The following is a 115343-nucleotide window of genomic DNA, read 5'->3' on the forward strand; positions in this document are numbered from 1 at the left end:
AGTCAAAAATCTGCTCCAGCCGCTCGGGCTCAATGCCGCTCCCGGTATCGGCAATCTCGACGATCACTTTCCCGTCCGCGTTGGCGGTGCTGAGGGTAATGGTGCTGGCGCGATCCTTCACCTCGGCCATCGCCTCTACCGCATTCATCACCAGATTGAGCAGCACCTGCTGGATCTGCACGCTATCGCCGGTGATAAAGCTGTCCTGCGCCTTTAACAGATAATCAACGCTAATGTGTCTCTGCTCCAGCTCGCTGCGCGAGAGCGTGATGATATGGTGGATCAGGTAGTGCATATCGATGCGCGAGAAGGTGGGATCCTGCTTGCGCGTCAGGGACTGAATGCTGCGAATGATCTCCCCCGCCCGCGCGCCTTCCGCGGCGATCTCCTCCAGCCCTTCGCGCACTTTATCCAGCCGGGCGGGCTCGCGGTTGAGCCAGCGCAGGCTCGCCCCGGCGTTCGAGACGATCGACATCAGCGGCTGGTTGATCTCGTGGGCAATGGAGGAGGTCAGCTGCCCGACGGTGGTGGCCCGGGACACCCGCGCCAGATCCGCCTGCGCGACCCGCATGGCATCCTCCGCCGCGCGCTGCCCGGTGATATCGGTGATGATGCCGTAATACTCGTTCACCTCGCTGCCCACGCCCACCGGATCGCCAATCCCGAGGATGTAGCGCGTGGAGCCGTCGGTACGCTTAACGCGAAACTCCGCGCGCATGGAGAGCCCGTCGCGCACGCTTTGGGTGACGATGGCGCTGATGCGGGCGTAATCGTCCTCATGGACGAAGGTCAAAAACTCCGCCATGGAGATCGTCTTTTGCCGTTCGGGCAGGCCGAGAATGCGGGCGTACTCTTCCGAGACAAACATCAGATCCTGCTCCAGCTCCCAGCGCCAGCTGCCGGTGTGGCTGATCTGCTCGCCCAGCATCAGCGAGGTCTGGCTGGATCGCAGCTCTTTCTCCACCCGTCGGCGCTGGATGTTCTCCGCCAGCAGCTCGGCGTACAGCCGCGCCGTCTCAAGGGATACCGCGGCCTGCGCGCCCAGCAGGCTCACCACGCGCGAGTGCTCGGCGGTGAAGACCTCCGGCATCAGGCGGTTTTCGAGGTAGAGCACGCCTACCAGCCGCGCCTGTTTGAACATCGGGACGCACATGACCGCCGCCCCCGAGGTCACCAGATAAGGGTCCTGACTGAAGGGATGGAACTCCTCCGGCCTGCCGGTGCGGATCTCCTGTCCGGTGCGGATCACCGCCGCCAGCACCGACAGCGGCAGGTCGGTTGCCGTCGGCACGTCTTTCAGGATCCGCACCCGCACGCCCTCCGTACTGGTCCAGGCGCTGGCCTCGATCTCCGGGATGAGGTTCTCGCTCACGCGCAGCAGCAGGCCGCGCTGCGCCCCGGCGCGTTCGAGCAGGATGGTCATCAGGTTTTCGATTAAGCGCTCCAGGTTAATCTCTTCCGACAGCGCGCGGGAGGCTTTGATGACGCTCTGGAGATCGCGGATCGTCTCGTTCTGGGCGAACGCCACCGTGTCGTAGGCGCTGGCCTGCCCGGAGGCCAGCAGGTGCGGGAAATCCTGCTCCAGCTGGCGCACCTTGGCCTGCGCGCCCGCGCGGCCCCAGGCGGCAATCGAGCCGCGGAAGTGCGCGTCCGACGCTGTCGGGTAGCCGCAGGCCAGCGCAAAGCGCCCCGCCAGCTCGTGGGCCAGGGCGTTGATCGGGTTAAACCCGCCCTCGCGGGACAGCCGGACCGCCTTCTCATACTGCTCGAGCGCAATGCTGTTCATTCCGTCCAGACGCACGATTTCGGCGTAAATCAGCGCCTCTTTATCCGCGAACGTGCCGGGATTAACGCGCGCCCAGAGGGCGATTTTGTCGTAGTGGGCGTGAATGCTGCGGCGGTGATTCGCCGAGAAGGTCTCCGGCGTCAGCTGACGGGAGAGCGCCAGGGCGCTGTAGAGATGGTAATCCAGCAGATGGATGTGGCCCGGCGCAGACCACGCGTACCAGCCCGCCATCTCGAGATCCGCCTGCGCGTCGGCATATTCGCCGCAGGTAAAGTGCGCCATGCCGCGATACAGCCAGTACCAGAACAGCATGGTGGAGTTCTTCTCCGGCGCCTGCTCCGGCGACGCGGGAAGCAGCGCCTCCGGCAGCACCTGCGACGCGGTCCAGGTGCCGATGACCGGCGTGCGCAGGAACTCAACGTAGCCGCGCTGGACCATCAAAATGGTTTCCACGTCCTGGAAGTGGGTTTTACGCACGAACGCCAGGCCGCGATCGATGCTGGTCAGCACCCCGTCCAGGTGATCGCCCCGCGAGAGGAAGTTAATCACCTGGTGGCAGGCCGCAAAGCAGGCCATCGTCATATCTCCGTGGGTCACCGCCGAGGTGAAGCAGGCCTTCGCGCACTCGATGGTAAACGATAAAGGCTGGGTCCAGACGCTGAGCTGGTCGAGCGGCAGCAGGGTTTTGGCTTCGAACGCGTCGTAGCCGTGGCGATTGACCAGCTCGCGGGCCAGCGTGCCGTACTGGAACCCAAGGCGATACTCGGCGTAGCGGTGGCCAATCAGCACGCCAAACCAGGCCATCGCCGTGGTGGAGGCGCCGGTAATGCCGTGGTCGAGGGTCAGGTGCATCATGCGGCAGAGCAGCAAAAAGTGCAGGCGCGGGCAGATGAAGCTGGCGCAAATGCTGGCGCTGTAGAGCAGGTTCATCACCGCTTCGGTTTCCGGGTTATCCATCCGCGACAGTTGGGCAAACAGGTTTTTCGGCGCGTCGGCCGTGCGGTTGCAAAACAGCGCCCAGGCCTCGTCGCAGTCGGCATCTTCCGGATAGCGGCTAATCTGAATACCGAAAATCCCCAGCCAGCAGAGCGCCGCCTCAAGCGCCAGACGGCTGTCCGACTGGCGAATGTACACCTCCACCAGCAGGTTGGCCGCCAGCGCCTTTTCGGTCAGCCCGCCGGGGCAGCCGAGAATGGCGTCACACAGCTCGCGGGTGCGCTCCAGATGCCCCAGCGCAAACTCGCAGCCCGCCTCTTCGATATCGAGCATAAAGTCCGACACCGTCCCGGCGTTGCCCAGCGCTCTGGCGGTCTGGATATAGCCGAGCGCCGAAGGATAATCCCCGGAGCGCTTCGCGCGTCGCGCGGCCAGCAGGCTCAGCTCGCGGAACATCTCCCGCTGCGGGGCGGGCTGGATGCTGTCCAGCGCGGCCGTGACGTGGTGCACGGCGCGGAACAGCAGCTCATTCCCCGCAGCCTGACGCGCGGCGTCGGCCAGCAGGCTGGCGGTGGTCAGGTGAATATGGCTTCTCTCATGCCGATCCAGCAGCGCAAAGGCCGCCTCCTGCACCCGGTCATGGGTGAAGGCGTACTTTTTTTCCGCCAGCACGATGAGCTGGGCCATCACCGCCGGGTGCAGCGCATAGCGCATTTCCGCCATCGACAGGCCGACCACGCGGCAGATCATCTCCATCTCGCCCGTGCCGCCGAGGCAGGCAATGCTGCCCAGCAGGCGGCGCGTCTCGTCGGGCAGCTCTTCAAGCTGCTCCAGCACCAGGGTGACGAGGTTTTCGGTGTAATGCCTGGCGCGGATCGCCTGCAGATCGTAGTGCCACTTGTCCTGATATTTGTTGTGCACCACCAGGCCGTCATCCACGATGCGGCGGAAAAACTCGTGCACAAAGAGCGGGTTGCCACCCGTTTTCTCGTGGATCAGCGTGGCGAGGTCGGTCGTCGCCGCGCTGCGGGTGCGAAATACCGTCGCCAGCCAGCGCGCCACTGCTTTCACGGAAAGCGCCTGCGGGACAATCTCGCTCGCGTTTTGCGCCGCCTCCGGCAGGCCTGCCAGCAGCGCCTGCAGGGCGGCGTCGGGCACGGCGCTGATATCCCTGTGGGCCGCGACCACCAGCAGCGGAACAGCGCCGCAGTTCATCAGCAGATATTTGAGCGTGTGCAGGCTGGCGGCGTCGCTCCACTGGAGATCGTCGAGCACCAGCACCAGCGGGCAGCCCTGCGAGGCAAAGGTTTTTACCAGCGCCAGCACCATATGGCTGAAGCGCGCCCGGGCATCTATGGAAAACGTATCCGCCGAGAAGCGCGGCTTGCTCTCCAGCAGCAGGCCCAGCTCGGGCACCAGGCTGACGGCCAGCGCTTCGTACCCCTCCAGGGCGCGAGACAGGCGGATTTTCCACTTCGCCACCTCGTCTGCGGGCAGCCCCAGCAGGTGCAGCGTCAGGGTGCGGAACGCGGAACTTAATACGCCGTAGGGCAGCGACGGCGAAAACTGGTCGACTTTGCCCACCGCCAGCAGCACCGTGCGCTGCTGCAGCGTTTTGAGCGCCGTCGCGATAATTGAGGATTTGCCGATCCCCGACGGCCCGCCGATCGTCACCAGCTCCGGCATCAGGTTCTGCCCCACCCGCTCAAACGCGGCAATGACGTCGTTCGCCTGCGGATGCGTCGCGAAGAGGGAGTCCGCCAGATGGATCGCCGGGGTGCGGTCCTGCTGGCCGGGGGTAAAGGCGACGATCTCGCCCTCGCAGGTCAGCGTCGCCTGGCAGCGGCGGAGGTCGGCAATCAGCCCGTCGACCGTCTGGTAGCGGTTATCGGGGTGCTTTTCCAGCAGCTTCAGGATGATGGTCGACAGCATTCCCGGCACGTCCGGGCGGATCGCGTCCGGGGCCAGCGGCGCGGAGGCAATATGGTAGTGCGCCCAGTTGGCCCGATCGTCCTCCCCCAGCTCAAACGGCAGGCGTCCGGTCAGAAGTTCGTACAGCACCATACCGAGGCTGTAGAGATCGCTGCGGCCGTCGACGGGGCGCTGGGTGCGGGTGGTGTGCTCCGGCGACATATACGCAGGCGTACCGCCTGAAACGGCAAGCCGGGTCTGGGTGATGGCATCGGAGAGACTGCTGGAAAGGCCAAAGCTGCCCAGGCGGCAGGTGGCGTCGTGATGAACAAAAATACTGCCGGGCTTGATATCGCCGTGGATCAGGTTTTGCAGATGCATCTGGCGCAGGGGAACGCAGATCTGGATCGCCATCTCGAGAAAGCGCGTGATGCCCGAGATCGCCCTGCCCGCGCGCCGCGCCAGCAGCTCAAACGAAAACGGGGCGTACACCAGCGCGAAGCGCCCCCGATACTGGGTGGACGCGACGGCGCGAATGGCCCAGCTGTCCTGCAGCGCGTCGCGCAGCGCAAACTCGTTTTTAAGCAGCCGGGTGGCCCGCTCTTCCTCTTCGTCGCTCACCGCGGTGGCGATAATGAACGAGCCGCCGGAGTGAGGATGTCGCGCGTGCATCCAGGCGATTCCGCCCTCCTGCGCCAGCACGGTAAAAATCACATCCTCTTTAAGGACAAAAACCCGCCCCTGGTGAAGATTCCCCTGGGCGGGCCAGAATGCAGGCTGCTCGTGTTCGTTCATCCGCGATCCTTATTGTCGGCGGGCCAGCTCCCGCTGAATATGATCCAGCAGAATATCGATGTTAATAGGCTTACGCAAAAATGCAGCGGCGCCCAGATCAAGAGCGTACCGCTGCATATTTTCATCAGCATGACCGGAGATAAAGAGCACGGGCGGAGGCGGTACGGCCAGCAGCCGGAGCTTTTCAAACAGCTCCAGGCCGCTCATGCCCCGCAGCTTGATGTCGGTGATCACCAGCGCCGCGCCGGACAGGGCGAAAGGATGGCTCAGAAACACCTCTGCCGAATCAAACGTATCGGCCGAATAGCCTTCCGACTCCAGGAGATTACTCAGCCCGCTGCGGACGGATCGTTCGTCATCAATGATGGCAATGCGCCACGGCAGCGTCATGCTCTCTTTCCTCTCACAAATCATTAAACGTCGCGATCGTCCTTCGCGGGCGCAGGGGGCGCCGTGCCGCTGATTTTCGGCACGCATTCGTGACGAAACCAGGCGAGGGTAAGCGGTTCGCGACTCAGTAAACGCCGTCCCACCGGGATGAGCTGTTCGCCCACCAGCATGCCAAACAGGCCCAGCAGGGCGACAACCGGCGGCGCCGGGGAATGGACGTCGAGCAGAGCGTAAATTACCCCAGCAACCACGCCGCACACCAGCGAAATTATCCATGCTTTCATGACGACGCTCCCGTCTGCGATTTGGCCTGCGGAACGGTCACCGGAGGCGGCGGCGCGCCGTCGCGGGATAACAGATGGCGCGTCGCCTGTTCACCCGCCAGCATCCCCAGCAGGCCAATCAGCGCCAGCGCGGGCGGCGCGGGGGAGCGCACCTTCAGCACGGCATACATCAGGCCAATCAACACGCCTGCCGCAAGGGATATCAGCCCAGTACTCATTGTGAACTCCAGAGAAAGAGGCAGCGGCGAGCCGGATGAGGGACCAGCCCGCCAGCGGAACTTAGCGTGCCGGGACCGGCGCTAAGGTGCGGTGCTCGCTCTTCTGGCGAGACGGCGCTTTGTGCACCATGGTGTAGGCGTAATCGACGCCCATGCCGTACGCGCCGGAGTGCTCGCGCACGATATCCATCACCGCGGTGTAGGTCTCTTTACGCGCCCAGTCGCGCTGCCACTCCAGCATCACCTGCTGCCAGGTCACCGGGATCACGCCCGCCTGGATCATGCGCTGCATCGCGTAGTCGTGGGCTTCTTTGGAGGTGCCGCCGGACGCGTCCGCCACCATATAAATTTCGTAGTCGCCTTCCAGCATCGCGCACAGGGCAAAGCTGTTGTTGCACACTTCGGTCCACAGGCCGGCAACCACCACCTTCTTCTTGCCGTTGGCCTGCAGCGCGTCGCGCACCTTCTGGTCGTCCCAGGAGTTCATGGAGGTACGCTCCAGGATGTCCTGGCCCGGGAACACGTCCAGCAGCTCTGGATAGGTATTGCCGGAGAAGCTTTCGGTCTCAACGGTGGTGATGATGGTCGGGATGTTGAACACTTTGGCCGCTTTCGCCAGCGCCACGGTGTTGTTTTTCAGCACCTGGCGGTCAATCGACTGTACGCCAAACGCCATCTGAGGCTGGTGATCGATAAAGATTACCTGACAGTTCGCAGGGGTTAACACTTCGAGCTTTGAAGAGGTCATAGCATTTTCCAGTGGTTAAGGGTGAAATCGCCGCGAGCGCCGCGACGATAAAGTCACCCTCATCCTGCGGTTTTCCGTCCCTGCGCGTAATTATCTCTTCGTATAGTTAACCTTAGGTATAGTTATACTTTGGTATACCTATCCTATTGTATAACTGGATCTTTGCCGAAACCGGTTCCCATAATCCTGACCATTCCCCTCTCAGTCAGGAGCAGTTTATGGTTACCCTCGGTAAAGCCGATCTCATTCTGGTTAACGGCCAGTTTCACACCGTCGATCGCGAGAACCCCGTCGCGGAAGCCGTTGCCGTGCGCGACGGAAAATTTCTGGAAGTGGGTACCGTCGCCGAGGTGATGCAACACCACTGCGAAGGCACCAAGGTGGTCGACTTAAAAGGCCACACCGCCATCCCCGGCCTGAACGACTCGCACCTGCACCTGATCCGCGGCGGGCTGAACTACAACCTTGAGCTGCGCTGGGAAGGCGTGCCGTCCCTGGCCGACGCCCTGCGGATGCTGAAAGAGCAGGCCCTGCGCACGCCGTCGCCCCAGTGGGTGCGCGTGGTGGGCGGCTGGACCGAGTTCCAGTTTGCCGAGCGCCGCATGCCGACCCTGGACGAAATTAACGACGCCGCGCCGGATACCCCGGTCTTCATCCTGCACCTGTACGACCGCGCCCTGCTCAACCGCGCCGCGCTGAAGGTGGTCGGCTACACCAAGGACACGCCAAACCCGCCGGGGGGCGAGATCCAGCGCGACGCCAACGGCAACCCGACCGGGATGCTAATTGCCCGTCCGAACGCCATGATCCTCTACGCCACGCTCGCCAAAGGGCCGAAGCTGCCGCTGGAGCAGCAGGTTAACTCCACCCGCCAGTTCATGCGCGAGCTGAACCGTCTGGGGCTGACCAGCGCCATCGACGCGGGCGGCGGCTTCCAGAACTACCCGGAAGATTACGAGGTGATTGCCGAGCTGCACGAGAAAAAGCAGATGACCATCCGCATCGCCTACAACCTGTTTACCCAGCGTCCGGGCCACGAGCTGGAAGACTTTGAAAAATGGACCGACATGCTCACGCCGGGCCAGGGCAGCGACTTCTTCCGCCACAACGGCGCGGGCGAGATGCTGGTCTTCTCCGCCGCCGATTTTGAAGACTTCCTCGAACCGCGACCGGACCTCGCGCCGGGGATGGAGGACGAGCTGGAGCGCGTGGTGCGCCATCTGGTGGAGCACCGCTGGCCGTTCCGCCTGCACGCCACCTATAACGAATCCATCAGCCGCATGCTGGACGTTTTCGAGAAGGTGAACCGCGACATTCCGTTCAACGGCCTGCACTGGTTCTTCGACCATGCGGAAACCGTTACCCAGGCCAACATCGACCGCATCAAAGCGCTCGGCGGCGGCATTGCCGTCCAGCACCGCATGGCGTTCCAGGGCGAGTACTTTGCCGAGCGCTACGGCATCGAAGCTACCCGCCACACGCCGCCGGTGGCGAAAATGCTCGAGACCGGCGTGCCGGTGGGCTTAGGGACGGACGCCACCCGCGTGGCGAGCTACAACCCGTGGACCGCGCTCTACTGGCTGGTCTCCGGCCGCACCGTCGGCGGGATGCAGATGTACGACCATAGCGCCCGTCTGGATCGCGATACCGCCCTGATGCTCTGGACCCAGGGCAGCGCGTGGTTCTCCAGCGAGCAGAATCAGAAGGGGCAGATCAAGGTCGGCCAGCTCGCCGACCTGGCCGTGCTCAGCAAAGACTACTTCCGCGTGCCGGAAGAGGAGATCAAGGGCATCGAGTCCGTTCTGACGGTGGTGAACGGCGACATTGTCTACGCCGCAGGCGCTTTTGGCCCGCTCGCGCCGCCGGCCATTCCGGTTCTGCCCGAGTGGTCCCCGGTGGTCAAGGTGCCGGGCCACTACCGCAGCGCGCCGCCGCAGGCCGCACGCGTCGGCATGAACGCCGTCCACCACTGCAGCGGCCCGTGCGGGGTTCACAGCCACCAGCATGATTTCGCCCGCACGTCAGAGATGCCGGTGTCCGACGATAACGCTTTCTGGGGGGCGCTGGGCTGCAGCTGCTTTGCATTCTGATGAAAAACACCTTTGCTCCGCCCCGGGTCGACCTGGGGCTGTTCTTCCTGCGCCTGACCGGCAGCCTGCTGCTGCTGTACGTGCACGGCCTGCCGAAGGTGCTGCACTTCAGCGAAGAGCTGACGCGCATTGAAGATCCGTTCGGCTTCGGGCCTTACGCCAGCCTGATCCCGGCAATTTTCGCCGAGGTGATCTGCCCGCTGTTTATCATTGCGGGCGTGTACACCCGCCTGGCGTGCCTGCCGATTATCGCCGTGCTGCTGGTGGCGATGCTGGCGGTCCACCCGAACTGGTCGATTGCCGAAGGGCAGTTTGGCTGGCTGCTGCTGATTATCTTCACCACCCTCGCCCTCACCGGGCCGGGCCAGTGGCGGCTGCAGCGTAAGACAGCGGAGAGGTACGCATGACCCAGGTTAACGACGTTCGCGACGCACACGTCGAGACGACGCCCGCATCGACGGTTTCTCCCTGGCAGCCGCTGAGCCAGCCGGTGTTCCGCATGCTGTGGATCGCCACGGTGGTCTCTAACGTCGGCTCATGGATGAGCGACGTCGGCATCAACTGGAGCATGCTGACCCTGAGCGCCGACCCGCTGGATATCGCGCTGGTGCAGGCGGCCAGCAGCCTGCCGATGTTCCTCTTTGCCCTGCCGTCCGGGGTGATGGCGGACATCGTCGACCGACGTAAATACCTGCTCTTCTCCCAGCTGTGGGTGTTCATCGCCGCCGCCGGGCTGACGGTGCTCTCCTTCACCGGACACGTCACCCCCGCCGTTCTGCTGGTGGCGACGTTTCTGCTGAGCGTGGGCGCGGCGATGAGCTCGCCGCCGTTCCAGGCCGTGGTGCCCGATCTGGTGAGCAAGCCGGAGCTGGGCGCCGCCGTGGCGCTGAACTCGCTCGGGGTGAACATCAGCCGGGCAATTGGCCCGGCGCTGGGCGGTTTCCTGCTGTCGCTCGCCGGGCCGTGGATGGTGTTTGCCCTCAATGCGCTCTCCGTGGTCGGCGTGGCGTGGGTGCTGTGGCGCTGGCGTCCGGCGCCGTCCATTCAACGTCTGCCGCCGGAGCACTTCTTCTCCGCGGTGCGCTCCGGGATTCGCTACGTGCACGCCGCGCCGGTGCTGCGCAACGTGCTGGTGCGCACAGTGGCCTTCTTCGTTTTCGGCAGCGCGGGCTGGGCGCTGCTGCCGCTGGTGGCGCGCCGCGAGCTGGGCTTAGGCCCGGCGGGCTACGGCGTGATGCTGGCGTGCATTGGCCTGGGGGCGATTGCCGGGGCCATCCTGCTGCCGCGCCTGCGCCAGCGGCTGAACGCCGACCGCCTGATGGTGGCCGCCAGCCTGACCTTTGCTCTCACCATGCTGGCGCTGGCGTTCGTGCGCCACGTCTGGCTGCTTAACCTGTTTGAGTTCTTCACCGGCTTCGCGTGGATTGCGGTGCTTTCAACGCTGAACCTCGGCGCGCAGCGCAGCGCCGCCCGCTGGGTGAAGGCCCGCGCGCTGGCGGTCTACCTGACGGTGTTCTTCGGCTCGATGACCACGGGCAGCGCCATCTGGGGGCAGATCGCCTCCCGCTTCGGCACACCGACCTCGCTGGTTGTCGCCACGCTGGGGATGGTGCTGGCGAGCGCCACCGTGTTTCGCTGGAAGCTGGGGAAAGATCCGGACCTGAACCTCGACCTCAGCGGCCAGCCGCTGGACGGCGTGGAGATTGACCTGCCCAACGAGCGCGGCCCGGTGCTGGTATCGCACGAGTACATCATCGACCCGCAGAACACCAGAGCCTTCCTGGAAGCCGTCCACGAGCTGCGCCGGGTGCGCCGCCGCGCCGGGGCGATGAGCTGGGCGGTGTACGAGGATATCGAGCGCCCCGGCCTGTTTATCGAGACCTTCCTGATGGGCTCCTGGATTGAGCATCTGCGCCAGCAGGAGCGCCACACCATGAATGACCTCCTGCTGCAGAGCCGCGTTCTGGCTTTTCATCAGGGCACAACATCACCGGCAATTCGCTACCTGGTCGCGCCGGTATAACCCTAACCATCACCTGCACAGGAACACACTATGGCAACGTTTAAGGCAAAAGACGGCACGCAGATTTACTACAAGGACGGCGGCGCGGGCAAACCGGTTCTCTTCAGCCACGGCTGGCCGCTGGACGGCGACATGTGGGACAGCCAGCTGAACTACCTGGCCGAGCGCGGCTTCCGCGCCATCGCCTTTGACCGTCGCGGCTTTGGCCGCTCGGATCAGCCGTGGAACGGCTACGACTACGACACCTTTGCGTCCGACATCAACGACCTGATTACCACGCTGGATCTGCGCGACGTGACGCTGGTGGGCTTCTCGATGGGCGGCGGCGACGTAACCCGCTACATTAACAACTACGGTAGCGCGCGCGTGGCCGGCCTGGCGCTGCTGGGCGCGGTGACGCCAATCTTCGGCAAATCCGACTCCTTCCCGCAGGGTGTGGATCAGAGCGTGTTCGACGGCATTCGCGACGGACTGCGTAAAGATCGCGCCCAGTTCATCAGCGACTTCGCGACGCCGTTCTACGGCATCAACGCCGGACAGACCGTTTCCGCCGGAGCCCTGACCCAGACGCTGAACATCGCCCTGCTGGCGTCGCTGAAGGGCACCATCGACTGCGTGACCGCGTTCGGCGAAACGGACTTCCGCCCGGATATGGCGAAAATCGACGTGCCGACGCTGGTGATCCACGGCAGCAACGACCAGATCGTACCGTTTGAAAGCACCGGCAAGCTGGCGGCGGAGATGATCAAAAACGCCACGCTGAAGGTGTACGACAACGCGCCGCACGGCTTCGCGCTGACCCACCAGGACCAGCTCAACGAAGATCTGCTGGCGTTTGTGAAGTCGCTGTAATTTTTTCCAGGCCGGGTAAGGCGCAGCCGCCACCCGGCGCTTTCGCTCCGCCAGCGGCACGTAACCAGTGATCGCTGAGACAGGACCTGCAGGCTGAAGGTGCGCGGCTCAAGCCTCGTCTGAGGTAAACACCATGCCCGCGTAGGGCTTCTCCCGACACGCCGCCAGCCGCGCGGCGAGGCTGCCCACGTGCAGCTCCAGCTTGTGCCCGTCCGGGTCGAGAAAATAGAACGACGCCCCCTCGCTTTTGCTCTGCTTCCAGACGGTGACGCCCGCCTGCTCCAGCCTTTGCGAGAACGGTTCAAAATCCGCTTCCGCCACGGTAAACGCGTAGTGGGTGTAGTCGCTCTCCTGCGGCGGCACGTACTCGCGAGCCTCATCGTACGACAGGCAGACCCACAGGTCGCCACAGGTGAGATAGGCCCCGGTATTCCAGCGGGCGTGCAGCGCAAGCCCCAGAAGTTCGTGCCAGAAGGTGACGCTTTTTTGCAGGTCGCTGACCGCGAGGGTCAGATGGTTGAGAGATTGCAGCATGACGTGCCCTTTTGTTTTTCGCGCCGGACGTGGTACGGTAAAGAGATGAACATAAACCACGCCGTGCTCACCGTAAACCGCTGGTGGCTGCCTTCTTAAAGGCGGCACGGAGTTGTTTTCCCCATTTTCAGATAGCCGCCGAAAGGCGGCTTTCACATTTCTAAGACCCCTTTCGGCAACTGCACATTAAGGAGTCTTTATGAACGCAACCACCATCCTCACCGGCGACCGCCCAACCGGCCCGCTGCACCTTGGCCACTTCGTCGGATCGCTGCGCCAGCGCGTGGCGCTCCAGCAGACGCACAGCCAGTTTGTACTGATCGCCGACCTGCAGGGGCTGACCGACAACGGCAGCAACCCGCAGAAAATCCGCGACAACATTCCCGAAGTGCTGGCCGACTACCTCGCCGCGGGCATCGACCCGAACCTGACCACGATCTGCCTGCAGTCCGCCCTGCCCGCCCTCGCCGAGCTGACGATGCTGTACATGAACATCGTCACCGTCGCCCGCGTGGAGCGTAACCCGACGGTGAAAAACGAGATTGTGCAGAAGGGCTTTGCCCGCTCGCTGCCGGTCGGGTTTATGGCCTACCCCATCAGCCAGGCGGCGGACATCACCGCGTTTAAGGCCGAGTGCGTGCCCGTCGGCGACGACCAGCTGCCGATGATTGAGCAGACCAACGAGATTGTGCACAAGATGAACAGCCTGCTGCCCGCCCCGGTGCTGCGCCACTGCAAGGCGATGCTGAGCGACACCAGCCGCCTGCCCGGCATCGACGGCAGCGCCAAGATGTCGAAATCGCTGGGCAACACGCTGCACCTTTCGGCCAGCGAAGAGACCATTCACCGTGCGGTCAGCGCCATGTACACCGACCCGAACCACCTGAAGGTTAGCGACCCGGGGCAGATTGAGGGGAACGTGGTGTTTACGTACCTGGACGCGTTTCATCCGGACAAAGAGAAAGTGGCGGCGATGAAGGCGCACTATCAGGCGGGCGGGCTGGGTGACCGGGTTTGTAAGAACGAACTGGAAGCGTGCCTGCAGGAGCTGATTGCGCCGATGCGGGAGCGGAGGGCGATGTATATGCAGGATAAGGGCGAGCTGATGGCGATGCTGAAGCGCGGGACCGAACGGGCGCAGGGGGTGACGCAGGAGACGTTGAGGGAGGTGAAGGTTGGGCTGGGGGTGCCGGTGTTTTGATGAGGTGAGTTGATTGAGGTTGGGCGGCGGAGTGTGTGGGATAGGCATGAAGCCGCGTATTATCTCATTTAGATAATATTAATGCCGTTAATAATTCTTAATCTATCGTTTAGATAAAATAAATTGCTTTAATCGCATAAATATCACATTGATATTATCCTTTATAATACATTTAAAGGGATACTATGGCTGATGTAGAAGATATAGCCCGAAGGTTATGCAACATAATCGCTTCTCCTGATACAGTCACTGGGCTTATAAATGGAGGGCTATCTGTACCGTTAGATTATGGATATCTGGTTTATGGTATCTTTGACACGGATACAAGATATGCTCGTGAAACTCAACGAATTCGAATGTTCACTGCCATAAAAAACGACATCTTGAATTATGAGAATATAGTCAACGCTGTAAAAATTATATTTAAAGAATTCAATAGATATTTAACTGAAGCGGAGCAGGATAAATTATACAGAACTGTAATAACTTCAATTGCAGGTAGAATATCAACAAATATTATAGCATCAACTATCGCGAAGCATGTTATTGAAAGAACGTCCTTCACGTTTGTTGTTTTTAAAGGGAAAGGTAACCCAATCACAGCACTGAGCACACTTCTTTTATTTGGGGGAATGGCTGAACGATCAATTAGGACATCTGACAGACTCAAAGCAGAAGCACCGGAGGTATATGAACTTCTGAGACACAGAGACTATGACCTACTTTATTTTCTGTTCGCTGATGCCGTCCAGCCTTTCGTAGATGCTATCCATGCAGGTTATTCAGAAGGAAAACCTGTATTTAATCAGATCATGAAGAAAGTTAATGAAAAAATAACTACACACACTACGGCAGGCGCGTATGAGTAAGTTTATCATCCCAATTATAAACCTGCTTCTTTGCTCATATTTAGTATTAGCCTATATCCTTTGCTGGGTTGAATTCGAAACCTGGCATGATAAAACAATCGCTTTTTGCATCATTACCCTAAGCGCTTACATTATTTCATTAGTAATGAATAAATTACTGCCAGGAAAGATATCCATTTTGGGTGGGGTCCTGGATGTGTTATCGGGCCCCTTACTGATCATCGGTGCATTTGCTTGTATAGCTGTCCTTGAACCATGGCCGCTGAAAATTATTGGCTTGTTCATATGGGTCGTGGCGATGTTGCACCTACCTTCTTTTGTAAAAATAGATGAGGAATAATCATGTCAAATCCAGCATATCTTTGGTTAACCGATGCTAATGGCTCACCTGTCCCAGGAGGTTCCATGGTGTCCGGTAGGTTAGGCGCTATTGAATTAAAGGCGGTCGCTCATCACCTCACCATTCCTGTGAGTGGAAATACAGGCCGACTAACAGGTACCCGTGTACATACACCGATTGCCGTTCAGAAAGAGTTTGATAAAACAACACCGGTTCTCATTAGGGCACTGTGTGAAAACCAAACGCTAAAATCGGCTACGATCAAAATGTATCAAATTGATGATGCAGGAATCGAGAGAGAATATTTCAACATTATTCTGGAGAATGTAAAAATCACGGGTATCACGCCCAATCTGTTCCCGGGTTCTGGAACAGGAACACATACAGAGACGATCGAACTAAGATATGAGGCAATCACCTGGAAACACTGTGACGGAAATATAGTTTACAGAGATGCCTGGAATCATATGGCGATAGCCTGAACCGACTTTAACATTTCTCGGGCCGAGGTAACGTTGTGCCTGCCGGTCCGACCAAGCGGAGCACCGCCGGGAAGCGCTAGCGATTATTTCTACCGCTTTAAAGGAGAGCATCATTATGGAACCCACTCTCTCTCAAGTCATTGAGGTTGTTCGAAACGCCTCAGGTGAGCATCGTAAACCTATCGATAGCAATACGTTGATTGAGGCCGATTTGCATATTTGCGGTATCGACGGGGAAGACCTACTGGAAGACTGCGAAGAAGCGTTTGGCGTTCAGCTTGCTACGGAAGAAGATGGCTACAGGAAAACGTTCTCTCTCGCGGAGAATGAGTATCTGTTTACGGGTGAAGGCATAGACTTTTTTGGCATCTGTCGATTTATCCGCTGGGTACGTGGCATACCCGAACCTGTTATATGTGATTTAACCGTCGGCGAACTTCACGCTGCGCTAGTTAACGCGGTGAAAGAGCAGGTTAAGCACGATTGATTTTTACTTAAAACGGGCATGGGATGACATGCCCGTATCGTTTTATTGCTTCAGGGATTACATAAGGTGGGAAGCAAAGTTACTCCGACATCGCCTGGCCTGTTCCACGCTTAACAGACGGTATATCGCCTGTATCATTTAACGCCCCCGGAAACGTCTTCAGCCACTGCGCGACTTTCTGTTTATTGATATTCACCACGCTCATACCTTCCAGGCAACCCCATAATTCTCTTGTATGCTGTGGCGTAATAACAATGCAGTCTTTCATGGCGCGGATTTTCACCGGCATACCGTTGATAAAGCCCGCGCGGGTTAACCACTCGCCGCCCAGTAGAAGATATTTCATGTCTATGCGCGCATAGAGTTCGCAGCAGGCGGAACTGTCCTGCGGCGTTTCCGCACGAGGATGGACGGGCGCCGCGTTGGGCGGGTTGCCGTGCAGACGGCGGGCGCTGTTTTTGCGTACCAGCTCGCGGTTTTCAATCATGCCGGTGAAAGCGTCTGATTCTGTTTTGCAAACAGTAAACTCTGGCTTAAAATTCGTCGCAGCCATTTTCAACTCCTCAGTAGTTGTTGTGGTTAGCGGTATGGGGGTGTTGCAGCACCTTCATATCGCGAATTCTTCGTTAAATATTCTTCGATAATTCCTTTGCCGTTCGGCGTAATTTCTGGTGCTGATTATACAGGGCTGAATATAAATACAGCGGTTTTGCGTGGGGTAAATTTGGAATTTGCGAGGGGGATTCAGGAAATAGAGTTCTTTGCGGTAAGGTCATGTTTTTGTTAGTTGCGGGTTGATTGGTCTGAGTTTTGCGAGCATCATCGCAATTATTTACCTTCTTCCGTAATGCGATGGCTTCCAGCAAAACTCTCGAACAGGCAATTGCCGACATCACCATCTGGCGCAAAGGCGAACAGCGTGCGCCGCATAAGCCATTATTGCTTCTGTACGTACTGGCGAACTATCAGCAGGGGCATGCGCGACTGTTTGATTATGGAACCGAGGTCCATGAGCAGTTGCTTAGCCTGTTAGAACGCTTTGGCCCACAGCGGAAGGCGCATTATCCGAATATGCCCTTCTGGCGGCTCAAGGGGGACGGGTTTTGGGATCTTCAGAATACTGAGTTCTGTTCGACCACGGGTAGCAAACAGCCACCAGTAAAAGAACTTGTGGAGCATAATGTCGCAGGCGGGTTTGATGAAGAACACTTTGCGCTGCTGAGTAAGAACAAAAACCTGATCGGCTCGCTGGCGCAGCAGATCCTTGAAGCGCACTTTCCTGAAAGCATTCAGGAAGAGATCGCGAATGAAATGGGCTTTGATATCCAGCAGATCCGTAAGGTTCGCGATCCGCTTTTCCGCCAGCAGGTGCTGCGTGCTTATAACTATGAATGCGCCATATGTGGGTTCAACATGCGGCACGATAACGCCTCCGTTGGACTTGAAGCCGCGCATATCAAGTGGAAGCAGTTTGGCGGACCGTGTGAGGTCCCGAACGGACTGGCGCTGTGCGCGATTCATCATAAGGCGTTTGATAAAGGATCGATTGGGCTCGATGACAGTATGCGGGTGCTGGTGTCTGAGGCGGTGAATGGGGGCGGGATTGTTGGGCGGTTGTTCTGGGATTTTGCCGGGAAGCAGATTGCACTGCCGATGGAGAAAGGGAATTATCCAGGAGAGGGATTTGTGGTGTGGCATCGAAATGAAGTATTTAAGTCATAAAATTTTATTTGATAAAAACCAAAATATTTTCAATATTACTCACACCGCGGTCTTTTCCGAATAAAAAACACATTTTTGGCAGAGGTGAATATTACAGCCTTGCGTGAAATTAATTAATAAAGATTGTCAATGGAGCATAAATTTAAAAATTTAAATATAAAACAAGCAGATATCAAGTTAAATTAGCCTTATAAATTTCATAAAATTCCGTGGAAAAAAATCATATTTTGTGGTAAAAGTATACATATCAAAGAAGCACTAAAGAATTTAAATCCTACAAGATTAAATCTGGAGGGGAAATGAAGAAGAAAAGCGCGGGTGTGGAAGAGAAACTGAGACATAAAGAAGTTCAGTATTTACCCATAGATTTTTTGGATCTGGACGTTGAAAATCCTCGATTTGGTGAGGACTCGTCATCCTCCGACACACAAATTGATGTTTTAAACAATATTGTTAAAAACTATGGTGTAACGGATGTTATAAGTTCAATAGCCGTTAATGGTTATTTCTCTGCAGAACCTATGGTTGTAAAAAAAATTGGCAATGATAAATATACAGTCATGGAGGGGAACCGCAGGTTAGCCGCATGTTTGATCCTCAAAAATGATGATAGAGCCAGAGATCAAGTAAGCTTACACCAGCAATATATTGATAAATACATAGCACATAACCGCCCCAAAATAGATCCTATTCCTGCGATTGTATTTGAAGATGATGATGATATCGATAAAAGATCTCTCATTTCCTATTTAGGTGTAAGACATATTGTCTCAACCAAAGATTGGGACTCTTATGCTAAAGCCGCTTGGATAGCCAGAACAATAAAAGATGGCAATATGAGTGTAAGCGATATATCAACAATGATTGGAGATCGTAATAGCACTATAAAAAGACTTTTATCTGGTTATAATTTTATAAAACAAATGGAATTAGCCGGAAAATACAACAAAGATGACAGTGTTAAAAAAGGAAGAGGTAGCAATACCAGCTATCCATTCTCCTGGGTTTATACATTACTAGGGTACAAAAGCATCCAAGACTTTGTTGGATTATCAGACGATCCTACTATTTCTAATCCCATAGATGATAAAAAATTAGATAACGCCAAACTTTTAATGACGGCGATGTTTGGTAACAAAAATAAAGGCCTTAATTCACAAGTAAAAGACTCCCGAAATTTAGGCGTATTAGCTGAGATTGTTGCATCGCCTGAAAAGATTATCCTCTTAAAACAAGGGAAAGATGTTGAGGAAATCAATGACTTAACTCAACCCATCGGAGAGCGATTAACTAATCTTATGTTGGAAATCAGAGGTAAATTAGATGAGTGTATTACTCGTGTAGGTCGAGAAGATTTACCGAAACAAGATGCTATTGACCTACTTAATTATCTGGAGCAAATAAGCAAACAATTCAGAACTCTTAGAACGTCAATCAGTGAAGCAGTCAGTGGAAACGATGCGGAGGGCTTTTAATTGTGAATTACGGATTACGCTCTAAAATGCAGGGTTTTTCTACTGATGCGGACCAAGCTGAATTAAATGCATTACTTGATATGAATGCCACAATTGATTCAGGTATTGAAGATGACAAAATAGCCGGTACTATATTTGATGAACTTGATGATATTGATGGTCAAAACGAAGAAGAGTGGATGATTGAAGACAAGGGTAAGGACATATTAGTCGGACAGATTGCTGAACATATTCAATGGCGTGCAAATATATTACAGGAAATGTACCCTTTTGAATATAATTCAAATCATTTGACTCTTAAAAAATCCCCATCGCCGGTATATTTATTCTGCTTGTGTGTATCAATGATTAATAACTTAACTAAAGGTGAAAACGTTAAATTGCCTAGGTTTTTTGAAATCATGGCAGGCCAACTTTTCACAAAATTTTTTAGCTCCAATGCGAAACACATGCATACCGGCTGGCCTCGTTCTGATGGCAACCCCAAAATATATAAAGACTTAGCTGATAAATTAAAAACCTCAATAGCATCAAATACTAATGAATGGTCCTGGCGTGTTGAAAATGGATTAAATGATGAAGATGCCTTAAGAATAAAAGATTGCGGGGTAGATTTTGTTACATGGCTTGACTTTCTAGACAAAAGGGATGGGCGGCTCTTCGCATTAGGACAATGCGCTTGTGGCAATGATTGGCCAACCAAATTTAACGATATCAAAGTTGAAAAATTGAATCCTTGGTTTCATCCACTAACATATATTAAATGTGTAAAAGTATTTTCCACGCCCTATTTACTTGTTGATGAGATGATTAGAGAAGCTAGTTCTGAAGCAGGAATAGTTTTTGACAGAGTCAGATTAACAATCGCACATGAAAATTTCAAAGATGATTTTAGCGATATGCAGATAGAATTAATGAAATTAATAGAATTTTGCAAAAAACTTAAGAGAGCCCAATGAAGGGCTCTTTTTACCAAATATCAGGAATATTTTTCACGACCGATTCAAATAATGGTGGTGGGACAGCATTTCCTACTACTTTATATCTTTCTTTCAGTAATCTCGCTGCGCCAAAACCTTCCATTTCAGGGAAGATTAGATTATTCCCATGAGTTGTATAATCCTTGCTAAATCCTTGCAAAATAGCAGCTTCCCTGAAGGAGAAACGTCTTGCAGGCGATGTAGTAACAAACTCCCATTTGTCCACATCAACTTTTTTTAGCTCAGGACTTATTGGATGTAAAGGAATATGCCTAAGGTTGCTCACTATCGTTTTGCTAACCTCATTCCAATCACGACGTCGGTTTCTTGATAAATAATACCAATGAAAAGGATCATCACAATATTCACCAGTCGGCCATTCCGGAAATCCTTTAAGGGCCTCGCCAATAGTGACATAAGGTTTTTCTACATCATCCCCATGAGTGGGAGTGGGGAATTGATATTCATGATGGAAATCATTTCTGATGCCCACAATTATTAATCTTTTACGTTCTTGGGGTACACCATAATGGTGAGCTTTTAACATACTCCAAACAACGTTATAGCCCACATCCCCTGCATTAGAGAAACGCTCAATCTGATCTTTAAGCAAATGTTGGAATGTACTATTTCTCATCCCCGAAACGTTTTCTACAATGAATGCTTTTGGTTGAATTTGCCCCAAAGCTCTTGCAAATTCTTTGTACAAAAAGTTGATGCTCCTATCAGCAAGACGAGCACCTCCTTGACTAAAACCTTGGCAAGGGTAACACCCAACAAGAAGCTCAGCAGCAGGAAATGTTGTAACTTTTCTAATATCTTCAATGAGATAGTTAGTTTCGGGTTGATTTGCTAAATACACCTCCCTCGCATATGGCAAAATATCATTTGCCATAACGACATCAAATCCAGCTTTCACGAGCCCTGCATCAGAGCCACCACACCCCGAAAATAATGATACAGCTTTAGGCATTTTCTCCCCCTGATAAACCGGCAGAAGTATAGCTTTTTATGTCGCCACTGGATACCTGGAGTTGCCCTATGTATGAGATAATGTTGCTCTACTCCATACATTCTTAGCACCCTTCGCCATGCAAGCGCGAACTATCATTAATTGACTTTGCTAATAGTCCAATGAGTTTACCAACCTAGCCGCAATAGATATTGCAAACTCATTGTTTCTAAAAGAGAAATTTTCAACTATTACTGCTAACTTCAACGGTAATACTACTTTGAATAGTAAGACACAAAAAAAGCCGCCCTAAAGCGACTTTCATTTGCATCTTTTGGTGCGAAGGCCGGACTCGCACATGATGACTAATCCTATGATTTAAAATAAATAAAAAATAACATTTAGATAATGTACCAACATCGATACCAACACATTAAATCGTTGATTTTGGGACTCGAATCGGGGCAAGAGTTACCTCGAAGATTATCACAATCAAGCATATCTCTGGCGCTATTCATCAACTATAGCTACCTGCGACGAAGATAATATCAGTCCCCCCATCATCTCGAAGCCAGCATTCCCTGAAAGTGTTTCGCAATGATGTCATTCATTCGCTCAATCAATTCCAGACGCTTGAAGGCCAAGTGCGCAGTGCCTTTCTGATAGTAACGAATGCGGAAGAACTCATCTTCGTAAACGTCCTTAGCCGGATTATCCCGGATATGCTCCATCAACCGGGTGGAGATATCACTCCGGTTATCAGGGATGGGTTTACCATCCAGCAGAAATAGCATTCTCTCTAGGTCTGCCAACTGATCCCGTCGCCAACCCCAGTTCAGACTAAATCCCCAGCGGTTATACGTCACCAGATTGTTAATGATGATCTTCTTACCGAAACTGCAGGGACTGTTGGTTTTGTAGTCCCACGACAGGCCTTTGAAGACGTTGATGATGCCACGTTCAAACACATCCATTTTGTTGAGATGTAACTGTTCAAAAGTACTGAGAATATTCGCCTCGCTGATAGCAGGTAGATCGCCCTCCTCCAGGTTCTTATGCCACTGGTCACGAGCCTGCGCATCCATCAAGGCCATCATGCCGGACTTCAACATCAAATCGCGCCAGATACTGCGGTCAATATTGCGGAGGATAGCAGGCAGCGCTTTATCAGCCTTTTCAGTTAGCCAGCTATCGTAGCGATGCCCAGCTTTCATAGCCCAGTCTTGCGCTGTGCCACCGCCAATTTCGGAGGTCAGCCCTGAAATTGCATCAAGCTGCTGAATGAGTTGTTCGATCCATTTTAGTGCGGTATCGCGGCCCGTGACAACACGCTCGATACTGGTCGAAAGGATGAGTTCATTGTGTTCCGTTAACACGTCGGGTTCTGTTTGCATCGTTAATCGTCCATAAAAGCAAACACGCCTGCCGGGAGTGGCAGGCGCATTATGCGATGAATAAAAAAGGTTGGAAGTTCAGAGGTAAAAATCAGGAATGAGGCTCGAAGAATTCAGGTATTTATTAATCCGGTAGCTCGCCTGGCTCTGAGAATATCAGTCGCGGTCAGAAATGGCGTCTGCTCCTGCCAGGTAAATCCTTTACGGTCGATGCGGACCAGTTCATAACGTTCCACCAGGAAATTAACAGCATCGGCAAGCGTGATTCCCGCGTCGATATGCTCCTCAATGGCCGTATCGTCGTGGAATGGCGTGTCGTTGAGAGTCAGGCCGTAATGGTGTTCCAGCAGATACGTTAACAATTGCTGCCAGACCTGTATGGGCGACAGGCGTGACGAAACCGGCACCGTGGCCGGTACAGTTGAAATTTGCATGAGTTGGGTCCTGATAAAAGAAGAGAAGGTGTTATTGGCTAGCAGGTGTCTGAGGATAAATAGCGATGTAAACATAGCCATGAGAACCGAGAGTATCCGCCTCGCAGGTGAGTCCGTTATGATGCAACGTGATGCAATGCTGATGGCGCGGATTCAGTTCACCGGTTGTCAGCATCAATTCAAGCTGTTTCATCACTAGCGGAAATACCTGATCCAGACGCAGCGCCTCCTCCTCGTTAAACGCACCGCTAATACCTGCACGGTCTGCCAGATAATGCAGGCGACAGCCCTCCTGCACAAGCCTTGCACCGAAGCACGGCGAGATATCGCGCTTCAGGCCCCATGAATTTTGCATTTTTCTACTCCTTATTAAATGTCAGTTGGTGGTGATGCACATCAAGCGTGTATACGGACCATGGTTGTCACGACGGCGTTCTGCGTAAACCGCCAGCACACCGGAAATCTCCGCGACATCCTGACCGGTGTAATGACTGGCGCTGCCGTACCATTGGTATTTGCCCGTACAGTAGCGAAAGATCCGGGAATCCGGATGCTGCCGCTGAATCGCCATCGCGGCATTTTTATCGATGATTTTCATGGTTAGCCTCATAGCCAGCCACGTTCAGCAAAAGAAAGCACATCACCGATGCCAACAATAAGATGGTCCAGCACCCGCACCTCTACCATTGCCAGCGCGTTCACCAGATGTTGAGTGATGTTTCGATCCTGTTTACTCGGCTCTGTCTCTCCGGATGGATGGTTATGGGCCAGAATCACAGCGGCAGCGTTATGGCGCAGTGCCAGTTTCACCACTTCGCGTGGATGGACTTCGGTATGGTTAATCGTGCCCGTAAAGAGCGTCTCGCATTCCAGAAGACGGTTCTGATTATCGAGATATAAAACAAGAAAAACTTCGCGCTCCTGCAGGGCAAGACGCAGTTGTAGCCAGGTTTTGGTGAAGGTAGTGGAATTAAATTGTTCGCCAGGTTGGCGCTGATATTTTTCCAGTAAGCGGAGAGCGCGACGAATGGTGCGTACTTCAGTTACCGGAAGATCAGGAGGTAGATTTATCTCTGACATGACAGGGCCTTGGAGGTAATAGTTAAAGTCGTTTATGAAGCAAGTTGAAGCATATTTTCAGCCATCACCCACAGTGCGCGATTGAGCTTTACGTCTCCGTCGATACCTTTGACAGCGCGGGTTTGAGCACGCTGACCTTTCGTCGTTCGTCCCGACAGTCCGCCTTTTATCAAGTTCTCCTGAATGCGCTGGTAAGTGGTCCACAGGTCGTTGCTCTCATCCTGCCAGCGGCGCGGGGAAAGGATCTGCGATTCCGTCACCGGCTGATGCTCTTCACCAAAACGGTAGGTTAATGCCGCTTTCGCCATCGCCTGCTGTGCTGGTGGCGGTAACAAAAGCGACTGCATGGCATCGCGCTTCTCTTCCACCCGGTCAAAAATCCCGAGCACTTCGTAAGCCCCTTCAATGACTTTCTCCACCACGTTGCCTTTATGCGGCACACGTACCTCACCAAAGCTCTCACCGCAAATCAGCCCGTTCTGGCAGACTGCACGAAATAGCCCCGGCAACATCTGGTATGAGCTGGAGCCGTCATGACTGTTAAGCAGAATGATTTCCGGCACCTGCTTACCGGTGATTTGCCCCTCACGGCGCAGGCGCAGCATGTGTTTAGTGTGCTCGCGCTTGCTCTGATCGCGCACTCGGGTCTGGCAGGCAAAGAACGGCTGGAAACCGTCCTGCTTCAGGCTATCAAGCAGTGTGATTGTTGGAATGTAGGTGTAGCGGTCCGAGCGGGATTCGTGCTTGTCGGTACCAAATACACTGGGTACATGGGCCATCAGTTCGTCGTTTGTCAGTGGACGGTCACGGCGTATCTGGTTAATCCGTCCGAAGCGGCTGGCTAATTTCATGATAAATCTCCTTTGTGGTTAACGTCATAAATGCAGAAAGGTCGCGCTTCCGGTAAGAAGTGCGGCCATTCTGCATGGATTTGATGTTGCTGGGGTGATTGGGGAAAACTCTGTGTCGCTGATGGAGGCGACAGCTAGCTAATGTCTGCTATGAGCGAGGAGCGGACGTTTTGCATCGCAAAAATACTATTGATGGGGTAACACGGCGTAACGCCAGGTGGTTCTGAAGGAAGTGGCAGAAGAAAACTTGGCATTCTAGGATTACTGAATGATAACCTCCCTTTTTGTCAATACGATTGAGAATTAAGGAAGATTGATGAATACCGCCCCAAAAGAGCTCCGCAAACGATTGAAAGAAGCCTTCGAAAAGTTTGACCTGCCCACGGCGCTCGCAGCCCTTGAGGAAATGGAAACTGAAGAGGTCGCTGACGTTCTCATCGAGAAGATGGCTCAACCTGGTGCATACCAGATTCGTGGCAATCGTTCCAAACGGAACAAGTTCTACGACACGCTTTTGAACTCATCAGCCATGTCAGATAAGCACGATTCGATACGCCCACATGCCAATAAAATAAACCTAAATATCAATAAAATAGAGTGCTATTTCGATGATATTCGGGATTCATTGCCGAAATGCCACATATCCCAATATCCAGTAGACATCCAATTCTGGAGTCAGGTTGAGCGTACGTCGTGCGAGTTGGCTGAGATCGATAGCGCCAGCGATAAGGAATGGGGGAAGATTGAAGAGAAGCTTAAGGCGCGCATTCCGACAGTGATGCCTGAAGCGTTGATGACGAAGCTTGAACATGGTGGAATCGTGAATGTCGACGCGGTTTATGGCGGCCTAGTAGGGGCGCTTAGTTTGACATTGAAGATGCTCTCTTTTGAGAAAAAGCTGCTTCATGATGGCAAGCTTGTCGCTCCCGCAATGCCTGCGATTACCGAAGATCATATGTACAAGGCTGGTTCAATCCAGCTTTATGCGTTGTCGTGGAACGCCCTTGAGGATGCCGCCAACCGAACCCTATTTTTCGGTGGGGAAATCGGAAATGCGCAGGATGCGAAGATATCTATTGATCATTTCTCGGTGGAAGAACAAGTCAAATTCCCGGACCCTATCTTTTTCTACCGTGAGCCGACTGATGTCGAAGCCTACGACTTTATGGCCAACCGCAGGCTGCACACCTGGGCGATGCAGAATACGTTGTTGATGGCGAATATGACAGCATTACGCAAAACTGTCATGAAGGAAGGTGCAACAGTACCTGAGCTTACTGCAGGCTTTGTCTCTGAGAACGAGGGCATTACGCTGATGAAGCTATCAGAGATTCTTGCCTATGATGTGTCCGAGGACCAGGAGCGCTTCCACGGACTGACCCTACGTGAGTGGGTGCGAGGATACTGTGCGCTAGGGCTGATGGGCACGGCAAAGCAAGACGACTCCTGCCTGGTCACGTTCGAAAAAAGTGAAATTGAGCAAGGGTTGCGCGATTACAAGCTTCCTGAAGAATGCATCCCAACCTTTATCCATCATCTGACCTTCGGCCAGGATAGTCGCGATCTATATGACTCGCCGTTGATTTACTCGGAAGATGGCAAGTACACCTTTTTCGCCAACGTCCTAAAAACCTGCAACTTAACCAACGTGCTGTTCTCCAGATTGAGCTCTCTCACGACCCAGTTCGATAAGAAGGGCAAAGGGTTTGAGGACCGTGTTGTGTCTAGCTTCGTCAAGTGGGGATATCCATGCAAATCTAAGAAGTTCTATATTGACGATGCCGAGTACGAATACGACGCCCTGGTACTGATTGATGACACCCTGCTGCTCATAGAGTGCAAGAACAACATGTTGTCAGGTAACAATACAGTCCAGGCATTTCGCTATTCTAAGTCGATTAGCGATAACGTCGGACAAATCAAACGTCTTGTACGCGGCCTGAGAGAACGTCCTGATGTTGTTGAATTGCTGTTCGGCAGAAAGCTTGATGACTTAACCCTTGTGCCCATTATGCTGAACTCCATGACTTACTCAAGGGAGCCTGTGGAGGGTATCTACATTTCGGACTGGTCGGCGTTAAGCAAGTTCTTCACCGAAAGCACCATCTCTCGCTTCGGTTTGCAGAATGGCAAGAAGATTAATAAGCAGACTATTCATACACTCTGGAAAGGCAAGAGGCCCACTGCTAAAGAGTTGATTGATTATTTGACGATGCCCATCCAGTTGAAGATGATGCGAAAGCACCTGCGCTACACTTATTTCCCTCGTCCGATGTCCGAGAGCACAATCTTCTTTGCGCAAGAGCTGAGTGTTGATGAAGATAATATGCTCAAGGCCCGAGGGTGCCCCTTTGCCAAGAAGGCTGGCAAGAAGAAAACCAAGACGCGCCGTAAGAAGCGCTGATGGTCACTTCGCAAAGGTTTGGCAACTATCTCATGAAGGCGCCTGCGGACGGTGGATAGGCTACGTAGGTGCAATCCCCCGCGCATTGCGCCGTACCTGTGCCTCGGGTTCCGGACCGACCTGGCTCTCTGGCCAGGGTGGTAATGATATACGCTCCTCACAAATATTGTGTGTAGATACTTGCAACTACTGATCGATTTTACCGTCCGCCAGTGGCTGCTTCTGGCACGGAGCTGTCCCTTACGAACCTTCTTTTGCCCGCAAGAAACTATCTAGACAATAATGATGGTACTGGGTTAGCATCTCATTCTGAGGGATTTTCGCTTCGTCCATTTTCATAGGGACTCGGATATGATCGACGAACTTCAAGCCAGCAAATCTTGCTATTTCTACCGCCAAAAAGCTCCAATCACGAAAGTCGCGATCACGGAACTGTTCCGGGATATCAGAAAGGCGCAAACTTCCCCCTCCAACAATTTTTTCTCTTTCATTCGGCAGCCCCACGGAGCATCAATTTGGTCTGCTTTGTGCTTTCAATTCGACAAGGTACCGGCTTTCCTGCCTGGCACTAAAGGCGTGATCGACCGGGTAACCGGATATTTGCTGATAGTCGAGCATCGCGATTATGTTGCCATTTTCAAATCCCAGATCGATATCCCTCCTGATTTCTCGAAAAGGTATTTGCAGCGTATCGGTGCCCAAGATGTCGACCGTGGACTGACGAGTAAGGACTCGGTATTTGCCCGGGTTCGACTCAGGCATATGACTCTGTCCCGCTTTGCATTGCGCAGCAAGACGCTTGAAGGCGAGAACCTTCAGAACAATGTAGGTATGGCATCCTCAGCTCGATTTGCCCCGTTAGGTTACAGCTTCACTGAAGAAGACGAACACTTTTCAACGACGCCGCGCACTGGGCGAATCTCGCTTCGTGCGGATCGTGCAGGCTATTTGGAACTAGTTGATTATGCCTGTCGTATCATCGAACGCTTACAACCTCGTCCTGGAAGACCATCATCCTCCCCTTTCCTAGCAGCTTTCGCACGACCGTTGGAGCTATCAGATCTGGCGGCAAACCCCACCCAATTTGCAGTTGATACCGCCATCCTCGGACAGGCCATCTTTGATGACAAAATCATCCGCTTGGTCAAGCGTGACGGAATGGGCTATCGAGAGCTGCCAAAGGCAGAGGTTGATCTGATACTCACGGAGCTCACAGATATCTTGCGCGTTGCCAAAAACGCCCATGGCAAGTTGCTGGTGTCACAGCCAGTAACAGGTTTCGAGGTAGGTGAGATCGCGATCAATAAAACGCGAATCGCTCTGAAACGCCTTTCGCTGCCTTTGCTTGCCGATGTATACGTTGAGGACACTCATTTCGCACTTGGCGCGGATGATAATCGCGCCCCGCTTAAGCAGTTCATCGACAAACAGGACACGTTTATCGTCTTGTTTGACCAGCCGAAATTTGCCTATTTAGATGGCAGTCTTTATCAAGACGACACTTTGGTCAATGGTGGCACTCAGTTCTTGGGCTATCTCTTCGGTAATGCAGAGTTAGCAACCGTAACTGATGAGAAAGGTTCCTTTACTGCTGCCCATCGTACTTTCGATCCAAATTCTACGTTCGGGGCAGTACTGTCGACGATCGCTCGAGAAGATGATGTCATAGTCTGCGATGATCTCGGTGATGAATGGGCTGATTTCGTTGGGTTTAGAACGGATCCTGCTTCCCCAAGAGTCACCTTCTATCATGCAAAGCACGGTGAGCTGACACTCGGAGCTGGCGCATTTCACATTTCAGTAAGCCAAGCGATCAAGAACCTAGGCAACCTCACATTGCCCGCTCCAGCCATGAGCAAAAAGTTTACCCGATGGGGGCGACTTTACAGCAATAACAATGTGAGGACAGGTATTCAACGTACATGCCGTGGCACATCTGCTGATTTAAAGACTGCAGTGGAGATTTGCAGGAATGCCCCGCACACCTCAAAACGTGTGGCCATTGTGACTTCATCTCTGAGCAAGGCTGCAGTTGAGCAAACATTTAGGGATATTGAAGCGGGTAATACCCCGAGTCCATACTTTGTCCAGCTATATTGGTTGCTATCATCCTTCTTCGCTGCGTGTACTGAGGTCGGAGCATTCGGGTGCGTAATATGTCAGGAATAAACAAGCGGGATTTGAGGAGCCGACTCATGACTTATAATTGTAAGGCGTTGAACGGCATATACTCAATATGCTGAAGTAAAGATATATATTATGGTGAACCCGTAAGGGGAGGGACCTCTCGGGGGAGGGGTTTATAATGGCTATTAATACGCAGTATTAATACCTGATTTTTTTAATATAACGATTGATAACACAACAGGGTCTGACAACTGATTGTCAGACCAGATATTGTTCCATCGAAATTAGTACTTCATCAGCCAGTCCCCCTGACTGGTGATGACGTTAATCTCTGCCACACTGCAGGGGCCTTTAATGTAGACGTCAATCTCTTTGCCGTAAGACAGCGTTGACGGTATCAGCGGGATCGGCTTGCTGCCTGCATAGACGGTGGGCATCTTCTGAATCGGGCAGTTCCCACGGTTAACGACAACATCCTGAATGGTGATGCTGTCAGCCAGTGACTGAACATGAACACGCTGCTGATGCAAATTCGGGTAATAGGGATTTTTTACCTGCTCGAGACCAATCCTGACCGGGGCCTCTGCTGCGTGCAACAGAGGTGAAATCATCAGTGCCACGGCGAGGGTACTCATTGCTGTTTTCATTATTTTTTCCTTATTTTTGTTGGAGCAATAAAGGCTCACATGCGGGTCAGACATCCAGAATTATCAAACTCAGCAGAATCTTTGCGGCATCGCTGAAAGTGTCGGCCTGTCGTTATAAGCTATCTATCCAAATCCATTCTGGGGATCATAGATAAATTTTCGCCACGAATTTCAGCAGAAAAAAGATATCGCTCAGACTGCTGACCCCGGCAATCAACTGACGCAACGCGATTCGCTGCCTGAACAACTGTCGGGCAGCCTGCCGATTGGCAATCTTACGCCGGAACAACCCGAGAAAATGGCGACACTCAACCAGCGCATGCCTTCTCAGAGGCTTCCTGACATCATGGTGCTGTGGCAGGGATGAGAGGGCCAGAATATCGCCGATGACATCAATGTAGCTGTGTGCACGGATATCGTAGTAGTCCTGCCGGTGGGTAATGGATGCCGGGTTTGTAGTATAGAAATAGTCCTTTCTATCAGCGAAATAAAACAGACCGTTTGCAGCGGCAAGGTTAATCGTCCAGAGGATGTCCTTGTGGCTTTTACCTTCCTGAAAGCACAGACTATTCTTCCTGATGTAAGATGAGCGAATTATTTGCAACCACAGGTAATGCGGCCATTCTTTCTGAGCCACGCAATGCTGTATCCACGCATGCCCGCTGAGCGCCTGAGCATAAGGTTGCTTATAATGAACCGGTCTTCGTTGTAAGCCCCTGTTGTCGGTGTGCCAGCCATTGAAAAGGGCAACATCGGCCTGAGCCGCTCGTGCGCTATTCAGTCGCTCCTGGAGAAAACCTTCTTCAATCCGGTCATCCGCATCCAGAAAAACCACCCATTCACCTCGGTGTACTGCCAGTGCGGCATTTCTTGCAGCATATACCCCCTGATTTTCCTGATGAACAAGAATCAGCCGCTCATCGGTGATATCGCTGAGTATGCTCGACGTTTCGTCGGTAGAGCCATCATCCACAACAATCACCTCAATGCTGAGTGTTTGCTCGCTGAGAAGATCATGTACCAGATAGCCGATAGTGGCCTGCGCATTGAAGACCGGGATAATGATGCTGACATCAATTTTAGGCTGCATATCGGATTACGATTTCCCTTCGCTATCAGGTTTCTGACGCCTGACGGGGAGAATGAGTTTTTCCCTGATTTCCTGCTCAGTATCAAATAAGCATTCGTCGCAGAATTCCTTATCAAACCCAAACAGGCGGCTGATGATGCCTCTTTTCTTGTTACATCTTGCACATCGTTTCATTCCATCCCCTGTATGCCTTTGGCTCAAACAGTGTCACTCTTAGTCGGATAAATTTTCATGAAAACAGTGCATTGATAAAATTTCACCGTTTTTCATGGAGCGTCTTTACAAAACCATTAATCGATAAAATCGGTCGTGCTATACGCCACCTGTGGCAATACTCAGCAGCGCCAGATTCAGAGTTGATGTATTGAATTTGTCTTTTAGTGTTGAAATGGTTTGAGTTGTCATACTGTTCTTTCCTTGTTGTTAACAATGCAATGGTAAAAGTGATGGGGTTACATACGGGTCAGACATCCTGACTTATCAAACTCAGGCAAAACCCCGGCGGCATTGCTGAAGGTGAAGGTGGCGGAGGTCAGTCCGGTCGCAGTTATATGGATACGATGGGATTTTCTGGCTGCATCCCAGAAGGCTTCGAAGTTACTGCCACCGGCATCAGAAAACGTGTCGTTAATCAGGAACGTGTCGCCGCTGTCGGTTTGTGCCTGAACGCTGCGCCCATCATCATTGCCGCTGGTGAGTGTTTTGCCATCGGGTGATGTGTACTGGACGAACGTATTGTTCTCCGGCGAGCAGGTCATCAGCAGTTCAGCGCCATTTTTCCCCTGTATGCGGTATTCCGTAACGCCCTGAACCCAGGTACGGGTCCACTGGTTTACGGCTGCAGCGGCCTGCGCGGAGGCAAGCACCATCAGTAAAAACGTTATTTTTTTCATAGCTATCCTTGAGTTTCAGTATCGGTCAGCACCTTTCGCAGGTACTGGAAGTGTGGCAAAGAACGGATAAAGTGCGGATCTGCGGTCAGTGCATCAATCTGCCGCCTGCGCAGAAACTGCCTCGGCGTCAGGCAGACATCGGTAATGCTTTCCAGCAGAAATACCTGCAGTTGCCGGGCGTACTCTCCGACCAGATACCAGCCGTTCTCGAAATAAATCAGGCGGTAAGGTGCGAACCAGCGGTACTGCTGACCCTCTGCTGTCAGATCCAGCAGAGTTCGCTCCAGAATGGCCTGAGTGATACGCCAGAAACTGCCGAAGGGACCGGGCTTGCGCTCCGGTGGAGACTGCCAGACGATAAAAGGTGGCTCTACGGAGCTGTCAGTCAGCACCGATATCAGACGGTTATCCATCGCCGGGAACAGCTGCTCCGTGCGGGTTACTCGTGCAAAGTGCAGAATGTGCCGGTTGGTGCGCAGGCCTTCGTGCTGGTGGGCCAGTGACCAGCAACCCTGCTGGTATGTCAGTTCCAGGCAGCTCAGGCGTTCACGAAAATCCCGGCGCAGAGTGCGCTCCGAGATACGAAACTCCTGAGACAACCCACTAACTGACAACCGTTCCCCCATCAGCAGGCGACTGATGATTATCGCCAGCCGTGATGCCATGCGATCGTGCTGTTTTTCTTCCGCTGACATAGTGAAGGGTTTCCGTTGATTACATTGATTTGTATAGATATTGCTGACGAAGACAAGCGACCAGTAGGCAGGCCGGAACCGTAACCCGCCGTGCCGGGCCTGCCATATCGGCAATCAGCCAGCCCGTGCTCAGGGCGATACCAACCGGCCCAGCCAGTACACTGATAGAGCGGGTCAGGGTCAGATAAGTCACGATGGGGAGCGTGCGCCCTAGAACAACCTTCGCAAGCGTACTGAGCATCACGACCGACAGGCGATAGGCTGCAAAGCCGGAAGCCCGGACGGCAGTCCATACAGCCATTAAAATCAGCGGTGCCGTGGGTATGGTGAGCTCGGTGCCCATACTGTCAGCAAACTCCCGCAGCTCTTCGGCTGTCATCTCACTGAGGCTTTTTTCAAGCAACGTCAGCAGCAGGGAAAGCTCAATGTCTTCGGTTGCCTCCTCTTTTTTGTATTTCACGCCCGTATGGTCACAGACATCGCATAACACTTCCCGGTACAACACGCCTTTCCCGCCGCTGAACATATTGGCAATGCTGCTGGCACCGAAGGTCTGGATTTCAGCCGCTATCTCCTGCCAGTAATTACGGTGGGCCGGGTGAAAACGTTTGTAGTTGTCGCTGCAGGACAGCGTTTCCGTCCAGCGCAGGGTGTTATCCCGCGGGTCACGGGTAATGAGGCTGACCAGTAAATCCAGGTCCTCATTCTCACAACGCCCCAGAAACCGCAGGTCAGCATCTTCGCGATAAACGGCCATAGCTCCTCCATTCAGGTCTGTATCGTCAGGCAAAAACGATAACAAACCCGCCTGTAAGGACATGGCCGGTGCGTCAGGAAAATCAGCGTGTTATACGAGTAATGGTGGACAGGTGATGTCCGAAAATGAAATACAGACGATTATGCTGAGCAGGGCGGAGTTACCGGCGGAATAAACAGACGAATGGCGAGTTGCCCCGTCAGGCGGGTGACGAGCCAGGCGGCCCCCCCGTTGATTACCCCGCCCAGTAACGGGAGCAGCAGGCTTTCCCTGAGTAACACGTGACTGCTTTTCAGCAGCAACGCGTCGCGAACCACCGTCAGCAGAGCGGTCTCGGCCTGAGGCAGGCTCAGTGCGCGGGTCAGTAACCGGGTGATGATGCCACTGATGGCATCGGAGCAGGCATCCCCGGCCAGCGCGCCCCAGCAGAGCAGGCGTACCCGTGGGTCTGCAGTGTCATGGCCTCCGATGATGGCAACGGCCGCACATAGCCGCATCTGAATGAACAGCGAAGAGCAGACATCGGCGGTGACGGTCAGTGGCAGCAGCGCACCTCCGGCGAGCCCGCAGGAAAAGCCGGAGCCGCAGGCTTTCAGGGACTCGTACAGCACAAGTGATTCAGCCGCATCCACGCGACTCGTTTCGTTCTGCAGGTAACTGTCTGCCAGTACTATGGCAGAGTCCGTGACGGCGGTACCTTCCACCGCCAGGGCATACATCCCCTCAAAGAGATGCTGTAATACAGTAATATCCAGACTATCCTCCTTATCGACAACGCCGGATGGTTGTCGGTAAGGTGATATATATCTGTATTTATTTCATTTGTGTTTTTCTAATCAGAATCATGCGCATTGATTATCAGTCGTTCAATCATTACCCCCATTGTGGTACTGTTTTTTTTCGCCAGATTGGCCAGCTTGCGCTTTGCATCATCAGAAATGCTGATATTGATTGGCTTACGTTTTTCTCTCTTTTGTTTCTCTCTGAGTTTGTGCTGATGCCAGGCTTTCTGCGCTCTGATTATAAACAGTTTTCTGTTACTTTCAGGAAGCGAACAATAATCCAGGGCTGCTATAAATGACGTGCAGCTTTCATTGTCTGTATGAGGCATGGTGAAATAATACGGAAGCGCAAGCATCAGTTCACCGTCTTTTTTGAGATAGCGCCACAAAAACTCTCCCATCTCTTTGTTTTTCTGGTCTATCCACCTGATGCTAGGCTGCTTAGCAATAAAATCATTCCAAAGTTTCTTAAAATAAATGAGGAGGTGTTTTTTATCTTCAACAGGCATAATAACCGAATGAAAAGACTCAATGACCATATTGAGACGTTCATCTTCTGAAGGGTAAATATTATCATTTATTATGGTGAAGACTGTTTTCAGCAAAGATATGTTCTCATTATCCAGCGCAAAGATATTGTCATGCAGCAGATGCAACCAAAGCCAGTAACACGCTCTTTTATCCTCGATAAGCCATGTTAAATCCTTTTTTGTCAGTGTAAGAATATCTGCTGACCGATACATGTCTCTGAAGAGGTTCTTTTTTTTGTCGTCGGATATGCCGAGCGATTTAATTGCGTTGTGGAGTGAGTCTCTCAGCGAACCGGTATGAATGTATTTCTCATCGACCTTAATACCGACAGGCATTTTCTCCATATCTTTGTTGGGATAAATCAGGAAAGGCCTAAAGCAATTGGAAAGTTCAGGGTGATTAATCAGTAAATAATACAAGCAAGCCTTTAACTGTGTCACTCCCAGAGTAGGAAAACTTCCCAGCACAGGATCGCTGTCCCGTATAGCCATAAAATCACCACTAAGTAGTTATTGTTAGTGGTAATTAAAGTGGCTATGCGCGTGATTGTCAAGTGTTATTCAAGTTATGCGTTTATCCTCTGCGGGTACTCAGAGCGTACAGTATACAAGAAAAAACACCCCAAAAACCCTCTGTGGCTCTGGTGGGCTCCTTTGCGACTATGTCACGGCTTTCTAAATGAGCTTTCCCCCTTTATCTACATCACTCAGGGGCTCCATACAATCACATGCCAGCATCAACAGAAATGAATTGGATCCCTCCGTCTTTACGACCTTACCCTGTACATGTTTTTGGTATAAGTCTTTCGCTGACGTGATAAACCCGGCTGGAATCATCTGGCTTCTGCGTTTTAGTTTGCAACGTAGTTCCAGCCTTTTGAGTAACGAAAATTAATTTGGGTTATTAATATAATTAATAGGCACTCAGTAAACACACTACCCGCATGCACAGGGTAAATCAAACAGATGGAATGGCTTTAAGTCAGTTAGTTTCTGTCCTGAAACACGGCAACCGTTAATTTTTCGTAATAGCTGTTTGCCTGTGTGATTTTATACACAATTCACTAATGTTACATACTGGAATCTTAAGACTTCCGTATAGAACAACCATCTTCAACCAATAAACAAATCAATGAGAATTAATCATGACGATTAACCCACCAGTGATTCCCCGTTATACAATGGACTGGTATCTCTTATCAAATATTAACTATCATATCGATATGCTGGTTAATCGATACTCCTGTCTGTATTCATTGCGCTTTGACTTATGCTATCGCAGAGACTCTTATCGGTATATGAACAGTACCCCCAGAACATTGGAATGCGAGGTCCGTGTATTAATGGCCGAGATGGAGAAGCTCCCTGCTGTCGTTGGATATTTCTGTGTAATGGAATGGACCCAGGACCATGGCTTTCATGTTCATGCCGTTTTATGGCTTGACGGGCATATTACTCAGAAACCTTTTGTCTGGGCTGAAAAAGCGAATGCCGCGTGGGCCTGGATTACAAAGGGGGAAGGGCATTTATATCGTTGTGAGAGAAAAGAATCCTATGTAGCGGACATCAGCACTCCGGTCCGGTACAACGATGCGGCGAGCATTGCCAATATTCGCTATATCCTGAGCTATCTGGCGAAGGCAGAGCAAAAAGAGGGGCTTTGCTGGCATTACTGCAACGAGGTTCCTGCCCGGCCTTCTGTCGGTCGTCCCAGGCAGTCTGCATGCACATCTGGTTGATGTATGGGCAGGCAGGAATTTTCCCTGCCTGGCCTTCTCACATCTCTCAGAAAGCATTTCGCTGCTGTTGCGTAGTGCAACGCAGAAAAGAATTCATTGCATCGCTGATCGCGAAACGCTTTTTGTGAATGATGTCTGCGTACTCTGAATGTTCAATGTGGTCATGCAGTGTCCGGTGCAATCGGCCTGTATCAGGCATTAATTCATTTTCATGCAGATGTTTATTTCCGATGTAGTAGGACGTCACCAGTGCCATCTGATCGGAGAGTTCAAAGTTTTGCAGAAATGACTTAGCTTGTGCCTCACTGTTAATCGCTGGAAGCGCTTCCCGCAAGAGTTGTATCAATGTGTCAATATGCATTGTCTGTGTCCTGGAGATAAAGGGATCACAGAGATGGAGCCATTTATCTTCATTTCAAGCTGTTATTCACTCCGTCCGATAGCACAACCGCAAAATCATGAGCAGCTGCATGGTTCCTGAATATACGCCGCTGAGGTGGAAATGGAGGTATTAATGAGTTCCAGAATGACGTTTGCCCGGACCGGGGAAGGGCATTTCATCAGTGCTGAGAGCGCCCGACAATATCCCACAGGCCAGTATCGCTGCCTGTATTGCCAGTGTCCCCTGCTCGTTTGTGGCGTTTCGCCATACCTTAGCGCGTATTTTCTTCATGACCCTTTGCATCTGACGCCGGAGAGCCTGGAGTGTTGTCCCGATGCCGATATTCCCGCCAGGAGAGAAAGCCCACACAGGACACCTGTTACCTGGTGGCACTGTCTGCTCTGCCATCGCCACTATTATGGCAATAAACGTTGCTCAGTCTGTCATTCTGGTGACCACAGCATACAGGCATAGTCAGCCTTGCAGGGTGCATGCCGCAAACCAGACCGGTAACTTTTTACACGGCTTGCCTATCCTCTGAGGGAGTACCGGCGTGCCACTGAATTCAACCACGCCGGGCATCTCCCGCCATGCATTACTCAGAGGGAGAGACAGAATGACCGTCACAACACCGGCAGCGCAGCCATTATTTAATTCCGAAGACCCGCTAATCGACATGGCCTTCATCACCACGTACACCGGAATGACGGACAAGTGGTTCTATAAACTCATTGGCGACGGGTTGTTCCCGAAACCGATTAAATTAGGGCGCAGTTCCCGCTGGTTCAAAAGCGATGTGGAATCCTGGATGCGACAGCGCATTACTGATTCCCGTGGCGTCTGAACAGAGGGAATATCTGAATGGAAAAACAACGCCGTACTAAACCACTGAATATCCCGGAGCGCTGGAAGTGTCCCCGTTGCCAGCGACAGTATTGTGGTGCCAGACCCTGCCCCGTTTGTTTTCGCACCTCTGTAGCGCCTGCACAATCGTAATCCCGGCGGTCTGCAGAGACTGAATACCACGAATCATCTTCCGCTAACGCATAACTGACCCGCCAGTCACACTGCCATGCTGCCCATACCGGGACGGCTTTCGCCTGCGTGTCGTCTGGCGGTAAGGAGCACCACGATGTACGCCAAATCTTTCATAGCCCTTGACGGTAATGGTCGTCTCACCGCAGCCAGAACGGCGCAACGGTATCCGTATGACCGCTACACCTGCCACCTGTGCGGCAGTGCGCTGCAGTACCACCCTGAATACGACACTGAGCGACCTTACTTTGAACACCAGTCCGGGATGCTAACAGATAACGGGCGGCTGCATTGTCCATATGTCAGACCAGAGCCTGAGGAGGTCCATCATAACCGGCAACTTAAATGTTACGTACCGCATGCCCGCCCTCTGGTTTACAAGTATGACTGGCACTGCAGTGGCTGCGGCAGCAATTACCATGGCGAGCGCTACTGCCTGAGCTGCCGGACCGGTGAGTTCAGCCGGGCGCTCCCTGATGCTGAAATTCGGACTGCAGAGGTAACGGCATGCGCGTACTGAAATGTTACCTGGCAAATGACCGCGAAGGTCACTTTGTGACGGCCGGTGAGGCCATGAGCGCACCGGGGCAGATATGGAGTTGTGCTTCCTGTGGTTGTCGTCTGGTGCTGCATGCCAGCACTTTCAGCGACCCGGCGTGGTTTGAACACGATACGCAGAGCGTGGCCCGGGATGTGCTGATGAACTGTGCTCATCTTGACCCGGAAGTGAAAGCTGAGGCCCGGCACAGGAAGCTGTGCAATATGCTCAACGGACTGGATGCAACGGTGATGACGCTGTCCTGGTACTGTGTGTGGTGCGGTGACCATTATCAGGGCGTGAAGCACTGTTACCGGTGCCAGACCGGTATCTACAGCATCGAAGACGTATCGGCAGCATTGCCGGTATACAGCCCTCTCCCCTGTTAACGATTTATATTAGCAAGTAAGTTTGATTATCCTGAACCCCAGACATTCTGTCACAACTGTAACGTTACTAACGAAAACTGGGGACAATGATAAAGTTACGACCCACAGCAATTGGCGCAAGATCGCTTACATCTCATGTTCGAATCCCACGGCAAAGAAACCCTAAGCTAATGATTAGTTTTGATTATGAGAACATACAGACGATGCATTTTGATCTGAGCCAGGCACTGGCATTTTAACTTTCCGTCGAAATGGTTTTACTTTTGCTTCAACGGTAAGATTGCCTCCAAGTTAAGTAACATTACGTAAGCCTACCGGGGAGACTACGTGGCTAAGCGAACCGGCGAAGACAGAACCCTAATGAGATTTAAAAATGAATACCTCTGAGGACTTCAACCGGCTTTATGCCGACGTGGGACGTAACATTGAGCAAACATTAGCTGATATTGCAGGACTTCACGTCGAGAACGAAGATGCTAAAAAGCAGCTTAATGCGATGACGGCGCAACTGCAGATTCTGCAGAATACTTTCAACCAGAAGTTATCCTATCTGCAGGAACATGCCGAGTGGGACAAATTTACGCTCGCGTTTTTTGGCGAAACCAACGCGGGCAAAAGTACTATTATCGAATCTCTGCGGATAGTGTTTGATGAAACCTCCCGCCGACAATTGCTGCAAAATAATCAAAACGATCTACAAAAAGCCGAGCAAGAACTGCGCGAGCATTTGACGCAATTACGCGATGATTTAGGGCGGATTTACAGCGATGTTGTCGATAAAATTAGTGCCATCAGTTTTTCCGCCATCTGCTTGCAGCAAATCATTACCAATGAAAGTGCCTTACGATTAAAAATGGAAGAAGAGGCGAATAAAGCACATCAGTTGCTGGAACAAAATGAAAGCCAGTCGCGTCTACAAATTTTGCAACAGCGAACCAGTACTAAGTCGCGTATCACCCTGCTTGTCACTGCCGTTGTGGGGGTGATAGTTGGTGCTGGAGCAGTTGTGCTAATTAATCTCCTGACGGGGCAATAGGGATGAGTGATGCACTTTATCTTGTAGAGAAAAACCCTGAACGGCTGGCTGATATCAGCCTCAGCGAACGTAAATCGGCGCTCAACATTCAGAAATTACTGGATCAAAGTTTGTCGTGTCTTATCCAGTCAGTTATCCGGACGGAAAAGTTAAAAAATACGGCAAAGCGCGTCGATGGCTTAATTATTGGTACTGGTGAGTCAGATTTTACCAAAGGAAATACCCATTACACGTTACATATCGACGATAAAGACTTTCAACTGATCGACGTACCGGGGATTGAAGGTAATGAGACCCGCTACGTTCATCTTGTGAAAGAAGCCATTGCGCAAGCGCATATGGTGGTTTACGTCAACGGGACCAACAAGAAACCCGAAACTGCGACTGCAGAGAAAATTAAGTCATATCTAGAATATGGCACGCAGGTTTATCCGCTGGTCAACGTTCGTGGTTTTTCCGAAGCCTATGAGTTCGAAGAGGATCGTCTGGAGCTCGCTCAGCAGGGCGGTGCTGGCGATGCACTACGCCAGACCGTTGAAGTGCTGGCTCCAGTCTTAGGGGCGGTAGTGCTACAGAAGGGCCATTGTGTTCAGGGGTTGCTTGCATTTTCGGCGCTGGCATATCACGACAGTACGCAAAGTACGAGCATTCACCCTTCCCGGGAGCATAACCTGGTAGTATCCCAACAGGAGTTTCTGGACGTGTTCCCTAGCCGTCAGGAAATGCGGACATTTAGCCAGATTGACGCGGTTGCACAGACCATCAGAAATAAAGTTGCTACCTTCCGTGAAGATATTGTCGAAAGCAATAAAGGCAAAGTCCGTGAGACGTTGGGGCAATATTTACAGGTGCTGGAGGAGCAGTTAACCAGCCATCGACGCTTTCTGAAAAAGACGGAGCCGGAGTTTGAAAAATGTCGGGTTGCATTCAGGAATGCAATTGCGGAGTTTGAACGCCGTATTGTGAATAACCGCCGCAACCGCTGGAATACCTTTTTTAACGAGCTGGCGGATGCCAGTGACGCTATTGTCGAAGACGATTTCGGCGATAGCGACGCGATATCTCAACGGATTCAGCGCGAGTTTAAAAAACGACGCATCAGCGTTGAGGAAGAAATGCTGAAGGATACAGAACAAGCCGTGGAGGTACTACAGCAACAGATGCTTCAGGCGGTGGAGCGCCTGTTGGAAGATATCAAGCATGTGGAATTTCAACAACGCGTTAGTTTTGAGCGTAGCGGCGGCATCGATTTTGGTAGTGATATGGTACTGGGCTACGACCTTGGTTTGGGCGATTTTGGCTCTATGGCTTTCAAAATTGGCAGCTATGCGATGACAGGTGGCACTATCGGCAGCGCATTCCCGGTGATTGGAACAGCGATTGGTGCCATCGCTGGGGCGCTGGTGGGCGTGGTCATGACGGTGATCGGCTTTTTTACCAGCAAATCGTCAAAAATTCGCAAAGCACAGGGAAAAGTGCGTGACAAGCTGGAGGGTGCGAGGGAGGAAGCCCTGGACGGCGTGCCCGCAGAGGCCCGGAAACTGGTTGCAGCCATAGATAAAGAACTCCAAAGCGGCCTGTTGAAAAAAGTAAATGATATGCAGAGTGCCTTGCAGCAGCCAATTACAATTTTTGCAACGCAAATTACCCGAATCACACGATTAAAAAATCAACTTGAGACGATGCCTTATGGAACAATTCAAACAGTTCAGTATAGAGAAGCAGGCAGCCATTGATTCGCTATTACAATTGCGCAGCATGTTAGAAACGCTGGGTGAAATGGAGATAGACATTGGTGATGACCTACAAAAAATAGCTTCCGCTATTACCGCCGTTGAATCTGATGTACTGCGCATTGCGTTGCTTGGCGCGTTTTCCGACGGAAAGACCAGCGTTATCGCCGCCTGGCTGGGCACAGTCATGGAAGATATGAATATCTCCATGGATGAGTCCTCCGATCGGTTGAGTATTTACAAACCGGAGGGCTTGCCAGGCCAATGTGAAATTGTCGATACGCCGGGGCTGTTTGGTGATAAGGAGCGCGAGATCGACGGTGAACAGGTGATGTATGAAGACCTGACCAAACGCTATATTTCTGAAGCGCATCTGATTTTTTACGTAGTTGATGCCACCAATCCGCTTAAAGAAAGCCACAGCGACATCGTAAAATGGGTTTTGCGCGACCTGAATAAGCTGTCTTCAACCATCTTTGTGATTAATAAAATGGATGAAGTAGCTAACCTAACGAACCAAGTATTATTTGACGAGCAGGCGGTCATAAAAAAAGAGAATTTGAAAAGCAAATTGCAGCGCGCCGCTAATCTCAACGCGGCAGAATGCGAACGGTTGAAGATCGTATGCATAGCCTCAAATCCAAACGGTCGCGGTCTGCCATTCTGGTTCGGCAAACCTGAACATTACGAAAGCCGCTCGCGCATTAACGATCTTAAAAACACCGCTGCCGAGATTCTGAAAGCCAATGTACCTGAAGTACTTTTGGCGAAAACCGGCATGGACGTTGTGAAGGATATTGTTAGTAAGCGCGTTACACAGGCGAGCTTACAGCTCAACGAACTAAATACCTTTGTTGAGAAAAATGAAGAGGATACGCGTCGCTTTCGTAACGATATAACGCAGAGTCGTACAGAGGTTAAAAGGCTGGCTGGTGAACTATTTGAAGAGCTGAACCAGATGGAAAAACAGCTGATGAGTCAGCTGCGTCCACTCAGCCTGGAAGATATCCGCCCGTTTATGGACGATGAACTGGGATATACGCAAGAGGGGGTTGGCTTTAAACTTCACCTACGCATTAAGCTGTCTGTCGATCGTTTTTTCGATCAGTCGACAGCGGTCACACAGCGCTTATCTGATGACATCACTCGTCAATTAAACTCCAGTGAAAGCTTTTTAAGCGGCCTGAGCGAAGGAGCTTTTCGCTCCCTTGGCGGGGCCTTTAAGGGCGTATCGAAAATTAGCCCGGCGACGCTGAAAACGACTATTTTTGCTGCACGCGATACGATTGGCAAACTCACGGGATATGTCTATAAATTTAAACCCTGGCAGGCCACCAAACTGGCCGGAGGTATTGCCAAATGGGCAGGCCCAGCGGGCGCAGCGTTTACGATTAGCTCCGATCTATGGGATGCCTATAAAGCACATGAGCGGGAGCGGGAACTGGAAGAAGTAAAAGCCTCGCTGGCGAAAATCATTAAAGAGCCGTTTAAAGATATCTATGACGTGCTTATCTCAGATGAAAAAATGTTCGCCTTTTTTGCGCCGCAGATTCAAAACATGGAACTGGTCATCACTGAAATGATGGGGAAAAGTCACGCTATTCGTGAGAGCCAGCAAAAACTGACCCTTATTCAGTCACAACTTGCACATTTAACACTGCCCGCGCCGGTAGACCCATCAGTCTGATTTGAATGCCGCTCTACCTCTTCAGAAATCGGTGGCGGTAGAGCGGTAAAATATTGGCTCTTTAAGAGATACTTCTTTCAGTCTAAAACTGGCGATTAACGAGCTATTAGAAAGGTATGCAAAAGCAAGCTGTGGATAATAAATTTAACCAAGGAAACAGGTATGGCATCCGCCTTAGGTTGGCTTGATCACGATGCAGACGCACAGGCCAAAACGTTAGATCTTCTTGCTCGCTTTCAGCAAAAAGAGAGCCGAGATGAGTTGGGCATTGGCACTATCAGAGACAGTTTTGCTGAACAACTATTTCCTGGCACCAGCACCATTCAGACACGTTTACGCTATATGCTTTTTGTTCCGTGGATGTATCAACGCCTCGAAAATAAACGCATACCCGCCGCAAACTTTGGTACCCAAGCCGATCGTGACGAACGAGCCTTAATTATCCCCCTCTCCCAGCTCGAAGAAGATTCGGCCGGTACATTTGGTAAAAACTCACGCGAAAAGCTTAAACGTCTGCCCAGTTCCGTTTACTGGTCCGGGCTACGTCGCTGGGGTATTCGCGAGATCCTATGGTCGCAGGAAGAATATCATCGGCGTGTTGATGAACTTTATCGCTCGCGCACGGAATTCAATGAGCAGAAATATCAAGAAAAAAATCGTGGTGATATGGGCGACACCAGCTTGTTCAAACCAGCCCAAAGCTGGCACTCCAGCCTGCCTGTACCACCGCCAAACTTTCCTGATGAGATAACGTTTGCACTAACACGCCAGGAAGCCAGCTTTCTTCGCGACCGCATTCAATTGTCATGCAAAGGCAGCTTGTTGGCCTGGCTGGCGCTGCATAGCGAACCGGCAGACATTAGTTCTCCATGGGAACACCCAGATTATGCGGGGTTCCCAGATGAACTCAAAGAAATGCTAACTCACGCGCGGCTTTTTTCTTATGCAATGCATGGCGCAGCCCTGCTTTATAACTATTTACTAGCCAAAGAACGTTCAGATAACAACCTTCTGTCTCAATACAATGATAACTTCGTCAACTGGTTTACTGCTCGCCCATGCCAAGAAATAGGTACCTGGTCACTTGATCGCATGTGGGAACTCACCGCCAAACCAGGCTATAGCATTAGCCTGAAAACCCGCCGCTTTGTGGAGCAGTGGATTGCTCTTATCCGACAGTCCCCTGAGACATTACTCACCAGTAAAGAAGCGTGTGCTCTAATTCGTACCCGTGAAATGTCCCTCAAAGGTCCACGCTCGCGTTTTAAAAACAGACGCGCCCTTGAACTATGGAGTGGCAATGCCGGAACCCTACGGCTGGTCTACCGCTGGCATAACGTCCAGATAATACTTAACGATCTGGCGCAGGGTCTCAGGAGAGAAGAATGCTAAATCCCAGCAATCGCAGCTTATATACTTCGGCACTGACCTCTCCACCCGGTATGGTGTTTGACGAAGCCATCGCCACCAGCTTCTCACTCGACCCAGCATTTCTACTGCAAGCACCGGTCTATTTGGCGTTCACAGCGACTGATAGCAATCGCGCTCAGGATCCGCTGTCCATTTTTGAAGCCATTCGTCGTTATTCCGAACGTATCACGGTGTACGTCCAAAAAGGGCGTATTCAGGTCCCCGCAAAGCTCAAGCCCAACCCTTTGTTCGGCTTGCTTGAAGATATGATTGTTGAATCAAAAGCCAAAGGTCGCGGGGTCTTTCACCCCAAAATCTGGGCGATTCGTTTTATCAGCCCTGAAACGGACGAAGTGATGTATCGGTTGGTAGTACTGAGCCGAAATTTAACTACCGATTCGTCCTGGGATCTCTCCTTGCAGCTGGACGGCCACACCGTAAAACGTAAGCAAAGTGCCAATAAAGCGCTGGTGCATTTATTCTCCGTGCTGCCCAAACGGGCGACGGGAAAAATGGCGAAACATCGCCGGGCGCAAGCGCAACGCTTTGCAGATGAACTGCTGTACGTTGAGTGGGAATGTCCCGGTGGCTTTGATGAGGTCGCGTTTTTCCTGCCCGGCGAAGGTTACGACTGGCATCCACCCGAAGCGGATCGCGCGGTGGTTATCTCACCGTTTTGCACCGACGAGGCACTGCAACACATCGTGAAGTATTGCCAGCAAGCCGATGCGCTAATTTCGCGCCCGGACACTCTTCTTGCCTTAAGTGAAGATACTCGTAACCTTTTCACGCGTCAGCTTCACCTTGACGATGCCGCCGAAGAGCAGGCATCCGACGAGAGCACCCTTGATGAAATTATTGCCTCCGGCCTACATGCTAAAGCGTATCTGTTTGAAAAGGGCAGAGATAGCGAGCTAGTATTGGGCTCAGCAAACGCTACCAGTGCCGCGCTATTGGAAAAAACGAACTGCGAAATTTTAGTCTCGCTCAAGGGTAAGAAAAAGCGCACGGGTACCATTGATGATCTTCTAAGCAGTGGCGGGATGGAAAGCTATTTGCAAGATTTTGACCCTGCCCAGCCGTTTGAGCCAGATGCCATGCGTATAGAAGCCGAATGCCACCTTGAAAAGGCTCGGGCGTTGCTCGCTGATACCGCATTGACTCTTCATTGTCATCCTGGTGAAAACGACCAGAGCTGGTCCTTGTGGCTTGTCGGTGAAATTCCTGAGCTACCAGGTATTGTTAAGGCTACTGCATGGCCCGTGACGGTATCCGATGGGTTTGGCTGCAACCTGCTGGCCCCAGCAGATGGGAATAAAAGATCACTCGGTGAGTTTTCAGTCCAAGCTATTAGCAGGCTGACAGCGTTTTCGCTTAAAACATCGCATTCGGATGTATCTGTCAGATTCGTCCTCAATCTGTCGATTGACGCTTTGCCACCTGATCGCCACGCAATGATTTTACAAAGCAGCATGCAGAAACAGGATTTTCTGCGTTATCTATCGATGTTGATAGGCGAGACGGGACAGCAGGCCTTCTTTGACGAAAGTGCCTTTGGTAATGGCAATTTCTTTACAGGGCTTGCCAATGGGGAAGATTTTGCTGTTCTGGAAGAGCTAACACGTATCTATAGCCGTGATCCCAAACGTTTAAACGATATCTCCGCGCTGATAAGCAATATGCGCAAAGGGCAAAGCGATATGATTCCGCAAGATTTTCTTACCCTATGGGCCGTATTTGAATCAGCGATGAGAGGACGAAATGACCGATAAGTCCCCCTGTATTATCGCCCCACTAACGGGATTGAAAGATTTTCAGCAACGCACTGTGAATTATGTTTTTCAGAAATTTTACGGTGATAGACAGCAAAATCGCTTTTTGGTAGCCGATGAAGTAGGTCTGGGAAAAACGATGGTTGCTCGGGGCATCATCGCCAAAGCCATTGAACATTTGCAGGATAAAGTCGACCGTATCGACATTATTTATATCTGTTCAAATGCGGCCATCGCAGCGCAGAATATCAAGCGCCTAAATGTCAGCAATGAAACGCAGTTTTCGCACTCGACGCGACTGACATTCCTGCCAAAACAGGTACGGTCTCTTCGCAAAAACAGAATTAATTTTATCAGCCTGACGCCGAACACAGCCCTCGATCACACCCGCAGTCGTGGAGGTCATAAAGAAGAGCGCGCGATCCTGTATCGAATTTTGTACGATTTGCCGCTGGCTAAAGGCGATCGTCGCGAACGTTTACGTCTGGGCATGCTTAACCTTCTCCAGGCCGCAGCAGGTCGGTCTGGCTGGCATTCTACGGTTGACCAGCTTTCTGTCGACGATATTGACAGGGAACTGGCAAAAGATTTTCGTTGCAAGGTATTGGACGATGCCGAACTTTACGCCCAGCTTAAAGAAGGGTGTGAATGTTTTGCCGATGACGACGAGGACAGTGAGCTTCACGATACTGAACTGCGTTACGCCCTGATCGGCAAACTCAGAAGCAAGCTGGCTTCCGTGTGCTTATCGGCGCTGGCACCCGATCTGGTTATCCTTGATGAGTTTCAGCGGTTTAAAGCCTTACTCGACGGGGACGATGAAGCCGCACTGCTGGCCAAAGCGCTCTTTGAGCAGCCCGATGTTCGCGTGCTCTTGCTCTCAGCGACCCCGTATAAAATGTTCACCCTCGATCAGGAAAGCGAAGAAGATAACCACTACGCCGACTTTATCCGCACATTGCAGTTTTTGTATAACGATGACAGTCAAATCAAAGATATTCAGCAGTACTTGCTCGATCACCGTACCGCACTGCACGCCTCAGAAAACGCAGCGGAGACAAAAAAAACACTGGAGCACGCTTTATTACAGGTCATGTGCCGTACCGAGCGGGTAATGATGACACAAAAACTGGATGCGATGACGAAAGAAGTCTCACAACCAGCCATGATTACGCCCGCCGATCTTTATCACGCGGCGGCGGTTGATGGCGTCGCCGTGGAAGTACAAGCTCGCAATGTCCTAGAATATTGGAAATCGATGCCTTATCTTTTCAATTTCCTGAAACATTACGAATTACGTACCCGTATGGATAAGGCACTGGAATCGCCTTCAGATGCATTGCGTAAACTCGTCAAATCAGCAAAACCACTGTTGCTGACGAAGGCAAAACTGGAGCGCTACCAGCCGCTTGATGCCGCCAACCCACGTATGCGGATGCTGTTTGAAGACACGCTGGATAAAGGCATGTGGCAGCTTTTGTGGATGCCTCCTTCGCTGCCTTATATGACACCAGACGGGGTATATGCCAACAAAGGCAACCTAACCAAAACGCTGGTTTTTTCCGGCTGGAGTGCAGTACCCAATGCGATTGCCACAGTCTGCTCTTATGAAGCCGAACGACGCATGATTGGCGCCGATCCCCAAATTCTGCACAGCCAGCTCAAGAAAAAAGTCAAACCGCTGCTCAACTTTGCAAAATCATCAAAAGATGGCCGTCTCACCGGTATGCCCGTTATCGCCTGGATGTTGCCGTCACCGACACTCGCCCGCCATATCGATCCGCTTGAAATTGCCCGCCAGCATGCGGGCGAGCCGCTGAGTGTGAAGGCCATAAGAACGATTGTAACGACGAAATGCGAAGCATTGCTTGAAACACTAGGTAAGGGCGAGCCGGGAGTACGTGCGGATGAACGCTGGTACTGGGCAGCTCCGGCGTTACTGGATGCCCGTACCGAAACACCAGACTGGTGGCAAGGTGAACATCACAGGTATATCGGAACGACCCAAAATGAGCCTGCCGAAAACTTCCAGGAACATATCGACCTGTTTGCTCGGATGGCAAAGGGTGAAATCTCCCTCGGCCCGCGTCCTGAAGATCTGGTAGACGTTCTTTGTGACTTCGCGCTTGCCAGCCCCGGTACATGCGCACTACGCGCGCTCAGCCGTATCGACACAGGCCTGGCAACCGATTCGGCTGAGATGTTGTCCGCTGCAGCGCAGATCGCCTCTGGATTTCGTTCGCTCTACAATCTGGCCGAGAGCATTTCGCTGCTACGCGGCACAGGAGATGACACTTACTGGCGGCTGACACTTCGTTATGGCATCGATGGCAACATTCAGGCCATGCTTGATGAGTATGTTCATACGCTGCTGGAGTCGATGGGGTTGCAGCATGAACCCGCCGAAGCACAACTAGCGGCTATTGCATCCCGTATTCAGGCTGTGGTTTCACTGCGCACCACACAATTGAACGTTGATGAGCTCAAGACGAAAGGCGGTAATTATACTTGGAGCGATTTGTACACGCGGTGCCGCTTTGCCTTACGCTACGGCCAACTGCGGGACGACACGGATCAGGCCGTAGCGCATGCAGAGTCGGTTAAAGATGCGTTTAACTCCCCCTTTCACCCCTTTGTATTGGCTTCCACCTCAATCGGCCAAGAAGGACTCGATTTTCACACCTGGTGCCACGCGGTGATGCACTGGAATCTTCCGTCAAACCCAGTCGATATGGAGCAGCGCGAAGGACGAGTACACCGTTATAAGGGCCATGCGGTAAGAAAGAACATTGCCGAGCATTATGGTTTGAGTGCACTTCATTCGCTGGCAGAAAGTGCAGATCCATGGACACAGCTCTTCGCACTTGCGGCAAGTCAGCGTAAAGCGGGACAGTCGGAATTGATTCCCTACTGGATTTTTGAAGAAGGAACCTCTCGCGTCGAACGCCGGGTTCCCATACTGCCGTACAGCAAAGAGAGCATTAAGTTTAAGCGGCTCAAACGAGAACTTGCACTCTACCGTATTGTCTTCGGTCAGCCGCGCCAGGAAGATTTGCTGTTCGGCCTGAAACACAGTGGCGATGAGTCTTTAACGGATATGGCACAGTGGCTTATCTCTCTTGAACCACCAAAGGTATGAAGTTCCTCAGTGTAACTGACTTAATTCTTTACCTTATCCGAAATGCTATAACTCGGGATGTTAACCAGCCAGCCTACAAAAACGCGCTCAGGCAGCACAGTTCGCTGACGGTCTGGCTTGACGAGTCGACTGTGGATGCATGGACTGACAGCGCACAACCTGTAGGTCGTGGACGACCGCTACACTACACTGATATCCGTTCTGATGATGAAGCGCGTGTTTAACCTGTCGCTCCGGGCGTTACAGGGCTTTGTTGACTCGATTTTTAAACTGATCGGCTTGCCGCTTGTGCTGTCCGGACAACTCTCTGGTCAGCCGACGAGCAAAACCCGTCAATATCAGCATTAAAACGCCGACTCGGGGTGAAATCTCGCATCTGGTCATCGACTCTACCGATCTGAAGGTCTTTGGCGAAGGCTAATAGAAAGTTAAGCAACATGGGGCTGAAAGACGCAGGATGTGGCGCAAACTTCATCTGACCGCGGACAGTGCGATGCACGAGATTATCAGTGTCAGTTTATCGCTCAGCGGTACGACGGATGCGCAGGCACTGCCGGAGCTAAAGTCGCCTATCACCGGCGTTCAGTAGAGAAAACAGCGATGTTCCGCATCAAAACCCTGCTGAGTAGCCATCTGCGCCTGCGGGATTATGATGCGCAGGTGTGTGAAGCGATGGCAATGGTCAAAGCGCTTAACAGGATTACGTTGTTGGGTATGCCGCACATTGTCCGGATCGCATAACAGGTGTACCGGTTGGAGACATCCTGCCCGCTAACTCTGATTTATTCAACAAAGCCCAATTTAGTATTTAATTTACGAAATTATCAAACGTCTTGAAGATATACAAATCCCAGCGCATGATATCATCAATTTGATTACATTCTCGGTGTGGTATGAGTTACAGAAATAATCGTTCTTCTCTTTTGGTCTGCAAGCATGGTTAGCACGTCCTCTCAGCATGTCGAGGATTTAAGTCTTGCCCAACGCGAGCGACTTGCCTATATCGATTTCCGGCTTTACTTCTTCGGTGTGATTGGCCGTCCGGACCTAATCGAACGTTTCGGTGTGGCACCTGCGGGGGCTACACGCGATCTAGCGCTGTATAGGGATATCGCGCCACAGAACATCACTTTCGACGGTAGCCATAAGATTTACCGCATTGGGTTGGCCTTTTCCCCGTTGTTTAAGCACGCTTCACATCGCGTGCTATCGGCACTGGCTCTAGGCTTCGGTGATGGCATGAATGGTGAATTGCAGCCAATGTTACCTTGCGAATCACCCACCACTTTGAGCCCCCCCAAGATGGATGTGCTTGCTCCAATCTGCCGTGCAATCCATACCAAAAAACCAGTCATTATCCGTTACCACTCAATGAGCAGTGGTGAGTCCGAACGGGTCATCGTGCCATTAGCCTTAGTAGATACTGGCTTATGCTGGCACGTTCGTGCCTTTGATCGGAAAAGCAGCGAGTTCCGCGATTTCGTCCTTACACGTATCGAAGCACCGAGCTTGCTCAATGAGGAGGTGCAGGCCAATGAACAACCGGACAATGACATCCAATGGATGCGCATCCTCGAGCTGGAGTTCGTGCCGCACCCTCGCCTAGAACGCCCCGAGATCATCAAGATGGACTATGGGATGACCGACGGTTCGATCCGGCTATGTGTCCGCGCAGCAGTGGCGGGCTACATGCTGCTGCGCTGGTGCGTGGACTGCTCGCCTGACTACCGGCTCAATGAAGAACAGTACCGCCTGTGGCTCAGCGATCCGCTGGCGCTGTATGGCGTTGAGAACGCCAAGCTAGCTCCGGGCTATCAAATCCCAGCAACAAATATATTACACCAAGGATAAGAAACGATGGCACAGAAAGACACCGCCAAGAACGGCAACGGCGGCAACCTCGGCTTCGAGGCCGATCTTTTCAAGGCCGCCGACAAACTGCGTGGCAACATGGAACCGTCCGACTACAAACACGTCGCACTTGGACTCATCTTCCTGAAGTACATCTCTGACGCCTTCGAGGCTAAACACAATGCGCTACTGGCGGAAGATGCACAGGCTGCCGAGGACAAAGACGAATACCTCGCAGACAATGTGTTCTGGGTGCCAAAAGAGGCGCGCTGGTCGCATCTGCAGGCCAACGCCAAACTGCCCACCATCGGTACCTTGATTGATGACGCAATGCGAGCCATCGAGAAGGATAACGAGTCGCTCAAAGGCGTGCTGCCAAAGGATTACTCACGCCCGGCGCTCAACAAAGTAATGCTAGGGGAGCTGATTGACCTAATTTCCGGCATTGCACTCAATGAGGAAGGAGACCGTTCCAAAGACATACTCGGACGCGTGTACGAGTATTTTCTCAGCCAATTTGCCGGGGCTGAAGGCAAGCGTGGCGGCGAATTTTACACCCCGCGTTCGGTTGTTCGCGTTCTGGTTGAGATGATCGAACCCTACTCAGGTCGCGTCTACGATCCTTGCTGCGGTTCGGGCGGTATGTTCGTGCAATCAGAAAAGTTTGTGCATGAGCACGGCGGTCGAATTGGCGACATTGCGATTTACGGGCAAGAGTCGAACTATACCACTTGGCGACTGGCCAAGATGAACCTAGCGGTGCGCGGCATCGACTCCGACATCCGCTGGAACAACGAAGGCAGCTTCCACAAGGATGAACTGCGCGACCTCAAGGCCGATTACATCCTCGCCAACCCGCCGTTTAATATTTCAGACTGGGGCGGCGACCGCCTACGTGAAGACGTGCGCTGGAAATTCGGTGAGCCGCCTGTGGGCAATGCGAACTACGCGTGGCTACAGCATATTTACCACCACCTTGCGCCCAATGGCAAAGCTGGAGTCGTGCTGGCCAACGGCTCAATGAGCTCCAGCCAATCCAGTGAAGGTGATATCCGCAAGGCGATGCTAGAGGCCGACGCCGTGGATTGCATGGTAGCGCTGCCGGGACAGCTATTTTACTCCACACAAATCCCCGCTTGTCTGTGGTTCCTAACCCGAAACAAGAACCCCGGCAAGGGACTATGTGACCGGCGAGGTCAAGTACTGTTCATCGACGCCCGCAAGCTAGGCGTGCTGGTGGATCGCACCCGTCGCGAACTCACCGATGAAGAAGTTCAGAAGATCTCCGACACTTACCACGCCTGGCGTGGGGAAGAGGATGCGGGTGAGTATGCCGACATAGCGGGCTTCTGCAAGTCGGCATCGATGGACGAGATCCGCAAGCACGGCCATGTGCTGACGCCGGGGCGCTACGTCGGTGCTACGGAACAGGAAGATGATGACGAGCCCTTCGAAGAAAAGATGCTTAGGCTCTATGCGCAGTGGCGTGGATACCGTACCACTGCTGCCAAGCTTGATGCGGCGATTGAGGCCAACCTGAAGGAGCTTGGGTATGGAGAATGATTGGCGTTCATCCAATTGGGGGGATGAAGTTACTCTCGAATATGGAAAAGCAATTCGTGGCTATAGCCAATCCCACGGAAAATATCGTGTTTTTGGCTCGAATGGCCCAATTGGCTGGACATCCGCTGCGTTAACTCAAGGGCCAGGTGTTGTGCTCGGTCGGAAAGGTGCATATCGAGGTGTTGAGTTCTGTCGAGAACCATTCTGGGTTATTGATACCGCATATTATATTGTACCTAAGACCGATTTAGATATGCGCTGGCTTTACTACGCGGTGAAGCATTACAAACTCGGTGAAGTGGATGACGGCTCACCGATCCCTTCAACAACCCGTGCTGCTGTCTACATGCTTGAATTTAATGTTCCGCCAAAGCATGAGCAATGCGCGGTAGCCCAAATCCTGGGTACGCTCGACGACAGGATCGAACTCAATCGGCAGGCGAATGATACGCTAGAGGCGATGGCTCGCACCTTGTTCAAGGCATGGTTCGTGGACTTTGAGCCGGTACGGGCCAAAATGGAAGGTCGCTGGCAGCGCGGCCAATCTCTACCCAGCCTGCCCGCGTATCTCTACGACCTCTTCCCTGAGCGACTAGTTGAATCGAAGTTGGGTGAGATTCCGGAGGGAATGGAAATAACGTCACTGTCGGAATATTCTTCTCTGAATCCTGAGTCTTGGACAAAACGGACACGTCCTGAGCAGATTCAGTATGTCGATCTTTCAAAAACAAAGTGGGGGCGAATTGAAAGCGCTACGAGCTACGGAGCCAATGATGCACCGAGCCGAGCACAACGAATATTGCGCCCTCTGGATACGATTGTCGGCACCGTCCGTCCCGGAAATGGCTCCTATGCCTTGATCTCTGATGAAGGACTGACAGGTAGTACCGGGTTTGCTGTACTTAGACCACTACGGCATGAATGCTCCGAATTTGTTTATCTCGCCGCCACTTCTCGTGAAAATATCGAGAGGCTATCCAATTTGGCGGACGGTGGGGCATATCCAGCTGTCCGTCCAGAAATCGTATCTGCAACACCTGTTCTACGTGTTGGACAAGAACTAATCAATGCGTTCTCGCGACAAGTTAGCCCAATGTTTGCAGGAATGGCCGACAGTGAACGTACTTCACAGTCACTCGCTCAGCTTCGTGACACTTTGCTGCCCAAGCTCATCTCCGGCGAGATGCGTGTACAGGATGCTGAGCACATTGTCGGAGTGACAATATGACTTTAGATTGGTGTCCCGGTATTCGTGAGGCCTGCGGGCATTGGAGCGATGCACCTATGCTTCAGCATACTTTTGAAGCATTGCAGGCAAGCATTGAGAACGAGAGCGATGCTTCGATTGATGCTGCAAAGGGGCTTGTTGAGTGTGTTTGTCGGGTCATTGTTGAACAGCTCGACAACGCAACAGCGCCACTGAAGCCACGGGATGAAGCAACAATCACCCAATGGGTCACAGCGGCAACTCGGCTATTAAGACTTAGTGATATCCGTGATAGGCAATTCGCTGATCTGATAAAACACCATAACGGTTTGACGGAATCTCTCCGTTTGCTGAGAAATAATGCAGGGCCATTGAGCCACGGAAAAGACGGATTCATCGAAGCCCTAACAGTCTATCATCGTCGATCAGCAATTCTGGCGGCCGATACCGTCGTAGCTTTTCTGCACAAGGCCTATATGGATTTGCAGCTAGACCCGATCAAATCCCGCGAACCTTGGGAACGATTTGCAGAAGAAAATACACTGATCGACGAGCATGTGCGTCTGTCTATAGATACAGAGGACGGCGATTCGCCAACCTTACGTTTCCTGTTGCCAAGCGGTGATGAGCTGCCCATAAATATCGAAGTCAGCCGTTTGCTTTACCAACTGGATCGAGATGCCTACGTCGAAGCGTTGAACTCTGCGCGCGGAGTGGCTCAGGTTCTTACTGTGGTACCCGTCGAAGAAAAAGGAGAACCTTAATGGCTTTTTTGTCGGAGGCCGCTGTGGAGAGAGCGCTACTAGATCAGTTGCACTCGCTTTGTTACAGCATTGAGCGAGAGGAAAATATCGGTCCTGATGGACACAGACCTGAGCGCGATAGTCACGATGAGGTCATACTCAAGAAACGGTTCGAGGACGCTGTTGCGCGACTGAACCTTGGCCTACCATCAGAGGCGATCCAGGATGCTGTACGCCGCGTGATGCAGTCCGAACTACCATCTCTGCTCGAGGAAAACCGCCGCATTCATAGACTGATGACAGAAGGCGTGGATGTTGAGTACTACGCTGACGACGGCACGCTGACGGCTAGTAAGGTTGCGCTCATCAACTTCGAGAACCCAGAGCAGAACGACTGGTTGGTAGTGAGCCAGTTCGTGGTGATTAACGGACAGAACAAGCGGCGGCCTGATGTGGTGGTGTTCGTGAACGGCTTGCCGCTGGGTGTGATCGAACTGAAAGCACCTGGCAGCGCCGGAGCGCACTTGTTGGGGGCGTTCAACCAACTACAGACCTACAAGCAGAAGATTCCAGCTCTGTTCAATACCAACGCATTGTTGGTAACGTCGGACGGCATCATGGCCCGGGTGGGGTCTCTGTCGGCAGACCTTGAGCGCTTCATGCCTTGGCGCACCACCGACGGCATGAACGTTGCGCCGAAAGGCACGCCGGAGCTATCGACATTGATCGAAGGCGTCTTCGAACAGCGACGACTACTAGCCTTGCTGCGCGATTTCACGGTCTTTGGCGAAACTGGCTCGGGACTAGCTAAGATCATCGCGGGTTATCACCAATTTCACGCAGTACGGCACGCGGTCAACAGTACGGTGATAGCTTCCTCGCCAGAGGGTAATCAGCGAGCTGGAATCATTTGGCACACTCAAGGCTCCGGCAAAAGCCTGCTGATGGCATTCTACGCTGGACAACTCGTTAAGCATCCGGCGATGGCTAACCCAACACTAGTGGTACTGACCGACCGCAACGATCTCGACGACCAGCTCTTCTCAACTTTCTCAATGTGTCGCGATCTGATCCGACAGACCCCGGTGCAAGCAGAGAGCCGCGAAGATTTGCAGAAGGTTTTGAGCCGGGCATCAGGCGGCGTAATATTCACGACCTTGCAGAAGTTCGGCGAGATTGCAGGGCCGCTTACCACGCGCCGCAACGTTGTCGTCATCGCGGATGAAGCACATCGTAGCCAATATGGCTTCAAGGCCAAGGTGGACTTGAAGACCGGCGAACTTTCTTATGGCTTCGCAAAGTACATGCGCGATGCCCTGCCAAATGCATCCTTTATTGGTTTTACTGGAACACCCATCGAGGCAGGCGACGTCAACACCCCGGCAGTATTTGGCAACTATATAGATATCTACGACATTAGCAGGGCAGTCGAGGATGGCGCGACCGTGCCGATTTACTACGAATCCCGGCTGGCGCGCATCGAACTCGACGAGGACGAGAAGCCAAAGATCGACGCTGAGATCAACGAATTGACCGAGGAAGATTCCGAGGCAGACCAAGAGCGCTTAAAGAAGAAGTGGTCAGCGGTCGAATCTCTGGTGGGCAGCCAGAAACGCCTTGCTTTGGTGGCTAAAGACATGGTCGCCCACTTCGAGAACCGCGTTGCAGCGCTCGATGGCAAAGCAATGGTGGTGTGTATGAGCCGCCGTATCTGTGTCAATCTCTACGACGAGATCGTCAAGCTACGCCCAGACTGGCACAGCTCCGATGACAACGCGGGTGCGGTCAAGATTGTGATGACTGGCGCGGCAAGTGACCCGCAGGAATGGCAACAACACATCGGCAACAAGGCCCGACGGGATCTGCTGGCCAAGCGCGCCCGCGATCCCAAGGACCAACTCAAGATGGTGATCGTGCGTGATATGTGGTTGACTGGCTTTGACGCACCTTGCATGCACACTATGTACGTGGATAAGCAAATGCAAGGCCACGGATTGATGCAGGCAATTGCGCGCGTGAATCGAGTGTTTCGCGACAAGCCTGCAGGACTAATCGTCGATTACATCGGCATCGCACAGAACTTGAAGTCAGCCCTACAGCAATATTCCCAGAACGATCAGGAAAACACAGGCGTTGACGAAGCGCAGGCCATCTCGGTGATGATTGAGAAATACGAGGTCGTACGGGACATGTACCACGGTTACGACTACGCCTCCGCGATGGTAGGTACTCCACAAGAACGCCTTGCGATGATGGCAGGTGCCATAGAGTGGATTCTCGACCTGCAACAAAAGTTGGCGGCGAAAGAGAACACCAAAGAGGGTAAGAAGAATGCGCATCGTCGATACCAGGATGCAGTGTTAGCCTTGTCCAAAGCATTCGCTTTGGCATCAGCATCCGATGAGGCCCGAGAAATCCGGGAGGAAGTCGGTTTCTTCCAGGCAATACATGCCGCTCTAGTCAAAAGTAGTAATGGTTCAGGTGCGACGCAGCAAGAACGCGAATTGGCGATCCAACAGATCGTCAGTCGAGCTGTGGTCTCGACCGAGATCGTGGACATACTTGCTGCTGCGGGTATTAAGAGTCCAGATATTTCCATCCTCTCCGACGAGTTTCTCGCTGAAGTACAGCAGATGGAGAAGAAGAATCTTGCGTTGGAAGCCCTGCGTAAACTGCTCAATGATGGAATTCGCTCACGTAGCAAGGCCAACGTGGTACAGACCAAAGCTTTCTCGGAGCGACTGGAAGATTCGGTGGCACGCTACCACGCCAATGCTATCACCACTGCCGAAGTGCTGCAGGAACTAATCAAGCTGGCCAAGGACATCCGTGCGTCGCGCCAACGGGGTGAAGAGCAAGGTTTGTCTGAGGATGAGATTGCCTTCTACGACGCATTGGCTGACAACGAGGACGCCATTCAAGTTATGGGTGACGATAAACTGAAACTCATTGCTCATGAGTTGCTAATGAGCCTGCGTGAAAACGTGTCCGTTGACTGGGCTCATCGCGAGTCTGCACGCGCTCGGATGCGAGTGCTGGTGAAGCGTATTCTCCGTAAGTATGGTTATCCACCAGATCTTCAGGAAACAGCCGTACAAACAGTACTTCAACAGGCTGAAGCTTTGTCATCAGGGTGGTCGGTTTCACGTGGATGATCGGCCTTATATGGCAGTTCTAGTGATTGACACATAAAGAAATGATAGGAAAGTCAATGTGGCATGACAATGAGACAACCGTTGATTACGTTAATTTTCGCCTAGTAGCAAAAGCATGCGCGGAGCTCATTCAAGATACCGGTGGGGAGCCAATCTCGATTGGGATCTCGGGAGGCTGGGGCGCAGGAAAATCGTCACTTGTACGGATGATCGCATCTGAGTTATCGCTGGAACAGACTGTCGGAGTGGGAATTGCCTCTGAGGAACTACCAAAACATGTAGTGATAACTTTCAATCCATGGCTTTACCAAGGCTTTGAGGATGCACGTACCGCGCTGCTACAGACGGTTGGAGATGCAGTACTTGAGGCTGTAGTCGCTCAGAATAGTGGACTTTTAGGTAAGGCAAAATCCCTCGTCAAGCGCATTAATTTTCTACGGTTGGCTCAACTTGGTGGAGAAGTTGCAGCCACTTTGATCACAGGAGTTCCGGTCGGTCTTATTGGAAAAGTTGTCGAGGCTGGAAAAGGTGCATTGCAGAATGAATCACTTAATGAAGGCATCGCAGTCGCCAAAGATGCATCAGAAGCTACCAAAGGACTCTTGAACGAAGCTAAACCCGTTTCGCTGCCAAAAGAAATACAATCCTTTCGGGAAGCCTTGGAAGAGCTACTCGTCGAGTTGAATATCACGTTGGTAGTCTTTGTCGATGACCTTGATCGATGTCTACCTAAGACTGCTATTTCAACGCTCGAGGCTATTCGGTTGCTGCTGTTTCTGCGTCGAAGTGCATTCGTCATCGCCGCGGACGATGTGTTTATTCGTGGAGCCGTCCGTGTCCATTTTGCTGGTACTGGTTTGGATGACGATATCGCAACCAATTATTTCGACAAGTTAATTCAAGTTCCATTGCGAGTACCAAGACTGGGCGCTAACGAGACTAAAGCATATACCGCGTTGCTATTTTTGGAACGTGCTCACCGCAGCGGACAGCTGAAAACTGAGAATTTTGAGAAAGCTAAACTCAGCGTAGAAGCTCGACTACGAGAAACTTGGACGGGAAAAACCGTTGATCTTGCATTCCTCGAAACGCTGGTGGAAAAGGAGGATGCTGAGTTGCTCGACCTAATGGGGCTGGCTGAGAGGTTGGCTCCGTTACTTTTTAGTGCAAGTACAGTCCAAGCCAACCCACGACTGATTAAGCGATTTCTTAATACAGTGTTTTTGCGTAGGACATTAGCTAAGCCACAAGGCATTGATGTGGATGTACAAATTCTGGCTAAGTGGCATTTGCTCGAGCGGTGTGACGAAGCTACGGCAAATGCATTGGCAGAAAAAGTTTCGGCCGAAAACGAAGGAAGAGTCAGCATTCTTCATGACGCAGAGATGGCTGCTAAAGACCCGGATAATACGCTCCCCACTCTATTTGGAGATAAAGAGTTTGTTCGTGAGTGGCTGCAGCTTAAACCTCTGCTTGGTGATATGGATATGCGACCTATATTGCACCTCAGTAGAGATAGCACCGTTAGGGATTTTGGTGCCGATGATCTGAACGTAGCAGGTAAAGCATTGCGTGATGCGTTGGTGGCAGCCCGAAATTCGAATGAAGCATTAAAACAGCAAATAATGGATGCTGGTGAACTGCAGTCTGGTCTTGCCATGGCTCGCGCCTGGGAAATTCGGCGACCAAACCGTTTATGGCAAAAGGCCGAAGAGGTCTTGATGCTTATCGAGGTGTCTCATATTCACCCAAGTACCGGGGCTCGAGCCGCTGCACTCATTAGTCAGGCACCTATTTCTCAGCTCGCCCCAGGCTTGGTTTCAGCTTTGACAGAGTGTAGCTGGGCGAAAGATGTTTTATCTAAGTGGGAACGGGACGAACAGATTCCGAAACCTGTTAAACGTGCAATTGAAAATGCAAGGAAGAAATAAATGGGTACCTCGACCTCAAGCGCAGGAGCCGGTTCTGGCGCATCATTTGATCCACCATGGCTAGATGATGCTGAAACTGGCATTGACTCTAGCCATGCAGACAAACCTATATCACCAAATCCAGCTCCCGAAGATGGCTCTGATGGTGAAAATGACAGTGACTCGGAGAATGACAACACTACACCGCAGCATGTAGAAAGTCCGGCGGTAGCGCCAGCGGGTCGTTATCAGGAAGCACGAAGGGCTCTCACGGGTTTCGTGCAATCTGGTAGTGGATCTGATTTAAGGCGAGGTATTTCGAGTTTCATTAAAAAAGGTATGGGCGGCTCAGTTAAAGCGGCCAGTCGTATGCGCACTAGCGCTATAGCTTCTGCTTCATTAGGGGGCTTTCTGGCAACAGCCCGAGATGGAACTGACCCTGATATCGATGCGTGGGTTGCTTCGGTAAAACAGAGAAATCTATCTGCCCATGATACTGCGCTAGAAGTTGTACAAAAGCTGCTGCCCACGGGTGGAAGTATTGACGAAGAGTCAGCCAAGCATGCAATGAATCAGGCCATCTCTCATCTTTATGAAGTAGATCCCACTGCTGATATCTTCAATCTTGCGGATGACCAGATTGCCAATGTAATGGCATTCACAGTGGCGTACGATGTTTACAACCGGGTTCAACTTGAACTCGGAAGGGTTTTTGAAAAGCTAAAATATGTACCCAGCGTCATACAACAGCGATTAGCACAAGTGCTTGACTACATCATGGTTGTTGTTAACAAATCGATGGGAAAAGTACGCTCTGGCAGTACTTCACATTCCATGCGAGAAATTGCGACTTCGGCGTTACAAGACGCCCTTACGGTGTTCTCTGAATCATGAAAATTCTTTGCTCAAGTATCAATTCGCTACCCCAAAATGTGCCAGTAGGCACTCGTGCATTCACCTTCTTAGAGGCATCATCACGACCCGGCATTGGACGCATTGCCTCTGGTTGGCTGCGTAAGCTAGAAGGTGCTGGCTATGCCCCATCGATCCCAGTATGGGATTTCATGCTTTTTTGTTTTGCTGTTTATGCCTCAGATATTGCTGTTCTTCGCAAAAATAGTGCTGATGGTTGGACTCGCCAAATTGAGCTCGATATTACACTTAATGATCCAGTTCCTTGGGAAGCAAATAAAGCTATTGCAGAGGAAATGCTTCGAGTTCTTTCTGGTGACTTTTGGACGCTGCACTTCCTGCCTGGCGGCCCAACACCACCAAAAGGCAATCACAGGGAGTGCGACCGAGATTGCGTGTCTCTACTTTCTGGAGGCCTTGATAGCCTGATAGGTGGCATTGATGCAACAGCAGCAGGGCGTAAACCAATTTTTGTGTCACAACTTGCTTTTGAAGATTCTGCTCGGCAAGTTGCCTATGCTGATGCACTAGGTGGAGGCGACTGGCATCAACAGTGGAGTCATAAAGTCGTTTTTAGTGGTAAAAAAGAAACATCGACCAGAGCTCGCTCAATGGCGTTCTATGGTCTTGCTGTGCTCGCTACATCATTGTTGTCGGTCAACAGAGCCGAAATATTGGTACCAGAAAATGGATTCATAAGTATCAATCCTCCATTACTTCCGGGAAGGATGGCTAGCCTCAGCACAAGAACAACACATCCACAGTTCATGACTTTCCTTCAAAAATTACTTGATGCCGTTGGCGTCAATGCCCAATTGTGTATGCCCTATCGGTTCATGACGAAGGGAGAGATGTTGGCACAGTGCGCAGATCAAACACTGCTAGCAAGATTTGCATGTGATTCGACAAGTTGCGGTCGTTTCCGTACCTACAACCGAACACACTGCGGTCGATGCGTGCCATGTATGGTTCGTAAAGCTGCGATTCAGCGCTGGGGTATTTCTGATACGACAAGATATAAATTCACCAATCTGTCGTTGGCAGGAAAAGCAAATGCTGACGATCCAATGGCAGTAGCTTGTGCTGTACTCGCCGCCGAAAAAAAAGGGATTGATGCCTTCCTAGGGGCCACACTAGCCTTTGCGTCAGCTGCGGATCGCCCTCATTATCGTCACGTTGCTGAACAGGGTTTAGCTGAGTTAGCTACATTGCTTCGAAGGGACGGAATAATTTGATGGATTTCCACTGCCACTTAGATCTTTATCCGGATGCCAAGAAAGTCTACATCGAAGCTTTGAAGCGAACCGAATTTGTATGGCTGGTTACAACTAGCCCAAGAGCATACGCAGCAACCTCGAAAGTTCTGGCCACCACTCAGAAATGTTTCATTTCCCCAGGTCTCCACCCTGAGATAGCAGATAAAAAACATAGCGAATTGGAAATGTTGCTATCACAAATGGAGGATTGCACTGGTATTGGCGAAATTGGTCTGGATGGTTCATCGCGGTACAGGCCGTACTTTGAACTTCAAAAGAATATATTTCAAGCCATTGTTGAAAAGTGTGTAGGACTAGGTGGGCGAGTTCTCAGCATTCATTCTCGGGCTGCTGCCAAGGAAGTTTTAGATATTCTTGATATGAACCCTGGGTTTGGCACAGCGGTCCTTCACTGGTTCACCGATTCTCCTTCCATCCTTCGAAGAGCAGCCGATGCCGGTTGTTGGTTCAGTGTTGGACCAACAATGATGGAGTCTGCTAATGGACGGAAGCTGGCAGCACTAATGCCACGTGATCGAGTGGTCCCAGAGAGCGACGGACCATTCGCGAAAATGCATGGTGTACATGTAATGCCATGGGAGGCACATAATGTGACAATTAAACTCGCCGAGATATGGGATATACCGCAAGATGAAGTTTCATTATTGCTGAAATCAAATGGCTTACATCTAATGCAGCTGCTAAGGATCTAGTTTGTCTATTGCTTTTACTCATATCCCGAATTGACAAATCAATGGGGTAAACCCTAGTAGGTATGACGCGGCTTTGGCGTCAGGTAACGTGATAACGCAACCTTATGTACAGGTTCAATATAATCGAAATTACACACTGTAAGTCACCATGAACATCGCTTCAAAGAAAAGACATCCAGCCATCTTCATGGCTAGATGTCTTTTTATTTTATAACTCTGCTGCACTAAGTGAGTTTGACATAGCGGGGCTACCACCCTGTCTATTTCCCCAAATTAATTTTTGCAAAATCAAACGGACTCACTACCCCTCCCCGATTAGCATCCAGAAAATCAGCCCACCACTGCAGCATCAGTTTGCGCTCATCAAGATGCTCGGCTTTGTGAATGTAAGCAGCACGTACTGAGTTACGTTCCATATGGCTCATTTGCCGTTCCACGGCATCCCTCGACCACAATCCAGACTCAATCAATGAACTACAGGCCATTGTTCTAAAACCATGTCCACAAACCTCTACCTTCGTGTCATAACCCATAACGCGCAGAGCCTTGTTCACCGTGTTTTCACTCATCGGTTTGCGATGGTCGTGATCGCCAATGAAAACAAAATCGCGATCGCCACTAAGGTTGTGTACCTGTTTAAGGATTGCTAACGCCTGACGAGATAACGGCACCAAATGAGGCGTACGCATTTTTGAGCCTCGATGGGAGTGTTTCACCCCTTCAATAGCTTCTCGCTCTGCTGGGATCGTCCACATCGAGGTTTCAAAATCGATCTCAGACCAACGAGCAAAACGCAGTTCACTTGAACGAATAAATACAAGGAGGGTTAGCTCAACGGCAAGGCGAGTCAGAGGCCTACCGGTATAGCTGCCAATGCGCTGAAGCAGTTCAGGGGTACGCTTCAACTCTAACGCCGGTCGATGCTGCCGGTTACTTGAAGCAACGGCACCTACCATCTCCTGCGCAGGATTGTAGTCAAGCAAACCGCTCTGTACGGCATAACGCATTATTGCGGTAGTTCTCTGTTGCAGCCGTGACGCGACCTCAAGACGTCCAGACAACTCTACGGCTTTTATCGGGGCTAACAAATCCCGTGTTTTAAGTTCGGCAATATTACGTTTGCCAATGGCTGGAAAGAGATTGTCCTCCAGGCTTTTCAGCACTCGTCGGCTATGTTCTTCCGACCACTTTTTATTCGTTGCATGCCACTCAACAGCAAGCTCCTCAAAAGTGCGCGCTTCTTCCTGCTCAACCTTATCATTTTTCTTTTTGTATCCCGGGTCGATGCCGTTTGCCAAAAGCTTACGAGCATCGTCACGACGAGCCCTGGCATCTGCAAGAGACACTTCAGGATATACACCCAAAGCCAACATCTTTTGCTTTCCACCAAAGCGGTATTGGAGACGCCAGTATCTTGAACCATTTGGATGGACAAGCAGGTGCATACCGCTGCCATCGGTCAGCTTATATTGCTTATCCATTGGCTTGGCTGTTCTGACTTTGATATCTGTTAGAGCCATGCTTATCCCCTCCCTGTTGGTACAAGCATTATCGAACCGGAAATACCATCATCTGTACCAACATCTGTTGATAGATGTACGTTGAAGTCGGTTGACCTTGAGAGAGTTAATATAGCGGGAATGACAGGTAAATACTGGATTTCAGGCACAAAAAAAGACGTCCGTTGACGTCTATTGATGTTCCGATGGTGCCGAAGGCCGGACTCGAACCGGCACGTATTTCTACGGTTGATTTTGAATCAACTGCGTCTACCGATTTCGCCACTTCGGCACTGAAGGGGATGCGGAAACGTTGTGGATTATACCTGTCGCGCGCCGCCATGCAAGCGACGACGCGCTAAACCCGCGCTAAGTGCCCAAAAAACCAGCGCCCTTCGTCACTCCAGCTCGGACACCGCCAGACGAATCACCCCCGCCGCCTTCTGCTCCGGCAGCGCCAGCACCTTCGCCCACATCTCCTGCACCATATCGCAGGAGAGCTTCTCTTTGCCCGCCGCCTTCTCCGGCATCTGCAGCAGCTGGATGTCCTCGCCGTACTTATCGGCAAGTGCCTTCATAATCGGTCGAACATCCTCAACAGCCGCCTCGCGTTCAGCCGGGGTCACGGTGTGGCGGTTTTTGCCATAGGCCGCGCGCATCATGTCGGCGTCGGCCTGCATGCGCCGCGCCATCAGATCTTTATCCAGCATGCGCATCGGGTTCACGCCGCCCTTCACCGTCGGATAGAGGAAGCGGAAGCAGGCGTCGTCGCTCACCTTCTGGATGGCGGCGGTCTGCTCCATGTTGATGGTCATGTAGTTCACCACGTTGGCGTCCGGGGCGTTTTGCAGGCGCGACATCTGCAGATGCAGGATCTGCGGCTGAATGGTGTCGATAATCTGCTGCTCCGGCTCGCCCGCTTTTTGCAGGGCGGCCATCTGGTCGAGGATGCGCTGATGCAGCGCGGGCTCCTGCTCCTTAATCACCTGCCAGGCGGGCATCGCGTTAAGAGCGGAATCCATCTGCCGTTCCGGAGCGCGCTGCCTGTCGAAGAACACCCAGAACGCCACGGCGGCGGCCACCACAACAACCATCACGGTACGGGTCCACGTTTTATTCATCTCGCATCCTTATCCTTGAGTTGTGCCGGTTTACACCGGCACGCCGCTGTGGAAGCGAAACTCGTTGTCCGGTGTCGAGATAAGTGTGGCTTCAATTTCGCCAAAAAGCTTTATGCGCGGTGAGATATCGTCGTCGCTCACCTGCTGGGCCAGCGTAAGGTAGTCCTGATAGTGGCGCGCTTCCGAGCGCAGCAGCGAGAGATAGAACTTCTGCAGGTCGTCGTCGAGGAACGGGGCCAGCGCGGCGAAGCGTTCGCAGGAGCGGGCTTCGATGTAGGCGCCGCAGATGAGCTTGTCGATCAGCGTCAGCGGTTCGTGGGTGCGCACGTCCTTCAGCATCCCTTTGGCGTAGCGGCTGGCGGTGATTTTGACGTACGGAATGTTGCGGGCCAGCATCGCCTCGCGCACCTGCCAGAAGTGGTGCAGCTCCTCTTTAATCAGCAGCACCATGCTGTCGATAAGCGACTGGCCCCACGGGTCATCGGTTTTGGGCATCACGCTTTTGCCAATCTGCCTGTGCAGGGCGACGAAGTCCGGCTCCGGGCCGTCGCGGAAGGTGAACTGTTCGTAGGGTTTGAGCCAGTCGAGCAGCGCGTCGGCACCGCTTTCGTCGGCGACGTATTTGCGCACCAGCAGCAGCGCAGTCTGGGCGGCCTTGAGCTCGCACACCATGTGGTCGGTGAGCAGCAGCGGCAGGTTCGCCGGGTCGCGGGCTTTATCAATCCATGCTTGCGGGGTCGGGCACTGGAGGAAGTTGAGTACGGGGGCGAGTATCTGCGGGTAATCCATGGTTCTGCCTTGAAAAAGCGGTGGCGCGCGCCACCGCCTGAAACGCTTAGTGACGCACGCCGTCGTCGTCTTCGTCGACGTAATCTTCGTCGTCGCCTTCTTCGCCGTCTTCACCGTTCGGATCTTCGAAGTAGGTTCCCCAGCCGTCGTATTCCACTTCAAACTTCTCGGCCAGGTTCATCAGCTGTTCTACCTGCGCGTCGATCAGCTCCGCCTTCAGCGCGCCTTCGCTCAGGATGTCGCAGCAGATGACGGTGTCGCCCTCTTCTACTTCCAGCTCTTCCGGCTCGGTCACTTCGTAACCCAGCTTGAAGGCTTCCACGGCCAGTTTTTCCAGCGCGTCGAAATCATCCGCAGAGAAATGGTGCTCGATGGTGTACAGCGCGTCCGGATCGCTACCGTCTTCCAGCAGTTCTTCAATAATCAGACGCGTCTCTTCGCGTTGCTCTTCCAGGTGTTCCGGGTTTGCCATGGCTCAATCCTCTTTAAAGTGCGGCAGATACTTCTATTTTCACACACGGACGGGTTTGCCTCCACCTTTGTAAGAAAGATTTGTGAAACGGGGTTGCAAATGAATAATTACACATATAAAGTGAATTTTAATTCAATAAGTGGCGTTCGCCATGCGAGGATAAGATGTCCGATTTATACAAGAAACACTTTCTGAAACTGCTCGACTTTACCCCTGCACAGTTCACTTCTCTGCTGACCCTTGCCGCACAGCTCAAAGCCGATAAAAAAAATGGCAAGGAAGTACAAAAGCTTACCGGTAAAAACATCGCGCTCATCTTCGAAAAAGACTCGACCCGTACACGTTGCTCTTTCGAAGTTGCCGCATTTGACCAGGGCGCACGCGTCACCTATTTAGGGCCGAGCGGCAGCCAGATTGGGCATAAAGAGTCAATTAAGGACACCGCGCGGGTTCTCGGGCGGATGTATGACGGCATTCAGTATCGCGGCCACGGCCAGGAAGTGGTCGAAACGCTGGCGCAGTATGCGGGCGTGCCGGTATGGAACGGGCTGACCAACGAGTTCCACCCGACCCAGCTGCTGGCGGACCTGCTGACCATGCAGGAGCACCTGCCGGGCAAGGCGTTTAACGAGATGACGCTGGTCTACGCGGGCGACGCGCGCAACAACATGGGCAACTCGATGCTGGAAGCGGCGGCGCTGACCGGGCTGGATCTGCGCCTGGTGGCCCCGAAAGCCTGCTGGCCGGAAGAGAGCCTGGCGGCGGAGTGCAGCGCGCTGGCGGAGAAGCACGGCGGAAAAATCACGCTGACGGAAGACGTGGCGGCGGGCGTGAAGGGCGCGGACTTTATCTATACCGACGTGTGGGTGTCGATGGGCGAAGCCAAAGAGAAGTGGGCGGAGCGGATTGCGCTGCTGCGCGGGTATCAGGTGAACGCGCAGATGATGGCGCTGACCGGCAACCCGGACGTGAAGTTCCTGCACTGTCTGCCGGCATTCCATGACGACCAGACCACGCTCGGCAAGCAGATGGCGAAAGAGTTCGACCTGCACGGCGGGATGGAAGTCACGGACGAGGTGTTTGAGTCGGCGGCGAGCATCGTGTTCGACCAGGCGGAAAACCGGATGCACACGATTAAGGCGGTGATGGTGGCGACGCTTGGGGAGTGAGCCTCTCTCTTACCTTGAGAGGGTGATTATCTGCTGAATTATTTTTCAGCAGATAATCATTTCCAGTTTACGCGCAAAAAAATCATTTTACTGACGCATCCTCAGATAAGCATCAACCATAATATGTATTTATAATTTTATTAACCATTATTTATTAGATTGATGATGGTTAATATTAGATCATTATCAATTACATACCATTGTAAATATCCGGTGTAATGTTTCCTTATTACTACGTTTCGTTAATAAAATAAGGATTATTTTATGTCATGGAATAAGCATGAAGCTGTGTCATATGCCCGCAGCCACGCACATCATAACAGTACGGGTTACTGCGCTCGCGCCGTCGCTGCAGCTATTCGTGCCGGAGGTTTGAAAATTGATGGTGCTGATGCAAAAAACTTCTGGCGCTCTCTTGAGAAGGCAGGATTCAGCAAGGTGTACGGCACACCCATTGAGGGTGATGTCGCAGTAATTGACGCATTACCAGGTGCGCATCAGAACGGGCATGCATGTATCTACGACGGATCGGGTACCTGGTATTCAGATTTTAAACAGAACAGCCTTTATCCCGGCCAGACATATCGTAAGATACAGCCAAAAATCACCCTTTACAGGCACTACTGATATGAAAAATATCTTACTGCTTCTCTTCATATTTTCTTTCTCTGTAATGGCTGGCCACTCTGACCCGATTGAGCGTGCTGTAAAATTTAACAGCTGGTACGTTAATCAAATCAACAAAGATGCATTTCCCATTACTGATGGAAACGAAATAGATAAATATGTCACAGCATCAACAATGAAAAAACTCCGTCATACGCAGGATCCGCGTTATGCCGACGAAGAGTTTTACGAAGCCGATATGTTTTTAAAAGCGCAATACGTTGGCGATGACTGGCCCCAGAATGTAACAGCCATAGCCGGGGATACCGATCCAGTTTGTGTCAACGTATACATTGCATTTGGCAAAAAGCAGGAGCACGTAGTCATAGACTGCATGGTTAAAGAAAACAACTTATGGAAGGTACAGTCAGTTTCTAATGCGGATTTTTCAAGAAATCTGGCTATCTCTAAATGAGCCAAACAAAGTTCTTATCACTCTAGTGGTTCAGTGCGCTTTTCTTGCCGGGTGGCGCTGCGCTTACCCGGCCTACTTTGTGCAACGATATCAATAATCGTAGGCCCGGTAAGCGCAGCGCCACCGGGCAAATCAAGCACCGATACGGCCCTCTCCCTGTGGGAGAGGGAGTAAACCCGATTAGCTAATCAGCATTTTCACCACAACCTTGCGCACCTTCGCAGGCGCGCCCACCGCGCACAGCGGCTTATGCACTTCACCCGGCCAGAACACCACAAAATCCCCTTCGCTCAGCACCACGGTTTTTTCCTGCTCGCCTTCCGGCAGGAACGCGATGTCTTTCTCCGCCAACCAGTCGGTGTCCGGCGTACCGTGCGGCAGGGTGCTGAAGGTCATCCCCTCCTGGCCCTTCATAATTATCTGGATGTCCAGATAGCGCGCGTGGTACTCGGCGCGGCGATCGGCGAACGGCTGGGTCATATCTTCCGAGACCAGATAGAACAGGCTGCTGCCGTTGATGTCGTGTTTCCCGAGCGGCGTGGCGTCAGTGACGTGGGCTTTAACGTGCTCAATCGCCTGGCGCAGCGCGTCAGGCAGCCAGGGCTGCAGATGGTGGATGTTGCCTATAATCATGTGAAATCCCTCTACGTAAAACAACGTTTCATTTTTATCTTTTATACGAGAGTTAAGACTGCCATACCAGTCCTTTTTTGAAGAGGTTTGCGCGAGCGCATGTTTATCGGGAAAGGTGTTAACCCACTGTTAATCCTGTCCAGGCAATTATGCAGGGGTTATGCATAACCTCGATCAGCGCTTATCGTCCGACTCTTCTAACCTCTTGATCCTGCTCTCTAATTAACAAAACCCGTTGCCGCCTCACACTTTACTGTTTTGATAATTTGCTCTAAAAAGCCATAATTATTTATTGATTTTTCTTAAGTCAAAAATAGTTAATTACGTTAATTGCATAGCCATTCTTGCTCATGATATTTTTCATTTAAAATCAGTCACATAACGATATATTTCAAAGAATTAAAATCTACAAAATAATAACAACCTCAAATAATGCCAGCGGATCCTGCTTAGCTATTCACCCCTCAATAATATGAAATCAATCATTATCTGATGCGAATCATGCAAATGAAAACAAACTCCTTAATATCCGGTTTCGCGTGAGCAATATCACAATACGGATTATTTAACTGCCTAGTATGAATCACGAAATCAATTGAGCTTAGCCGCCATGTCATGAAATACATCACATGGCGCATGCCCTTTTTATTCTGAAAAAAAGTTAAAGGAATAATTATGGAAAAGCATTACGTCGGTTCTGAAATTGGTCAATTGCGTAGCGTTATGCTGCATCGGCCTAATTTAAGTCTGAAACGTTTAACGCCATCAAACTGTCAGGAGCTGCTTTTCGATGACGTGCTCTCGGTTGAGCGGGCGGGTGAGGAGCATGACATCTTCGCCAACACGCTGCGCGAGCAGGGTGTGGAAGTCCTGCTGTTGACCGACCTTCTGACACAAACCCTTGATATTGCAGAAGCGAAAGCCTGGCTGCTGGATACGCAAATCTCCGACTATCGCCTCGGCCCAACCTTTGCCGGCGACGTGCGCGGCTGGCTGGCGGATATGCCGCACCGCGAACTGGCGCGCAGACTGAGCGGCGGATTAACCTACGGCGAAATTCCGGCGGCGATTAAAAATATGGTGGTGGATACCCACACGGCGAATGATTTTATTATGAAGCCGCTGCCGAACCATTTATTTACCCGCGATACCTCGTGCTGGATTTATAACGGCGTCTCTATTAACCCCATGGCGAAACCGGCCCGTCAGCGTGAAACCAATAACCTGCGGGCAATATATCGCTGGCACCCGGCGTTTGCCGACGGCGATTTTATTAAGTATTTCGGCGACGAGAATATTAATTACGACCACGCCACCCTAGAAGGCGGCGACGTATTGGTTATTGGACGCGGCGCGGTGCTGATCGGCATGTCAGAACGCACGACGCCGCAGGGCGTGGAGTTCCTCGCCAACAGCCTGTTCAAACACCGTCAGGCCGAGCGCGTGATCGCCGTTGAGCTGCCAAAACACCGCTCCTGCATGCACCTCGACACCGTGATGACCCACATCGACGTGGACACCTTCTCGGTCTACCCGGAAGTGGTGCGCAAGGACGCCCAGTGCTGGACTCTCACCCCGGACGGACGCGGCGGCCTGCTGCGCACCCAGGAAACCGACTTGCTGCACGCCATCGAGAAAGCGCTCGGCATTAATCAGGTGCGCCTGATCACCACCGGCGGCGACGCCTTTGAAGCTGAACGCGAGCAGTGGAACGACGCCAACAACGTGCTGACCATCCGCCCGGGCGTGGTGATCGGCTACGAGCGCAACGTCTGGACCAACGAGAAGTACGACAAAGCGGGCATCACCGTGCTGCCTATCCCGGGCGACGAGCTCGGACGCGGCCGCGGCGGCGCACGCTGCATGAGCTGCCCGCTGGAACGCGACGGAATTTAAAGGAGCCATCATGGAACGAAAACCCACTCTGGTTGTTGCGCTGGGCGGCAACGCGCTGCTCAAGCGCGGCGAGCCGCTGGAAGCCGAAATCCAGCGCCAGAACATCGAGCAGGCCGCGCGCACCATCGCCGGATTAACAGAACAGTGGCGCGTGGTGCTGGTGCACGGCAACGGGCCGCAGGTCGGGCTGCTGGCGCTACAGAACAGCGCCTACGACAAAGTCACACCCTACCCGCTGGACGTTCTCGGCGCCGAAAGCCAGGGAATGATCGGCTACATGCTCCAGCAGGCGCTGAAAAACAATCTGCCGCAGCGCGAGGTGAGCGTCCTGCTCACGCAGGTGGAAGTGGACGCCGCCGACCCGGCCTTCAGCAACCCGACCAAATACATCGGCCCGGTGTACAGCGAAGCCCAGGCGAAAAGCCTGGCGGCGGAAAAAGGCTGGGTGTTTAAGGCCGACGGAAGCTACGTCCGCCGCGTGGTGCCGTCACCGCAGCCGAAACGCATCGTCGAGAGCGACGCCATCACCGCGCTGATCCAGCGCGATCACCTGGTGATCTGCAACGGCGGCGGCGGCGTGCCGGTAGTAGAGAACGCCAACGGCTATCGCGGCATTGAGGCGGTGATCGACAAAGACCTCTCCGCCGCCCTGCTGGCGCGCCAGATCGAGGCCGACGCCCTGCTGATCCTGACCGATGCCGACGCGATGTACCTCGACTGGGGCAAGCCGACCCAGCGCCCGCTGGCGCAGGTGACGCCGGAGCTGCTCAGAGGCATGCAGTTCGACGCCGGATCGATGGGGCCGAAAGTGGCCGCCTGCCGCGAGTTTGTTGAGGCCTGCAACGGCATTGCCGGGATCGGCGCGCTGGCCGACGGCGCTGAGATCCTGGCGGGCGAGAAAGGCACGTTGATTCGTAACTGAGTCGTTTTCCCCTCACCCTAACCCTCTCCCTAAGGGAGAGGGAATGTAAGCCCCCCTCTCCCTGTGGGAGAGGGCCGGGGTGAGGGCATCAGACAGCTAATTTTTAAAAGGATTTCCCACATGACCATCAACCTGAAAAACCGCAACTTCCTGAAACTGCTGGACTACACCCCGGCGGAGATCCAGTACCTGATCGACCTCGCCATCGAGCTGAAGGCCGCCAAAAAAGCCGGGCGCGAAAAGCAAACCCTGGTCGGGAAAAACATCGCCCTGATTTTTGAAAAAACCTCCACCCGCACCCGCTGCGCATTCGAAGTGGGCGCGTTCGACCAGGGCGCGCAGGTGACCTATCTCGGCCCAAGCGGCTCGCAGATCGGCCATAAAGAGTCGATGAAGGACACCGCCCGCGTGCTGGGCCGCATGTATGACGGCATCGAATACCGCGGCTACGGCCAGGCCATCGTCGAAGAGCTGGGCGAATACGCGGGCGTGCCGGTGTGGAACGGCCTGACCGACGAGTTCCACCCAACGCAGATCCTCGCCGACCTGATGACCATGCTGGAGCACGCGCCGGGCAAAACCCTGCCGGAGCTGAGCTTTGCCTACCTGGGCGACGCGCGCAACAACATGGGCAACTCGCTGATGGTCGGCGCGGCCAAGATGGGGATGGATATCCGCCTCGTCGCACCGAAATCCTTCTGGCCGGAAGCCGGGCTGGTTGAGCAGTGCCGCGCCATCGCGAAAGAGACGGGCGCGCGCATCACCCTCACCGACGACGTGGAAGAAGGCGTGCAGGGGACCGATTTCCTCTACACCGACGTGTGGGTCTCCATGGGCGAGCCGAAGGAGGCCTGGGCCGAGCGCGTCAGCCTGATGAAGCCGTATCAAATCAACGCGGACGTGATGAAGGCCACCGGCAACCCGAACGTCAAGTTTATGCACTGCCTGCCGGCGTTCCACAACGAACACACCAAAGTGGGCCGCGAGATCGAGATGGCCTACGGCCTGAAGGGGCTGGAGGTGACGGAAGAGGTCTTCGAATCACCGAACTCCATCGTCTTCGACGAAGCAGAGAACCGCATGCACACCATTAAAGCGGTCATGGTGGCGACACTCGGCGACTAATCACCGCCCGGCGCGCCGCGGGGTGCGCCGGGTTTAAGGAGAACATCATGGGCAAGTTTAAGTTTCCCTCCGCTTACACCATTCTCTTTTTCCTGATTGCCGTTGTGGCGGCGCTGAGCTGGGTCGTCCCCGCCGGTCAGTACCAGATGGCGATGAACGAAACCCTCGGTAAAGAAGTCCCGATTGCCGGAACGTACGCGCACGTGGCGGCACATCCGCAGGGGCTGGTTTCCGTCCTGATGGCGCCCATCGCCGGGCTGTACGATCCGGTCTCCGGCCAGGCCGGGGCAATCGACGTCGCGCTGTTTATCCTGATCATCGGCGGTTTTCTCGGGATCGTCACCAAAACCGGGGCGATTGACGCCGGGATCGAACGCGTCACCACCCGGCTTCGCGGGCGCGAGGAGTGGATGATCCCGATCCTGATGGCGCTGTTTGCCGCAGGCGGCACGATTTACGGCATGGCCGAAGAGTCGCTGCCGTTCTACACCCTGCTGGTACCGGTGATGCTGGCCGCCCGGTTCGATCCGGTTGTCGCCGCGTCCACCGTGCTGCTCGGGGCGGGGATCGGCACGCTCGGCTCTACCATTAACCCGTTTGCCACGGTGATCGCCGCCAACGCCGCCGGGATCCCCTTCACTAACGGCATCGCCCTGCGCGTGGCGCTGCTGGTCATCGGCTGGGTCATCTGCGTGGCGTGGGTGATGCGTTACGCCCGTAAGGTGCGCCAGGATCCGTCGCTGTCGATCGTCGCAGACAAACAGGAAGAGAACCGCGCCCACTTCCTCGGCGACAAGGGCGAACAGTCGCTGGAATTTACCCCGGTGCGCAAACTCATCCTGGTGATTTTCGCCCTCGCCTTCGCGGTGATGATCTACGGCGTGGCGGTGCTGGGCTGGTGGATGGCAGAGATCTCAGCGGTGTTTCTCGCCAGCGCGATTATCGTCGGCCTGATTGCCCGCATGAGCGAAGAGGAGCTGACGTCGACGTTTATCAACGGCGCGCGAGATTTGCTGGGCGTCGCGCTGATTATCGGCATCGCGCGCGGTATCGTAGTCATCATGGATAAGGGCATGATTACCCACACCATTTTGCACAGCGCGGAAGGGCTGGTCAGCGGGTTGTCCACGGTAGCGTTTATCAACGTGATGTACTGGCTGGAGGTCGTGCTGTCGTTTCTTGTGCCTTCTTCATCCGGCCTGGCCGTTCTGACGATGCCGATCATGGCGCCGCTTGCCGATTTCGCTAACGTCAACCGCGACCTGGTGGTGACGGCTTACCAGTCGGCCTCCGGCATCGTTAACCTCGTCACGCCCACTTCTGCCGTCGTGATGGGCGGGCTGGCCATCGCCCGCGTGCCCTACGTGCGCTATCTGAAATGGGTGGCGCCGCTGCTGGGCATTTTAACGGTGGTGATTATGGTGGCGTTAAGTCTGGGTGCCTTGTTGTGATTTGCCGGATGGCGCTGCGCTTATCCGGCCTACGGATCGGTGCGGTGCCACCGGTTATTTCAGGAACTGATATGGGAACTATGATGGATTACGAAGAGTACTCTCCCAAAGAGCAACTACAGCTGACGGTCTGCCAGCGCCTGATCGCAGAAAAGAGCTATCTCTCTCAGGAGGAGATCCGCCGGGATTTGCAGGAGCGTGGTTTTGAGACCATCAGCCAGTCCACCGTTTCACGTCTGCTTAAATTGCTCGGCGTCATAAAAATTCGAAATGCCAAAGGGCTAAAGATTTATTCGCTGAATCCCCAGCTGCGCCCTGCCCCCGACGCCGCGCGTACCGTGTCCGAAATGGTGGTCAGCGTCGAGCACAATAGCGAGTTTATCCTTGTTCATACCGTCGCCGGATATGGCCGCGCGGTGGCGCGTATTCTGGATTATCACCAGCTGCCGGAAATTTTAGGCGTGGTGGCCGGCAGCAGTATCGTCTGGGTCGCTCCCCGGGTCGTGAAGCGCACCGCACTGGTGCATAAGCAAATTAATTATTTACTCAGAACGCATTAATATTCATAAAGAACCGTTTGCATTGAGTAAAGCGTGCATTAAATCGCTTGATCCGAAAAGCGAGCTGCGTATAATGCCCGACAATTTGCCGGGAGGAAGCATGGTCAAGCGTGTACGACATAACGTCTTACCGCGTCTGAAATCAGACGCTGGCCTGCCGTTTTTCTTCCCGTTGCTAAACCTATTCCCAGAGCCCCTCATTTGAGGGGCTTTTTTTTGCCCGGCGTCAGGAGATAAACATGAATCCGCTTTATCAAAAACACATCATTTCCATAAACGACCTCAGCCGCGAAGAGCTGGAACTGGTTCTGGAAACCGCGGCAAAACTGAAGGCCAATCCGCAACCGGAGCTGCTGAAGCACAAGGTGATTGCGAGCTGCTTCTTCGAAGCCTCGACCCGCACCCGCCTCTCCTTTGAAACCTCCATGCACCGCCTGGGCGCGAGCGTGGTGGGCTTCTCGGACAGCAGCAACACGTCGCTGGGTAAAAAAGGCGAAACCCTGGCGGACACCATTTCAGTGATCAGCACCTACGTCGACGCGATTGTGATGCGTCATCCGCAGGAGGGCGCGGCGCGCCTGGCGACCGAATTTTCCGGCGGCATTCCGGTGCTGAACGCCGGTGACGGTGCCAACCAGCACCCAACGCAGACCCTGCTGGATCTGTTCACCATTCAGGAGACGCAGGGCAAGCTCGAGAACCTGAATATCGCCATGGTCGGCGACCTGAAGTATGGCCGCACCGTCCACTCCCTGACCCAGGCGCTGGCGAAATTTAACGGCAACCGCTTCTTCTTCATCGCGCCTGACGCGCTGGCGATGCCGCAGTACATTCTCGACATGCTGGATGAGAAAGGCATTCAGTGGAGCCTGCACGCCAGCATCGAAGAGGTGATGAGCCACGTGGATATTCTTTACATGACCCGCGTGCAGAAAGAGCGTCTGGATCCGTCCGAATACGCCAACGTGAAGGCGCAGTTCGTGCTGCGCGCCAGCGACCTCGAGGGGGCGCGCGACAACATGAAGGTGCTGCATCCGCTGCCGCGCATCGATGAGATCACCACAGACGTGGATAAGACTCCGCACGCCTGGTACTTCCAGCAGGCCGGAAACGGCATCTTCGCCCGCCAGGCGTTACTGGCACTGGTTCTGAATCGCGAATTGGCACTGTAAGGGGAAACGACCATGACACACGATAACAAACTCCAGGTTGAAGCCATCAAGCGTGGCACCGTGATTGACCACATCCCTGCGCAGGTGGGCTTTAAGCTGCTGACGCTGTTCAAACTGACCGAAACCGACCAGCGCATCACCATCGGCCTGAACCTGCCGTCGGGCGAGATGGGCCGCAAAGACCTGATTAAAATCGAGAACACCTTCCTGACCGACGAGCAGGTCAACCAGCTGTCGCTGTACGCGCCGGACGCCACCGTCAACCGCATCGACGAGTATGAAGTGGTCGGCAAATCCCGTCCGAGCCTGCCGGATCGCATCGAAAGCGTGCTGGTCTGCCCGAACAGCAACTGCATCAGTCATGCTGAGCCGGTTTCTTCCAGCTTTGCAGTGAAAAAACGCGCCGATGACATCGCGCTCAAATGCAAATACTGCGAAAAAGAGTTTTCTCATTATGTGGTGCTGGCCAACTAATTGAGGTTGGTAATGAAATCCCGGCTGTTATAATGGCCGGGAACATTCTTAACGCTGTAATTCTGGAGAAAACATGAGCAAAGTACTCGCGACGGAAAATGCACCAGCGGCTATCGGTCCTTACGTTCAGGGCGTTGATCTGGGTAGCATGATCATCACTTCCGGTCAGATCCCGGTGAACCCAAAAACCGGCGCGGTGCCGGAAGACGTTGCGGCACAGGCGCGTCAGTCCCTGGAAAACGTGCAGGCTATCGTTGAATCTGCCGGTCTGAAAGTGGGCGATATCGTGAAAACCACCGTTTTCGTGAAGGATCTGAACGATTTCGCGACCGTTAACGCCACTTACGAAGCGTTCTTCACCGAGCACAACGCCACCTTCCCGGCGCGCTCCTGCGTGGAAGTGGCCCGTCTGCCAAAAGACGTGAAAATTGAAATCGAAGCGATCGCCGTACGTCGCTAATTCGCGTTGGCGATAAAAAAGGCAGCCCAGGCTGCCTTTTTTGTTGCTTGCTACTGATTCCGCGTCGCCCTGAGCAGCGTCTCCAGCGGATAGACCGCCGCAATCACCACCTCGTCCTGAACCTTCGCCGCGTTATCCAGCTCGCTCTGAATCGAGGCTATCTCTTTATCATCCAGCGTGCCCTGGCGCGCGACCAGATCCGTCAGCCGCAGGCCAATGGAGGCCAGCTTATCCACCTCCTGGATCACCGGCTTCATCGCCTTCAGCTGATAGCTGTTTTCGCTTAACGCCAGCGCGTCGCTGGTGTTGCTCTGCCAGCGGTTAAAGACGTGGCGCAGCGCGTCGGCGCTTTCCGCGTCTTCCGCATCGCTCACCAGGCGGTCCGCCCATTTTTTCATCTGGCGCACGGTGGCGCTTTCGGCGTTCAGCGCATCGGCGAAGCGGTTGAGCGGTTCGAACTGATGATAATTTCCCGCCTGGAACTTCAGGTGCTGACGGGTGTAATACTGCGCGGGCTCTACCGCCTGAGCGAGGATCTGCAGCGGCAGCGTGTCGGCATTACCGGCAAGGCGCGTGAACTGCACCTGCTGCTGGGCATGCTGCTGCAGCCCGACAGACACCGTCGACCAGCTGTCCATCGCCTGCAGGCGGGTGTACATGTTATCGACGTCGTTGACGTCCTGCGCGGACCACAGCCGCTCCGCCACCGCAAAGGTGCGCGGCCACAGGCGGATATCCAGCACCGGCGCCACCACGTTTTCCGCCCACAGCGCGGCCTCCCCGCCGAGCAGGTTGGCCTGTTTCGCCACGTCCGGCACGACCGGCGGAATGCCTTTCGGCACCGCGTCCAGACGCGTGCCGCTGATTGGGTAACGCGTATTCCCCACCAGGAAATAGCCGGTGAGTTTGTCGTTATCGACGGAGACCACCGGGCGCGTCTCGCCCATCCAGGTGTCGACGGTAAACGTGACCTGGCTGTCATCGCGCCATTCAATATCCTGCACCGCGCGGCGCGATTTCCCGGCAAAATCAATAAACCCGCGCCAGCCTGAATCCCCTTTCACCAGCGTAAAGCTCCCCTCCACCGGCTTGCCCTTCAGGCGCGGCATGGAGAAGGCCCAGCTCTGGACGCTGTCGCTGTCGGCAATCACATCCACGCCGTTCAGCCCCTGCGGGACAATTTCGTTGCGGTAGTGATAGGCGGTGGACTGGGGCTGGTCGAGATAGAAACCGGTGGAGAGAATGCCCTTGTAGCCGTTCTGCGCCACCTGCCCCAGCGCGTCCTGCCCCTGCCAGGACTGGATCAGAATGCTTTTCGGCAGGTCGGGATGATAGATCTCATCCCAGCCGACCATCTGCCGGTGATGCTTCTCAAGGATCGTTTCCAGCCTGCGGTTGAAATACGCCTGCAGCGCGTGGCTGTCCGCCAGCCTGTTGTCGCGCATGAAGTTCTGGATCGCGGCGTTCGCTTTCCACTGGCTGTCATCGACCTCATCGCCGCCGATATGCAGATACGGATCGGGGAAGATCGCCGCCAGTTCGCTGACCATCGCGTCAGCAAAGGCGTAGGTTGCCTCTTTTGTGGGATCCAACACCGGCTTCAGCACGCCCCAGTGGCGCTCCATGGCGTACGGCCCCGGGGCGCTCATCAGCTCCGGATAGGCTACGGCAATCGCCGAGGCGTGGCCCGGCATGTCGATTTCCGGCACCACGCGAATGCCGCGCTCGGCGGCGTATCGCACCACCTCGCGCATCTGTTCAGGCGTGTAGTACAGCCCGTCGCTGGCAAGCTGCGTCAGCTTAGGGTAGCGCTTCGAGCTGAAGCGCCAGCCCTGGTCGTCGGTCAGGTGCCAGTGCAGGACGTTGAGCTTCGCCGCGGCCATGCCGTCGATCTGGCGCTTGATATCCGGCAGCGGAATAAAGTGACGCGCCGAGTCGAGCAGCAGCCCGCGCCACGGGAAGCGCGGCGAATCTTCAATGGTGACCCACGGCAGCGAGGTGTTTTCCGCGCCGTTCTGCATCAGCTGGAGCAGGGTTTCCATGGCGCGCAGCGCGCCGAAGCGGGTGTTGGCGGAGATATCGACGCCGCTGGCATTCACCGTGAGCCTGTAGCTTTCATCGCTGTCCGGCAGCGGCTGCGGCTTGACCTTTTTGGCAATCGCGATACGGATGGTCGGCTTTTCAGGCTTGTCGGCCTGCGGCTGCAGCGTCCAGCCGGTTTGCAGGGCCATGCGCTGGCGCAGGCGGTTGACGGCGTCACCGAGATCGTCCCCGCTGACGCTAATGGATACATTGTTGTTGAGCACCAGCGCGCCCTGAGTCGTCGGGCGTTCGACCTTCGCAGGCCAGGGCATCAAAGGGAGGTCGCCTGCCGGGGCGGCAAACGCAGAGGCGCCGAGCATCAGCCCGGCGGTTAAGAGACTGTACCGTAACATGAATGTTCCTTATCTGACGGGCCAAATAAAGGCAAAATATTCTGTTAACATGCGCTCAATTTGTCGTCAAGCGAATGCGCCGACGGAGATCACAGGTTGTTGAATTTGGGAGGAAAGCCAGCCCCCTCTCCCCAAAGGAGCGAGGGTGAAAGGCGGCACCGAGCGGTCCCCTCTCCCTTCCAGGGAGAGGGTTAGGGTGAGGGTAAAAAATTACTGCCATCCATACCGACGCGCATAGAATCCTTTCACCATCTGCGTCAGCACCATATAGCCCGCGAGGATTGCCACCAGCCACGGGAAATAGCTCAGCGGCAGCGCCTGAAGCTGCAGGTAGCCTGCCAGCGGCGAGAACGGCAGCGCGATACCGAGCGCCATCACAATGCCCGTCATCACAATCAGCGGCCACGCGGCGCGGCTCTGGATAAACGGAATGCGGCGGGTGCGGATCATGTGCACAATCAGCGTCTGCGACAGCAGGCCTACCACGAACCAGCCGGACTGGAACAGCGTCTGGTGTTCCGGGGTGTTGGCGTGGAACACAAACCACATCAGGCAGAAGGTCAGGATGTCGAAGATGGAGCTGATCGGCCCAAAGAACAGCATAAAGCGCCCCAGATCCGCAGGGTTCCAGTGCTGCGGCTTCTGGATCTGCTCGTCGTCCACGTTATCAAACGGGATCGCCACCTGAGACACGTCGTACATCAGGTTCTGGATCAGCAGATGCAGCGGCAGCATCGGCAGGAACGGCAGAAACGCGCTCGCCACCAGCACGCTGAAGACGTTACCGAAGTTGGAGCTGGCGGTCATTTTGATGTACTTGAGCATGTTGGCAAAGGTGCGGCGTCCTTCGATCACGCCCTCCTCCAGCACCATCAGGCTCTTTTCCAGCAGAATGATATCCGCCGCCTCGCGGGCAATATCCACCGCGCCATCGACGGAGATACCGATGTCCGCCGCACGCAGCGCGGGCGCGTCGTTGATGCCGTCGCCCATAAAGCCCACCACGTGCCCTTCACGCTTGAGCAGGGTGACGATGCGCTCTTTGTGCATCGGCGTCAGGCGGGCAAACAGCGTGGTACGCCGGGCAAGCTTCGCCAGCTCGTCATCGGACAGGTGCTCGATATCGCTCCCCACCACCACGTCGCCCGCGTCCAGCCCCACTTCATGGCACACTTTGGCCGCCACCAGCTCGCTGTCGCCGGTGAGAATTTTGACGGTAATACCGCTCGCCTTCAGCGCTTTCAGCGCCGGCGCGGTGGTCTCTTTCGGCGGATCGAGGAAGGCGATGTAGCCCTCGAGGATTAGATCGGATTCGTCGATACGCTGATAGTCACCCTCGCGCGCGGGCAGGAACTTGCTCGCGACCGCCACCACGCGCAGCCCCTGACGGTTCAGGTTGTCGGTGACGCGCTTGATGCGGCGCAGCATGGTGTCGTCCAGCGGCACGATGTCGCCGTTATAGCGAACCTGCGTCGACACGTTGAGGATCTCCTGCAGCGCCCCTTTGCAGATCAGCTGATGCACGTCCGTCTGCTCGCTCACCACCACCGACATGCGGCGGCGCTCGAAGTCGAACGGGATCTCATCCACCTTCTGCCAGCGCCCGGAGAGCGTGCGGGCGGATTCCTCATCCACCCCTTCCAGCACCGCGACGTCGAGCAGGTTTTTCAGCCCGGTCTGGTAATGGCTGTTCAGCCACGCGCTGTGCAGGACGCGCTCGCTGGTTTTGCCGGAGATATCGGTGTGGTTCTCCAGCACGATTTTGTCCTGCGTCAGGGTGCCGGTTTTATCGGTGCAGAGGATGTCCATCGCGCCAAAGTTTTGAATGGCGTCGAGGTGTTTAACGATCACTTTCTGTTTAGAGAGCTTCACCGCCCCGCGCGCCAGCGTGGAGGTGACGATCATCGGCAGCATTTCCGGCGTCAGGCCAACGGCCACGGAGAGCGCGAACAGGGCCGCTTCCCACCAGTCGCCTTTGGTGTAGCCGTTGATCAGCAGCACGATCGGCGTCATCACCATCATAAAGCGGATCAGCAGCATGCTGACGCGGCCAATCCCTTTCTGAAAGGCGTTTGGCTCGCTCTCCTGCTCGCTGACGCGCCCGGCAAGCTGACCAAACCAGGTGTTGCCCCCGGTGGCGGTGACAATCGCCTGCGCCGTACCGCTCACCACCGTGGTGCCCATAAAGCACAGGGTGTCGCACTCGAGCGGGTTCATCTGCTGCGGGTCGCGGCTGCGCGCCACCTTTTCAACGGGCAGGGATTCCCCGGTCAGGGAGGCCTGGGCGACGAACAGATCGCGCGCCTGGATGATGCGTAAATCCGCCGGGATCATGTCCCCCGCGGCCAGCTTCACCAGATCGCCCGGCACCAGCTGGTCGATCGGCAGCTCCACCCAGGCGTTTTCGCCGAGATCGTTAATCACGCGCGAGACGGTCGCGGTGTTGCTGACCATCGCCTTCAGGGCATCCGCCGCTTTGGTGGAGCGGGCCTCCTGAATAAAGTTCAGCAGCGTGGAGATACCCACCATCAGGGCAATCACCCCTGCGGCAAACAAATCTTCCGTCGCGTAGGAGATGAGGCCGAGCACGGTCAGCAGCAGGTTGAACGGGTTGCGGTAGCAAAGCCACAGGTGCACCCACCACGGAGACGGCTTCTGCGCCGGGATCTGGTTATCGCCGTGCACGGCGCGGATTTTTTCCACTTCGGCCGCGTTTAGCCCTTCCGGGTGTCCGCCGAACGCGCGCCAGACTTCGTTTTCATCCATCGCCGCCACGTTCAGGCAGCGTTCGGTCAGGGACGAGGGGATCGCCGCCCCCGCCATGTTTTTGGCGTTTGGCAGCGGGTCGCGCTGAACAAGACGGTGTGGCAGGTGGCGGCTCAGCAGGGCCTGCAGCTGCCGGGTGATATTTTTAAACATAGTCATTCCTCCGCATCCGCGAATGCGGACGCAGCAATTCCTTCAGGCGTGGCAAGGCCGTACCTGAGAGGCACTCAATTTTTCAAGCAGGAACGTTTAAGACGTTGCTGCCTCACGCCGGTGAGACAGCAAAAGCTGGCTTACCGGAAAGAACGCATTCTCCCGTTCAGGAGAGGTGTGGGATCGGGATCCATGAAGCCTCCGGTAAGTACAAAGTAGGGTGTCGCCGCGCAGTACAGGGATTTAGGCATACCCTTTATGACGATTCGGGCGGTATTATACCCCCCTGCAAATAAACCGAACGTAAACCAGACTTTGCCCATAGCGAAATCGCGCTATAGCATTAGGCTCAATTCACTACATCGTCGTTGTTACAGGGAATACAGCATGCAGAACCGCCTTACGATTAAAGACATCGCGCGTTTAAGCGGCGTGGGGAAATCGACCGTCTCACGCGTGCTGAACAACGAAAGCGGCGTCAGCGAACGCACCCGCGAGCGCGTTGAGGCGGTCATGAATCAGCACGGTTTTTCCCCTTCCCGCTCCGCGCGCGCCATGCGCGGGCAGAGTGACAAAGTCGTCGCCATCATTGTCTCGCGTCTGGACTCTCTGTCTGAAAACCTCGCCGTGCAGACCATGCTGCCCGCCTTCTACGAGCAGGGGTATGATCCGATCATGATGGAGAGCCAGTTCTCTGTGCAGCTGGTTGAAGAACATCTGGGTATGCTCCAGCGGCGCAACATTGACGGCGTGGTGCTGTTTGGTTTTACCGGCATTAAGGACGAGATGCTGAAACCCTGGCAGCCTTCGCTGGTGCTGCTGGCGCGCGATGCCCACGGGTTTGCCTCCGTCTGCTATGACGACGAGGGCGCGATTATCACCCTGATGCAGCGCCTGTTTGACGAAGGCCATCGCCACATCAGCTTCCTCGGCGTCCCGCACGCGGACGTCACCACCGGCAAGCGCCGTCATGAGGCCTATCTGGCCTTTTGCAAAAAGCACAATCTCTCCGCCGTGGCCTCCCTGCCGGGGCTGGGCATGAAGCAGGGCTACGAGCAGGTCGCCAGCGTTCTGACGCCGCAGACCACGGCGCTGGTGTGCGCCACGGATACCCTGGCGCTGGGTGCCAGCAAATTTCTGCAGGAGCAGCGCATCGATAACCTGCAGGTGGCGAGCGTCGGCAGCACGCCGCTGATGAAATTCCTGCACCCGGAGATCATCACCGTCGATCCTGGCTACGCCGAGTCCGGCAGACAGGCCGCCGCGCAGCTGATCGAGCAGATAAACGGGCGTTCAGAGCCTCGTCAGATCGTCATTCCCGCTCACCTTTCGTAACCCCTCTTAAACAGATTATTGTGATCTTCGCCTGATTTCGGGAACGTTCCCATTTTCGCCGTCACGCTGAAGGAGTAGGCTTGCGCTCAGGTCATTACACCCCTCACCATCTGTCATGAGGTTTCATGATGAGTAAAGTCAAACAAGCAGATATTGATCAGTTGATCGTCCTAGTCGGCGGCCGCGAGAACATCGCTACCGTCAGCCATTGCATTACCCGCCTGCGCTTCGTGCTGAACGATCCGGCCAAAGCCAACCCGAAGGCCATTGAAGAACTTTCTATGGTCAAAGGCTGCTTCACTAACGCCGGGCAGTTCCAGGTCGTTATTGGTACCGAAGTGGGCGATTACTATCAGGCTCTGCTGGCGACAACCGGGCACTCTTCTGCCGATAAAGAGCAGGCGAAGAAGGCCGCGCGCCAGAATATGAAGTGGCACGAGCAGCTGATTTCCCACTTCGCGGAAATTTTCTTCCCGCTGCTGCCCGCGCTGATCAGCGGGGGCTTAATCTTAGGCTTCCGTAACGTCATCGGCGATGTGCCGATGAGCGACGGCAAAACCCTGGCGCAGATGTATCCGGCGCTGAAAACCGTTTACGATTTTCTGTGGCTGATTGGCGAGGCGATCTTCTTCTATCTGCCGGTCGGGATTTGCTGGTCCGCGGTGCGCAAAATGGGCGGCACGCCGATTCTCGGAATCGTGCTGGGCGTCACGCTGGTCTCTCCACAGTTAATGAACGCTTACTTACTTGGTCAGCAGGTGCCTGAAGTGTGGAACTTCGGCCTGTTTACCATCGCCAAAGTGGGCTATCAGGCGCAGGTCATTCCGGCATTACTGGCCGGTCTGGCACTGGGCTTTATTGAAACGCGCCTGAAACGCATCGTGCCCGATTACCTCTATCTGGTGGTGGTGCCGGTCTGCTCGCTGATCCTGGCGGTGTTCCTGGCGCACGCCTTTATCGGTCCGTTTGGCCGCATGATCGGCGACGGCGTGGCCTTCGCGGTGCGTCACCTGATGACCGGCAGCTTCGCGCCGATTGGAGCCGCGCTGTTTGGCTTCCTGTACGCCCCGCTGGTGATCACCGGCGTGCACCAGACCACGCTGGCTATCGACATGCAGATGATCCAGAGCCTCGGCGGCACGCCGGTCTGGCCGATTATCGCCCTGTCTAACATTGCGCAGGCGTCGGCGGTTACCGGCATCATCATCGTCAGCCGTAAGCACAACGAGCGTGAGATCTCCGTTCCGGCAGCCATCTCTGCCTACCTCGGCGTCACCGAACCGGCGATGTACGGTATCAACCTGAAATACCGCTTCCCGATGCTCTGCGCGATGATCGGTTCCGGTCTGGCGGGCCTGGTGTGTGGTCTGAACGGCGTTATGGCGAACGGGATTGGCGTCGGCGGCCTGCCGGGCATTCTCTCCATCCAGCCCGCTTACTGGCAGGTGTTTGCCCTGGCGATGGCCATCGCGATCATCGTCCCAATGGCGCTCACCACCGTGGTTTACCAGCGTAAGTTCCGTCAGGGCTCGCTGCAGATTGTTTAACTTCTTCTTTCGGGGCGCAGTTGCGCCCCTTCGCATTTGCAGGAACGCACTATGAATACCCTTCCTCACTGGTGGCAGAACGGCGTCATCTATCAGATTTACCCAAAGAGTTTCCAGGACACCACCGGCAGCGGCACCGGCGATCTGCGCGGCGTGACGCAGCGTCTGGACTACCTGAAAACCCTCGGCATCGACGCCATCTGGCTGACGCCGTTTTATATCTCCCCGCAGGTGGATAACGGCTACGACGTGGCGAATTACACCGCCATCGACCCGGCTTACGGCACGCTGGATGATTTCGACGAGCTGGTTGCCCGGGCGCACGAGCGCGGCATCCGTATCGTGCTGGATATGGTGTTTAACCACACCTCCACGCAGCACGCCTGGTTCCGCGAGTCGCTGAACAAAGAGAGCCCGTACCGCCAGTTCTACATCTGGCGCGACGGCACGCCGGAGCAGCTTCCCAACAACTGGCGCTCCAAGTTTGGCGGCAACGCCTGGCGCTGGCACGCCGAGAGCGAGCAGTATTACCTGCATCTGTTCGCCCCGGAGCAGGCGGATCTCAACTGGGAGAACCCAGAAGTGCGCGCCGAGCTGAAAAAGGTGTGCGAGTTCTGGGCCGATCGCGGCGTCGACGGCTTGCGTCTCGACGTGATTAACCTGATTTCGAAAGATCAGGATTTCCCGGACGACAACACCGGAGACGGCCGCCGCTTCTACACCGACGGGCCGCGCGTTCACGAATATCTGCAGGAGATGAGCCGGGACGTCTTCACCCCGCGCAACCTGATGACGGTGGGCGAGATGTCCTCGACCTCACTGGAGAACTGCCAGCAGTACGCCTCGCTCGACGGACGCGAGCTGTCGATGACCTTTAACTTCCACCACCTGAAGGTGGACTACCCCGGCGGCGAAAAATGGACGAAGGCGAAGCCGGACTTCGTGGCGCTGAAAACCCTCTTCCGCCACTGGCAGCAGGGGATGCACAACAGGGCGTGGAACGCGCTGTTCTGGTGTAACCACGATCAGCCGCGCATCGTGTCGCGCTTTGGTGACGAAGGGGAATACCGCGTACAGGCCGCGAAGATGCTCGGCATGGTGCTGCACGGCATGCAGGGCACGCCGTATATCTACCAGGGCGAGGAGCTGGGGATGACCAACCCGCACTTCAGCCGCATCACCGACTATCGCGACGTGGAAAGCCTGAACATGTTCGCCGAACTGCGCGCCAACGGCCGCGAACCGGATGAATTACTGGCGATTCTGGCGAGTAAGTCCCGCGATAACGGGCGAACCCCAATGCAGTGGGACGCTTCGCACAATGCGGGCTTTACCGAGGGCGAGCCGTGGATTGGCGTCTGCGACAATTACGAGACGGTGAACGCCCGCGCCGCGCTCGACGACCCGGATTCGGTGTTCTACACCTACCGGTCGCTGATCGGCCTGCGTAAAACCTTGCCGGTGCTGACGTGGGGAGATTATGAGGATCTTCTGCCGGAACATCCTTCTCTTTGGTGCTACCGTCGTCAGTGGCAGGGGCAGACGCTGATGGTGGCGGCAAACCTGAGTAATATACCGCAGGAATGGCAGGCAGACGCTCTCAGCGATAGGTCGCAGGTGGTGATAAGTAACTACCCGGCACCGCAAACGACATCGCTGCGTCCGTTTGAAGCCGTCTGGTGGTTGCAGCAGTAACTCTCTCTACCGGGTGCGGTTCAGCACCCGGCTTACTTTACTGTTTTTGTTGAGTAAATAATCAGATTTTTCTCTCGCGCCTTTACAATCGCTGTAGCGCCCGTCGTTTGTACTCTCGTCTTTTTACTTTGTTCTGCATCAAATAAATCGCAAACATGTTTGATGCAAATCACTATATGTAGCACTTAAAATGCACGCCGACCCAACATCTTGTATTTATCGTCTACTATTCCAACAACAAGACGGCGCTTACGCTGGCCGGAATTGTGGATAACACGAGCTGGGAACGCGGGAAGTCTTTGGCCCGGCGGGGAATATGCCCGGTTATGACTTCTCCACCTCTGTGGATAACCTGTTTTCAAAAAATGGAGTGATCATGACACCGCATGTGATGAAACGTGATGGCTGTAAAGTGCCGTTTAAATCAGAGCGCATCCAGGAAGCCATTCTGCGTGCAGCTAAAGCAGCGGGAGTCGATGACGCAGATTACTGCGCCACCGTCGCAGAAGTCGTTAGTAGCCAGATGAACGAACGCAGCCAGGTCGATATCAGTGAGATCCAGACCGCGGTTGAGAACCAGCTGATGGCGGGGCCCTACAAGCAGCTGGCGCGCGCCTACATTGAGTACCGTCACGATCGTGACGTGCAGCGTGAGAAGCGCGGTCGTCTGAACCAGGAGATCCGTGGCCTGGTGGAGCAGACCAACTCCGCCCTGCTCAATGAAAACGCCAACAAAGACAGTAAAGTGATCCCGACCCAGCGCGACCTGCTGGCCGGTATCGTCGCCAAACACTATGCCCGTCAGCACCTGCTGCCGCGCGACGTGGTCTCGGCGCACGAGCGCGGTGAAATTCACTACCACGATCTCGACTATTCGCCGTTCTTCCCGATGTTCAACTGCATGCTGATCGACCTGAAAGGCATGCTGACCCACGGTTTTAAAATGGGTAACGCCGAGATTGAACCGCCTAAATCAATCTCCACGGCCACCGCCGTCACCGCGCAGATTATCGCCCAGGTCGCCAGCCATATTTACGGCGGCACCACGATTAACCGCATTGATGAAGTGCTGGCCCCGTTCGTGACGGCAAGCTTCAACAAGCATCGTAAAACGGCCGAAGAGTGGCAGATCCCGGACGCCGACGGCTACGCGCACTCCCGCACCGAGAAAGAGTGCTACGACGCCTTCCAGTCGCTGGAGTATGAAGTGAACACGCTGCATACCGCCAACGGCCAGACGCCGTTTGTAACCTTCGGGTTTGGTCTGGGCACCAGCTGGGAATCGCGCCTGATCCAGCAGTCCATTCTGCGCAACCGCATTTCCGGCCTCGGTAAAAACCGCAAAACGGCGGTGTTCCCGAAACTGGTGTTCGCCATTCGCGACGGCCTGAACCACAAGTTTGGCGATCCGAACTACGACATCAAACAGCTGGCGCTGGAGTGCGCGAGCAAGCGCATGTATCCGGACATCCTGAATTACGACCAGGTTGTGAAAGTGACCGGCTCGTTTAAAACGCCAATGGGCTGCCGCAGCTTCCTCGGCGTGTACGAAGATGAAAACGGCGAGCAGATCCACGACGGGCGCAACAACCTGGGCGTCATCAGCCTGAACCTGCCGCGCATCGCGCTGGAGGCGAAAGGCAATGAAGCGGAATTCTGGACGCTGCTGGACGAGCGCCTGCAGCTGGCGCGTAAGGCGCTGATGACCCGTATTGCACGTCTGGAAGGGGTCAAGGCCCGCGTCGCACCGATCCTCTATATGGAAGGGGCCTGCGGCGTACGTCTGAAAGCGGACGATGACGTGTCGGAGATCTTCAAAAACGGTCGCGCGTCCATTTCGCTGGGCTATATCGGTATTCACGAGACCATCAACGCCCTGGCGGGCGATACGCATATGTACGACAGCGAGGCCCTGCGTGAGAAAGGCATCGCCATCGTTCAGCGCCTGCGCGACGCGGTTGACCAGTGGAAAGAGGAAACCGGCTACGGGTTTAGCCTCTACAGCACGCCGAGCGAGAACCTGTGCGACCGCTTCTGCCGTCTGGATACCGCCGAGTTCGGGATTGTGGAAGGCGTGACCGACAAAGGGTATTACACCAACAGCTTCCACCTCGACGTGGAGAAAAAGGTGAACCCGTACGACAAGATCGACTTCGAAGCGGCCTATCCGCCGATCGCCAGCGGCGGCTTCATTTGCTACGGCGAGTACCCGAACATTCAGCACAACCTGAAGGCGCTGGAAGACGTGTGGGATTACAGCTATCAGCACGTGCCGTATTACGGGACCAACACGCCAATCGACGAGTGCTACGAGTGCGGCTTTACCGGTGAGTTCGAGTGTACGAGCAAAGGCTTTACCTGCCCGAAATGCGGCAACCACGATGCGGCTCGCGTCTCCGTGACCCGTCGCGTGTGCGGCTATCTCGGCAGCCCGGACGCGCGTCCGTTTAACGCCGGGAAGCAGGAAGAGGTGAAGCGTCGCGTGAAGCATTTGGGGAATGGGCAGATCGGGTAAGTTCTGCGCAGGGTTCTCCCCCTCACCCTACCCCTCTCCCTCAAGGGAGAGGGAACTCTTCCCCCTCTCCCTGTGGGAGAGGGTCGGGGTGAGGGCATCAGCGCGCACAAATTCTCTGGACATTTTCTATGCGATACCATCAATACTACCCCGTCGACATCGTCAACGGCCCCGGCACCCGCTGCACCCTGTTCGTTTCAGGCTGCGTCCACGAATGCCCCGGCTGCTATAACAAAAGCACCTGGCGCTTAAATTCCGGCATGCCGTTCACCGCCGAAATGGAAGACCGGATCGTCAACGACCTGAACGATACGCGCATCAAACGCCAGGGGATTTCGCTCTCCGGCGGCGACCCCCTGCACCCACAAAACGTGCCGGATATCCTGAAGCTGGTGAAACGCATTCGCCGCGAATGTGCAGGCAAAGATATTTGGGTCTGGACGGGATATAAGCTGGATGAACTCAATGCGCAGCAAAGAGAAGTAGTGGATCTGATTAACGTCCTGGTCGACGGCAAGTTCGTGCAGGATTTAAAAGACCCGGCCCTGATCTGGCGCGGCAGCAGCAATCAGGTTGTGCACCATTTGCGTTGAACAAAGGCGGATGTTATCCGTCCGCCCTTACCTCAAAACCGACTCAAACTCTCCATCGCCACCGCCTTAAACCCGGCAAAATCTCCGCAGCTACAGAGCCGCGACATCGCCCGCTCACGCAGAAAAGTGACGAAGATATCGTAAATCGCCATCGCCTCTTCGTATTCGCTTTTGCTGATGGCGAGCAGGAAGATGACGTGCGCGGTTTCGTCGCCCCACTGTATGCCGTGCGGGGCGAGCACGGTATAGACCACGGTTTTCTGCGCTAAAAGGCCGAGGGAGTGCGGCAGCGCGATGCCGTCGCCGAGCATGGTGCTGACGATGGCTTCACGCTCGACGACAGAATCCAGGAACTCCGCGCCGACAAACCCCTCGCCTTCAAGCTGCGCGCACAGTTCACGGAACAGCGTTTGCTGGTCAACGGGCTTGTCGATAATGCGGAAATGGGCCGCGTCGAAGTATTTATCCAGCATCCACGGGCGGGTGCGGTCCACCAGCACCAGCTTGCCGATCTGCTCTAACTGATAATCGGTCGGGAACGGGGCGATCATCACCACCGGTTTGGATTTTTCGCTCACGCGGGCGGTGGAAATGACAAAGTCCTCGCCGATGGAATCCGCCAGCTCGTACTCGCGCAGGGTGAGCGTGCGGGCCACCTCAATCTGCGGGTACTTGCGCTGGAGCACCGCCTCGATCATGCGGACCATGGCATTCCCGGCGTCGCATACCAGCAGCACCCGCGGCTGGCGCTGGTAGCCGATGTTGTAATGGCGCTCCAGCCCGACGCCGATATGCAGCACCAGGAAGCCAATCTCGTTTTCGCTGATCACATACGGCGTGTATTTTCCCCAGCTCGACACCGCCGCGAGGGTCATGTCCCACGCCATCGGGTAGTGCTGCTTGATGTTATCCAGCAGCGGATTGGGGATCATAATTTGATACCGCACGCGGGTGATCATGGTTTTGATGTGCGTGAGCAGGTCAGCGTGCAGCTGCTCGTCGCTGAGCAGATTGTAGTTATAGTGGGTGTTGATATAGCGCAGGATGTAGTTGACCAGCGCTTCGTCGTCATCAGCGTTAATGGCGCTCGGGGCAATCTCCTGGATCTGCCGCGCCGCAATGTGCACGCAGAGCCAGCTCTCCTCCGAAGGTGAAAGCGCTTTGCCCGCCAGCTGCTGGATAGTGACGGCGATATCCTTCGCCGCCTCGCGCACGTTCTCTTCCACGTCTTCGGCATGGAATTCCGGCAGCGGATAGCCCTCGCTGATGCGCCGCACCGACACTGCGCAGTACAGGCGCAGGAACAGCTCGCCTTCGTCGGTCAGACGGATGTGATGACGCGTCAGCGCCTCGTGCAGCACGGGCACCATCTGCTCCGCCACGCCTGCATTCAGCGCCACGTCGGTCACCAGCGGATTCAGGCTGTCCTGCTGCGCCAGCTCCCAGAGCAGATCGGTCAGGCAGGCGCGGGTCGACATCTCGCTGCCAAACAGCTTCATGCCGTGGCGCGGACGCGTTTCCAGCGTCAGGTTATAGCGGTGAAACCACTCGCGGACTTCGGCCATGTCGCTCTGCAGCGTGGCGCGGCTGACGAACCACTCGTCCGCCAGATCCTCGAGCTTAAGAGAAAATGCCGAGGTCAGAAAACGCACCACCAGATAGTGCACGCGCTCCGGCCCGGTCCGGGGAATACGCAGCGCGCGCGGGTGGGATGCCCGCAGCTGCTGGTAGCGCTGGGCATCATCAATTTTGAGCTGATAGCCGTTGCCCCGGCTCAATATAAACTGCGCGCCGTGGCCTGCCAGCAGCGCGTTCAGGGCGGTGATATCGGCACGGACGGTTCGCGTGGAGACCGACAGCCGCTGCGCCAGCTCGTCCTGCGGCAGCGTCTCGTTTTGCAACAGATCGAACAGTTGCGCTAAACGTTGGTTCGGAAATCGCACGGGTTTGTCCTCTTACAGCTTAAGGTGAAATGACCATCTGGGATGGGCTGCCGACCGGGGTATAGTCCGGCTCGAAGCTTAATTTCCCGTCCTGCGCCACGCGGAAACGGGTGATGTTGTCGCTGCGCTGGTTCATGACGTACAGCCAGCGTCCCTGCTTATCGAGCGTCAGGGTGCGCGGGTAGTCGCCGCGCGTCCACACGTCGTCCTGATGCGTCAGCGTGCCCTCCGCTGTTACGGTAAAGTGCCCGATGCTGTTATGCAAACGGTTAGCCACATACAGCTGTTTACCGTCGGCGCTTAATGCGAGCCCGGCAGCAAAGCTGGTGCCTTTGTAACCTTCCGGCAGGGCTGAGAGCGTTTTGCCCTCTTTCAGGGTGCCGTTGGCGTTCACGGTATAATGGGTGAGCGTAGACGCCTCTTCGTTAATCAGCCACAGGGCATCGCCTTTTGGCGTAAAGACAAAGTGGCGCGGCCCGGCGCCTTTTGAGGAGGCGCTGATAAACGGCGGATCGTTCGGCGTCAGCTTCCCTGTTCGATCGTCAAAACGGTACTGGTAGAGGCGATCCAGCCCAAGATCGGTGGAAAACACGTATTTCCCGCTCGGATCGGCGGCGATCATGTGCGCGTGGGGGCCGTTATGATCGCTGATGGCAAAGCTGCCCTCCGCTGCCGCTTCCGGCTTCGCCGCGCCCGGTTCGCCCTGATCCTGATGTGTGTCCGTCGCCTCACCCAGGCTGCCGTCTGCTTTAACGGGCAGCACTGCGATAGATCCGCTGACATAGTTCGCCACCAGCAGATGACGACCGTTCGGCGTCAGCGACAGGTAAACCGGCCCCGCGCCGCCGGAGGCCACCTGATTCAGCTCGCTCAGCTGGCCGTTATCCCCCACCCGCAGCGCCTGCACCACGCCCTGCTCCACTTCGCTTGCCAGATAGAGCGTTTTGCCGTCGTGCGAGACGGCCAGCTGCGCGGCGTTCGGCAGCCTGCTCACCAGCGTTTTATTCGCCAGCGCGCCGCTTTGCGGGTCAACGGTAAAGCGGTACAGCCCTTCGCCGTTGGGGTTGTAGGTGCCCACCCAGGCGTACTGCGGCTGGGCGATAGCGGCGGTGGCGAGCATTGAGAGTGAAGCAACAAGCAGGGTACGGGTGTGCATGGTGGCTCCTTTAGGTTTGTGCGGAGTTCCCCCCTCACCCTAACCCTCTCCCCAAAGGGGAGAGGGAACGATTACACCCTCTCCCCTTTGGGGAGAGGGCTGGGGTGAGGGGTGTTGTTTTTGTTACTTCACCAGCTTCTTCGTCATCGCAAGCAGCGTACGCACGTCTTCCGGGCGCGTGTCGCCGCTGGCTTTGTCGATAATCGAGCTGTAGATATGTGGGATGATTTTGCTCACGCCCGCGTCGAGGGCGATCTGCAGGATCTCCTCATAGTTTTCCAGATCGATACCTCCGGTTGGCTCCAGCCAGAAGTCGTGACGGGCGCAGGCTTCCGCCACCGCTTTGTACTCATCACGGCACTTGAGGCCGCCCATCGGGAAGTATTTGATGGAGCTGCCGCCGAAATCCTTCAGCAGGGCAATCGCGGTTTCAACCGGTACGATGCCGTCCGGTGCGTTGCTGCTCAGCGGTCCGGTGGAGATTTTGACCATGCCCACGGTGCCGGTCGGAGAGACCAGGCCGTTGACCACCGACTCATTCTGCCCCAGCAGCGCGCGGCTGGTGGCCACGCCGGTGAAGACCTGGTTGACGTGCTGCGGCTGCACCTGACGGGAGATTTCACTCACCATAGCAGACTGGTTCGGATCGCCCGCGCCCAGCCCAACGGAGAGCGCGTTATCGATCAGCGCGGCATATTCACGCATATCGGCAACGGCGCTCGCCACGTCCGGGTAATTTTTGGAGAGCACGCCCACCAGCACGTGACCTTCCGCCGCCTCGTAAATGGCGCTGGCGTTGGCTTTCGATCCTGCCAGCACGTTCAGGCAGACGCGGTCACGGTAAAAGTTGGGGGTCAGTTTCATGCTTTTTTCTCCTGTCCTAATACTTCGCTAATGCGGCGGTACACGATGTTCAGCTGGTCAGCATTCACGCTGCGCACGTCCGCCTCGATAATCCCTTCGTTGGCCTTGTAGCCACGGAAGTAAATGGCGTATTCGCCCTGCTTGAGCTTCGCCACCAGATCGCCCGTGCCGACGCCCGTTGCGGCTTCGTCGAACTTGATCTCGGTGCGCGCGATATCGCGACCGGCGCTGTCCCAGACCACGCGCGCGGTCACGCCGTTCAGGGTGTTGAGCGCCTCGATAAACGGCGTCATCTTCGCCACCATCTCGGCCCCGCTCTCTTTGGTCGCCGTCAGGTAGTGTTCGATGGCGCAGGTCAGGCCAAGAATGCCCTCTTTGCCCACCTTCATCGCGCGGCCAATGCCCGCCGTCTGGCGCTTCACCCACTCAACGTACTGGGTTTTGCCGATCACCAGCCCGCTGGTTGGGCCTTCAATCGCCTTCGCGCCGCTGTAGATCACCAGGTCCGCGCCGGATCGGTAGTACGCGTGCAGATCTTCTTCCGCCGCCGCATCGACGATCAGCGGGAGATCGTGCTTGCGCGCCACCACCGCCGCCTGCTCGACGCTGAGCATGCTTTTCTGCACGCAGTGGTGAGATTTGATGTAGAGGATCGCCGCCGTGCGCGGGGTGATCGCCGCCGCCAGCTGATCGGCGGAGCATTCGTTGGCGTAGCCCGCCTCCACCAGCTTGCCCCCGCCCAGCGCCACCATGGTGCCCACCGGCGCGCCAAAGTTCACATTGTGGCCTTTCGGCAGGACGATTTCGTTGTTCTCAATCGGGGTCACGTGCAGGTTTTCCAGCAGCCAGTCGCTGTCTTTGACCAGCACCGCCGCCACGGACTGGGCTATGCCCGCCGACGCGCAGGAGACCACCGTCGCGCCTTCCACATCCAGCAGCTTCGCGATGTATTCCCCGGTTTTGTTGACCAGATCCTTCATCTCGAAATAGTGATTCATGCCGTCCATCGCCGCCTGCACCACTTCCGGGCGCGGCGTGGAGACGCCCAGCGCCGTCATGCGGCCGGAGGTGTTGATAACCTGCTTTAAATGGTACTTCTCATAAATCGAAGGCATGTTCCGTGCTCCCTTGTTCGGTCATGTAGCCCTTGCCCGCGCGGATCGCGGCAAGCGGCACCAGAATGTGTTCAGCCTGCAGGCTGTCGTTTTCGGCATCCGTCAGCACCGTCGGCTGGCGTTTAATCGTAAACAGCGTCAGGTCGGCGTCGAGACCCGGCTGGATGCGGCCCTTGCGCGCCAGGCGCAGGCCGTCGGCGGCGTTCGCGGTGACGCAGTCAATCACCTGCGGCAAGGACATGCCGATGGCGAGAAACTTCGACATCACGCTTGCCAGCGAGCCGACCGGCCCGTTGATGCGGTTGCGGCAGTAGATATCCGAGCTGATGGTGTGCGGCAGAATGCCCATCGCGATGGCGCGTTTCGCCACCTCAAAGCTGAAGCTCGCCGTGCCATGGCCGACGTCCAGACGCACGCCGCGCTTCAGGGCGGAGGTGATGGAGGCGCGCAGCTCGCCGGAGGGCGTCAGAATGCGGTTGGGTTTGCCGTTGTAGCAGTGGGTGATGATGTCGCCGGAGCTCAGCAGCTCGGCAATTTCGTCGAGGTTCGGCGGGTTGTTGCCAATGTGCACCATCAGCGGCAGGTCGCCGTTCTCTTTCTGAATGGCTTTGGCGCGCTCCAGCGGCGTGATGCCGTTTTCACCGACCACGCTGCTGCTCATGCGCGCCTTCAGGCCGACGATAAAATCAGGGTGGCGCTTCACCGCCTGCTTCACCGCGTCGGCGTCAATATTCGCCATGTTTGCCAGCTCGTTCTGGGCAATCAGCCCCACGCGGGAGATGTTCAGCAGGGCAAATACCTCGGTAGAGGCTTTACGGGTGATTTCGTAGAAATCGTCCACGTCGTCGGCACCGGTACTGCCCGCGTCCACCACGGAGGTGACGCCGTTGGCAATACCCACGCTGTCCGGCTCGTCGTGGTAAATCGGGGAGTTCGGGTAACAGTGAACGTGGGAGTCAATCCAGCCTGCGCTGACGAACACGTCGCCGTTCAGCTCAACCGTTTTATGCGCGGGGGCGTCAATCTCGCCCAGCGCCGCGATCTTCCCGTCCTGAATGGCGATATCGGTCAGGGTATCGTCGGCAAGGCGCGCACGGCGCAGGAGTAAATCAAACATGAGGATCTCCTGATAAGGCGGGCGCCTGAGCGCCCGCGGGTATTAAAGGGCGACCGGGAACAGCCAGCCCAACAGCATTGCGCCGAGGATCGCGCCACCGGTGATCGGCTTCTGCCAGATGTAGAACACCAGCGCACCCAGCAGGGAACCGACGCCGATAGGAATGGAGGCGGTCATGGCGCTGAGGATAATCAACGGCCCGAGGAAGCGGCCGGAGGCGTTACCCGCGCCCATCATCACGTCTGCACCGTAGGTGGAGTTGCTCTGGTTGATGGTGAACTTACGCGCCAGGATGATGACGTAACCAATCGCCAGACCAATCACCAGGCCGGTAATCAGCGCGGCAATGAAGTTGGTCACCGGGAACATGATGCCCGCGCCCAGCAGCAGCGCCGGAACGCCGAGGCCCACGCCGGTCTGGATCGCGCCGCCGATGTCGAGAATACCCACCAGCGACCCTTCGATAATACGGGCGAACAGGAAGCTCGCGCCGAACGCCGCCACCGCGCCGTAAACGCCGGTATCGATCCCCGCTTTCAGCATCGCCACGAAGGCCACTTCGTTAAACGCGCCGATGCCGTAGAGGTAGTACATGTGCGTCCCGGCGAAAACGCCGGAGGAGAGCAGGCCAACGAAGATCGGGAACGACCAGTCGGCATACCAAAAACCTTTATTCTGTTCCATTTAGAGGCTCCTGTTATTTACCGCTGAGCGAGTTGTGGATCATGTCGAGCCAGTTCGGCACGGTCAGATGGAAGGATTCGATCATCTTCATGTCGAAGCCGCGGAAGAAGCCGCTCAGCACGAAGAGCAGGACGATCGCCGCCATCATCACTTTGGTGACGTGGTTCCAGCCGCTCTCTTCGACGCCTTTCCCGATCAGGATCCCCAGCACCAGGCCCGGTACGGCGTTCCCCATAATCAGCTGCGCCGCGCCGCCAAAGATGGTGGCCCAGAAGCCCGATTTTTTACCCGCGTCGATAGCTGCCAGCCAGAAGATCACCGGCATCACGGTGTTCACCAGCAGGTTTGCCGCCGGTACCAGCACCTTCACGGCGGTGACCTGAAGCGCTGCCGGAACGGAGGAGGCGGTCAGGTTCAGGAAGGTGACGACGAGCATGCCGATCACGCCGCAGGCAATCGCCATTTTGCGCGGGTCGTGCAGCGTTTCGCCGACGTTACGGTTTTTGATCATCAGCGCAGCAGCACCCCAGTTCGGGATGATGCGGTGGTCAACGTCCTGTGTGAAGGCACCTGCGGCCACGGAAGAGGCCCAGGCGTTAAAGAAGAAACCTAACCCAAAGGAGAAGTGGGACGCCGGATCCCCTTCACAGGAGTTCAGTTCCCCCAACGTACGAAACGCGCCCATACCCTGAGTGGTAGGCGCATGAAACATGCGTGCAGCCCCGGCTCCGACACCGACGCCAACCAGGCCGCCAATGATGAGCGATTTTATTAATATAATTAAGAACATCAGTCTGCCCTTTTATGAATAATCAGCGTTGCGTGACGAAATCCACCTGGTCAAGATTGATAGCGGTCACGTTGACGGTCACATCCAGCTCCACGCTGTAGGTGCGTCTTTCCCGGCGCAGAAAGAAGAACAGAAACGCTTCTTTTCGCACCGCTTCTTGCGCCTGAACGACCTGCACATCCTGTGGCTCAATACGCAGTAAGATATGCGGTGAGGCTTTCATCACCGCGGCCTGAACGTGGTTGAGCGCGTCGGCAAAGGCGCGCGCTTTGGCGTCGCCTTTGCCCTTCACTCTCACCGTGGTTGTGAACTGTTCTTTCATGCTTATGCGCCGTATTTCTTCTGCCACGCCTGCACCAGACGCTCGCCCAGCTCTTCTTTATCCATAAAGCCGAAGCCCAGCACGTTGCAGCCTTCGTTGATGGCGGTCACGCCCTCTTCCACGGAACGCATGCCGTATTTGGCCTTGTAGCCATATTTGGTTTGGGCAGTGATGGCACCCGCGCCGCCGCTGCCGCAGAAGGAGATGCCGAAGGTGGCGTTTTCCGCTTTCATCACGTCGCCGAGCTTCATGTCCGCCGCCATGCCCGGCACAACCACCGCGCGTCCACCTGCTTTTTCCACACCGGCAGCCACTTTCTGACCTTTGCCCAGGCGATCGCCAATCACGACTGTAATCTGTTCCATGTGTTGCTCCTTAAAGGTTGTCTTTCGCGACTTCAAAGTGAACGGAGAGCAGCCAGGCTTCTTCATCAGGAAGATTGCCAAACTGCGCGACCACTTCACGGGCGAGCCGCATTGAATCCGGTGAAATTTCGTCAAACAGCTCTGCTTCAACCTCCGGCAGCGGCTCGCCGGTCACGGACCGGTGCGCCATTGCGCGCACGTGGGAGGTGAGCATCTGCTCCTGTACCGCATTGGGGATGATGTTGTTTCGGGCCAGCAGGGCATAAACCTGCTGCAGCATGGTGTTCGCGAGCTGTTCTGTTTGCTCCGCCTGTTCCCCAACGTCGTTCATTACCGCTCCGTTAATCACTGGTCTTACCCCGTTAATGGCTCTGGAATAAAACTAACGTTGGGGGGGAATTGTTTGTAGCGAGTTGTTTTCCACTTCGAAGTGGAAAGGCGAGCCGCAGCAGTGATCTGTGCCACATAAATGCGGTGAATCTGAATTAATGACGGTATTTGCGTGATGAATATCACGTATTCCAGCGGCAAAACGCGCGCCGGGGAAACGAAACGTTCAGGCGCGGTGACGCAAAAATGTGATGGCGATAGGGTTTACTTATTACCGCGTAAAAAAAACGGGGGCCGCTGGCCCCCGCTGGTTGTTTGTCAGATGCGCGATCGGTTAACGGTACTTCTTGTGGTAGGTATTACGGGTCGTCACAAACTGCTCGGCCGCCGCCTGGGCTTCCTTCACTTTGCCTTCGTTAGCCAGCTTTAGCGCGCCGTCGATCTGGCCGACCAGCACGTCAAAGCCGTGGCGGTAGTCTTTCATTTCTGCGCTGTCTGCCGCTTTGCTTTCCAGCTTCGGAGGCGTCGCTTTTTGTGCGTCGAGCGCCGCTTCACGCATTTTGGTCAGCGCGTCTTTCATTTCAGCCGCATTGTCGGTTTTCTGCACCACCTTCAGGTTTTGACCGAGGATGCCCATGTCGTCTTCAAGATCGGCAGCAAACGCAGAAGAGCCAAGAACCAGCGTTGAAGCCGCGACGATCGCTAACAGATGTTTACGCATTGCTCACTTCCTTTTTTATTATTAAAACGCCTTTACGGGTATTACTGACCGGCGATTTTCATTTCCGGCAGAAGTACAGAACCACACTGTATATTGCTACGTGTTTCAATATCGTTACCGACCGTAACGATATTGCGCCACATGTCCTTCAAATTTCCAGCGATGGTAATTTCGCTCACCGGATACTGGATTTCGCCGTTTTCCACCCAGAAGCCCGCCGCGCCGCGCGAGTAGTCTCCGGTGATGCCGCTTACGCCCTGGCCCATCAGCTCGGTGACCACCAGACCGGTGCCCATCTCTTTCAGCATCTGCTCAAAGTTCAGGCCCTGTCCGGCAATGCGCCAGTTGTGGATGCCGCCAGCGTGTCCGGTGCTTTTCAGCCCCAGCTTGCGCGCGGAGTAGTTGGTCAGCAGCCACTGGGTCAGAATGCCGTCTTTGATGATATCGCGACGTTCAGTGCGCACGCCTTCGCTGTCGAACGGCGTGGAGGCCAGCCCTTTTAGCAGGTGCGGATGTTCTTCAATGGTGAGCCATTCCGGCAGGATCTGCTTGCCCAGCGAGTCGAGCAGGAAGGTCGACTTACGGTAAACCGAGCCGCCCGCGATAGCGCCCACCAGATGGCCAAACAGACCGGTCGCCACTTCGTTGGCAAAAATAACCGGGGCCTTCATGGTGGAGAGTTTGCGCGGCGACAGGCGTGACAGCGTGCGTTCGGCACACTCTTTACCCACCCACTCAGGAGACTGCAAATCCCCCAACGCGCGGCCAATGGTATAGGCGTAGTCACGCTCCATGTCACCGTTCTCTTCGGCGATCACGCAGCTGGAGAGCGAATGACGGGTAGAGCAGTAGCCCTGCAGCATGCCGTGGCTGTTGCCGAAGACTTTGATGCCGTAATGGCTGTTGAAGCTGCCGCCTTCGGTATTGGTGATGCGCTTATCGGCCTGCAGGGAAGCCTGCTCGGCGCGCGCGGCGAGTTCGATCGCTTCGTCCGGGGTTACTTCCGCCGGGTGGAAAAGATCGAGATCCGGCGCGTCAAACGCCAGCAGGTCTTTATCCGCCACGCCTGCGTAAGGATCCGGAGAGGTATAACGGGCGATATCCAGCGCCGCCTGCACCGTACGGGCAATGGCATCCGGGCTGAGATCGGTAGATGACGCGCTGCCTTTGCGATTCTGGTGATACACCGTGATCCCAAGCGCGCCATCGCTGTTGAATTCTACGTTCTCCACTTCACCATAGCGGGTGCTCACGCTGATGCCGGTGGTTTTGCTGACCGCCACTTCGGCGCCATCTGATTTTTCTGAAGCAAGCATCAGCGCGGTGGAGACGGCTTCTTCAAGAATCTTACGCTGCGCTTCAACTTGTGAGGTTACTTTCATCGCAAATGCCATACTGTAAGAGAGAGTTATCTGAAGTCTAACAGAGAACCGTTTTTCAGTGCGCGTCTTAACTGGTAACATTAGCCTCTTTTTTTAAGGAGCCTGACATGACTAAGCAGCCCGAAGACTGGCTCGACGACGTTCCCGGTGATGACATCGAAGACGAAGATGATGAGATCATCTGGGTCAGTAAAAGTGAAATTAAACGTGACGCCGAAGAGTTAAAACAGCTTGGCGCAGAAATGGTGGAACTGGGTAAAAACGCGCTGGACAAGATCCCGCTCGACCAGGATCTGCGTGATGCCATTGAACTGGCACAGAAAATCAAGAAAGAAGGCCGTCGTCGCCAGCTTCAGCTTATCGGGAAAATGCTGCGTCAGCGCGACGTCGATCCGATCCGCCAGGCGCTGGACAAGCTGAAAAACCGCCACAACCAGCAGGTTGCGTTTTTCCATAAGCTTGAGCAGATCCGCGATCGCCTGATTGAACAGGGTGATGATGCCGTACCGGAAGTGCTGAACCTGTGGCCGGATGCCGACCGCCAGCAGCTGCGTTCCTTGATCCGCAACGCGCAGAAAGAGAAAGAAGGGAATAAGCCGCCGAAGTCTGCGCGCCTGATTTTCCAGTATCTGCGCGAGCTGTCTGAGAACGAAGAGTAATACGTGCGGTTTTACGCCGGATGGCGGCGTAAACGCCTTATCCGGCCTACAAGGTCGTGCAAAATCCAGGCCCGGTAAGCGCAAGCGCCACCGGGCTTTTTTTTACTCTGCGGCTGCCGCTTCCGCTTTCTTCGCCAGACCGTCCAGCAGCTTCTGATGGATCCCACCAAAACCGCCGTTGCTCATCACCAGAATGTGGTCACCGGGCTGTGCGGCTTTCACCACCATATCCGCGAGCGCATCCACATCCGCACTCCAGTGCGCAGGCTGAATGCAGGCGTCGGCCACTTCGGCTACCTGCCACGGTATATGCTGCGGCTGCAGCAGGAAGACCTCATCGGCACGCCCTAACGACGGCGCGAGGTCATCTTTGCAGATGCCCATCTTCATGGTGTTCGAGCGCGGTTCCAGCACCGCCAGAATGCGGGCAGTGCCGCCGACCTTGCCACGCAGGGCGGCAAGCGTGGCCAGAATAGCCGTTGGGTGGTGCGCGAAATCGTCATATACGGTAACGCCGTGGGCTTCACCGCGCAGTTCCAGACGGCGACGGGCATTGATAAACGAGCCCAGCGCATTGGCCGCATCCGCAGGCAGAACGCCAACGTGACGCGCCGCAGCAATAGCCATCAGGCCGTTGTGCATGTTGTGCTCACCCACCAGGCCCCACTTCACCTCACCCACTTTTTCACCGTCGAGCAGCACTTCCCACTCGGAGGCATCGGCGTTGAGTTTCTTCGCCTGCCAGTGGCCCTGCTCGCCCACCAGCTCCTGCTCGCTCCAGCAGCCCATCGCCATCGTCTGCTTCAGGTTGATGTCGTTTTCCGGCAGGATGATGCGCCCCTGGCCCGGAACAATGCGCACCAGGTGGTGGAACTGTTTCTGGATCGCTTTCAGGTCGTCAAAAATATCCGCGTGGTCGAACTCAAGGTTGTTGAGGATCAGCGTGCGCGGGCAGTAATGCACGAACTTGGAGCGTTTGTCGAAGAACGCGCAGTCGTATTCGTCGGCTTCGATCACGAAGAACGGGCTGTCACCCAGACGCGCAGAAACGTCGAAATTACCCGGTACGCCGCCAATCACGAAGCCCGGCTTGTAGCCGCAGGCTTCGAGGATCCAGGTCGCCATGCCCGCGGTCGTGGTTTTGCCATGGGTACCGGCAACGGCAACCACCCAGCGGTCGCGCAGGACGAAGTCATGCAGCCACTGCGGGCCGGACATGAACGGAATATTGCGTTCCAGAACCGCCTCGACGCACGGATTGCCGCGGGTCATGGCGTTGCCGATGATCACCAGGTCCGGCTCGGGATCCAGCTGGCTGGCATCGTAGCCCTGAATTAACGAGATGCCCTGTTTCTCCAGAAGTGTGCTCATTGGCGGATACACATTGGCGTCCGAACCTGTCACTTCATGGCCCAGCGAGCGCGCCAGCATTGCCAGTCCGCCCATGAAAGTGCCACAAATCCCCAATATATGAATGCGCATACGTCACTATCCTTCTTCAATGTGGCGCACATTTTACTCACATGTTAGCGGCTGTGAAACGCATTTCAGGTAAATCCGTATGTTGCTGGCGCGATTCACCTCTGCGCTAATATTTGAATGTTTGTTAAGATTGTTGGGCTTTAGTCGTTTTAGTGAACATACAATCGCTCTACTCACAAAGATGCAGGGAAAGTGTTATGAAAACGTTAGGTGAATTTATTGTCGAAAAGCAGCACGAGTTCTCTCATGCTACCGGTGAACTCACTGCTTTGCTGTCGGCAATAAAGCTGGGCGCTAAGATCATCCACCGCGATATCAACAAGGCCGGTCTGGTCGATATCCTGGGTGCCAGCGGTGCCGAGAACGTTCAGGGCGAGGTTCAACAGAAGCTCGATCTGTTCGCAAATGAAAAATTGAAAGCTGCACTGCGCGCGCGCGACATCGTTGCGGGTATCGCCTCTGAAGAAGAAGATGAAATTGTTGTTTTCGAAGGGTGTGAACACGCTAAATACGTTGTTCTGATGGATCCGCTCGACGGCTCCTCAAACATCGACGTTAACGTTTCTGTCGGTACCATTTTCTCCATCTACCGCCGCGTCACGCCTGTTGGCACGCCGGTGACCGAAGAAGATTTCCTGCAGCCGGGCATTAACCAGGTTGCTGCCGGTTACGTCGTTTATGGCTCCTCCACCATGCTGGTGTACACCACCGGCTGCGGAGTTCACGCCTTTACGTACGATCCTTCACTGGGCGTTTTCTGCCTGAGCCAGGAACGCATGCGCTTCCCGGAGAAGGGCAACACCTACTCCATCAACGAAGGCAACTACATCCGCTTCCCGAACGGCGTGAAGAAGTACATTAAATTCTGCCAGGAAGAAGATAAAGCGACCCAGCGCCCGTACACGTCCCGCTATATTGGCTCTCTGGTCGCGGATTTCCACCGTAACCTGCTGAAAGGCGGTATCTACCTCTACCCAAGCACCGCCAGCCACCCGGACGGGAAGCTACGCCTGCTGTACGAGTGCAACCCGATGGCGTTCCTCGCCGAACAGGCGGGCGGCAAGGCGAGCGACGGTAAAGAGCGTATTCTGGATATCGTGCCGGAAAGCCTTCACCAGCGCCGTTCATTCTTCGTCGGCAACAACCACATGGTTGAAGACGTTGAACGTTTTATCCGTGAGTATCCGGACGCGTAATGCCTCTCTACAGGGGAGCCGTTCTGGCTCCCCTGGTCATTTATATATTTTACCGTATAAGTGTTTATAAAAAACAGGCTTTAATATTCACCACTGCTCCTGCATTATTTCCATAACAGTTTGACAGATATTTCGTGGAGCAGAATCGCAATGAACAATTATTCCCGTGCTAATACCGGCATTGATTTAAATCTTATCCCTGTATTTATTGAAATCGTCCGCTGCGGCAGCATGGCAAAAGCCTCTTTGCGTCTGGAGATGTCACGTCCGGCGGTGAGCCTGGCCTTAAAGCGCTTTAATCAACTCTTTGATGAACCGTTATTTTTCCGCAAAGGTTTATATCTTGAACCGACGGAAAAAGCGTTAGCTTTAACCAGTTCGCTGGAAATATTAATGGGTGAAATTCACGATAATATTGCGGCAGTTAATTCCGGAAAAAATAAAACCCCGGCACAGAACGTACCGGGGCTGGGTAATATTATGCAGCGGTCTGAGTCGTCACTTTGAATGATGACATGGCTTCCATCAGCTGACGCGACTGCTCCTCAAGAGAGCGGGTCGCGGCGGAGGATTGCTGCACCAGCGCGGCATTCTGCTGCGCGGTTTCGTCCATCTGATTCACCGCAATATTCACCTGCTCAATACCGCGGCTCTGCTCCTGAGACGCGGTCGCAATCTCACGCATCAGTTTGGTCATGCGCAGCACTTCTGTTGCGATTTCGTCCATCGTCTCGCCAGCCTGCTGTGCCAGCTCGCTGCCCTCGTTAACGTGGGTCTGCGAATCACTGATAAGCGATCGGATCTCTTTCGCCGCGTCGGCGCTGCGGCTGGCGAGGTTTCGCACTTCGCCCGCGACGACGGCAAACCCGCGCCCCTGCTCGCCCGCGCGCGCCGCTTCCACGGAGGCGTTAAGCGCCAGGATATTGGTCTGGAAGGCAATACCGTCGATCACGCTCAGGATGTCGGCGATGCGCGCCGAGCTGCCGGAGATATCGCGCATTTTTTCAATCACGTAGCAGACCATTTCGCTGCCGTGATCGGCCGTGTCGGACACCGACTTCGCCAGCTGGTGCGCCTGCTCGGCGTTATCGGCGTTGAGCTTCACCGTCGCGGTGATCTGTTCCATGCTGGCCGCCGTCTGCTCAAGCGACGTGGCGGTGGATTCCGTACGCTCGGCAAGATCGCGGTTTCCCAACGTCAGCTCGCGGCTACCGGTGTCAATTTGCGAGCTGGCATCGCGTACCCGCATAACCGAGTTCATCAGCGACTGTCGCATCTCCTCTATCACCGCGTTGAGGCGGTTAAACTCCTGGCTCGCGGGGGCATTCAGCGTATGGGTTAAATCCCCCGCCGCCACGTTCTCCAACTGAGCGATCGATGCAGAGAGCGGCTTGAGCAGCATATGGCGCAGCACCAGCCAGGCAAGCACGATAATGCCCGCCGTTAGCAGCGCGGCGACGATAATCAGGATCAGTACGCGGGTTTTACTCGCATGCACGGCACTCACTTCCGCCTGACCACGCGCTTCGCTCCATTTCTGGAACGCCTGCATATCGTTATCAAACTGCTTCGCCACCGGAATCAGCGTCTTCTCCAGCAGATCGTAATAACCGTCCGCGCTCTGGTCATTCAGGGTTTTCAGCATCGGGTTGATCCCCTGCTGGCTATACGTCGCCAGGCTGGCCGCCACTTTATTGAGCAGCTGTTGCCCCTGCTCGTCAGCCACGCCGCCGTCGATCACGCCTTTCAGCGTTTTCTGGGCCAGGGCAACTTCCTGATTGATGTTTTTTACCGCTTTGGCCGCATCGTCCAGCATGCCGATTTCCATCATGCGGACGGCCTGGCCCGCCTCATTGCGCGCGCGCAGGATCAGCGTATAGCCTGAATTAAGCTGCACCATCTGCTCACCCTGAAGGTGATTAATACGCTGCAGTGAAGAAGAACTCTGTGTGAGGGCATAAATGCCAATGCCGCTGACAATCAGCAGCAGAAGGGTCATAACGGCCAGTAAAGAGAGCAAGCCGGTACGAATCGATAGCGTTTTAAGCATGATATTATTTCCGGTAGCGAGATATTTCTGGGCATAAAAAAAGAGTATCGGCCGCTACCGGAAAATGTTTAGACTTTAAGCAAATTCAGCGTGTTATCTCTCTGTTACCGATGTGTTTACGCGGGTAACAGGCGAGCTTTGACGGTTCTCCCAGAGCACCGTCAGGCCACGCTGCAGGGCAATAAAAATAAACAGCAGAATGCCGATGGCGATCTTCGTCCACCAGGAGCTGAGCGTGCCGTCAAAGTTGATATAGGTTTGTATCAGCCCCTGGATCGCCACGCCGAACAGCGTTCCCAGCACCGTCCCCACCCCGCCGCTGAGCAGCGTGCCGCCGATGACCACAGAAGCAATCGCATCCAGCTCAACGCCCACGCCTGCAAGGGCATAGCCCGCCTGGGTATACACCGAGAAGACGCTCCCCGCCAGCGTCGCCAGGCCGGTCGAGAGCATATAGATGCGGATGGTGGTGCTGCGGGTGGAGATCCCCATCAGGTTTGCCGACGTGGCGTTACCGCCGATGGCGTAAACCTGATTGCCAAACCGGGTACGGTGGGCGAGGAAGATGCCAATCACCACCACGCCCAGCATCAGCAGCCCCATCGCGCTCAGGCGGCCGCCGCCGGGAATTTTCCACGCCAGGCTGGAGAGCGTGTCGTACACCGGATGGTTAATCGGAATCGACTCTTCCGAGACCAGATAGCTCACCCCGCGCAGGAAGAACATCCCCGCGAGGGTAATGATAAACGCCGGGATTTTTAACGCGTCGATCAGCAGCCCCATAAAGGCACCAAACGCGCAGCCCATCGCCAGCACCAGCGGAAACGCCACCAGCGGAGAGATCCCCCAGAAGCCGATCGCCTTCGCGAGGAACACGCCCGTAAACGCGATCACCGACCCGACGGAGAGATCGATCCCGCCGGAGAGGATCACAAAGGTCATCCCGACGGCGATGATGCCTAAAAAGGCGTTATCGGTCAGGATATTGCAAATCACGCGCGTCGACGCAAAACCGGGGAATTGGGTGAGGCAGTAGAGATACCCCAGCACAAACACGCCCAGCGTGATCATCAACGGTAAATTACGTTTTATCATGGCCACGGATCCCCTTAATGATGCTGACAAAGCGCGGCGACTGGACGATCAGCACGCAAAGCACGACCACCGCTTTCACCACCTGGTTGAGTTCCGGCTGGAACCCCGAGAGCAGGATCCCGGTGTTCATTCCCTGAATGATCAGCGCGCCAATCACCGAGAGCAGCAGGTTAAAGCGCCCGCCCATCAGCGATCCACCGCCGATCACCACCGCGAGGATCGCGTCCAGCTCAAGCCAGAGCCCCGCGTTGTTGGCATCGGCCCCGCGAATATCAGCGGCGACGATGATCCCGGCGATGGCGGCGCAGACGCCGCTCAGCACGTAGGTCAGCATCACCATCAGACGGGTGTTGACCCCGGCGTTGCGCGCGGCGCGGATGTTGATCCCGACGGCCTCAATGAACATGCCCAGCGCCGTTTTGCGGGTGAAAAGCCAGAAGACAACGAGCGTGACCAGGGCAACGATCACCGGCGTCGGGAAGAACAGAAGGTTGCCGCTCCCGATCCACGCCAGGCTCGGCGAGTTAAAGGTGACAATCTGCCCGGAGGTAATCAGCTGCGCCACGCCGCGCCCGGCCACCATTAAGATAAGGGTGGCGACAAAGGGCTGAATTTTCAGCACCGCCACCAGAACGCCGTTCCATAATCCGGCCAGCACGCCGGTGCCTAAGGCCGCCAGCAGTACCACCGGCAGGCTGTGACCGGACACGGTCATGGAGGCTGCCGTGGCCCCGGCGATAGCCATCACCGCGCCGACGGAGAGGTCAATCCCGCCGGTGGCGATGACCAGCGTCATCCCGATGGCCAGCAGCGCCACGGGCGCGGCACGGTTTAGAATGTCTATCGGGCTGCCAAACAGGCGGCCATCCTGCACGATAATCTGGAAGAAATGCGGCGCGACCAGGCTATCAACCAGCAGAACCACCAGCAGCGCTGCGATTTGCGGCGTGCCGGTTGGCCAGCTGAAGCGGCGCTTTGTCTCACCAGTTTGCGAAAGCGAACGGGGCATCACGATTTACTCCTTATGCCGCGATGGCATTCATGATCGCCGGAACGGACAGCTTATCCAGCGGGATCTCTGCCACCTGTTTGCGATCGCGCATGATGATGACGCGATCGGCATAGCCCACCAGCTCCTCCAGCTCGGACGAAATAACCAGCAGCGCCAGACCGTCCGCGCACAGGGTTTCGATAAGCCGGATAATTTCGGCGTGCGCCCCCACGTCAATGCCGCGGGTCGGTTCGTCGAGGATCAGGAACTGAGGTTTGGTCAGCAGCCAGCGGGAGAGCAGCACCTTCTGCTGGTTGCCGCCGGAGAGGAACTCGATGGGCTGTTCCGCGCTCGGGGTACGAATACCCAGCTGACGGATAAAGCGCTCGGCAATGGCGTTTTGCTCTTTACGCGGGATCGGGCGCAGCCAGCCGCGCTGGGCCTGCAGCGCCAGAATGATATTTTCCCGCACCGAGGCCGCGGCAATAATGCCGTCCGTTTTCCGATCTTCCGGGCAGAAGCCCACTCCGAGGCAGGAGGCCTGATGCGGGGATCGCAGGGTTTGCGGTTTGCCCTTGATCAGCGCGGTGCCGCTGTCGGCCGGTTTGATCCCGAATATCACCTCGGCGGTTTCGGTTCGTCCGGATCCTAACAGGCCCGCCAGCCCGACAATTTCGCCCGGGCGGACTTCCAGATTAAACGGCGATATCACGCCTTTCTTGCCGTAATCGCTGAACGCGGCGACCGGTTTCTCGCTGAGCAGCGTGCGCCCGGCGCGCTGAAGGGCGTTGGTTTCCAGCTCGCGGCCCAGCATCATTTTCACCAGCTCGATCTGCGGCAGCTCGCGGGTTTCGCGGCAGCCGACAAAGCTGCCGTTGCGCAGCACCGTGATGCGATCGCTTACCTCATATACCTGATCGAGGAAGTGGGTAACGAAGATCAGGCTGACGCCCTGATCGCGCAGCTGGCGCATCAGGGTGAAGAGCATCTCCACTTCCTGGGTATCGAGGCTGGCGGTGGGTTCGTCGAGGATCAGCACCTTTGCCGAGAGATCGATCGCGCGACAAATGGCGACGATCTGCTGCATCGCCACGGAAAAGCGGTTCAGCGGCTCGCGGACGTCAAGGGAGAAGCCGTACGACTCCATCAGCTTTGTCGCCCGCGCCTCCATCTCTTTGCGGCGCAGCAGGCCAAAACGTCGCGGCTCACGGCCAATAAACAGATTATCCGCCACCGACATATTCGGCAGCAGGTTTACTTCCTGGTACACCGTCCCGATCCCCAGCTGTTGGGCATGGGCGGTATTTTTCGGCGAAATGGCGTTGCCTTCCAGCCAGATGGTGCCGCGATCGGCGTGATAAACGCCGGTGAGGGATTTAATCAGCGTCGATTTTCCCGCGCCGTTCTCGCCCAGCAGCGCCATGATCTCACCGCGCCGCAGGCTGAAATCAACGTTATCCAGCGCCTTTACGCCGGGGAAGAATTTGCTTAAGCCCTCTGTGCGGAGGATTTCCTGGTGTTGTTCAGTGGTCATGGTTTTCCCCCTCACCCTGACCCTCTCCCCGGAGGGGAGAGGGGATTGATCGTGCCAATTGTTAATATCCAGCTCCGCCCTGCCTTTCTCCCTCTCCCCTCCGGGGAGAGGGCTGGGGTGAGGGGCGCGGTTCTTAGTAGCCCATATTCTTCTTCTTCTCTAACTCTTCTTTCGCCGTGTCAGGCAGGTAGAGCGTGGACTTGGTGACCGTCACCTTCTCAGGCATCGTGCCGTCTTTCTTGAATTTCTCCAGCGCGTCGAATGCCGGGCCCGCCATGTTTGGCGTCAGCTCCACGCTGGCGTTGGCTTCGCCGTCGATCATCGCTTTGTAGATGTCCGGCACGCCGTCGATAGAGCCGGTGAGGATATCTTTGCCCGGCTTCAGGCCCGCTTCTTTAATCGCCTGAATCGCACCGATCACCATGTCATCATTGTGGGCGTAAACCATGCAGATGTTCTTGCCGTTGTTTTCAGCCTTAATGAAGCTCTCCATGACCTCTTTACCTTTACTGCGCGTAAAGTCGCCGGACTGAGAGCGGATAATCTTGATGTTTGGCGCTTTAGCGATGGCCTCAGCAAAGCCTTTTTTACGGTCGATGGCCACGCTCGCGCCGACGGTGCCCTGCAGCTCAACGACGTTACACGGCTTGCCGTCGACCTGTTTCACCAGCCAGTCGCCAATCAATTGCCCTTCAAGCACGTTGTTGGCGGTCACGGTGGTCATATAGAGGGATTTGTCTTTGACGTCGATGGAACGGTCGAGCAGGAAGACCGGGATCTCAGCGTCTTTCGCTTCCTTCAGGACGGGTTCCCAGCCGGTCGCCACGACGGGTGCAATAAAGATGGCATCCACGCCCTGGGCGATAAAGGAGCGCACGGCTTTGATCTGATTCTCTTGTTTTTGCTGACCATCGGCGATTTTCAGGGTAATGCCGCGTTTCTGAGCCTCGCTTTTGGCAACGTTGGTTTCTGCCGCTCGCCAGCCAGATTCAGAGCCGACCTGCGAAAAACCTACGGTTAAGGGAGCGGCCATCGCCATAGACGACATGGCTGCCGAAACTGCTGTGACAAGAAGTAAGCGCTTCCACATATGAGCGTCCTCGTAGGGGTGTTTATTGTTGGTTAAAAGATGTTCTGCGAAATGACTATAGCCCATGAAATATGTAACGAATTGCGTTACATCACACTTCAGAAAAGTGAATAAAACGTTAATCACAAGTTTGTAATCGCTTTCATTTCACCATGAAAAATGCGGCTGAGTTTATGGATTTTTCTGTCATGGAAAGGGTCTGAAAAGTGGGAAAAGCGGGGAGAGAAAGCGAAAACAGGCGGAGACATTCAGCGCGAGTTGGCTATAATACCTGCCACTTGTTTACCATCCATTTTAAAGGACACCGACATGAGCTTACTCAACGTCCCAGCGGGTAAAGAACTGCCAGAAGACATCTACGTAGTTATCGAAATCCCGGCTAACGCAGATCCGATCAAATACGAAGTGGACAAAGAGAGCGGCGCCCTGTTCGTAGACCGTTTCATGTCTACCGCGATGTTCTATCCGTGCAACTACGGTTACATCAACCACACCCTGTCTCTGGACGGTGACCCGGTTGACGTGCTGGTCCCAACGCCATACCCACTGGAGCCAGGCTCCGTCATTCGCTGCCGTCCAGTTGGCGTGCTGAAAATGACCGACGAATCCGGTGAAGATGCGAAGCTGGTTGCGGTACCGCACACCAAGCTGAGCAAAGAGTACGATCACATCAAAGATGTGAACGACCTGCCAGAGCTGCTGAAAGCGCAGATCACTCACTTCTTCGAGCACTACAAAGACCTCGAAAAAGGCAAGTGGGTTAAAGTTGACGGCTGGGACAACGCAGAAGCGGCGAAAGCAGAAATCATCGCCTCTTTCGAACGCGCTGCTAAGAAGTAATTCTTACTGCTGTTAATGAAGGCCCCGCGAGTCGGGGCTTTTTTGTGCCTTTAAAAAACACATAAACTCCTGACCGTCGCGATCGTGAGCGTTATACATGCTAAGTTTCTTTCTTCAAAGCATAAAGATGGGCTACATAAAGGCGTTTGACTGTTACGGTAAAGACAGTAAATGGCAGTATCTCTGCATCATGACATTCCAGCTTGCCTGGTTTTTGTTTTACTTATGGATCCCTTATCGAAGCGATTATGTGATTCTGCTGTTTTTACTGTTTTTCCTGCCCGTCATTTCAAGCAATACGCGGTGCATAAACTACTATGGCCGTTCACGCGCCTTGTGTTTTTTATGGCTTATTGCCCCGTACATCATGCTGTTCGTTCCTCTGTTTTTAACCCGACGCCGGGATACAGAAGAGAGTTGAAGGAATAAAAAAAACAACGCCACCTCACGGTGGCGTTGTTTTTTTCAGTACTGGTCTCTGTCTAACCAGTTACCGCTTACAATCCGCGTTAACCCTTCGACCGGACGCTGGTAGACGTACATCCACGCACTTCCGTACGGCGTCTGGATCAACTGGCGTGCGTATTCACCGCCCCTGGTGCGCAAGGCATCAAGTTCGGCAAGCGTCGCGTTATCAATACGATAGACTTCACCCTGTACTGTTCCTTCGCCCGGAACCGCGCCTGGATAGTGGCCCAGGCTGTACAACTGGTAGTTCTCGATATTGTAATTCCCCAGCAGCAGGGCATTGGTCATCCAGTGACTGTTGCCTTGCTTGGTTCGTAAACTGCCGTAGACAAATATTCGCATTGCTAAAACTCAAACTGATAGAGCAGATCAAGTGCCTGGTCTACGCCGGACACTGCTTCCAGATATAGCTTGGGCATCAGGCGATAGCGTAACGTGAGAGTTGCCAGTGAGTCAAAGATCCCCACACCATATTTTACCTGCAGACCCGGCAGTACATAGCCGCTGACCACCACCTGCGAGGAGTCACCCACGCCCTGGGTGTCCAGCGCCAGATTGCTTACGCCGAACGTCTCGCCGATTTTACCCACAACCTGCCCACTTTGTGCAACCCCCAGACCCACTAACATCGAGGTCATCGCCGCGCTGTCGCTTTGTCCGCTGTCCAGACCTTGTCCACGCAGCAGATAAGAGAGCGCTTCCTGCTGCGACATCGCCGGGTCAGAGAAGATCTCCGCCTTCGGTTCGTCAGCAGAACCGGTGACGCGAACGCCAGCAATGACGTCGTTTTCCGTCGCTTCCGGGTTACGAATCGCCTCGATGTTCAGCAGGGGCTGATCCGGTGGACCGGAGAACAGCAGCTCGCCTTTGCGCACAATCAGATCCTGACCATAGGCGTGGAAACGCCCTTCAGGGATAGTGATCTGCCCGTTCAGGCCAAGCCCTTGTTTATCCTGCGCGACTTTCAGGTCGCCCGTGAGCCTCGCCTTCAGCCCAAACGCATTCAACCGCACGTTATTCCCCACGTGCACGATGAGGTTACTATTGATCGGTATGCCCGCGCTCTTCTGTTCGACAGGTTTCAGATTTTCATTGAGCATCACTTCATCACTTGAGACGCCGACCGCGCTTTCCGGCACGTCGTGAACCACGATGCGCGCCCACGGCACGTCGACGCGTCCGTCAAGCGTGAAGAGGCTTGGCGTGGCTTCAAAGACCACATCAGGCGAGACGTCCAGGCGCACCATCGGCGGTACGGTGATGCGCACCTTGCTGCCCTTCGCGGCAATTCGGGCGCGCCAGTTGTCGAGCTGGCTCCAGTCCGCGTCGCCGCTCAGGTTGATTTGCCCTTGCTGCGTCAATACCGAGCCGCTCAGCGTCGAGCTCATGCCGTTGAAGTTCATCGCGATCTGGCTGGGCTGCATGTCAAACGGCATGAAGTTACCGTCGATATCCACGCCGCTGAGCCGCATCTGACCGAACAGCTGCGGGCTTTGCACGTTACCGGCCAGGCGCAGGTTAGCGTTCAGCATGCCCTCCGCTTTTTCCCCGCGCGCGAAAATCGGGTTCACCATCGCCAGGTTGAAGTTACGGACGTTGACGTTGCCGCCCAGATTACGCCGTCCCTGCGGATCGGTAATCTGGACCTGCCCGTCCAGCTGACCGTTGTTGGTCAGGCGGATCGTCCACCCCAGCTGTGCGCGATTGTTATGCAGATCGGCACTCAGGTTCAGGGTATCGAACGCCACCGGCAGCGGCGCGTCGTTGACCTCCTGCGTCACCTTCACGTTACGCCCGGACAGCGTGACGCTCCCCTGCGGCAGCCCCTCTTTGGTGGTGTCCCAGGCGACATCGGCTTTCCCGCTGAAGACGCCGCTGGCCTGGGTCGTGTCCGGCATAAACGGCTTCAGCATGGCCAGATCGAAGCGGTTGAGATTGATCTGCGCGCGCCCTTCCGCACCCGCATCGATGGTCTGCGGCACGCACAGCTCCGCATTCGGGTTGGTCCAGCAGTGTGGCCCAATGCTTATCTTCTGCTCAGCGTTGCGGTAGTCGAGGGCAATGGATCGCGAGAGCGCCAGCGGCCCGACCGGCGTATTGAAGCGCGTGTTATCCAGCGTCCCTTTCCAGCGTTCTTCTTTGCGGTCGAAGCTGCCGGTAAGGTGAAGCTGGCCGGAGACCGGCTCGCCCTGCACGCGCAGCTGGAGGTCGTGCTGTTTCTCGTTCCCTTTGGCGTCCAGGGTGACCAGGTTAATGTTCACGTCCGGCTGAGAAATGCGCTCCACGCGCAGGTTCAGGCTACCGCCGATCTGATCGGTGGATTTCACATCCCCTTCCACGCGGACACGGGCAACGCT

General features: G+C 54.6%; 105 protein-coding genes, 1 tRNA gene and 2 pseudogenes (2 of these 108 cut by a window edge). 57 read left to right on the plus strand and 51 right to left on the minus strand.

Going from position 1 to position 115343, the window contains the following annotated elements; translation table 11 throughout:
* The 5 genes from ACERY3_RS15000 to ACERY3_RS15020 all read right to left on the minus strand — a co-directional run.
* A protein-coding gene (locus ACERY3_RS15000) for an ATP-binding protein (protein ID WP_373225915.1) crosses the window boundary here: on the minus strand, positions 1-5428 show its 5' portion. The gene continues 155 nt to the left of window position 1, outside the view; 5428 of the gene's 5583 nt are visible here — the first part of the coding sequence; the start codon lies at positions 5426-5428; its stop codon lies beyond the left edge, outside the window.
* Between the two features lie 9 nt (positions 5429-5437).
* Positions 5438-5818, minus strand: a complete 381-nt coding sequence (locus ACERY3_RS15005) for a response regulator (protein ID WP_319876507.1) — start codon at positions 5816-5818, stop codon at positions 5438-5440.
* A 23-nt stretch (positions 5819-5841) separates the two neighbouring features.
* Positions 5842-6102 carry a XapX domain-containing protein gene (locus ACERY3_RS15010; RefSeq protein WP_010427264.1) on the minus strand — a complete coding sequence of 87 codons (261 nt, stop codon included), beginning with the start codon at positions 6100-6102 and terminating at the stop codon, positions 5842-5844.
* Entirely contained in the window at positions 6099-6320 is a 222-nt protein-coding gene (locus ACERY3_RS15015) for a DUF1427 family protein (protein ID WP_029739325.1), read from the minus strand. The genes ACERY3_RS15010 and ACERY3_RS15015 overlap by 4 nt, the downstream gene beginning before the upstream one ends.
* Before the next feature lie 61 nt (positions 6321-6381).
* Positions 6382-7068, minus strand: coding sequence for a hydrolase (locus ACERY3_RS15020; RefSeq protein WP_023334356.1), 687 nt, complete (start codon positions 7066-7068; stop codon positions 6382-6384).
* 218 nt (positions 7069-7286) lie between these two features.
* Between ACERY3_RS15020 and ACERY3_RS15025 the strand changes: the two genes are divergently transcribed.
* From ACERY3_RS15025 to ACERY3_RS15040, 4 genes are read left to right on the plus strand one after another with little or no spacing between them, the layout of a single operon-like run.
* Positions 7287-9158, plus strand: a complete 1872-nt coding sequence (locus ACERY3_RS15025) for an amidohydrolase (RefSeq protein ID WP_373225916.1) — start codon at positions 7287-7289, stop codon at positions 9156-9158.
* On the plus strand, positions 9158-9565 hold the full coding sequence (locus ACERY3_RS15030) for a DoxX family protein (protein WP_094935529.1): 408 nt from the start codon (positions 9158-9160) through the stop codon (positions 9563-9565). The genes ACERY3_RS15025 and ACERY3_RS15030 overlap by 1 nt, the downstream gene beginning before the upstream one ends.
* Entirely contained in the window at positions 9562-11181 is a 1620-nt protein-coding gene (locus ACERY3_RS15035; protein WP_373225917.1) for an MFS transporter, read from the plus strand. Before ACERY3_RS15030 ends, ACERY3_RS15035 begins: the two co-directional genes overlap by 4 nt.
* 30 nt (positions 11182-11211) lie before the next feature.
* Complete coding sequence (locus tag ACERY3_RS15040; protein ID WP_032660966.1) at positions 11212-12033, plus strand: alpha/beta fold hydrolase; 822 nt, start codon at positions 11212-11214, stop codon at positions 12031-12033.
* 108 nt (positions 12034-12141) lie between these two features.
* Here ACERY3_RS15040 and fosA read toward each other — a convergent pair whose 3' ends face one another.
* Complete coding sequence (fosA, locus tag ACERY3_RS15045) at positions 12142-12567, minus strand: FosA/FosA2 family fosfomycin resistance glutathione transferase (RefSeq protein ID WP_319876501.1); 426 nt, start codon at positions 12565-12567, stop codon at positions 12142-12144.
* Positions 12568-12766: 199 nt separating this feature from the next.
* Between fosA and trpS the strand changes: the two genes are divergently transcribed.
* From trpS to ACERY3_RS15070, 5 genes are all read left to right on the plus strand, one after another.
* A complete protein-coding gene (trpS, locus tag ACERY3_RS15050; protein WP_058840467.1) occupies positions 12767-13768 on the plus strand; it encodes a tryptophan--tRNA ligase in 1002 nt (333 codons plus the stop codon).
* A 185-nt stretch (positions 13769-13953) separates the two neighbouring features.
* Complete coding sequence (locus ACERY3_RS15055; protein WP_058840466.1) at positions 13954-14637, plus strand: hypothetical protein; 684 nt, start codon at positions 13954-13956, stop codon at positions 14635-14637.
* Positions 14630-14977, plus strand: a complete 348-nt coding sequence (locus ACERY3_RS15060; RefSeq protein ID WP_058840465.1) for a hypothetical protein — start codon at positions 14630-14632, stop codon at positions 14975-14977. The genes ACERY3_RS15055 and ACERY3_RS15060 overlap by 8 nt, the downstream gene beginning before the upstream one ends.
* Positions 14978-14979: 2 nt before the next feature.
* Positions 14980-15459 carry a type VI secretion system tube protein Hcp gene (locus ACERY3_RS15065; RefSeq protein ID WP_029739310.1) on the plus strand — a complete coding sequence of 160 codons (480 nt, stop codon included), beginning with the start codon at positions 14980-14982 and terminating at the stop codon, positions 15457-15459.
* A 115-nt stretch (positions 15460-15574) separates the two neighbouring features.
* Positions 15575-15946: a hypothetical protein gene (locus ACERY3_RS15070; protein WP_058840464.1), complete on the plus strand. Its 372-nt coding sequence runs from the start codon at positions 15575-15577 to the stop codon at positions 15944-15946.
* A 79-nt stretch (positions 15947-16025) separates the two neighbouring features.
* On the opposite strand, the gene ACERY3_RS15075 is transcribed toward ACERY3_RS15070, so the two are convergent.
* Positions 16026-16499 carry a SymE family type I addiction module toxin gene (locus tag ACERY3_RS15075; protein WP_072210733.1) on the minus strand — a complete coding sequence of 158 codons (474 nt, stop codon included), beginning with the start codon at positions 16497-16499 and terminating at the stop codon, positions 16026-16028.
* A 299-nt stretch (positions 16500-16798) separates the two neighbouring features.
* Here ACERY3_RS15075 and ACERY3_RS15080 point away from each other — a divergent pair, with 299 nt between their 5' ends.
* The 3 genes from ACERY3_RS15080 to ACERY3_RS15090 all read left to right on the plus strand — a co-directional run bounded on the left by ACERY3_RS15080 (position 16799) and on the right by ACERY3_RS15090 (position 20102).
* Entirely contained in the window at positions 16799-17668 is an 870-nt protein-coding gene (locus ACERY3_RS15080) for a phosphorothioated DNA-binding restriction endonuclease (protein WP_058840463.1), read from the plus strand.
* Positions 17669-17967: 299 nt separating this feature from the next.
* On the plus strand, positions 17968-19143 hold the full coding sequence (locus ACERY3_RS15085; RefSeq protein WP_058840462.1) for a hypothetical protein: 1176 nt from the start codon (positions 17968-17970) through the stop codon (positions 19141-19143).
* Between the two features lie 2 nt (positions 19144-19145).
* Positions 19146-20102: a hypothetical protein gene (locus tag ACERY3_RS15090; RefSeq protein ID WP_139153135.1), complete on the plus strand. Its 957-nt coding sequence runs from the start codon at positions 19146-19148 to the stop codon at positions 20100-20102.
* Between the two features lie 10 nt (positions 20103-20112).
* Here ACERY3_RS15090 and ACERY3_RS15095 read toward each other — a convergent pair whose 3' ends face one another.
* The 7 genes from ACERY3_RS15095 to ACERY3_RS15125 all read right to left on the minus strand — a co-directional run bounded on the left by ACERY3_RS15095 (position 20113) and on the right by ACERY3_RS15125 (position 24834).
* On the minus strand, positions 20113-21096 hold the full coding sequence (locus ACERY3_RS15095) for a DNA cytosine methyltransferase (protein WP_058840460.1): 984 nt from the start codon (positions 21094-21096) through the stop codon (positions 20113-20115).
* Positions 21097-21635: 539 nt separating this feature from the next.
* Positions 21636-22469 (minus strand): DUF4942 domain-containing protein, encoded by an 834-nt coding sequence (locus ACERY3_RS15100; RefSeq protein ID WP_373225918.1) that lies wholly within the window; start codon positions 22467-22469, stop codon positions 21636-21638.
* 113 nt (positions 22470-22582) lie between these two features.
* Positions 22583-22903: a TA system toxin CbtA family protein gene (locus ACERY3_RS15105; RefSeq protein ID WP_105597436.1), complete on the minus strand. Its 321-nt coding sequence runs from the start codon at positions 22901-22903 to the stop codon at positions 22583-22585.
* A gap of 31 nt (positions 22904-22934) precedes the next feature.
* Positions 22935-23258, minus strand: a complete 324-nt coding sequence (locus ACERY3_RS15110) for a type IV toxin-antitoxin system YeeU family antitoxin (RefSeq protein WP_373225919.1) — start codon at positions 23256-23258, stop codon at positions 22935-22937.
* Between the two features lie 21 nt (positions 23259-23279).
* Positions 23280-23501, minus strand: coding sequence for a DUF987 family protein (locus ACERY3_RS15115; protein ID WP_373225920.1), 222 nt, complete (start codon positions 23499-23501; stop codon positions 23280-23282).
* A gap of 8 nt (positions 23502-23509) precedes the next feature.
* Complete coding sequence (radC, locus tag ACERY3_RS15120) at positions 23510-23983, minus strand: DNA repair protein RadC (protein ID WP_373225921.1); 474 nt, start codon at positions 23981-23983, stop codon at positions 23510-23512.
* 32 nt (positions 23984-24015) lie between these two features.
* Positions 24016-24834: a DUF932 domain-containing protein gene (locus ACERY3_RS15125; RefSeq protein WP_373225922.1), complete on the minus strand. Its 819-nt coding sequence runs from the start codon at positions 24832-24834 to the stop codon at positions 24016-24018.
* A gap of 316 nt (positions 24835-25150) precedes the next feature.
* On the opposite strand from ACERY3_RS15125, the gene ACERY3_RS15130 reads away from it, so the two are divergent.
* The gene (locus ACERY3_RS15130) at positions 25151-27238 is read left to right on the plus strand and encodes a hypothetical protein (RefSeq protein ID WP_373225923.1); all 2088 of its coding nucleotides are present in this window, start codon (positions 25151-25153) and stop codon (positions 27236-27238) included.
* Positions 27239-27589: 351 nt separating this feature from the next.
* Positions 27590-29407 carry a hypothetical protein gene (locus ACERY3_RS15135; RefSeq protein WP_373225924.1) on the plus strand — a complete coding sequence of 606 codons (1818 nt, stop codon included), beginning with the start codon at positions 27590-27592 and terminating at the stop codon, positions 29405-29407.
* Between the two features lie 242 nt (positions 29408-29649).
* On the opposite strand, the gene ACERY3_RS15140 is transcribed toward ACERY3_RS15135, so the two are convergent.
* The 7 genes from ACERY3_RS15140 to ACERY3_RS15170 form a co-directional block, all read right to left on the minus strand.
* Positions 29650-30012 carry a hypothetical protein gene (locus ACERY3_RS15140; RefSeq protein ID WP_373225925.1) on the minus strand — a complete coding sequence of 121 codons (363 nt, stop codon included), beginning with the start codon at positions 30010-30012 and terminating at the stop codon, positions 29650-29652.
* Between the two features lie 145 nt (positions 30013-30157).
* Positions 30158-31102, minus strand: coding sequence for a glycosyltransferase (locus tag ACERY3_RS15145; RefSeq protein ID WP_373225926.1), 945 nt, complete (start codon positions 31100-31102; stop codon positions 30158-30160).
* Between the two features lie 452 nt (positions 31103-31554).
* On the minus strand, positions 31555-31995 hold the full coding sequence (locus tag ACERY3_RS15150) for a hypothetical protein (protein WP_373225927.1): 441 nt from the start codon (positions 31993-31995) through the stop codon (positions 31555-31557).
* A gap of 2 nt (positions 31996-31997) precedes the next feature.
* Positions 31998-32690, minus strand: coding sequence for a WYL domain-containing protein (locus ACERY3_RS15155; protein ID WP_333046166.1), 693 nt, complete (start codon positions 32688-32690; stop codon positions 31998-32000).
* A gap of 19 nt (positions 32691-32709) precedes the next feature.
* Positions 32710-33447, minus strand: a complete 738-nt coding sequence (locus ACERY3_RS15160) for a DUF3944 domain-containing protein (RefSeq protein WP_373225928.1) — start codon at positions 33445-33447, stop codon at positions 32710-32712.
* A 140-nt stretch (positions 33448-33587) separates the two neighbouring features.
* Positions 33588-34166, minus strand: coding sequence for a hypothetical protein (locus ACERY3_RS15165; RefSeq protein ID WP_373225929.1), 579 nt, complete (start codon positions 34164-34166; stop codon positions 33588-33590).
* A gap of 113 nt (positions 34167-34279) precedes the next feature.
* The gene (locus tag ACERY3_RS15170; protein ID WP_373225930.1) at positions 34280-35251 is read right to left on the minus strand and encodes a hypothetical protein; all 972 of its coding nucleotides are present in this window, start codon (positions 35249-35251) and stop codon (positions 34280-34282) included.
* Positions 35252-35904: 653 nt separating this feature from the next.
* Between ACERY3_RS15170 and ACERY3_RS15175 the strand changes: the two genes are divergently transcribed.
* Positions 35905-36498 carry a hypothetical protein gene (locus tag ACERY3_RS15175; protein ID WP_373225931.1) on the plus strand — a complete coding sequence of 198 codons (594 nt, stop codon included), beginning with the start codon at positions 35905-35907 and terminating at the stop codon, positions 36496-36498.
* A 46-nt stretch (positions 36499-36544) separates the two neighbouring features.
* Here ACERY3_RS15175 and ACERY3_RS15180 read toward each other — a convergent pair whose 3' ends face one another.
* Positions 36545-36859 carry a hypothetical protein gene (locus ACERY3_RS15180; protein ID WP_373225932.1) on the minus strand — a complete coding sequence of 105 codons (315 nt, stop codon included), beginning with the start codon at positions 36857-36859 and terminating at the stop codon, positions 36545-36547.
* A 165-nt stretch (positions 36860-37024) separates the two neighbouring features.
* On the opposite strand from ACERY3_RS15180, the gene ACERY3_RS15185 reads away from it, so the two are divergent.
* The 20 genes and pseudogenes from ACERY3_RS15185 to qatD all read left to right on the plus strand — a co-directional run bounded on the left by ACERY3_RS15185 (position 37025) and on the right by qatD (position 62929).
* Positions 37025-37354, plus strand: a complete 330-nt coding sequence (locus ACERY3_RS15185; protein ID WP_373225967.1) for a putative zinc ribbon protein — start codon at positions 37025-37027, stop codon at positions 37352-37354.
* Positions 37355-37496: 142 nt separating this feature from the next.
* A complete protein-coding gene (locus ACERY3_RS15190; protein ID WP_373225933.1) occupies positions 37497-37724 on the plus strand; it encodes a helix-turn-helix transcriptional regulator in 228 nt (75 codons plus the stop codon).
* A gap of 288 nt (positions 37725-38012) precedes the next feature.
* Positions 38013-38435, plus strand: a complete 423-nt coding sequence (locus tag ACERY3_RS15195) for a putative zinc ribbon protein (RefSeq protein WP_373225934.1) — start codon at positions 38013-38015, stop codon at positions 38433-38435.
* Positions 38423-38842 (plus strand): putative zinc ribbon protein, encoded by a 420-nt coding sequence (locus ACERY3_RS15200; RefSeq protein WP_367075475.1) that lies wholly within the window; start codon positions 38423-38425, stop codon positions 38840-38842. Before ACERY3_RS15195 ends, ACERY3_RS15200 begins: the two co-directional genes overlap by 13 nt.
* A gap of 373 nt (positions 38843-39215) precedes the next feature.
* Positions 39216-39878 carry a hypothetical protein gene (locus ACERY3_RS15205; RefSeq protein WP_367075473.1) on the plus strand — a complete coding sequence of 221 codons (663 nt, stop codon included), beginning with the start codon at positions 39216-39218 and terminating at the stop codon, positions 39876-39878.
* A gap of 2 nt (positions 39879-39880) precedes the next feature.
* A complete protein-coding gene (locus ACERY3_RS15210) occupies positions 39881-41614 on the plus strand; it encodes a DUF1269 domain-containing protein (protein WP_367075471.1) in 1734 nt (577 codons plus the stop codon).
* Complete coding sequence (locus ACERY3_RS15215) at positions 41568-43298, plus strand: LeoA/HP0731 family dynamin-like GTPase (RefSeq protein ID WP_373225935.1); 1731 nt, start codon at positions 41568-41570, stop codon at positions 43296-43298. The genes ACERY3_RS15210 and ACERY3_RS15215 overlap by 47 nt, the downstream gene beginning before the upstream one ends.
* 162 nt (positions 43299-43460) lie before the next feature.
* Entirely contained in the window at positions 43461-44690 is a 1230-nt protein-coding gene (locus ACERY3_RS15220; protein WP_373225936.1) for a DUF6361 family protein, read from the plus strand.
* Positions 44684-46480, plus strand: a complete 1797-nt coding sequence (locus ACERY3_RS15225) for a phospholipase D family protein (protein WP_373225937.1) — start codon at positions 44684-44686, stop codon at positions 46478-46480. The genes ACERY3_RS15220 and ACERY3_RS15225 overlap by 7 nt, the downstream gene beginning before the upstream one ends.
* The gene (locus ACERY3_RS15230; RefSeq protein ID WP_373225938.1) at positions 46470-49619 is read left to right on the plus strand and encodes a helicase-related protein; all 3150 of its coding nucleotides are present in this window, start codon (positions 46470-46472) and stop codon (positions 49617-49619) included. The genes ACERY3_RS15225 and ACERY3_RS15230 overlap by 11 nt, the downstream gene beginning before the upstream one ends.
* Positions 49616-50360: pseudogene (locus tag ACERY3_RS15235) on the plus strand (IS5 family transposase). Before ACERY3_RS15230 ends, ACERY3_RS15235 begins: the two are co-directional and overlap by 4 nt.
* Before the next feature lie 195 nt (positions 50361-50555).
* The gene (locus ACERY3_RS15240; protein WP_367075461.1) at positions 50556-51470 is read left to right on the plus strand and encodes a WYL domain-containing protein; all 915 of its coding nucleotides are present in this window, start codon (positions 50556-50558) and stop codon (positions 51468-51470) included.
* A gap of 6 nt (positions 51471-51476) precedes the next feature.
* On the plus strand, positions 51477-53033 hold the full coding sequence (locus ACERY3_RS15245; protein ID WP_256543154.1) for a class I SAM-dependent DNA methyltransferase: 1557 nt from the start codon (positions 51477-51479) through the stop codon (positions 53031-53033).
* Positions 53023-54261: a restriction endonuclease subunit S gene (locus tag ACERY3_RS15250; RefSeq protein WP_367075458.1), complete on the plus strand. Its 1239-nt coding sequence runs from the start codon at positions 53023-53025 to the stop codon at positions 54259-54261. The genes ACERY3_RS15245 and ACERY3_RS15250 overlap by 11 nt, the downstream gene beginning before the upstream one ends.
* Positions 54258-55004, plus strand: coding sequence for an abortive infection family protein (locus ACERY3_RS15255; RefSeq protein ID WP_264252993.1), 747 nt, complete (start codon positions 54258-54260; stop codon positions 55002-55004). Before ACERY3_RS15250 ends, ACERY3_RS15255 begins: the two co-directional genes overlap by 4 nt.
* The gene (locus tag ACERY3_RS15260; RefSeq protein ID WP_367075456.1) at positions 55004-58138 is read left to right on the plus strand and encodes a type I restriction endonuclease subunit R; all 3135 of its coding nucleotides are present in this window, start codon (positions 55004-55006) and stop codon (positions 58136-58138) included. Before ACERY3_RS15255 ends, ACERY3_RS15260 begins: the two co-directional genes overlap by 1 nt.
* A 56-nt stretch (positions 58139-58194) precedes the next feature.
* Positions 58195-60069, plus strand: a complete 1875-nt coding sequence (locus tag ACERY3_RS15265; protein WP_373225939.1) for a P-loop NTPase fold protein — start codon at positions 58195-58197, stop codon at positions 60067-60069.
* Positions 60070-60942 (plus strand): Qat anti-phage system associated protein QatB, encoded by an 873-nt coding sequence (qatB, locus tag ACERY3_RS15270; protein WP_367075452.1) that lies wholly within the window; start codon positions 60070-60072, stop codon positions 60940-60942.
* Positions 60939-62195, plus strand: coding sequence for a Qat anti-phage system QueC-like protein QatC (gene qatC / locus ACERY3_RS15275; RefSeq protein ID WP_227667966.1), 1257 nt, complete (start codon positions 60939-60941; stop codon positions 62193-62195). Before qatB ends, qatC begins: the two co-directional genes overlap by 4 nt.
* A complete protein-coding gene (gene qatD / locus ACERY3_RS15280) occupies positions 62195-62929 on the plus strand; it encodes a Qat anti-phage system TatD family nuclease QatD (protein ID WP_196093073.1) in 735 nt (244 codons plus the stop codon). The genes qatC and qatD overlap by 1 nt, the downstream gene beginning before the upstream one ends.
* 260 nt (positions 62930-63189) lie before the next feature.
* Here the strand turns inward: qatD and ACERY3_RS15285 are convergent, their stop codons facing one another.
* From ACERY3_RS15285 to rraB, 5 genes are all read right to left on the minus strand, one after another.
* Positions 63190-64449, minus strand: a complete 1260-nt coding sequence (locus tag ACERY3_RS15285; RefSeq protein WP_373225940.1) for a tyrosine-type recombinase/integrase — start codon at positions 64447-64449, stop codon at positions 63190-63192.
* A 186-nt stretch (positions 64450-64635) separates the two neighbouring features.
* A tRNA-Leu gene (locus ACERY3_RS15290) sits at positions 64636-64720 on the minus strand.
* Positions 64721-64826: 106 nt separating this feature from the next.
* Positions 64827-65549: a hypothetical protein gene (locus tag ACERY3_RS15295; protein WP_058840459.1), complete on the minus strand. Its 723-nt coding sequence runs from the start codon at positions 65547-65549 to the stop codon at positions 64827-64829.
* A gap of 30 nt (positions 65550-65579) precedes the next feature.
* Positions 65580-66338: a tRNA isopentenyl-2-thiomethyl-A-37 hydroxylase MiaE gene (miaE, locus tag ACERY3_RS15300; RefSeq protein ID WP_058840458.1), complete on the minus strand. Its 759-nt coding sequence runs from the start codon at positions 66336-66338 to the stop codon at positions 65580-65582.
* Between the two features lie 46 nt (positions 66339-66384).
* The gene (gene rraB / locus ACERY3_RS15305) at positions 66385-66810 is read right to left on the minus strand and encodes a ribonuclease E inhibitor RraB (RefSeq protein ID WP_029739283.1); all 426 of its coding nucleotides are present in this window, start codon (positions 66808-66810) and stop codon (positions 66385-66387) included.
* A 99-nt stretch (positions 66811-66909) separates the two neighbouring features.
* On the opposite strand from rraB, the gene ACERY3_RS15310 reads away from it, so the two are divergent.
* The 4 genes from ACERY3_RS15310 to ACERY3_RS15325 all read left to right on the plus strand — a co-directional run bounded on the left by ACERY3_RS15310 (position 66910) and on the right by ACERY3_RS15325 (position 69060).
* Positions 66910-67005 (plus strand): hypothetical protein, encoded by a 96-nt coding sequence (locus ACERY3_RS15310; RefSeq protein WP_213705005.1) that lies wholly within the window; start codon positions 66910-66912, stop codon positions 67003-67005.
* Positions 66975-67979 carry an ornithine carbamoyltransferase gene (argF, locus tag ACERY3_RS15315; RefSeq protein WP_373225941.1) on the plus strand — a complete coding sequence of 335 codons (1005 nt, stop codon included), beginning with the start codon at positions 66975-66977 and terminating at the stop codon, positions 67977-67979. Before ACERY3_RS15310 ends, argF (ACERY3_RS15315) begins: the two co-directional genes overlap by 31 nt.
* 264 nt (positions 67980-68243) lie before the next feature.
* On the plus strand, positions 68244-68606 hold the full coding sequence (locus ACERY3_RS15320; protein WP_033144509.1) for a hypothetical protein: 363 nt from the start codon (positions 68244-68246) through the stop codon (positions 68604-68606).
* Between the two features lies 1 nt (position 68607).
* Complete coding sequence (locus ACERY3_RS15325) at positions 68608-69060, plus strand: DUF3828 domain-containing protein (RefSeq protein WP_069303573.1); 453 nt, start codon at positions 68608-68610, stop codon at positions 69058-69060.
* A 180-nt stretch (positions 69061-69240) separates the two neighbouring features.
* On the opposite strand, the gene ACERY3_RS15330 is transcribed toward ACERY3_RS15325, so the two are convergent.
* Entirely contained in the window at positions 69241-69693 is a 453-nt protein-coding gene (locus tag ACERY3_RS15330) for a YhcH/YjgK/YiaL family protein (protein ID WP_373225942.1), read from the minus strand.
* Positions 69694-70368: 675 nt separating this feature from the next.
* On the opposite strand from ACERY3_RS15330, the gene arcA reads away from it, so the two are divergent.
* The 5 genes from arcA (at position 70369) to ACERY3_RS15355 (ending at position 75647) form a co-directional block, all read left to right on the plus strand.
* Positions 70369-71589 carry an arginine deiminase gene (gene arcA / locus ACERY3_RS15335; protein ID WP_029739276.1) on the plus strand — a complete coding sequence of 407 codons (1221 nt, stop codon included), beginning with the start codon at positions 70369-70371 and terminating at the stop codon, positions 71587-71589.
* Positions 71590-71599: 10 nt separating this feature from the next.
* Complete coding sequence (gene arcC, locus ACERY3_RS15340) at positions 71600-72511, plus strand: carbamate kinase (RefSeq protein WP_373225943.1); 912 nt, start codon at positions 71600-71602, stop codon at positions 72509-72511.
* 120 nt (positions 72512-72631) lie between these two features.
* Complete coding sequence (gene argF, locus ACERY3_RS15345; RefSeq protein ID WP_032647051.1) at positions 72632-73636, plus strand: ornithine carbamoyltransferase; 1005 nt, start codon at positions 72632-72634, stop codon at positions 73634-73636.
* Between the two features lie 47 nt (positions 73637-73683).
* Entirely contained in the window at positions 73684-75087 is a 1404-nt protein-coding gene (locus ACERY3_RS15350) for a YfcC family protein (protein ID WP_236902425.1), read from the plus strand.
* 80 nt (positions 75088-75167) lie between these two features.
* Positions 75168-75647 carry an arginine repressor gene (locus ACERY3_RS15355; protein ID WP_029739272.1) on the plus strand — a complete coding sequence of 160 codons (480 nt, stop codon included), beginning with the start codon at positions 75168-75170 and terminating at the stop codon, positions 75645-75647.
* A 3-nt stretch (positions 75648-75650) separates the two neighbouring features.
* Here ACERY3_RS15355 and ACERY3_RS15360 read toward each other — a convergent pair.
* Positions 75651-75768: pseudogene (locus ACERY3_RS15360) on the minus strand (hypothetical protein).
* Between ACERY3_RS15360 and ACERY3_RS15365 the strand changes: the two are divergent.
* The 4 genes from ACERY3_RS15365 (at position 75748) to ridA (ending at position 77753) form a co-directional block, all read left to right on the plus strand.
* Positions 75748-75852 carry a pyrBI operon leader peptide gene (locus tag ACERY3_RS15365; RefSeq protein ID WP_022646880.1) on the plus strand — a complete coding sequence of 35 codons (105 nt, stop codon included), beginning with the start codon at positions 75748-75750 and terminating at the stop codon, positions 75850-75852. The pseudogene ACERY3_RS15360 and the gene ACERY3_RS15365 overlap by 21 nt on opposite strands.
* Positions 75853-75886: 34 nt before the next feature.
* A complete protein-coding gene (gene pyrB, locus ACERY3_RS15370; protein ID WP_023310198.1) occupies positions 75887-76819 on the plus strand; it encodes an aspartate carbamoyltransferase in 933 nt (310 codons plus the stop codon).
* A gap of 12 nt (positions 76820-76831) precedes the next feature.
* Complete coding sequence (pyrI, locus tag ACERY3_RS15375) at positions 76832-77293, plus strand: aspartate carbamoyltransferase regulatory subunit (RefSeq protein ID WP_023310197.1); 462 nt, start codon at positions 76832-76834, stop codon at positions 77291-77293.
* Between the two features lie 73 nt (positions 77294-77366).
* Positions 77367-77753 carry a 2-iminobutanoate/2-iminopropanoate deaminase gene (gene ridA / locus ACERY3_RS15380; RefSeq protein WP_008501391.1) on the plus strand — a complete coding sequence of 129 codons (387 nt, stop codon included), beginning with the start codon at positions 77367-77369 and terminating at the stop codon, positions 77751-77753.
* A gap of 50 nt (positions 77754-77803) precedes the next feature.
* Here the strand turns inward: ridA and ACERY3_RS15385 are convergent, their stop codons facing one another.
* Positions 77804-80188, minus strand: a complete 2385-nt coding sequence (locus ACERY3_RS15385) for a beta-N-acetylhexosaminidase (RefSeq protein ID WP_373225944.1) — start codon at positions 80186-80188, stop codon at positions 77804-77806.
* Between the two features lie 210 nt (positions 80189-80398).
* Positions 80399-83107, minus strand: coding sequence for a magnesium-translocating P-type ATPase (gene mgtA, locus ACERY3_RS15390; RefSeq protein ID WP_373225945.1), 2709 nt, complete (start codon positions 83105-83107; stop codon positions 80399-80401).
* A 387-nt stretch (positions 83108-83494) separates the two neighbouring features.
* Here mgtA and treR point away from each other — a divergent pair, with 387 nt between their 5' ends.
* From treR to nrdG, 5 genes are all read left to right on the plus strand, one after another.
* Complete coding sequence (gene treR, locus ACERY3_RS15395; protein WP_047059516.1) at positions 83495-84442, plus strand: trehalose operon repressor TreR; 948 nt, start codon at positions 83495-83497, stop codon at positions 84440-84442.
* Between the two features lie 128 nt (positions 84443-84570).
* The gene (treB, locus tag ACERY3_RS15400) at positions 84571-85989 is read left to right on the plus strand and encodes a PTS trehalose transporter subunit IIBC (RefSeq protein ID WP_023310193.1); all 1419 of its coding nucleotides are present in this window, start codon (positions 84571-84573) and stop codon (positions 85987-85989) included.
* 51 nt (positions 85990-86040) lie between these two features.
* The gene (treC, locus tag ACERY3_RS15405; protein ID WP_064673140.1) at positions 86041-87684 is read left to right on the plus strand and encodes an alpha,alpha-phosphotrehalase; all 1644 of its coding nucleotides are present in this window, start codon (positions 86041-86043) and stop codon (positions 87682-87684) included.
* A 376-nt stretch (positions 87685-88060) separates the two neighbouring features.
* Positions 88061-90199, plus strand: a complete 2139-nt coding sequence (nrdD, locus tag ACERY3_RS15410; protein WP_032662478.1) for an anaerobic ribonucleoside-triphosphate reductase — start codon at positions 88061-88063, stop codon at positions 90197-90199.
* 128 nt (positions 90200-90327) lie between these two features.
* Positions 90328-90792, plus strand: a complete 465-nt coding sequence (gene nrdG / locus ACERY3_RS15415; RefSeq protein ID WP_048977027.1) for an anaerobic ribonucleoside-triphosphate reductase-activating protein — start codon at positions 90328-90330, stop codon at positions 90790-90792.
* A gap of 32 nt (positions 90793-90824) precedes the next feature.
* Here the strand turns inward: nrdG and ACERY3_RS15420 are convergent, their stop codons facing one another.
* From ACERY3_RS15420 to pmbA, 12 genes are all read right to left on the minus strand, one after another.
* Positions 90825-92735 (minus strand): transcription antiterminator, encoded by a 1911-nt coding sequence (locus tag ACERY3_RS15420; protein ID WP_373225946.1) that lies wholly within the window; start codon positions 92733-92735, stop codon positions 90825-90827.
* Between the two features lie 19 nt (positions 92736-92754).
* Positions 92755-93891, minus strand: coding sequence for a lactonase family protein (locus ACERY3_RS15425; protein WP_373225948.1), 1137 nt, complete (start codon positions 93889-93891; stop codon positions 92755-92757).
* Positions 93892-94014: 123 nt separating this feature from the next.
* The gene (locus ACERY3_RS15430) at positions 94015-94755 is read right to left on the minus strand and encodes a KDGP aldolase family protein (RefSeq protein ID WP_029739262.1); all 741 of its coding nucleotides are present in this window, start codon (positions 94753-94755) and stop codon (positions 94015-94017) included.
* A complete protein-coding gene (locus tag ACERY3_RS15435) occupies positions 94752-95870 on the minus strand; it encodes a DgaE family pyridoxal phosphate-dependent ammonia lyase (protein ID WP_045888480.1) in 1119 nt (372 codons plus the stop codon). The genes ACERY3_RS15430 and ACERY3_RS15435 overlap by 4 nt, the downstream gene beginning before the upstream one ends.
* Positions 95854-96987: an amidohydrolase/deacetylase family metallohydrolase gene (locus ACERY3_RS15440; RefSeq protein WP_373225949.1), complete on the minus strand. Its 1134-nt coding sequence runs from the start codon at positions 96985-96987 to the stop codon at positions 95854-95856. The genes ACERY3_RS15435 and ACERY3_RS15440 overlap by 17 nt, the downstream gene beginning before the upstream one ends.
* 42 nt (positions 96988-97029) lie before the next feature.
* Positions 97030-97671 (minus strand): DUF4310 family protein, encoded by a 642-nt coding sequence (locus ACERY3_RS15445; protein WP_023310183.1) that lies wholly within the window; start codon positions 97669-97671, stop codon positions 97030-97032.
* A gap of 13 nt (positions 97672-97684) precedes the next feature.
* A complete protein-coding gene (locus ACERY3_RS15450) occupies positions 97685-98461 on the minus strand; it encodes a DUF4311 domain-containing protein (RefSeq protein WP_023310182.1) in 777 nt (258 codons plus the stop codon).
* 22 nt (positions 98462-98483) lie between these two features.
* Complete coding sequence (locus ACERY3_RS15455; protein ID WP_006810338.1) at positions 98484-98783, minus strand: DUF4312 family protein; 300 nt, start codon at positions 98781-98783, stop codon at positions 98484-98486.
* 2 nt (positions 98784-98785) lie between these two features.
* Positions 98786-99148, minus strand: coding sequence for an SFCGS family glycine-rich protein (locus tag ACERY3_RS15460; RefSeq protein WP_023293430.1), 363 nt, complete (start codon positions 99146-99148; stop codon positions 98786-98788).
* A 10-nt stretch (positions 99149-99158) separates the two neighbouring features.
* Positions 99159-99497 carry a glycine dehydrogenase gene (locus ACERY3_RS15465; protein WP_025911967.1) on the minus strand — a complete coding sequence of 113 codons (339 nt, stop codon included), beginning with the start codon at positions 99495-99497 and terminating at the stop codon, positions 99159-99161.
* A 315-nt stretch (positions 99498-99812) separates the two neighbouring features.
* Complete coding sequence (gene cybC / locus ACERY3_RS15470) at positions 99813-100199, minus strand: cytochrome b562 (protein ID WP_008501412.1); 387 nt, start codon at positions 100197-100199, stop codon at positions 99813-99815.
* Positions 100200-100240: 41 nt separating this feature from the next.
* A complete protein-coding gene (gene pmbA / locus ACERY3_RS15475) occupies positions 100241-101593 on the minus strand; it encodes a metalloprotease PmbA (protein WP_023310180.1) in 1353 nt (450 codons plus the stop codon).
* A 95-nt stretch (positions 101594-101688) separates the two neighbouring features.
* On the opposite strand from pmbA, the gene yjgA reads away from it, so the two are divergent.
* On the plus strand, positions 101689-102240 hold the full coding sequence (gene yjgA / locus ACERY3_RS15480; protein WP_029739257.1) for a ribosome biogenesis factor YjgA: 552 nt from the start codon (positions 101689-101691) through the stop codon (positions 102238-102240).
* Positions 102241-102342: 102 nt separating this feature from the next.
* On the opposite strand, the gene mpl is transcribed toward yjgA, so the two are convergent.
* On the minus strand, positions 102343-103722 hold the full coding sequence (gene mpl, locus ACERY3_RS15485) for a UDP-N-acetylmuramate:L-alanyl-gamma-D-glutamyl-meso-diaminopimelate ligase (protein ID WP_029739256.1): 1380 nt from the start codon (positions 103720-103722) through the stop codon (positions 102343-102345).
* Positions 103723-103919: 197 nt separating this feature from the next.
* Between mpl and fbp the strand changes: the two genes are divergently transcribed.
* Positions 103920-104918 (plus strand): class 1 fructose-bisphosphatase, encoded by a 999-nt coding sequence (gene fbp, locus ACERY3_RS15490; RefSeq protein ID WP_023310178.1) that lies wholly within the window; start codon positions 103920-103922, stop codon positions 104916-104918.
* Positions 104919-105068: 150 nt separating this feature from the next.
* A complete protein-coding gene (locus tag ACERY3_RS15495) occupies positions 105069-105425 on the plus strand; it encodes a LysR family transcriptional regulator (RefSeq protein ID WP_033144492.1) in 357 nt (118 codons plus the stop codon).
* On the opposite strand, the gene ACERY3_RS15500 is transcribed toward ACERY3_RS15495, so the two are convergent.
* From ACERY3_RS15500 to ytfQ, 5 genes are all read right to left on the minus strand, one after another.
* Entirely contained in the window at positions 105397-106968 is a 1572-nt protein-coding gene (locus ACERY3_RS15500; RefSeq protein ID WP_373225950.1) for a methyl-accepting chemotaxis protein, read from the minus strand. The genes ACERY3_RS15495 and ACERY3_RS15500 overlap by 29 nt on opposite strands.
* A gap of 93 nt (positions 106969-107061) precedes the next feature.
* Positions 107062-108063: a galactofuranose ABC transporter, permease protein YjfF gene (gene yjfF / locus ACERY3_RS15505; RefSeq protein ID WP_058840443.1), complete on the minus strand. Its 1002-nt coding sequence runs from the start codon at positions 108061-108063 to the stop codon at positions 107062-107064.
* Positions 108050-109075, minus strand: coding sequence for a galactofuranose ABC transporter, ATP-binding protein YtfT (gene ytfT / locus ACERY3_RS15510; RefSeq protein ID WP_213787745.1), 1026 nt, complete (start codon positions 109073-109075; stop codon positions 108050-108052). The genes yjfF and ytfT overlap by 14 nt, the downstream gene beginning before the upstream one ends.
* Positions 109076-109085: 10 nt before the next feature.
* Positions 109086-110588, minus strand: coding sequence for a galactofuranose ABC transporter, ATP-binding protein YtfR (ytfR, locus tag ACERY3_RS15515; RefSeq protein WP_029741733.1), 1503 nt, complete (start codon positions 110586-110588; stop codon positions 109086-109088).
* A 133-nt stretch (positions 110589-110721) separates the two neighbouring features.
* A complete protein-coding gene (gene ytfQ, locus ACERY3_RS15520; RefSeq protein ID WP_014882271.1) occupies positions 110722-111678 on the minus strand; it encodes a galactofuranose ABC transporter substrate-binding protein YtfQ in 957 nt (318 codons plus the stop codon).
* A gap of 309 nt (positions 111679-111987) precedes the next feature.
* Here ytfQ and ppa point away from each other — a divergent pair, with 309 nt between their 5' ends.
* On the plus strand, positions 111988-112518 hold the full coding sequence (ppa, locus tag ACERY3_RS15525) for an inorganic diphosphatase (RefSeq protein WP_010427397.1): 531 nt from the start codon (positions 111988-111990) through the stop codon (positions 112516-112518).
* Positions 112519-112983: 465 nt separating this feature from the next.
* Here the strand turns inward: ppa and ACERY3_RS15530 are convergent, their stop codons facing one another.
* Both ACERY3_RS15530 and tamB read right to left on the minus strand, forming a co-directional pair.
* Positions 112984-113328 carry a gamma-glutamylcyclotransferase gene (locus ACERY3_RS15530; RefSeq protein ID WP_014830431.1) on the minus strand — a complete coding sequence of 115 codons (345 nt, stop codon included), beginning with the start codon at positions 113326-113328 and terminating at the stop codon, positions 112984-112986.
* 2 nt (positions 113329-113330) lie between these two features.
* Positions 113331-115343: the 3' portion of an autotransporter assembly complex protein TamB gene (gene tamB, locus ACERY3_RS15535; protein WP_058840441.1), read on the minus strand. Its footprint extends 1764 nt past the window's final position; 2013 of the gene's 3777 nt are visible here — the last part of the coding sequence; the start codon falls outside the window, past its right edge; the stop codon is at positions 113331-113333.

It is taken from the genome of Enterobacter cloacae complex sp. ESBL7 (assembly GCF_041679625.1).
GTDB lineage: Bacteria > Pseudomonadota > Gammaproteobacteria > Enterobacterales > Enterobacteriaceae > Enterobacter > Enterobacter asburiae_B.

Coding starts and splice junctions, on each gene's coding strand:
- ACERY3_RS15005 (WP_319876507.1), bottom strand. CDS start 5,818: ATGACGCTGCCGTGGCGCATTGCCATCATTGATGACGAACGATCCGTC.
- ACERY3_RS15010 (WP_010427264.1), bottom strand. CDS start 6,102: ATGAAAGCATGGATAATTTCGCTGGTGTGCGGCGTGGTTGCTGGGGTA.
- ACERY3_RS15015 (WP_029739325.1), bottom strand. CDS start 6,320: ATGAGTACTGGGCTGATATCCCTTGCGGCAGGCGTGTTGATTGGCCTG.
- ACERY3_RS15020 (WP_023334356.1), bottom strand. CDS start 7,068: ATGACCTCTTCAAAGCTCGAAGTGTTAACCCCTGCGAACTGTCAGGTA.
- ACERY3_RS15025 (WP_373225916.1), top strand. CDS start 7,287: ATGGTTACCCTCGGTAAAGCCGATCTCATTCTGGTTAACGGCCAGTTT.
- ACERY3_RS15030 (WP_094935529.1), top strand. CDS start 9,158: ATGAAAAACACCTTTGCTCCGCCCCGGGTCGACCTGGGGCTGTTCTTC.
- ACERY3_RS15035 (WP_373225917.1), top strand. CDS start 9,562: ATGACCCAGGTTAACGACGTTCGCGACGCACACGTCGAGACGACGCCC.
- ACERY3_RS15040 (WP_032660966.1), top strand. CDS start 11,212: ATGGCAACGTTTAAGGCAAAAGACGGCACGCAGATTTACTACAAGGAC.
- fosA (WP_319876501.1), bottom strand. CDS start 12,567: ATGCTGCAATCTCTCAACCATCTGACCCTCGCGGTCAGCGACCTGCAA.
- trpS (WP_058840467.1), top strand. CDS start 12,767: ATGAACGCAACCACCATCCTCACCGGCGACCGCCCAACCGGCCCGCTG.
- ACERY3_RS15055 (WP_058840466.1), top strand. CDS start 13,954: ATGGCTGATGTAGAAGATATAGCCCGAAGGTTATGCAACATAATCGCT.
- ACERY3_RS15060 (WP_058840465.1), top strand. CDS start 14,630: ATGAGTAAGTTTATCATCCCAATTATAAACCTGCTTCTTTGCTCATAT.
- ACERY3_RS15065 (WP_029739310.1), top strand. CDS start 14,980: ATGTCAAATCCAGCATATCTTTGGTTAACCGATGCTAATGGCTCACCT.
- ACERY3_RS15070 (WP_058840464.1), top strand. CDS start 15,575: ATGGAACCCACTCTCTCTCAAGTCATTGAGGTTGTTCGAAACGCCTCA.
- ACERY3_RS15075 (WP_072210733.1), bottom strand. CDS start 16,499: ATGGCTGCGACGAATTTTAAGCCAGAGTTTACTGTTTGCAAAACAGAA.
- ACERY3_RS15080 (WP_058840463.1), top strand. CDS start 16,799: ATGGCTTCCAGCAAAACTCTCGAACAGGCAATTGCCGACATCACCATC.
- ACERY3_RS15085 (WP_058840462.1), top strand. CDS start 17,968: ATGAAGAAGAAAAGCGCGGGTGTGGAAGAGAAACTGAGACATAAAGAA.
- ACERY3_RS15095 (WP_058840460.1), bottom strand. CDS start 21,096: ATGCCTAAAGCTGTATCATTATTTTCGGGGTGTGGTGGCTCTGATGCA.
- ACERY3_RS15100 (WP_373225918.1), bottom strand. CDS start 22,469: ATGCAAACAGAACCCGACGTGTTAACGGAACACAATGAACTCATCCTT.
- ACERY3_RS15105 (WP_105597436.1), bottom strand. CDS start 22,903: ATGCAAATTTCAACTGTACCGGCCACGGTGCCGGTTTCGTCACGCCTG.
- ACERY3_RS15110 (WP_373225919.1), bottom strand. CDS start 23,258: ATGCAAAATTCATGGGGCCTGAAGCGCGATATCTCGCCGTGCTTCGGT.
- ACERY3_RS15115 (WP_373225920.1), bottom strand. CDS start 23,501: ATGAAAATCATCGATAAAAATGCCGCGATGGCGATTCAGCGGCAGCAT.
- radC (WP_373225921.1), bottom strand. CDS start 23,983: ATGTCAGAGATAAATCTACCTCCTGATCTTCCGGTAACTGAAGTACGC.
- ACERY3_RS15125 (WP_373225922.1), bottom strand. CDS start 24,834: ATGAAATTAGCCAGCCGCTTCGGACGGATTAACCAGATACGCCGTGAC.
- ACERY3_RS15130 (WP_373225923.1), top strand. CDS start 25,151: ATGAATACCGCCCCAAAAGAGCTCCGCAAACGATTGAAAGAAGCCTTC.
- ACERY3_RS15135 (WP_373225924.1), top strand. CDS start 27,590: ATGATCGACGAACTTCAAGCCAGCAAATCTTGCTATTTCTACCGCCAA.
- ACERY3_RS15140 (WP_373225925.1), bottom strand. CDS start 30,012: ATGAAAACAGCAATGAGTACCCTCGCCGTGGCACTGATGATTTCACCT.
- ACERY3_RS15145 (WP_373225926.1), bottom strand. CDS start 31,102: ATGCAGCCTAAAATTGATGTCAGCATCATTATCCCGGTCTTCAATGCG.
- ACERY3_RS15150 (WP_373225927.1), bottom strand. CDS start 31,995: ATGAAAAAAATAACGTTTTTACTGATGGTGCTTGCCTCCGCGCAGGCC.
- ACERY3_RS15155 (WP_333046166.1), bottom strand. CDS start 32,690: ATGTCAGCGGAAGAAAAACAGCACGATCGCATGGCATCACGGCTGGCG.
- ACERY3_RS15160 (WP_373225928.1), bottom strand. CDS start 33,447: ATGGCCGTTTATCGCGAAGATGCTGACCTGCGGTTTCTGGGGCGTTGT.
- ACERY3_RS15165 (WP_373225929.1), bottom strand. CDS start 34,166: ATGTATGCCCTGGCGGTGGAAGGTACCGCCGTCACGGACTCTGCCATA.
- ACERY3_RS15170 (WP_373225930.1), bottom strand. CDS start 35,251: ATGGCTATACGGGACAGCGATCCTGTGCTGGGAAGTTTTCCTACTCTG.
- ACERY3_RS15175 (WP_373225931.1), top strand. CDS start 35,905: ATGACGATTAACCCACCAGTGATTCCCCGTTATACAATGGACTGGTAT.
- ACERY3_RS15180 (WP_373225932.1), bottom strand. CDS start 36,859: ATGCATATTGACACATTGATACAACTCTTGCGGGAAGCGCTTCCAGCG.
- ACERY3_RS15185 (WP_373225967.1), top strand. CDS start 37,025: ATGACGTTTGCCCGGACCGGGGAAGGGCATTTCATCAGTGCTGAGAGC.
- ACERY3_RS15190 (WP_373225933.1), top strand. CDS start 37,497: ATGACCGTCACAACACCGGCAGCGCAGCCATTATTTAATTCCGAAGAC.
- ACERY3_RS15195 (WP_373225934.1), top strand. CDS start 38,013: ATGTACGCCAAATCTTTCATAGCCCTTGACGGTAATGGTCGTCTCACC.
- ACERY3_RS15200 (WP_367075475.1), top strand. CDS start 38,423: ATGCGCGTACTGAAATGTTACCTGGCAAATGACCGCGAAGGTCACTTT.
- ACERY3_RS15205 (WP_367075473.1), top strand. CDS start 39,216: ATGAATACCTCTGAGGACTTCAACCGGCTTTATGCCGACGTGGGACGT.
- ACERY3_RS15210 (WP_367075471.1), top strand. CDS start 39,881: ATGAGTGATGCACTTTATCTTGTAGAGAAAAACCCTGAACGGCTGGCT.
- ACERY3_RS15215 (WP_373225935.1), top strand. CDS start 41,568: ATGGAACAATTCAAACAGTTCAGTATAGAGAAGCAGGCAGCCATTGAT.
- ACERY3_RS15220 (WP_373225936.1), top strand. CDS start 43,461: ATGGCATCCGCCTTAGGTTGGCTTGATCACGATGCAGACGCACAGGCC.
- ACERY3_RS15225 (WP_373225937.1), top strand. CDS start 44,684: ATGCTAAATCCCAGCAATCGCAGCTTATATACTTCGGCACTGACCTCT.
- ACERY3_RS15230 (WP_373225938.1), top strand. CDS start 46,470: ATGACCGATAAGTCCCCCTGTATTATCGCCCCACTAACGGGATTGAAA.
- ACERY3_RS15240 (WP_367075461.1), top strand. CDS start 50,556: ATGGTTAGCACGTCCTCTCAGCATGTCGAGGATTTAAGTCTTGCCCAA.
- ACERY3_RS15245 (WP_256543154.1), top strand. CDS start 51,477: ATGGCACAGAAAGACACCGCCAAGAACGGCAACGGCGGCAACCTCGGC.
- ACERY3_RS15250 (WP_367075458.1), top strand. CDS start 53,023: ATGGAGAATGATTGGCGTTCATCCAATTGGGGGGATGAAGTTACTCTC.
- ACERY3_RS15255 (WP_264252993.1), top strand. CDS start 54,258: ATGACTTTAGATTGGTGTCCCGGTATTCGTGAGGCCTGCGGGCATTGG.
- ACERY3_RS15260 (WP_367075456.1), top strand. CDS start 55,004: ATGGCTTTTTTGTCGGAGGCCGCTGTGGAGAGAGCGCTACTAGATCAG.
- ACERY3_RS15265 (WP_373225939.1), top strand. CDS start 58,195: ATGTGGCATGACAATGAGACAACCGTTGATTACGTTAATTTTCGCCTA.
- qatB (WP_367075452.1), top strand. CDS start 60,070: ATGGGTACCTCGACCTCAAGCGCAGGAGCCGGTTCTGGCGCATCATTT.
- qatC (WP_227667966.1), top strand. CDS start 60,939: ATGAAAATTCTTTGCTCAAGTATCAATTCGCTACCCCAAAATGTGCCA.
- qatD (WP_196093073.1), top strand. CDS start 62,195: ATGGATTTCCACTGCCACTTAGATCTTTATCCGGATGCCAAGAAAGTC.
- ACERY3_RS15285 (WP_373225940.1), bottom strand. CDS start 64,449: ATGGCTCTAACAGATATCAAAGTCAGAACAGCCAAGCCAATGGATAAG.
- ACERY3_RS15295 (WP_058840459.1), bottom strand. CDS start 65,549: ATGAATAAAACGTGGACCCGTACCGTGATGGTTGTTGTGGTGGCCGCC.
- miaE (WP_058840458.1), bottom strand. CDS start 66,338: ATGGATTACCCGCAGATACTCGCCCCCGTACTCAACTTCCTCCAGTGC.
- rraB (WP_029739283.1), bottom strand. CDS start 66,810: ATGGCAAACCCGGAACACCTGGAAGAGCAACGCGAAGAGACGCGTCTG.
- ACERY3_RS15310 (WP_213705005.1), top strand. CDS start 66,910: ATGAATAATTACACATATAAAGTGAATTTTAATTCAATAAGTGGCGTT.
- argF (WP_373225941.1), top strand. CDS start 66,975: ATGTCCGATTTATACAAGAAACACTTTCTGAAACTGCTCGACTTTACC.
- ACERY3_RS15320 (WP_033144509.1), top strand. CDS start 68,244: ATGTCATGGAATAAGCATGAAGCTGTGTCATATGCCCGCAGCCACGCA.
- ACERY3_RS15325 (WP_069303573.1), top strand. CDS start 68,608: ATGAAAAATATCTTACTGCTTCTCTTCATATTTTCTTTCTCTGTAATG.
- ACERY3_RS15330 (WP_373225942.1), bottom strand. CDS start 69,693: ATGATTATAGGCAACATCCACCATCTGCAGCCCTGGCTGCCTGACGCG.
- arcA (WP_029739276.1), top strand. CDS start 70,369: ATGGAAAAGCATTACGTCGGTTCTGAAATTGGTCAATTGCGTAGCGTT.
- arcC (WP_373225943.1), top strand. CDS start 71,600: ATGGAACGAAAACCCACTCTGGTTGTTGCGCTGGGCGGCAACGCGCTG.
- argF (WP_032647051.1), top strand. CDS start 72,632: ATGACCATCAACCTGAAAAACCGCAACTTCCTGAAACTGCTGGACTAC.
- ACERY3_RS15350 (WP_236902425.1), top strand. CDS start 73,684: ATGGGCAAGTTTAAGTTTCCCTCCGCTTACACCATTCTCTTTTTCCTG.
- ACERY3_RS15355 (WP_029739272.1), top strand. CDS start 75,168: ATGATGGATTACGAAGAGTACTCTCCCAAAGAGCAACTACAGCTGACG.
- ACERY3_RS15365 (WP_022646880.1), top strand. CDS start 75,748: ATGGTCAAGCGTGTACGACATAACGTCTTACCGCGTCTGAAATCAGAC.
- pyrB (WP_023310198.1), top strand. CDS start 75,887: ATGAATCCGCTTTATCAAAAACACATCATTTCCATAAACGACCTCAGC.
- pyrI (WP_023310197.1), top strand. CDS start 76,832: ATGACACACGATAACAAACTCCAGGTTGAAGCCATCAAGCGTGGCACC.
- ridA (WP_008501391.1), top strand. CDS start 77,367: ATGAGCAAAGTACTCGCGACGGAAAATGCACCAGCGGCTATCGGTCCT.
- ACERY3_RS15385 (WP_373225944.1), bottom strand. CDS start 80,188: ATGTTACGGTACAGTCTCTTAACCGCCGGGCTGATGCTCGGCGCCTCT.
- mgtA (WP_373225945.1), bottom strand. CDS start 83,107: ATGTTTAAAAATATCACCCGGCAGCTGCAGGCCCTGCTGAGCCGCCAC.
- treR (WP_047059516.1), top strand. CDS start 83,495: ATGCAGAACCGCCTTACGATTAAAGACATCGCGCGTTTAAGCGGCGTG.
- treB (WP_023310193.1), top strand. CDS start 84,571: ATGAGTAAAGTCAAACAAGCAGATATTGATCAGTTGATCGTCCTAGTC.
- treC (WP_064673140.1), top strand. CDS start 86,041: ATGAATACCCTTCCTCACTGGTGGCAGAACGGCGTCATCTATCAGATT.
- nrdD (WP_032662478.1), top strand. CDS start 88,061: ATGACACCGCATGTGATGAAACGTGATGGCTGTAAAGTGCCGTTTAAA.
- nrdG (WP_048977027.1), top strand. CDS start 90,328: ATGCGATACCATCAATACTACCCCGTCGACATCGTCAACGGCCCCGGC.
- ACERY3_RS15425 (WP_373225948.1), bottom strand. CDS start 93,891: ATGCACACCCGTACCCTGCTTGTTGCTTCACTCTCAATGCTCGCCACC.
- ACERY3_RS15430 (WP_029739262.1), bottom strand. CDS start 94,755: ATGAAACTGACCCCCAACTTTTACCGTGACCGCGTCTGCCTGAACGTG.
- ACERY3_RS15435 (WP_045888480.1), bottom strand. CDS start 95,870: ATGCCTTCGATTTATGAGAAGTACCATTTAAAGCAGGTTATCAACACC.
- ACERY3_RS15440 (WP_373225949.1), bottom strand. CDS start 96,987: ATGTTTGATTTACTCCTGCGCCGTGCGCGCCTTGCCGACGATACCCTG.
- ACERY3_RS15445 (WP_023310183.1), bottom strand. CDS start 97,671: ATGGAACAGAATAAAGGTTTTTGGTATGCCGACTGGTCGTTCCCGATC.
- ACERY3_RS15450 (WP_023310182.1), bottom strand. CDS start 98,461: ATGTTCTTAATTATATTAATAAAATCGCTCATCATTGGCGGCCTGGTT.
- ACERY3_RS15455 (WP_006810338.1), bottom strand. CDS start 98,783: ATGAAAGAACAGTTCACAACCACGGTGAGAGTGAAGGGCAAAGGCGAC.
- ACERY3_RS15460 (WP_023293430.1), bottom strand. CDS start 99,148: ATGGAACAGATTACAGTCGTGATTGGCGATCGCCTGGGCAAAGGTCAG.
- cybC (WP_008501412.1), bottom strand. CDS start 100,199: ATGCGTAAACATCTGTTAGCGATCGTCGCGGCTTCAACGCTGGTTCTT.
- pmbA (WP_023310180.1), bottom strand. CDS start 101,593: ATGGCATTTGCGATGAAAGTAACCTCACAAGTTGAAGCGCAGCGTAAG.
- yjgA (WP_029739257.1), top strand. CDS start 101,689: ATGACTAAGCAGCCCGAAGACTGGCTCGACGACGTTCCCGGTGATGAC.
- mpl (WP_029739256.1), bottom strand. CDS start 103,722: ATGCGCATTCATATATTGGGGATTTGTGGCACTTTCATGGGCGGACTG.
- fbp (WP_023310178.1), top strand. CDS start 103,920: ATGAAAACGTTAGGTGAATTTATTGTCGAAAAGCAGCACGAGTTCTCT.
- ACERY3_RS15495 (WP_033144492.1), top strand. CDS start 105,069: ATGAACAATTATTCCCGTGCTAATACCGGCATTGATTTAAATCTTATC.
- ACERY3_RS15500 (WP_373225950.1), bottom strand. CDS start 106,968: ATGCTTAAAACGCTATCGATTCGTACCGGCTTGCTCTCTTTACTGGCC.
- yjfF (WP_058840443.1), bottom strand. CDS start 108,063: ATGATAAAACGTAATTTACCGTTGATGATCACGCTGGGCGTGTTTGTG.
- ytfR (WP_029741733.1), bottom strand. CDS start 110,588: ATGACCACTGAACAACACCAGGAAATCCTCCGCACAGAGGGCTTAAGC.
- ytfQ (WP_014882271.1), bottom strand. CDS start 111,678: ATGTGGAAGCGCTTACTTCTTGTCACAGCAGTTTCGGCAGCCATGTCG.
- ppa (WP_010427397.1), top strand. CDS start 111,988: ATGAGCTTACTCAACGTCCCAGCGGGTAAAGAACTGCCAGAAGACATC.
- ACERY3_RS15530 (WP_014830431.1), bottom strand. CDS start 113,328: ATGCGAATATTTGTCTACGGCAGTTTACGAACCAAGCAAGGCAACAGT.